Genomic DNA, 115,343 nt, shown 5'->3' with positions numbered 1-115,343 from the left:
CGGCGATCATGAGTCAGCGAGCATCCGGACCAGCCCGGGTTCCGGCCTGGGCGATCGTGGCGATGGCCGCCGGCACCGTGGCGACGCTGGTCACGGCGGGAGCCGCGTTCGCCACCGCCACGATGTCGCGGGCGATCGTGACGCCATCCGTCCCCGTCGACGACGTGCGCATCCTGGGCTACGACGCCGAGGCCGGTGTCGTGTCGCTCTCGGTGACGGCCGACTCCATCCTGCCGGGCGCCTACAGCCTCCGTTTCGCGGGCGACACCGGGCACGCGCGTCTCGGCGAGGTGCTGTCGGTGGCCGACGGCGTGGTGCGGCGCCCCGTGGTCTCGGTCGACTACGGCGATCTGGCGGCCGCTCGTGCCGGCCGCATCAGCGGGTGGTTCTACATCCACCCGCGCGAGCTCGGCGTGCCGGTGGAGGAGGTCGAGGTGAGCACCTCGGTCGGGCCGGCTCCGGCGTGGTTCGTGCCGGCTCCGGATGCGCGGTCCCGCAAGTGGGTCGTCCAGGTGCACGGTCGCGGCGTGCGGCGCGGCGAGACCATCCGCGGGGTGCCGGTGTTCCGCGAGCACGGGTACAACTCCCTGCTCATCTCCTACCGCAACGACGGTGAGGCACCCCGCTCGGCCGACGGCAAGTACGCGCTCGGCGACACCGAGTGGCAAGACCTCGACGCCGCCATCACCTACGCCGTCGATCACGGCGCCACCGACATCGTGCTGATGGGCTGGTCGATGGGCGGGGCCATCGCCCTGCAGGCCATGGGCCGGGCCGTGCACCGCGACCGCATCCGGGCCATCGCGCTGGAGTCTCCCGCCGTCGACTGGCGCGACGTGCTGCGCTACCACGGCCGTGCCCGGCACGCGCCCGAGCTGGTGGGCGACGCCGCCTTCGCCACCATCACGCATCCGTGGGGCACGGTCGTCACTGGGCAGGACCAGCCGCTGGACCTCGACCGCCTCGACTTCGTCAAGCGCTCCGACGAGGTCGACGTGCCCGTGCTGCTGATGCACAGCGACGACGACGGCTACGTGCCCTCCACGGGCTCCCGCAAGCTGGCCGAGGCGCGCCCCGACCTGGTCACCTTCGTTCCGTTCTGGGTCGCCCGCCACACCAAGCTGTGGAACTACGACCGCGCCAAGTGGAACGCCGCGATCTCCGACTGGCTCACCGCGAACTCCCTCTGAGCCGAGGGTGCCGAGCCGAGGGGCGCCGTGCCGTGCGGCGCTACGCGGCGGCGACGCGCTCGCGCACCTGGCGCTTCGTGCGGCCGAGGAGGGCCGTCATGCCGCGGATGCGCAGGGGGGAGACGGCGGCGGTGAGGCCGAGCGTGTTCGGGAAGTCGTCGGGGATGCCGAGCACCTGCTCGACCGTGAGTCCGTCGATGCCCTGCACCAGGATCGACGCGAAGCCGCGCGTGGTGGGAGCCTCCCGCGGAGCCGTGGCGAACAGCTGAACGATGCCGTCGTTCACCTCCACGAAGATGAACACGGGGGACTGGCACTCCTCGACGCGCTCGAAGAGATCCGGATGCTCCTGGTAGCGCGCGGGCAGTTCCGGCAGCTCGTTCGAGAACTCCAGCAGCATCTCGAGCCGCTCGCGCTGCTCGAGCGCGAGGAAGTCGTCGCGGATCTCGGCCAGGGATTCGGGGAGGGTCGTCTCAGTCATCCCGTCCAGTATCGCCCTCAGCGCGCGGGAACGGCACCGGGCTCGGAGCCCGTGACGATCGGAACCCGCACGGCGGAGCCCCACTCGGTCCACGAGCCGTCGTAGTTGCGCACGTTCTCGAAGCCCAGCAGGTGAGTGAGCACGAACCAGGTGTGGCTCGACCGCTCGCCGATCCGGCAGTAGGCGATCACGGGCTCGTCGCCGGAGAGGCCGAGGCCCGCTCCGTCGCGGTAGATCGCGTCGAGCTCGGCGGCCGGCTTGAAGGTGCCGTCCTCGGCGGCCGCCTTCGCCCACGGCACGTTCGCCGCGCTCGGGATGTGGCCGGCCCGCAGCGCGCCCTCCTCGGGGTAGGCGGGAGCGGTCGTGCGCTCTCCGCTGTACTCCTCGGGCGAGCGCACGTCGATCAGCGGGTGGCCGAGGTGGGCGAGCACGTCGTCCTTGAAGGCGCGGATCTCGTCGTCGCGGCGCTCCACCACGGGGTACTCGACCGCGGATGCAGCGGGCCGGTCGGTCGTGATGGCGCGGCCCTCGGCGATCCACTTGTCGCGTCCGCCGTCCAGGAGCCGCACGTCTTCGTGACCGAAGAGCGTGAACACCCAGAGCGCGTAGGCCGCCCACCAGTTGTTCTTGTCGCCGTAGATCACCACGGTCGCGTCGCGCGAGATGCCCTTGCCGCCGAGGAGTTCGGCGAATCCGGCGCCATCGATGTAGTCGCGCTGCACCGGGTCGTTGAGTTCGGTGTGCCAGTCGATCTTGACCGCCCCGGGGATGTGACCGGTCTCGTAGAGCAGCACGTCCTCGTCCGACTCCACGATCACCAGGTCGCGGCCCGGACCGGCCTCGGCGAGGTGCGCTTCGAGCCAGTCGGCCGACACCAGCCGTTCCGGATGCGCGTATCCCGCGAACTTCTCGGACGAATCGGCTGCGACGGCCATCTGTTACCTCCTGTGAGCACCGCCGGGCCGGGGTCGGCACCGTGGCGGTTTAGGGTAGATGCAACTCCCTGATGGTTTCCAGCATTCCGCATCGGCGGCCGGCGGGCCAGGTGAGTGTAAGACTTCGACACGAACGATCGGCTCGGAATCAGATGACCAGTGAGCGGCAGGCCGTCGCCCCGCGCTTGACGGAGCGCACCCCCTCGATGTCGGCGGCGGAGCTCGCCAAGACGCTCGTCCCGCCGCGTCAGTTCGACACGGCCTCGTTCGAGAGCTACCGGCCCGATCGCGACTACCCCTCGCAGGGGGAGGCCCTGGCCAAGCTCCGCGCCTTCGGCGAGGGCTTCAAGCCGGCGAAGGCAGGCGGTTTCTTCGGCCGCGGCAAGAAGACGCCCGCCGCCAAGCCCGGCATCTACCTCGACGGCGGCTTCGGCGTGGGCAAGACCCACCTGCTCGCCGCGCTCTGGCACGCCGCGCCCGGCCCCAAGTACTTCGGCACGTTCATCGAGTACACCGCGCTGGTGGGCGCCCTCGGCTACGCCAACGCCGTGCAGCTGTTCACGGGAGCGAAGTTCATCGCCATCGACGAGTTCGAGCTCGACGACCCGGGCGACACCATGCTGATGACCCGGTTCCTCGGCGAACTCGTGGCCACGGGCACCCGCCTGGCCGCCACCTCCAACACCCCGCCGAACGCGCTGGGCGAGGGGCGCTTCGCGGCGAGCGACTTCCTGCGCGAGATCCAGGCCATCGCCGACCGCTTCGACATCACGCGCATCGACGGGCTCGACTACCGGCGGCGCGACATCGAGGGCCACGCCGTCTCCTTCGCCTCGGATGCCGAGCTCACCGTCGCGGTCGAGGCCCGGCTCGCCGCGGGCGAGAGCATCACCTTCGACGACTTCGGCGCCCTCATCGCCCACCTCGGCAGCATCCACCCCTCCCGCTACGTGAAGATGATCGACGGCCTCACCGCCATCGCCATCCGCGACGTCACCCCTCTCACCGACCAGGCGGATGCTCTGCGCCTGGTGGCCTTCATCGACCGGGTCTACGACGCCCAGATCAGCATCCTGGCCTCGGGCATCCCGTTCGACGAGGTGTTCGCGGGCGACATGGTGAACGGCGGCTACCGCAAGAAGTATCTGCGCGCGGTGTCGCGGCTCATCGCCTCCGCGACGCTCTGAGTTCGCCGCAGACGCTCTGCGTTTCGCCTCCGACGCGGAGGGTCCGGCCGCAACGGGAACCCGGCATCCTCTCGCCGGATTCTCCGGGCCGCGAAACACAGTGTTTACAAAGGGGCCGTCCGTGTAACACGGCGTACACATAGTTCGTCGCCCGGCGAAACCTCTCTTCGACAGACTGCCCTTGCCTGCAATTGCGCCCTCGGGAAAGTGCCACCCGAACGGCGTCACAGCAATTCCGGTCGTACCCGCCGGCACGATATAGAGAGGTAACCATTTCCCAATGGAAGAAGTAACAACCAACCTGGACTCCCTGTGGCTCATGGTCGCAGCGGCCCTCGTCCTCTTGATGACGCCGGGCGTCGCATTCTTCTACGGCGGCATGGTCAAGGCGAAGTCGGTCATCAGCATGATGATGATGAGCTTCGGCGCCATGGGCCTCGTGGGCGTGCTGTGGGTCATCTACGGCTACGGCATGGTCTTCGGCACTCCGCTGATTCCCGGCATCGTCGGAAACCCGTTCGGCGACACCCTGGGCCTCGGCAGTCTGCTCGGCATCGGTGAGGGCGGCGTGATGGACCCCGACCTGAACGGTCTCGCGTTCGCCGGCTTCCAGGCCACCTTCGCGATCATCACGGTCGCCCTGATCTCGGGTGCGATCGCCGACCGGGCCAAGTTCGGCGCGTGGATGGTCTTCGCGGGCATCTGGGTCACCATCGTCTACTTCCCCGTCGCGTTCATGGTCTTCAACCTCGACGAGGGCTGGGCTCCGCTCTGGGGCGTCAACGACTTCGCCGGTGGAACCGCGGTGCACATCAACGCCGGTGCTGCCGCTCTCGCTCTCGCCTTGGTGCTGGGCAAGCGCGTCGGCTTCCAGAAGGGCATCCAGAAGCCGCACAACGTGCCGCTCACCCTGCTGGGCGCTGCGCTGCTGTGGTTCGGCTGGTTCGGCTTCAACGCCGGTTCCGAGGCCGCGGTCGACGGCGTCGCCGCGATCGCCTGGATCAACACCCTCGCGGCTCCCGCCGCCGGTATCCTCGGCTGGCTCATCATCGAGAAGATCAAGGACGGCAAGCCCACCTCGATCGGTGCCGCCTCGGGTGCCGTCGCCGGCCTGGTCGCGATCACCCCGGCCTGTAACATCCTGACCCCGGGCTGGGCCATCGTCCTCGGCATCCTCGCCGGTGCCGTCTGCGCCCTGGCCGTCGAGCTCAAGTTCAAGCTCGGCTTCGACGACTCGCTCGACGTGGTGGGCATCCACCTGGTCGGCGGTCTGATCGGAACGCTCTACATCGGCATCTTCGGCGCCGGCATCGGCCTGCTCGACACCGGCTCGCTCGAGCAGCTGTGGAAGCAGTTCGCCGCCGCCATGGTCGTGCTGATCTACTCCTTCGTGATGGCCTTCATCATCGGCTTCGTCATCCAGAAGACCATGGGCTTCCGGATCAAGAACGAAGACGAGGTGGCCGGCGTGGACACCACCGTGCACGGCGAAGAGGGCTACGTGCTCGAGACCGTCTAGGTCCCGGCACCCTCCGCGCACACGCGCACACCTTCACGAGCACAGCGGGGCGTCATCCTTCGGGATGGCGCCCCGCTTGCGTGTGCCCGCCGATCGCGTCGCGGGCGAGGAGCGTGGCGCCGACGACGGCGCTCGGCATCGCGAGCACGGCGCCGAGCGGGATCAGGAACGTCAGGTAGCAGAGGATGCCGAAGCCGAGCGTGCGGGCGCGACGCGCTCCCAGCATCCGTCGCCGGTCGCGCAGGCTCAGGCCGCGGGCGTCGAAGGCGAAGCCGGTGAGCTCGAGTGCCAGCACCCAGCCGCCGAAGACGGCGGCGAGCACGGGGGAGAGGATGGGGCCGGCGAGGGGGATGAGGCCCACGACGAACAGCAGAAGGGCGACTCCGAGCGTCAGCACCAGGATGCGCAGCCCGGTGCCGATCCCGCGCAGCAGCAGTCGCCAGAAGCCGCCGGCGGGCTCGCCGGGCGCCCGGCCGAGGGATTCCTCGGTGGCGCGCCAGATCCGCTCGTAGAAGGCGTCGCCGACCGCGAGGGTGATGGCGGTGAAGGTGAACACGACCAGGAGCACGCCGGCGGCGACGAGCGCGAGTGCCGCGGACACGCGAACGATGCTGCGCCACGGTTCGTCCCAGCCGTCGGCGAACGGTGTGGCCCAGTCGGCCAGCCCGGGCGAGTTCACGGCCAGAACGATCAGGCCGGCGGCGTACACCGCCGCCACGATCAGCGCGGGAAGGGCGCCGAGCAGCATCAGCCGCGGTCTCGTGCCCCACATCCGCACGCCACGCCAGAACAGCCCCGCCCCGCCCAGCAGCTCACGCACCATCCCCGAAGCGTAAACGACGAAAGGCCCCCTGGAGAGGGAGCCTTTCGAAAACGCGTGGGCGATACCGGACTCGAACCGATGACCTCTTCCGTGTGAAGGAAGCGCGCTACCAACTGCGCCAATCGCCCGCTGGGCTGTGAGCCCTGAACAGTTATCGATAGTACCGGATTCCGAGGGGTGCTTCGTACACAGAACCGTCGCGACACGCCATGCCCATGTCGATTTGGCTAACGCCGAATGAATCGGATAGAGTCTCTCCCGTTGCAGAAATGCAGCGTTGCGGATGTGGCGCAGTGGTAGCGCATAACCTTGCCAAGGTTAGGGTCGCGAGTTCGAATCTCGTCATCCGCTCGAGTGAAGTTACTCGTAGTGAGAATCGCCAGTTCTCACATGCACGAACTGGGTGGCGTGGCCGAGAGGCGAGGCAGCGGCCTGCAAAGCCGTCCACACGGGTTCAAATCCCGTCGCCACCTCCACTCTTGTCAAACAGCTTTGGCAGCACCACCATTGGGCGATTGGCGCAGCGGTAGCGCGCTTCCCTGACACGGAAGAGGTCACTGGTTCGATCCCAGTATCGCCCACACACGAGAAAGGCCCCCGAGAATTCTCGGGGGCCTTTTCCGATTCCGTCCCCGATGAGGAAGGTGTTCAGTGATGGTTGCTTCTGCCGAAGAGGGCGACGGCCCGGCCGTGGTGCTGGTCTCCGAGCAGGGCGAGGGCATCGCCTCGCTCGCCGGCCTGGCGCATTCGATCGCCCAGGAGGACTTCCGGGTGGTGCGGATCGCCGCGGAATCGGTCGACGAGGTCGTCGGCGTGCTCGACGGCCTCGGTGTGACGGATGCCTGGATCGGCGGACACGGCTACGGCGGCACGATCGCGCGCGGCGTGGCGATCGCTCAGCACGACCGCGTGAACGGTGTGATCCTGCTCGGTGTCGAGTCGGCCGAGACGATCCCGGCGCTGGCCGAGGGCATCCCGGTGCTCGTCATCCAGGGCGCCGACGACGACGTGACGCCGCCGGCGAATGGCGAGGCGCTCCAGGAGGCCGCCCCCGGCCTGGTGAGTGTCGTGACCATCGACGCCGCGGGCCACGGTTTCCCCTCCACCCACGCGGGGGAGACGGCCTGGGCGATCGAGGACTACCTCGACTGGGACTGATCGCATCCGCCGGTAGGCTTGGGGGGTTCTCTTTCACCTAGGCAGGAGCCCTCACCCGTGGCAACAGGATTCGATCTCTTCACCGACCGGGCCGTCGTGGCCCTGCGGGTCAACGGCGAGCTGAAAGATCTTGCGACCACGGTGACCGACGCGGACGCCGTCGAGCCCGTGACGATCGACAGCCCCGACGGGCTGGCCATCCTGCGCCACTCCGCCGCACACGTGGCCGCGCAGGCCGTGCAGGCGATCAACCCGGAGGCGAAGCTCGGCATCGGCCCGCCCGTCACCGACGGCTTCTACTACGACTTCGACGTGGCCGAGCCCTTCACTCCGGAGGACATGAAGGCGATCGAGAAGGGCATGGAGCGCATCGTGCGGGCCGGCCAGCGCTTCGTGCGCCGGGTCGTCACCGAAGACGAGGCGCGCGCCGAGCTCGCCGACGAGCCGTACAAGCTCGAGCTGATCGGACTCAAGGGCGGCGCGGCCGACGACGGTGGCGACAACGAGTCGGTGGAGGTCGGCGGCGCCGAGCTCACCATCTACGACAACGTCGACCCCAAGACCGGCGAGACGGTCTGGAAAGACCTCTGCCGCGGCCCGCACCTGCCGAGCACGCGGATGATCGGCAACGGTTTCGCGCTCACCCGCCTGGCCGCCGCCTACTGGCGCGGCTCGGAGAAGAACAAGCAGCTGCAGCGGGTCTATGGCACCGCCTGGCCCACGAAGGACGAGCTGCGCGCCTACCAGGCCCGCATCGAGGAGGCCGCCAAGCGCGACCACCGCAAGCTCGGCAACGAGCTCGACCTGTTCTCCTTCCCCGACGAGATCGGATCGGGCCTCGCGGTCTTCCACCCCAAGGGCGGCATCATCCGGGCCGAGATCGAGAACTACCTGCGCGAGCAGCTGATCGCGAACGACTACGAGCTGGTGAACACCCCGCACATCACCAAGGCGCACCTGTTCGAGACCAGCCAGCACCTCAACTGGTACAAAGACGGCATGTTCCCGGCGATGCACCTCGACGAGGAGCAGGATGCCGACGGCAACATCACCAAGCAGGGCCAGGACTACTACCTGAAGCCGATGAACTGCCCGATGCACAACTTGATCTTCCGGGCGCGCGGCCGCAGCTATCGCGAACTGCCACTGCGTCTGGCCGAGTTCGGCACCGTGTACCGCTACGAGAAGAGCGGAACCCTCTCGGGCCTCACCCGCGTGCGCGGCCTCACGCAGGATGACGCGCACATCTACGTGAGCCAGGCCGAGGTGCGCGACGAGCTCACCCGCCAGATCGACTTCATGCTCGACGTGCTGCGCGGCTACGGCCTCGACGACTTCTACCTCGAGCTGTCCACCCGCGACCCCGAGAAGTCGGTGGGCACCGACGAGATGTGGGAGACGGCCACCGAGACCCTGCGCGAGGTGGCGCTCGCCTCCGGCCTCGAGCTCGTGCCCGATCCCGGGGGAGCGGCCTTCTACGGGCCGAAGATCTCGGTGCAGGCGCGTGACGCGATCGGCCGCACCTGGCAGCTCTCCACCATCCAGCTCGACTTCAACCAGCCCGAGCTGTTCGAGCTCGAGTACACGGCGCCCGACGGCACCAAGCAGCAGCCGGTGATGATCCACCGTGCGCTGCTCGGCTCGATCGAGCGCTTCTTCGCCATCCTGCTCGAGCACTACGCGGGGGCCTTCCCGGTGTGGCTCGCTCCCGTGCAGGTGGTGGCGATCCCGATCTCCGACGACCACGCCGACTACCTGAAAGAGATCGTGTCGCGGCTGAAGAAGCGCGGCATCCGGGCCCAGCTCGACGACTCGTCCGACCGGATGCAGAAGAAGATCCGCACGCACACCAAGGACAAGGTGCCCGTGCTGCTGATCGCGGGTGCCGACGACACGGCGGCCGGCTCGGTGAGCTTCCGGTTCCGTGACGGCTCGCAGGAGAACGGCGTGGCGGTCGACGAGGCGATCGAGCGGATCGTGCGGAGCGTTCAGGAGCACCAGCAGGTGAGCACCGCGGGTCAGCTCTGATGGAGCGTCCGATCGAGGAGTCCGGCGACTTCGCCGGCATCCCGGATGCCTTCCAGCGGCTCTGGACGCCGCACCGGATGGTCTACATCCAGGGCGGGGAACAGCCGCACATCGACGAGTGCCCGTTCTGCCGGGCGCCGTCGCTGAGCGACGAGGAGGGTCTGATCGTGGCCCGGGGAACGCACGCCTACGTGCTGCTGAACCTGTTCCCGTACAACTCGGGCCACCTTCTGGTGTGCCCCTACCGCCACGTCGCCACCTACGACCTGGCGACGCCCGAGGAGACGCAGGAGATCGCCGAGCTGACGCAGGCCGCGATGCGCGTGCTGACCTCGGTGGCGCGCTGCGATGGCTTCAACATCGGTATGAACCAGGGCCGGGTGGCGGGGGCGGGCGTGGCCGGGCACCTGCACCAGCACATCGTGCCGCGCTGGATGTCGGACTCGAACTTCTTCCCGGTGATCGCCCGCACGAAAGCTCTTCCGCAGCTGCTGGGCGAGGTGCGGGCCGAAATCCAGGCGGCCTGGCCGGCTCCCGGATCGGCCTCGGCCGGCGGTGGCCCAGCTCGCTGAGGGCCGGTGTCGGTGGCACCGCGTAAGTTGAGGATATGACAGCATCACGAGCCGAGGCGGCGTACACCCGCGCGCTCACGGCGTTCAGCACCCCGACCCTCGATCTCCTGCACGGGCGGTACGCACCGTTCGTCGTGGCGTCGTTGTCGATGCTCTTCACGGCAGACCGGGCCTCCATCCCCATCGCCGACGCCCATGCCGAGCTGGCCGAGGTGCTCGACGAGTTGAAGGCCGCCGGGTACGACGGAGACGACGACGAGGGCCGAAAGATCCCGGTCGGCTCGGGGCGCGACGTCTGCCGCACCTGGGTGCGGCAGGGCTGGCTGGTGCAGCAGATCGCCGACGACGTGGAGGTCTACCGCCTGTCGGCGCACGCGGTCGAGGCGTTGGAGATCGCGGGCCGCACCGGGGGAGGCCGCACGCGCGTGTCGAACTCCCGGGTACGAACCCTGCTCGAGGCCGTGGAGCACCTCACCGACAGTGCCGAGGCCGATCCGGTTCGCCGACTCGTCCGTCTGGCCGCCGAGCGCGACGCGCTCGATGCCGAGATCGCCCGTATTCAGGAGAGCGGGTTCGCCGATCCGCTCGACGACGACGAGCTGCTCGAGGAGGCGGAGAACGTGCTGCATCTGGCACGGGAGCTCCCCGCCGACTTCACGCGGGTGGCGGAGTCGCTGCGGGCGATGCAGCGGGACGTCGTGGCGCACCTTCGCCGCGACGAACGGCCGACCGGCGACGTGCTGCGGGAGTACCTGCAGCGGGCGCAAGACGTCATGCAGTCCACGGCCGAGGGGCGGGCCTTCGCGGGCGCCCTGCGGCTGATCGGAGATCCGGATCGCATCGACGCGCTCACCGAGCAACTGCACGGGCTGCTCCGGCAGCCTTTCGCGCGAATGCTCGACGCCGGCCGGCGAGCCGAGTTCGACGCCATCGGCCGGAGGGTCGAGCTCGGCGTCGAAGAGGTGCTGGCGGCGCAGCGCCGGGCCTCGCATGTCATCACCGGCCAGGTGAAGACGCACGATCCGCTGCGGGATCGCCAGATCGACGACCTGCTGCGCGACGTCATCGCCGGTCTGCACGCCTGGAGCGGTACGGGCACGGCGGTGGAGCCCGTGCGCAGCATGCCGCTGCTGGATCTCGGGCACCTTCGGCAGGCCGTGAGTGACATCCGGCCGCCGGGCTCGCCGGCGCCGCTGACCGACGCCGTCGACGTCGAGTTCGCCGATGTCGACTCGCGGGCCTGGGGCGGCCCGAGGTACGCCGAACTGGAGGAGTACGTCGCCGGGCTCGGGGAGGAGTTCGATCTCGCCGCCGCATTCACGCACGCGGCGGATGACACGCGCCGCCCGGTCGACCTGCTCGGCCTGCTCGAGATCGCCCACCGCAACGGCATGACCGAGAGCGCCGAGGTGTCGACGGTCCAGGCCGTACGGCCCGACGGCACCACCCGGCGATTCGCCTTCGGCGCCGTGACGGCGCGCACCACGAAAGAGGACGACGACCATGACCGATGACGACTTCGGCTCCGAAGCCGCGACCGGCGATCCGGCGGGCATCGATCCGTTCATCACCCCGGTGGCGATGGAAGACGATCTCGAGGAGCATTTCGCCGGAGACCGGGGAACGCTCGACCCCGAGGTGCGGCGCGTACTCGTGCATCTGCTGCAACGGCGCTTCATCGCAGCCGATCGCAACCGGTCCGAATGGAAGCTGCTACTGGATCACCAGCAGGTGATCGAGTCGCGCCTGAACGACCTGTACCTGCGGCTCGTCGTCGATCACGCCCGCGGGTTCGCCTACAAGCAGCAGCTGCGCTCCGACGAGGTCGACATGCCCGTGCTGCTCAAGGATGCGCCGTACTCCCGGGCCGAGACGCTCGTGCTGGTGCATCTGCGCACCGTCTACCAGCGCGAATCGGCCGCCGGCGAGGCATCCGTGCGCGTCGACATCGAAGACGTCGAACAGACGGTGCTGAGCTACTTCACCGAGGTCGACGGCAGCACCGCCCGGCACCAGAAGGCGATCAGGAACGCCATGGAACGGCTCGACCGCGAGGGCATCGTCGGCGAGGAGACGAGCGGGCGGTACCGGATCAGTGCACTGGTCGAGGTGGTGCTGAGCGCAGAGACGCTCAAAGAGCTCCGCGATTGGCTGCGCACGCAGGAGGTGGTCGCGCGATGACCATGATCGACACGCTCTTCGGCCTCATCCCGGCCGGTTCGCGCGGGCAGCAGTGGATCGTCGAAGACCTGCAGCTGATCAACTGGGGCGGCTACGACGGCGGGCCGCACCGGGTGCGCTTCTCGCCCGACGCCACGCTGCTCTGCGGCGGATCGGGCTCCGGCAAGTCGACCATGATGGACGCCTACATCGCCCTGATGATGCCGCACACGACGCCCTTCAACGGGGCCTCCAACGGCGGCGTGACCGGCCGGCCCCGCGGAGACGAGCAGCGCAACATCCTGTCGTACGGCCGCGGCAAGATCGACGAGTCGCGCACCGAGGACGGGACGAAGCTGCGCGTGCTCCGGGGCGACGGCGAAGACACCTGGAGCGCGATCTCGGCGACCTGGCTCGATCACGACGGGTCGCGGTTCACGGCCGTGCGGGCCTGGTACATCCCGGCCGACGCCCGCACGCTCGACGACACGACCCGCGTGCGCGCCACCGTCACCGGCGCCTTCGACCTCGCCCGCCTCGAGCAGGCGGCGGCGCACCGGCTGTCCGACACCGCGGTGCGTGCGACAGGGCTCGAGACCCTGGCGACCGATCGCGAGTTCTCGGCGCGGCTGCACGCGGTTCTGGGCATCGGCGCGGCCGGCTCCGGCGCCAAGGCGATCAGCCTGCTGGCACGCATCCAGGCGGGCCAGCAGATCACCACGGTCGACGATCTGTACAAGCGTCTCGTGCTCGAGGAACCGGAGACGATGACCATCGCGGATGCGGTGGTCGCCCACTTCGACGAACTCGAGAGCACGCGCACGCGGATGCTCACGGCCAAGCAGCAGGTGAACGCGCTCGAGCCGATCCGGGGCATCAGGGCGAAGATCGCCGCGGCGCGGGAGCGCGTGCGCCTGATCGACGAGGTCGGGATCTTCTCCGACCCCGCCTCGCCGGCGTCGTTGTGGAGTGCCGGGCGCCGCCTCGACCTGCTCCGGGAGGTCGAGGTCGAGCTGCGCGATCGGAGCCGTTCGCTCGAGCTCGCCGTGCGCGAGAAGCGCGCGCTCATCGACGCCGCTGAGCTCGAGCGCGAAGGGCTGCTCGACGTGCTGCGCCGATCCGGTGGCGATCGACTCGAGACCGCGCAGCGAGAACTCCGGATCACGGAGCGCAAGCTCGACGACGTGAGGCGCGACCGCGCGAAGTTCGACGCCGTGGCGCAGGAGCTCGATGTCGTGGTGGAGTCCTCCGCACAGTTCGAGAGTCTGATCGCCGGCCAGCGTGCCGCGCTGCCGAACACCGGCGTGCGTCAGGCCCGTGCGGCCTTCGCCGAAGCGGAGACCGCGCGTCGTGCGGTGGAAGCAGAGACGCGGGCCACCGAGCACGAACGCGACAGGACGAGCCGGATGCGCGGCAGCATCCCGGCCGGACTCGACGAGTCCCGTGCGCTGCTCGCCCGGGCCGCCGGCCTCGACCCCGCCGACCTCCCCTTCGTCGGCGAGCTCGTCGAGGTGCGCACGGAGTTCGAGCCCTGGCGCGAGGCGTTCAACCTGGCGCTCGGCGGCTTCGCCCGCACCCTCCTCATCGACGTCTCGCAGCTCGCCGCGTTCCGCGCCGCGATCAACGCCGTCCGCACGCCGGAACGGCTGAACTACGAAGGCGTGCACACGGGGCTCGCCGAGATCACGACGATGGATTCGCGAACGCTCCCCGGGCGGCTCGACTACCGGTCGACGCCGTTCACCGGCTGGCTGCAGCAACGGCTGCACGAGCGTTTCGGCTTCGTCTGCGTCGACGCCTCGTCCGAGCTCGGCGAGCATCAGAAGGCGCTGACCATCACCGGTCAGGTGTCCAGAGGCAGTCGTGGGGCGCACGGCGGGCAGGGGCGCGCCAACGTGCTCGGCTTCTCCAACGCCCGACGGCTCCGCGAACTCGACGACCGCCTCCAGGAGCTCGCCGCGCGGTACGAGCACGCCGAAGCCGCCGCCCATGGGGCCGACACGGCGCTCGACCGCCTCGAGGCGCGCTCGAAGGCCTTCGCGAAGATCGAAGATCTCACCTGGGAGCAGATCGACGTCGCGTCGGTCACGGCAGAACGCGAGCGCTGGCTCGCCGTGGAGGCCGAGGTCACAGCAGCCAACCCGGAGATCGCGCACCTGAAGCAACAGGCCGACGAGCTGAGGTCCCGCGCCACGCGCTTGCGCACCGACGACGCCCTGCTGGGCACGGAGCTCGCCCTGACGCGGGAGCGCTGGGGTGCGGTGACCGACGAGGTCGACGCGTGCCAGGGCGTGATCGAGGCGGCTGACGACAGGGGTGTGGTGCTCGATCCCGGGCACGCGTCGTTCCTCGACGGCCGCTTCCTCGACTCGGGGGATGACTCCACCTCGACCGCGTCAGACCGTCTCCTGCACCTCGACACCGCGATGCGCTCGGCTGCGCAACGACTGGCCGAAGAGCGGCGAGCCGCCGACGAGGCCCATCACGAACAGCGTGAGGGCATGCGTCGCGTGATGAGCGGATTCCTGGAGCGCTGGGACACCCTGACGATCCTGCCCGACCCCGATGAGTCGGTCGACGAGTTCGAGGGCATCCTCGAGGCCCTGGAGACCAGCGGTCTCCACGAGCTCGAGACCGAATGGCGAGACAGCCTCCTCAAACTCTCCGGCAACGATCTCACCAGTCTGGATTCCACTCTCAGCCGGTCGCTGCGTGAGATCAAAGACCGCATCGACCCGATCAACCGCATCATGGAGGAGCTGCCCTTCTACGACGATCGTCACCGTCTGCAGATCGCGCCGCGGGAGAACCAGTCCGAGGCGCGCAAGCGGTTCCGGCGGGAGCTGCGCGAGGTGCGCGGGTTGATCGACGAGGCCGCGACCGACACCGAGCGCGAGAACGCCTACCGGCGGATGAGCCGCCTGATCGGCCGGATGCGGCGCTCGGCGCCCGACTTCGCCGAACTCATCGACGTGCGCAACCACGTGCGCGTGAGTGCGGAGCGTATCGACGCCCAGACGCGGGAGCACGTCGCGCTCTACGACCACATCGGCGAGAAGTCCGGCGGCGAGTCGCAGGAGCTGGTCGCGTTCATCGTCGGCGCCGCGCTGCGCTACCAGCTCGGCGACGCCGGCGCGCCCCGACCGAGGTATGCGCCGGTCTTCATGGACGAGGCGCTGATCAAGGCCGACGCGCATTTCACCAAGCGCGCGATCGGCGCCTGGCGCGGCCTCGGCTTCCAGCTGGTCATCGGTGCTCCGAACGACAAGTACAGCGCCATCGAGCCGCACGTCGACGTGGAGTACACCATCCTCAAAGACACCCGAGGCCGATCCTGGGCCAAAGCCAAGGTGGGGCTGCCGGAGGCGGTGCGGTGAATGCCCGGCTGATCGGCCCCGTCGAGGCCGTGGCGCGGATCGCCGAACGTTTCGGGCGTTCGTGGCCGCTCATGGTCTCCCGCGAGGTGGCGGGCGTCCCCGCCGTCCCGATGGAGGAGAATCTGCGCCCCGGTGCACCTTTCCGACGATGCTCCGTGTCACCGGCCTCCATCCCACGATCGAACTGCTCGCGCGTTTCGGGCACGACGCCTTGTCCGCGCGGGTCATCCGCTCTCACGACATCGGCCTCCGGATGTTCGAGGCCGGCGCCGAGACCGACCCGGCCGCCATCCGCGCGCTCGAGAAGCACTTGGATGAGGACGTCGTCGTGGCGCTCGACGCCGTCGTCTGGCTTCGTACGCACAGCGACCTCAGCGGCTGGACATCCCGTCAGCTCCCCATCCCCGGTGCAGATACCAAGTGGGCGGACTCGCATGACACGCTGATCCGGCGACTCACCCGTCGGCGGGTAGGGGAGGAGACCCGCGAACGCCCGGCCGTGGTCCACCTCAGCTATGCGGATCCCTACTACATCGCATCCGGCGGGCGTCGGCACGACGCATGGACCGCGGGGGACTCGCATCGTCTGGCTTATGAACCACGGATCGTTCTCGTCGTGGAGAACCGCGACTGCCGTCTCGGTTTCCCCGAATTCGCGGGCACCGTCGTCGTCGAAGGGGAAGGCAAGGCGGCCGCCAAGCTCGCCGAGATCGATTGGCTCGTCCGCGCGGAGCGCATCCGTCTACCGGCGCTGACCCCCGACGAAGAGTATTGCTATGCCCTGCTCGCCACATCGGGTGAGGTCGCCGTTCGCAGGATCGAACAGGAGCGGATCCCGCTCGCGGACGCGGCGGAGGCGCTCCGCGCCGCGCTGGGCGGATGACGATCGAGCACCGATATCGCCGAGCGACTCCGCGCGCTGAAGCGGGCGGGAGCACGCATCTCGCGTAGACTTGCCCGAGATTCCTGAAGGAGATTTTCGTGTCCGGACATTCCAAGTGGGCGACGACCAAGCACAAGAAGGCGATCATCGACTCGCGCCGTGCCAAGTCGTTCGCGAAGCTGATCAAGAACATCGAGGTCGCGGCCAAGATCGGCGGCGCCGACATGGCCGGCAACCCCACACTCGTCGATGCGGTGCAGAAGGCCAAGAAGACCTCTGTTCCGAACGACAACATCGATCGCGCCATCAAGCGCGGCGCCGGGCTCACCGGTGAGTCGATCGACTACCAGACGATCATGTACGAGGCCTACGGCCCGAACGGCATCGCCTTGCTGGTGGAGTGCCTCACCGACAACAAGAACCGCGCCGCGGCCGATGTGCGCACCGCGATGACCCGCAACGGCGGCACCATGGCCGACCCGGGCAGCGTGGCCTACAACTTCGCTCGCAAGGGCGTCATCACGGTCGCCCACGCCGACGGCATCTCCGAAGACGATGTGCTCGCCGCCGTGCTCGACGCCGGGGCCGAGGAGGTCACCGACCGCGGTGAGTCGTTCGAGGTGCTCACCGAGCCCTCCTCGATGGTGGCCGCCCGCGCCGCCCTTCAGGAGGCCGGGATCGACTACGACTCCGCCGACGTCGAGTTCGTGGCGAGCCTCCAGGTCGAGGCCGACGCCGAGACCGCGCGCAAGGTGTTCCGCCTGATCGACGCTCTCGAAGACTCCGACGACGTGCAGAACGTGTACACCAATATCGACATCACCCCCGAGGTGCAGGCCGAGCTCGAAGAGGACTGAGCTCCGCGCACCCGCACAGCACCACGGCAGTACAGCAGCACCTCACCACATCGATCAGACGCAGGCCGGCGCGAGAAAGAGGAGAGTGGATGCGAGTCCTCGGAATCGATCCCGGCCTGACCCGCTGCGGCGTGGGAATCGTCGACGTCTCGGCGACCCGCAAACCGGTGCTGGTGCACGTGTCGGTCATCACGACCGGCACGGAGCTCGCCCTCGAGGAGCGGCTGCTGATCGTCTCCCGCGGAATCGAGACGCTGCTTGACGAGCACCGGCCCGACACCGTCGCGGTGGAGCGCGTCTTCGCGCAGCACAACGTGCGCACCGTGATGGGCACCGCCCAGGTCAGCGGCATCGCGCTGCTCGCCGCCGCGCGCCGTTCGCTGCCCGTGGGGCTGCACACGCCGAGCGAGGTGAAGGCCGCCATCACCGGCTACGGCCAGGCCGACAAGAAGCAGGTCGGCGCCATGGTGGCCAAGGTGCTGCAGCTCGCGAGCGTGCCGAAGCCGGCGGATGCGGCCGACGCCCTGGCTCTGGCGATCTGCCACGCCTGGCGGGTTCCGCTCGGTGCGGCCGTCACGGGAGCGACCAGCGGATCGACGCTGCCGCGCGCCGCCGTCGACCGCTCGGCGCTCACTCCCGCCCAGCAGGCGTGGCGCGCCGCCGAGCAAGGCGCGGCCAGGCGCATCCCCGCCCATAAGCTGGTTCGATGATCTCTGCGTTGCGCGGCACCGTCCTCTCCATCGCGGGGGGCACTGCCGTGATCGACGTCGGGGGAGTCGGCTACGCGGTGGCCGTCACCGGGCGGCACGCTCTCACGCTCCGCACGGGAACGGAGACCGCACTCCTCACCTCGCTGATCGTGCGGGAGGACAGCCTCTCGCTGTTCGGTTTTCCCGACCAGGATTCTCTGGACATCTTCACCCTGCTGATCGGTGTCACCGGCGTCGGGCCCAAGTCGGCCCTCGGCGTTCTCGCCGAGCTCACGCCGGGCGAGATCGCGCTGGCGGTCGCCCGCGAAGACGACGCCGCGTTCCGCAAGGTCAGCGGCATCGGGCCGAAGACGGCGAAGCTGATCGTGCTGCAGCTCACCGGCAAGATCGCCGCCCGGCCCGTCGCGCCCGGCGCGTCCGTCACCGACGCCCCGGCGGCCGCTCCGCATGTGCGCGGCAACGTCGAACGGGCCCTCGTGGGCCTCGGCTGGCCCGAACGCAGCGCCGTCGCGGCGATCGACGAGGTTCTCGAGACCGCATCACCGGTCGAGGCCGGCGACGTGCAGGCGCTGCTCCGGCTCGCCCTGGCCGTGCTGGGCCCGGCCCAGAACGCCGGGAGCGCTCGATGAGTGAGCGCTACGACGGCGAGGCGCTGGTCAATCCGGAGGTCGAATCCGAGGCCGAGGTCGCGTTCGAGGGGGCACTGCGGCCGAAGTCGCTCGCCGAGTTCGTGGGTCAGCGGAAGGTGCGCGGCCAGCTGCAGCTGCTGCTCGACGCGGCCGCCATCCAGAGCCGCACGCCCGACCACATCCTGCTCGCCGGTCCGCCCGGCCTCGGCAAGACCACGCTCGCGATGATCGTGGCGCACGAGACCGACCGACCGCTGCGCCTCACCAGCGGCCCCGCCATCCAGCACGCCGGCGACCTCGCGGCGGTGCTCTCCTCCCTGGTGCCGGGCGAGGTGCTGTTCATCGACGAGATCCACCGGATGGCCCGCCCGGCCGAGGAGATGCTCTATCTCGCGATGGAGGACTTCCGCATCGACATCATGGTGGGCAAGGGCGCCGGCGCCACATCCATCCCCCTGGATCTCTCGCCGTTCACCCTGGTGGGGGCCACCACCCGGGCCGGGCTGCTGCCGAACCCGCTGCGCGACCGCTTCGGCTTCACCGCGCACCTCGAGTTCTACGAGACCGAGGAGTTGGTGCGGGTGCTGCACCGGGCCGCACAGCTGCTGGCGGTGGAGATCGACGAGGAGTCGTTGCGCGAGATCGCCTCCCGCAGCCGTGGCACGCCACGGATCGCCAACCGGCTGCTGCGCCGGGTGCGCGACTACGCGCTGGTGACCGGGGGAGGCGCGACGCTCAAGGCGGTACGCGCCGCTCTCGAGCTCTACGACGTCGACGCCCTCGGGCTCGACCGGCTCGACCGGGCCGTCATGCAGATCCTCCTCGAACGGTTCAACGGTGGACCGGTGGGGCTCAACACCCTCGCCGTCTCGGTGGGAGAGGAATCGGAGACCATCGAGGCCGTCGTGGAGCCCTTCCTGGTGCGCATCGGCCTGATCTCGCGCACACCGCGCGGCCGGATCGCCACGCGCGCGGGTTGGGAGCACTTCGGGATGCGACCCGAGAATCCCGCCGGTACCCCTGCGCTTTTCGGCGATGGCCTATAATTCAAGCTGGTCTACAGGAGACACCCCTAGGATGATCTCCGACCATCACCCCCACCCTTTTGGAAGGCGCCCTTTTTCATGGCTTTCGATCCGTTAACAATCATCATGCTGGTCGTTCTGGCCGTGCTGGTGATCTTCATGTTCCGCAACAGCCGCAAGCGCCAGGCGCAGGCACGCGAACTGCAGAGCAAGGTGGCGGTCGGCGCTGAGGTCATGACCAACTTCGGGCTCTACGGCACCATCCTCGAGATGGACGACGAAGAGAACCAGGTTCTGCTGGAGACCACCCCCGGCACCGTGCTCAAGGTGCACCGCCAGACCGTGACCCGCGTGGTCACCCCCTCGCCGCTGGAAGCGCTCGACGACGAGACCCCCGCCCTCGACGGTGAGCCCGCCTACGGCGAGCGGATCGACGAGCCCACCACCTCCCACGAAGACATCGCCCCTGCCGCTGTCGACTCCCCGGTCGAGAAGAAGACCGAGAAAAAGGGCGACGAGTAACTTCGTCCTCCTTTCCGACCCACGCTCGCCGCATCGGCGCCCGAGCGGCACAGAAAGCTGAGTAACTCAGGTGGCACAAACTACCGCGGTCAAAAAGGCGTGGAAGACGCTGATCTGGCTGGCCGTCATCTTCGCCGTCCTGGCGGGCACCATCGCCGGAGGCGTGATCTTCAGCACCGCCACCTGGACCCCGAAGCTCGCCCTCGACCTCGAGGGCGGAACGCAGATCATCCTGACCCCCAAGCTCGAGTCGGGCCAGCAGGTCTCCTCCGAGCAGCTCGACCAGGCGGTCTCGATCATCCGCCAGCGCGTCGATGCGAGCGGTGTGTCGGAGGCCGAGGTCACCACCCAGGGCGGCACCAACGTCGTGGTGTCGATCCCCGGTTCGCCGGACCAGGCCACGCTCGACCGGATCGAGTCCTCGGCCAAGCTCGACTTCCGCGCGGTGCTGCTGGCGGATGTCGCGACCCCGAGTGCCTCGACGTCGCCAGCTCCCACCGTCGACCCGAGCCTGTCGACCACGCCGACCGCGAGCCCCACCAACGGCAGCGACCTGGCCTATGTGACACCCGCTCTGCAGGCGCAGTTCGACACCTTCGACTGCAGTTCGACTGAAGCCGAGGACGCCGGCCAGGCTCCGGCCGATCAGCCGCTGGTCACCTGTGACGAGAACGGCGTGAAGTACTTGCTCGGCCCGGTCGAGATCGAGGGCGCCGATATCGCCGATGCGTCAAGCGGGGTCGCGACCACCCAGCAGGGCTCCTCCACCGGCCAGTGGGTCGTCGACATCTCGTTCAACGACGAGGGAACCGCCAAGTTCGCCGACGTGACCACCCGCCTCTACGGGCTGACCGGCGTGCAGAACCAGTTCGCCATCGTGCTCGACGGCAAGGTCATCACGGCGCCGACCACCGGCGGATCCTTCACCGACGGCCGCGCGCAGATCTCCGGATCGTTCACGCAGGACTCCGCGAAGACGCTGGCCGATCAGCTCAAGTTCGGTGCGCTGCCGATCGGCTTCACCACGCAGTCGTCCGAGGCGATCTCGGCCACGCTGGGCTCGACCCAGCTGCTGTCCGGCCTCATCGCCGGCGCCATCGGCCTGCTGCTGGTCATCATCTACTCGCTCATCCAGTACCGCCTGTTGGGTCTGGTCACCATCGCCTCGCTCGTCGTCGCGGCGGCTCTGACCTACCTGCTGGTCACCCTGATGTCGTGGCGCATCGACTTCCGCCTCTCGCTCGCCGGTGTCGCCGGTCTGATCGTGGCGATCGGTATCACCGCCGACTCGTTCATCGTCTACTTCGAGCGAATACGAGACGAGCTGCGCGACGGGAAGGCTCTGACCTCCTCGGTGCAGGCCGGCTGGAAGCGGGCCATCCGCACGATCACTGCGTCGGACGCCGTGAACTTCCTGGCCGCCGGTGTGCTCTACGTGCTCGCCATCGGCAACGTGCGCGGATTCGCGTTCACGCTGGGCCTCACCACCATCGTCGACATCATCGTCGTCATCCTCTTCACGCACCCGTTGATGACGCTGCTGGCCGAACTGCCGTTCTTCCGCGACGGCCACAAGCTGAGCGGGCTCGACCCGCGGGCCCTCGGCGCGGTCTACCGCGGCCGTGCCCAGTTTCGGGCGCCGGCGGCGAGCGTCAGCGCGGCCAAGAAGGGCTCCTCGAGCCGTGAGGTCGCCAAGCGGCAGACCATCGCGGAGCGCAAGGCCGCTGAGCTGGCGGGCACGCCGACCGATTCGAAACGCTCCAGCGACGAGGGGAAGAACTCCTGATGGCCAGCTTCTCCCAATTCGGAAACGACCTCTACTCCGGCAAGCGCTCGATCGACTTCGTCGGCCGCCGCAAGATCTGGTACGCCATCTCGGCCGTTCTGGTGCTGATCGCCCTCGTCGGCCCGTGGCTGCGCGGCGGTTACGAATTCGGCATCGAGTTCCGTGGCGGCTCCGAGTTCACCGTCTCGCAGGTCACCACGCTCGACCAGACGCTGGCGACGGATGCGGTGAACGAGACGGCACCCGGCTCCAACCCCCGCGTCAGCACCCTGGGTCAGGATGCGGTTCGCGTGCAGACCGACGAACTCGACAAGACCCAGAGCGCCTCGGTCGCCCAGTCCCTCGCCACCGCCTACGACGTGCCGGTGGCCGACGTGACCACGTCGTTCATCGGCGCCACCTGGGGCGCCGACATCACCACGCAGGCCATCCGGGGTCTGATCATCTTCCTCGTGCTGGTGGCGATCTTCATGGCCATCTATTTCCGCACCTGGAAGATGGCCGCCGCGGCACTGATCGCGCTGCTGCACGACCTCGTGATCACGGCGGGCGTCTACGGGCTCACGGGCCTGGAGATCACGCCGGCGGCCGTGATCGGGTTCCTCACCATCCTCGGCTACTCGCTGTACGACACCGTGGTGGTGTTCGACAAGATCCGCGAGAACACGGCGAGCATGGGGGAGCGCGGCACGCAGACCTTCCCCGAGATGGTGAACCTGGCGATCAACCAGACCCTGGTTCGATCGATCAACACCTCGATCGTGGCCGCCCTGCCGGTGGCCTCGATCCTCATCATCGGATCGTTCGTGCTCGGCGCCTCCACGCTCCGCGACATCTCGCTCGCGCTGCTGATCGGCATCATCGTGGGCACGTACTCGACCATCTTCGTGGCGGCCCCGCTGTACGTGCAGTTCCGCCAGAACGAAGCGAAGATGAAGAAGCACGACGCCCTGGTGATCTCGGATCGCGAGCGGGCGGCGAAGGCCTCGGTCCCGGCCTGATCGCGCCTAATCCCGATCCGATGCGGAGGGCCCTGCTCGCGTACAGCGCAACGCGTGCGTACGGCGGGGCCCGCCCGCTGGGGGATAATCGTGGTGGAGGCCTGACATGACCGAGACCAGCACCAACTCGACTGCGTCGCTGCGGCGCCTGGTGCCGCGTCTGTTCTCGCGGGCTCAGCCCGTGGGAGCGGTCGACACGCTCATCCGTACGGTGCGGGCCAACCACCCGAAGGCCGATCTGACGATCCTGGAACGCGCCTACAGCGCGGCCGAGAAGGCCCACGACGGCCAGAAGCGCCGCAGTGGCGAGCCCTACATCACGCACCCGGTCGCCGTGGCGCAGATCCTGGCCGAGCTCGGTCTCGGCTCGAAGGCCGTGGCCGCCGCGCTGCTGCACGACACGGTCGAAGACACCGAGTACTCGCTCGACATGCTGAGGCAGGACTTCGGCGACGAGGTGGCGATGCTGGTCGACGGCGTCACCAAGCTCGACAAGGTCAAGTACGGCGACAGCGCTCAGGCCGAGACCGTGCGCAAGATGATCGTGGCGATGTCGCGCGACATCCGGGTGCTGATCATCAAGCTCTGCGACCGCCTGCACAACGCGCGCACCTGGGGCTTCGTGCCGGCCGAGTCCGCGCAGCGCAAGGCCAAGGAGACCCTCGAGATCTACGCGCCGCTCGCGCACCGCCTGGGCATCCAGTCGATCAAGTGGGAGCTCGAAGACCTGTCGTTCGCGGTGCTCTACCCCAAGCTGTACGTCGAGATCGAGAACCTCGTGCGCCAGCGCACACCGCAGCGCGAAGAGTACGTGCAGCAGGTCATCGACGCGGTCGGCGACGACCTGAAGTCGGGCCGCATCCGCGGCAAGGTCGCCGGGCGCCCCAAGCAGTACTACTCGATCTACCAGAAGATGATCGTGCGCGGCCGCGAGTTCGACGAGATCTACGACCTCGTCGGCATCCGGGTGCTCGTGAACACCGTGCGCGACTGCTACGCGGTGCTCGGCTCGATCCACGCGCGCTGGAACCCGATCCCGGGCCGCTTCAAGGACTACATCGCCACCCCCAAGTTCAACCTGTACCAGTCGCTGCACACCACGGTGATCGGCCCCGGCGGGCGGCCCGTGGAGATCCAGATCCGCACGAACGAGATGCATCAGCGCGCCGAGTTCGGTGTGGCGGCGCACTGGAAGTACAAGGAGCGGATGAACGGCGGCAAGGCCTCCACCGCCGTCACCACCACCTCCTCCGACACCGACATGGCGTGGCTCGCCCGCATCTCCGACTGGCAGGCCGAGACGGTCGACCCGGGTGAGTTCCTCGATTCGCTGCGCTTCGAGATCGGTGCCAAAGAGGTCTACGTCTTCACGCCCAAGGGCAAGGTGGTGGGTCTGCCCGCCGGTGCGACGCCGGTCGACTTCGCCTACGCCGTGCACACCGAGGTCGGCCACCGCACCATGGGCGCCAAGGTCAACGGGCGGCTGGTGCCGCTGGACTCCACGCTCGGCTCCGGAGACGTGGTCGAGGTGTTCACCTCGAAGAACCCCGACTCCGGCCCCTCGCAGGACTGGCTGAGCTTCGTGCAGAGCCCTCGCGCGCGCAACAAGATCCGCCAGTGGTTCACCAAGGAGCGGCGCGACGAGGCCATCGAGCAGGGCCGGGACGCGATCGCCCGGGCGATGCGCAAGCAGAATCTGCCGCTGCAGAAGCTGATGAGCCAGGACTCCATCGCCGATGTGGCCTCGCAGTTGCACTACGACAACGTCTCGGGTCTGTATGCGGCCATCGGCGAGGGCCACATCTCCACCCAGTCGGTGATCGAGAAGGTGCTCGCCTCGCTGCAGACCGAGGTCGAGAGCGACGACTCCGACCTGGACGTGTTCGTGGGCAACCGGCCCCGCGTCACCCACAGCGACTCCGGCGTTCTCGTCCGCGGCGCTCCCGACATCCTGGTGAAGCTCGCCAAGTGCTGCACGCCGGTACCCGGTGACGACATCGTGGGCTTCGTGACCCGCGGATCCGGCGTCTCGGTGCACCAGTCGGACTGCCACAACGTGGCCTCGCTGATGAACGAGCCGGAGCGGATGATCGACGTCGAGTGGGCGCCCTCCTCCAAGAGCGTCTTCCTGGTGCAGATCCAGGTCGAAGCCCTCGACCGCTCCGGTCTGCTCTCCGACGTCACCCGGGTGCTCTCGGAGCATCACGTCAACATCCTTTCGGCTTCGGTGAACACCTCGAGCGACCGCCTCGCGCTCAGCCGCTTCGTGTTCGAGATGGGGGACACCACCCACCTCGACCGCGTGCTGAACGCGGTGCGCCGCATCGACGCCGTCTACGACGTCTACCGCGTCAGCGGCGGCTGAGCCGGCCGAACCCCACCAGGGCCGGCTGGGCGCCGAACCCGGGCAGCTCGCCGAGCCGCCGGAGCGCCCGCCCCTTGTGCGGGAGGTGGACGGCGGAACGCAGGTGCGAACGACACTCCGGCCCGTCGACGCCCGCGGCCAACAGCAGCGTGCGGATGCAGAGGGACAGCTGATCGTCGAACTCGGGCTCCCAGCGCAGCAGGTCGATCGCCGTACGCAGGTACGAGGTGACTGCGAGCGGGCCGGCCCGGGAGAGTTCGGAGTCGGCCAGGACGACCTGACGGACCGTGCGTTCGGCAGACTTCGGCGCGTGGACCCGGTTGGTGGACCGGATGCACAGCTGCAGCGGCCTCGGGAACCGGATGGACGCCCCGTGCACCCACGCCGCCGTCATCCGCTCGGCGATCAGGCCGCGGGGTACGGACGGCGCCAGCGCCTCGGCACGCAACTGCGCCGAGGGATGCACGTCGATCGAACAGTAGGCGGCCGCGAGCGGACGCACATCCCCGTCGAGCGCGGCGGCTCGCAGTTCGGCGTCGGGGAGCGAGCGGTCGTCGAGGATCAGCGGCAGCGAAGGAGTCATGCCTCGAGAATGTCGGTGGCACTGCACGCAGAACGGGCACGACCCGGATCTGTGGAGGGATCAGGTCGTGCCCGTCACTGTGGAGAAGAAGCGTGCGGTTCCGCGAGGCGCGGATCCGCGTCGGCGATCGGGGCCGGATCAGCCCAGAGCGTCCAGCCAGACCTTGCGGGCGTCGAGCGCTTCTTGCAGCTCGGCCGCCTTCTTGGTGTCGCCGGCGGTCTTCGCGTCGTCGATCTCGCGCTGCAGCTTGTCGATCGCCCCGGTGAGCTGCGACGCGAGACCCTCGGAGCGCGCCTTCTTCTCGGGGTTGTTGCGGCTCCAGTGGTCTTCGTCGAGCTTGCGCACGGCGGCCTCGACGCGGCGCAAGCGCTCTTCGACCGGCTTGACCTGCTCGCGCGGGACCTTGCCGATCGCATCCCAGCGCTGCTGGATCGAGATCAGGGCCTCACGGGCCTTCGTGCGGTCGGTCTCCTTGAGCAGCGGCTCGGCCTCGTCGAGCAGAGCGAGCTTCTGGGTGAGGTTGTCGCCGTACTCCTGCTCGTCGCGCGCCACGACCTCGCTGCGGGCGGAGTAGAGCACGTCGCCGGCGGCCTTGAACTTGTCCCAGAGCGCGTCGTCGTACTTCTTGCCGGCGCGGCCGGTGGCCTTCCACTGCGCGAGCAGATCGCGGTAGGCGCCGATGCCGTCGATCCCGCGGTCGGATAGGGCCTCGGCCTGGTCGACCAGCGCCTGCTTGCGGGTGCGCGCGTCGCGGTGCACCTGGTCGAGCTCGGAGAAGAATGCCTTGCGCTGCGTCTCGAGCGAGGTGCGGGCCTCGCGGAACCGCTTCCACAGCTCGGTGGCCTCGGTGCGCGGAAGCCGCGGACCGTCGTGCTGGTGCTTCTGCCAGCGCGCGAAGAGCGAGTCGATGGACGCCGTGACCGACTTCCACTGCGCCTTGGCCGGATCGTGCGCCGCGAGGGCTTCGATCTCGACCACGATCGCCTCGCGGTCGACGATCGCCTGCGCGACCTCGGCCTGCGCTTCGGCGGACTGCTTCTCGGTGATCTCCGAGACGGTGGAGGAGAGGGCGTCGAGCCGCTTCTGCAGCGAGGCGAGGTCGCCGACCGCGTTGGCCGTGAGCACCGACGAGCTCAGTGCCTTGACGGCCTTCGCGATGTCGCCGGCCGGAGCGCCGCGCTTGGCGCGCTGCTCGAGCAGGGTCACCTGACCGGCGAGATCGGTGTACTTGCGCTCGAAGTAGGCGATCGCCTCCTCTTTGCTGCCGTCAGGATACTGGCCGACCAGTCGCTCCCCGGACGCCTCGAGGACATAGACGGAGCCGTCGTCCTCGACTCGCCCCCACGGGTGTTGATCACTAGCGGTCACGGAACCATCCTGTCGACGATGTCTGGAGTACGGCGTCAAGCCTATTGCACGGCGCCGTCGGCGTTACGGAACTGTGATTCACCGCTCGGATGCTCACTGGATCGTCACGGCGGAGATCACGGCGGGCGCGACGGGCTTGCCGTCGGTGGCGCCCCCGGCAACGCCCTGGGCGATCACGCCGGACTGCAGGGCATCCAGCCCCGAGGTGACCTGGCCGATCACGGTGTAGCCGCCGGCGCTGTCGGTCGGCAGCGTGGTGTCGGCGTAGACGATGAAGAACTGGCTGCCGTTGCTGTACCCGTTGTCGCCCTGACGCGCCATCGCGATGGTGCCCGCCGGGTAGAGGTTGTCGGCCGGAGCGTTCTCGACCGGGCCGTAGCTGTAGCCGGGGCCGCCGGTACCCGTACCGGTGGGGTCGCCGCACTGCAGCACGAAGAGGCCGCTGGTGGTGAGGCGGTGGCAGGCCGTGCCGTCGAAGAAGCCGCTCTGCGCCTGCGAGATGAAGGCGGAGACGGCCTGCGGAGCGGCCGCGCCGTCGAGGCTGATGCCGAGCGGGGCGCCGTCGATGGTCATCGACCCCGTCCAGGTGCGGCCTTCTGCGATGGTGGAGGAGGGCACGTCGCCGGTGTTCTGGCCGGTCGGCGCATCGTCGCCCGTGTCGCCCGCCTCGTCGGTGGCGCCGGGCGTGGGGGTGGCCGACGGCGAAGCGACCGGCGCGCCGGGCCCGTCGCTGAAGTAGAACAGCTGGGCGGCGGTGACACCGCCGATCAGGACGACCACGACCACGGCCGCGATGACGTTGTCGCGCACGCGGCGTCGGCCGCGCTCCGAGTACGCCTTCTGCCGGGCCTGGTAGTCGCGCAAACGAGTGCGTGCCTCACGAGCGGCGCGCTCCTGATTGCTGGGTGCCACGGGTCCTCCTGCGGTTCTCTGTCGGCCGGGCGGTGTCGGCCCATCACAGTACCCTAGACGTATGGCCTTTCAGCAACCGGGACTCCACTCCGGGGCGGTTCCGCTCGCCGTGCGGATGCGCCCTCGCAGCCTCGACGAAGTGGCCGGTCAGAAGCATCTTCTGCGGCCCGGTTCGCCGCTCGTGAACCTCGCCAGCGACAAGGGCGGCACGAGCGGATCGGTGTCCGTCATCCTCTGGGGCCCGCCCGGCACCGGCAAGACCACGCTGGCCCAGGCAATCGCGCATTCCTCGGGGCGCAAGTTCGTCGAGCTGTCGGCCGTCACCGCGGGCGTCAAAGACGTGCGGCAGGTGATGGAGGAGGCCTTCCGCAACCGCGACCTCTACGGGTTGTCGACAGTGCTCTTCCTCGACGAGATCCACCGCTTCACCAAGGCCCAGCAGGATGCCCTGCTCCCGGGCGTCGAGAACGGCTGGGTCATCCTGGTGGCGGCCACCACCGAGAACCCCTCGTTCTCGGTCATCTCCCCCCTCCTCTCGCGGTCGCTGCTGCTGACGCTCGAGCAGCTCACCGACGACGACCTGGGCGTGCTGATCGACCGGGCGGTGACGGATCCGCGCGGGCTGGCCGGCAAGGTCGCGCTCGACGACGAGGCGCGCGCCGCGATCATCCGGATGTCGTCGGGCGATGCCCGCCGGGCCCTCACCGCACTCGAGGCCTCGGCGGGCACCGCGCTGACCGACGTCGATGAAGACGAGGTCCCGTTGATCACCGCCGAGGTGCTCGAGCAGTCGGTCGACCGGGCGCTGCTGCGGTACGACCGCAACGGCGACGAGCACTACGACGTGATCAGCGCCTTCATCAAGTCGGTGCGGGGCTCCGACGTCGACGCGTCCCTGCACTACCTGGCCCGCATGTTCGAGGCGGGGGAGGATCCGCGCTTCATCTGCCGCCGGGTCATCATCCTCGCCTCCGAAGACATCGGGATCGCGGATCCGCAGGCGCTGCCGATCGCGGTGGCGGCGGCGGAGGCCGTGCAGATGATCGGGATGCCCGAGGGGCGCATCCCGCTGGCCGAGGCCGTGGTCTACCTCGCCACCGCCCCCAAGTCGAACGCGGCCTACATGGGCATCAACGCCGCGATCGCCGACGTGAAGGCGGGCAACTTCGGGCGGGTGCCCAAGCACCTGCGCGACGCGCACTACGCCGGTGCCAAGCGGCTGGGCCACGGCAAGGGCTACAAGTACCCGCACGACAGCGACGTGGGCGTGGTGAAGCAGCAGTACCTGCCCGACGAGCTGACCGGAACCACCTATTACAACCCGACCGATCACGGGCACGAGCGCGAGGTGTCGGCACGATTGCAGAAGTTGCGCGACATCACGCGGGGAAAGCCGAATTAGCAGCCCGCGCTGTGCTAGTCTTGCAGACGCCTAATCAGCGTCATTTCGGAGCGGCTGCCGATCGACATTGATAACGGGATCGTGTTCTTTAGCCGAACCGCCCGGCGACACCCTCTTACTTGGACTCCTGTGTCCATCCGACAGCAGCGGAGTCATGCGCACTCCTGTGCGCAATCCCATCTTGTAAGAATCTCTACGAAAGGACGTAAGTGGCTACCAAGTCGCGTACGCGCAGCAAGACCCGCCTCTCCCGGGCACTCGGCATCCCGCTCACCCCGAAGGCGGCCAAGTACCTCGAGAAGCGCCCCTACGCTCCCGGTGAGCACGGCCGCACCAAGCGCAAGCAGGACAGCGACTACGCTGTGCGTCTGCGTGAGAAGCAGCGTCTGCGCGCCCAGTACGGCATCCGCGAGAAGCAGCTGAAGATCGCGTTCGAAGAGGCCCGCAAGGCCAAGGGCCTGACCGGTGAGAACCTGGTCGAGCTGCTCGAGATGCGTCTGGACGCCCTCGTGCTCCGTGCCGGCTTCGCCCGCACCACCGCCCAGGCCCGTCAGATGGTCGTGCACCGTCACATCCTGGTCGACGGCCAGCTGGTTGACCGCCCCTCCTTCCGCGTGAAGCCGGGTCAGCTCATCCACGTCAAGGCGCGCTCCGAGGGCACCGAGCCCTTCCAGGTCGCCGCGGCCGGCGGTCACATCGACCTGCTGCCGAAGACGCCGGGCTACCTCACCGTCGAGCTCGACAAGCTGCAGGCCCGTCTCGAGCGTCGCCCGAAGCGCGCCGAGGTCCCCGTGACCTGCGAAGTGCAGCTCGTGGTCGAGTACTACGCGGCCCGCTAGTTCAGCCGAACAGCGAGCGCGCAGTCACGACATACTAGGAAGCGGGTCACCCCACGGGTGGCCCGCTTTCGTCGTCCAGACCGTCATCGGATCCGCCTGGTGGATCCTCGAGGAAGAGGTACGTCATGACTGGTGGAGACATCGCCGGCCTGATCTGCGCAGGCGTGTTCGCCGTACTGGTGGGCTTGATCGCGATTCCGCTGGTGAAGCTCGGGGGAGTGTTCGACCAGACCCGCGACTCGATCAAAGACGTCAGCGACGGCATCACGCCGATCCTCGCCGAGTCGACGGTGACGGTGCAGGAGGCGAACAAGCAGCTCGCCCGGGTCGACGTCATCACCCGGAACGTCGAGGAGGTCACGGGCAACGTGTCGTCGCTGGTGGCGCTGTTCGCCGCATCCGTCGGCGGCCCCCTGATCCGCCTGGCCGGTTTCAGCGCGGCCGTGCGCGCCGGCATCCTGAGCTTCCGGGCGACGGGCGGAGACGACTCCGAATCCGGTGCGAAAAAGAAGCGCCGCCGCTCGTCGCACTAAACTGATCCAAAGCTTTCCGGCCCGACCGGGATCGGGCTCGGCCCGACTAGACGAACACGACAAGACGAACACGACTAAGGAGAACAGCATGAAGAAGGTCCTGTGGTTGATCGCCGGCATCGGCATCGGATTCGTGGTGGCGCACCAGTTCAACCAGACCAAGAGCGGCAAGCAGTTCTTCAGCGAGTTCGACAAGAAGACCAAGGAGTTCAGCGACTCGCTGATCGACGGGTACCGTGAGCGCGAGTCGGAGCTGCGCGCCGCGATCGCCGACGGTGCCGACAAGGTCTCCAAGCTCGCCAAGTAATCCCCTCGCACCGCCCGTCGCGCCCCTGGCCGGCGGGCGGTTCTGCGAATCCGCCCTCGCTCAGGAAAAACCCGACACGCATGCTTACCGCTGACATCCGCTCCCGCTGGCTCGACTTCTTCGGCGATCGGGGGCACACCGTGGTGCCCTCGGCGTCACTCGTGAGCGAAGACCCGTCGCTGCTGTTCACGGTGGCCGGCATGGTTCCGTTCATCCCGTACCTCTCGGGTCTGGTGCCCGCGCCGTACCCGCGTGCCACGAGCGTGCAGAAGTGCATCCGCACCCTCGACATCGAAGAGGTGGGCAAGACCACCCGGCACGGCACGTTCTTCCAGATGAACGGCAACTTCTCGTTCGGCGACTACTTCAAAGAGGGCGCCATCGGCTACGCCTGGGAGCTGCTGACCACGCCCGAGAGCGACGGCGGCCTCGGCATGGCCGAGCGCGACCTCTGGGTGACGGTCTACGAAGACGACGACGAGGCGATCGACATCTGGAAGCGCGTGGCCGGCGTGCCCGACTCGCGGATCCAGCGGTTCGGCAAGGAAGACAACTACTGGTCGACCGGGCAGCCCGGCCCCGCCGGCCCGTGCTCGGAGATCTACTTCGACCGCGGTCCCGCGTACGGCGCCGAGGGCGGCCCGGCCGCCGACGAGAACCGGTACATCGAGATCTGGAACCTCGTCTTCATGCAGTACCTGCGGGGCGAGGGCACCTCGAAGACCGAGTTCGAGATCCTGGGCGAGCTTCCCCGCAAGAACATCGACACCGGCATGGGCCTAGAGCGCGTCGCCTTCTTGAAGCAGGGCGTCGAGAACCTGTACGAGATCGACCAGGTGCGTCCCGTGCTCGACCGTGCCGCGGAGATCTCCGGCCGACGCTACGGCGCCGACCACGACGACGACGTGCGGATGCGCGTGGTCGCCGACCACGTGCGATCCGCCCTGATGCTGATGAGCGACGGTGTGACCCCGTCGAACGAGGGCCGCGGCTACATCCTGCGCCGCCTGCTGCGCCGCACGGTGCGCTCGATGCGTCTGCTCGGTGTGGACACCGCGACGATGCCCGAGCTGCTCAGCACCTCGCGCGACGCCATGAAGGCCGCCTACCCCGAGGTGGAGCGCGACTACGACCGCATCTCGCGCGGCGCTTACGCCGAAGAGGAGTCGTTCCTGCGCACCCTCACCGGCGGCACCACCATCCTCGACACCGCCGTGACCGCCACGAAGGCGGGCGGGGCCTCGGTTCTCGAGGGCGGCACCGCGTTCCTGCTGCACGACACCTACGGCTTCCCGATCGACCTCACGCTGGAGATCGCCGAGGAGTCGGGCATCACCGTCGACCGCGTGGCCTTCGAGTCGCTGATGGCCGAGCAGAAGCAGCGGGCCAAGGCCGACGCGAAGGCGAAGAAGCTCGGCATCACCGATCTGACGGTCTACAGCGCCTTCCGCGCGCTCGGCGAGACCGTGTTCCGCGGCTACGACGCGCTGGAAGCCGAGTCGAGCATCCTGGGCCTCATCGTCGACGGCGTCTCGGTGAACTCCGCGGTGGCGGGGGAGCAGCTCGAGGTCATCACGGCCGAGACCGCTCTCTGGGCCGAGTCGGGCGGTCAGGAAGCGGATGCCGGCACCATCGTGGGCGACGGCTTCGAGCTGACCGTGCTCGACGTGCAGAAGCCCGTGAAGGGGCTCATCTCGCACCGCGTGGAGGTGACCAGCGGTCAGGTGGCCGTGGGCGATCTCGCCCGCACCGTCGTCGACGCCGACTGGCGCCGCGGCGCCACCCAGGCGCACTCGGCCACGCACCTCATCCACGCCGCCCTGCGTGAGACCCTCGGCGAGCAGGCCCACCAGGCCGGCTCGTACAACAAGGCCGGCTACATGCGCCTGGACTTCACCTGGAACCAGCCGCTCTCGGGCGAGACGCGCAGCGAGATCGAGGAGATCGCGAACCTCGCCATCCGCTCGGATTACGAGGTCGTCACCCGCGAGCTTCCGATCGACGAGGCGCGCTCGATGGGCGCGATGGCGCTGTTCGGCGAGAAGTACGGCGACGTCGTGCGGATGGTCGACATCGGCGGGCCGTTCTCGCGCGAGCTGTGCGCCGGCACGCACGTGTCCTCCAGCTCGGAGATCGGGATGATCAACCTGCAGTCGGAGTCGTCGATCGGATCCACGAACCGGCGCGTCGAGGCCCTCGTGGGCATCGAGGCCTTCCGCGAGTTCGCCACGGAGCGGGCTCTCGTGGCGCAGCTCACCTCCTCGCTGAAGACCCCGCGCGACGAGCTCGCCACGCGAATCGCCGATCTGACCGCAAGCCTCAAGGCGGCGGAGAAGAAGATCGCGGCGTTCGAGTCGGGCGCCCTGGCGACCCGTATCCCGACGCTCGCGGCCACCGCGCGTCCGGCCGGTTCCACCACGCTCGTGGCCGAGGACCTCGGCGCGCTGAACTCGGCCGACGACGTGCGGCAGCTCGTCACGGGCGTGCGCGAGGCCCTCGTGGCCGGCGGCAGCGCTTCGGCGGTCGTCGCCCTCGCGGCGAACGTCAACGACAAGCCGGTCGTGATCGTGGCGACCACCGACGGCGCCCGGGCCGCGGGCCAGAAGGCCGGCGCGCTCGTGAAGCTCGCCGCCGGGGTGCTCGGCGGCGGCGGTGGCGGCAAAGACGACCTCGCCCAGGGCGGCGGCGCCGACGTGACCGCCATCCGGACCGCCCTCGACGCCATCTCGGCAGCGGTGGCCGGCTAGCGGATGCGCACCGGCGTGCGGATCGGCATCGATGTGGGCAAAGCCCGCATCGGGGTCGCGCGCACCGATCTGCACGGCATGCTGGCGACGCCCGTGGAGACCGTGCCGCGGGCCGCCGAGGGATCGGGCGACGCCGATCTGGCGCGCATCCGGGACATCGCCACCGAGCTCGACGCCTTCGAATACGTGGTGGGGCTGCCGCTGTCGATGAGCGGTGGCGAGACGCCGTCGACCCAGGATGCGCGCGACTTCGCCGAGCGGCTGGCCTCCACCGGCGGCCTGCCCGTGCGGATGATCGACGAACGCCTCAGCACCGTGTCCGCCCAGGCGGCCCTCCATCGTTCCGGACGGAACACTCGCAGCTCCCGCCCCGTGATAGATCAGGTGGCCGCGGTTATACTCGTGCAGCACGCTCTGGACAGTGAGCGTTCCTCGGGAAAGCCGCCCGGCATCCTCATCGACCCGAGCCAAGGAATCAGGTAGTGACTGACCGACAGGCACCAGACGACCACCCGTTCGCCGAGTTCTTCCGCCCGGAGGAGCCGGCACCCGCTGCCATGCAGCCGACCTCGCGCCGGGCGGCGCGGCAGGCCGCGGCCGACCCCGTCGCCCCCCACCGCACGCCCAGTGGCGGCGTGCGGGGCGGCGGCGCGAGCGGCGGAGGCATCGGCGGAGACGGTGGCGGCTCGCGCGGAGGCGGTTCGCGCGGAAGCGGCAGAGGCGGCTCGCGCGCTCCGCGTGAGCGGAAACCCCGCCGCTGGATCCCCGGGTTGATCGTCACGGTCGTCATCCTCGGCCTGCTGGTGGCCGGCGGCGCCTTCGTGTGGAACACCTTCGGGAGCCAGATCACCGCGCTGGCCGCCGGCAAGCCCGCGGCCGACGACTACGAGGGGGCGGGAACCGGCGAGGTCACCTTCGTGATCAACGACGGCGACGTGGGCGAGACCATCGGCGACAACCTGGCGGCCGCCGACATCGTGAAGAGCTCGCGCGCCTTCTACGAGCTGCTGCTGCAGTCCGACCCCGCGCCGGTCTTCCAGGCCGGCACGTTCAAGCTCGCGTCGCAGATGAGCGCGCAGGCCGCACTCGACGCGCTGCAGAACCCCGACAACAAGATCGACTACACCGTCGCCATCCCCGAGGGCTCGAGCGCCAAGGGCATCTACCAGGAGCTCGCCGACGTCACCGGCATGCCGCTCGCCGACTTCCAGGCCGTCGGGGCGAACTACACCGCTCTCGGTGTGCCCGCCGAGGCGCCGAGCATCGAGGGCTACCTCTTCCCGGCGACCTACGTCTTCCAGCCCGGACAGACGCCCACCGACATGATCACCACGATGGTGAACCGCACCTTCGAGTCGCTGGATGCCGCCGGTGTCGCCCCCGAGGATCGGTTCCGGGTGCTCACGCTCGCCGCGCTCATCCAGAAGGAGGCGGGCAGCGTCGAGGACATGTCCAAGGTCTCCCGGGTGTTCACGAACCGCCTGGCCGAGGGCATGAACATGGAGTCGGACGCGACCATCGCGTACGGCGCCGGTCACAGCCGCGTGGAGACCACGTCGGCCGAGCGAGAAGACCCCTCGAACATCTACAACACATACCTGTACCCGGGGCTGCCGGCCGGGCCCATCTCGAACCCGGGAGACGACGCCATCAACGCGGCGCTGCATCCGGCCGACGGATCGTGGCTGTTCTTCGTGACGGTCGACCTCGACACCGGCGAGACGGTGTTCTCCGACACGATCGAGGAGCACGACGCCGCGGTGCTGCGCCTGCAGGCGTGGTGGGACGCCCACCCCGAGGTGCAGTAGCGCGATGAGCGCTCCGTTCTCGGCGCAGAACGGTCAGCGGCTCGCCGTTCTGGGGTCGCCGATCGCCCATTCGAAGTCGCCGCTGCTTCATCAGACCGCGTACGCGCTGCTCGGCCTGCCCTGGGAGTACGAGCGGCACGAGATCGACGTCGAACGGCTGGGCGGATTCGTCGCCGGGCTCGGGTCGGAGTGGCGCGGGCTCTCGCTGACGATGCCGCTCAAAGAGGCGATCACCGCCGCCCTCGACTCGGTCGACGCAGTGGCGGCCACGAGCGGGGCGGTGAACACCGTGCTGATCGAGTACGCCCCGGATGCGGCGCGCCGGCTCTCGGGGTTCAACACCGACGTGCACGGCATCGTCACCGCCCTGCAGCGCGCGGGCGTCACGGCGGGGCTCAGCGCCCTGGTGGTCGGTGGGGGCGCCACGGCGCGCTCGGCCGTGGTCGCGGCGGCGCAGCTCGGCGTGGAGCACGTGGACATCGTGCTGCGCACCCCGTCGAAGGCCGCCTCGGTCGTCGAGGCCGCACGGGCCTCGGGCCTCACGACCTCGGTGCGGGCGCTGACGGACCCGGCGGTCGCCGAGCTCGAGCCGGGGGTGACGATCAGCACGCTGCCCGGCGGGGTCGAGGCATCCGCTCTGTTCATCGGGGCGCGTGCGCCGCACACGTCGACGCTGCTCGATGTGGCCTACCACCCGTGGCCGAGCGAGCTGGGCGCACTGTGGGACGACGCCGGGTCGACCACCGTGTCGGGCCTCGCGATGCTCGTGCACCAGGCGGTGGCGCAGATCCGCATCTTCCGGAACGGCGACCCGCTGCTGCCGTTGCCCGACGAAGAGGCCGTCACGCGAGCGATGCTCGACGCCGTCGGCCTGGCCTGACCCCCGAATGGCCGAATTCATGGGTGCACGCTAACGTTGCAGGATGTCTGAGCCGATTTATCCTACACCTGTGCACCTCGACGACAGCGTGGACGGGGGTGTTGCCGGCGGCGGACCTCTCTCGCGCCGCTCGGTTCTGACCGCTGCCGCGTGGAGCGCACCCGTCGTCGCGATCACGCTCGCCGCTCCTGCCGCCAGTGCCAGCGAGGCGGGCTTCGACCTGGCCGTGGACCCGCTCCAGCTGGGCGACTCGCTCCCGGTGTTCAGTGCCGACTTCAGCCGCCGGTGGGCCGCCGGCGCTCCGCTCGGGATCGTCGTGAGCAACCACGGAACCGTGGCGTCGCCGGCGGGAGCCACGCTGACCGTCAGTGTCGACTCCCGGGTGTTCCAGTTCACCGGGATGCGCGGGGCGTTCCCGGGCGACGACACCCCCGAAGCCCTGACCATCGTGTCGAACACGGTCGCGGGCAACCGCTCCACCATCACCGCCACGATCCCCTACGCCATCCCGGCGGGCACGGATTCCTACACGGGCTTCCGCGTGTCCATGGACTTCGACACCGTCGCCGTCTACCCGAACGACGGGGTTCAGCCGGTGCTCGACTCGACCTGGGTGGTCGGATCACCTGCGGGCGACATCGACGTGAGCAACAATTCCGTCAGTTACGCCGGCTACCGGGACGTCGGGCCCGCCACCGCATGGGGCGTCATCGCCGAGGCCGTCTGGGAGCGCGTCGACTTCGCGGGCGGCGCCGGCTACAGCCACCGCGCGACGAGCGTCACGCTGACCTCGACCGGGCCGACGCCGGCCGTGGCCGGTGGGCAGATCATGATCCTCACCGACCAGCGGGTCAGCACGGCCATCACGGTCGACGACATCCAGCTGAACGGGCAGCCGGCGGGTGGCGCCATCGTGTTCGATCGCGACGACTCGTACGTCGGCCAGGTGCTCTACAAGTACTACACGACCACGGTCGACCTCGTCGAAGGCGACGTCGTGACGTTCTCGCTGAGCTACACCGACGGCCTCCCGGACACCGTTCCGGAGAACCTGTCGGGCTCCCAGGTCAACTTCATCGGAGTCATCCCGAACGACGACGACCGCCGCGGCACGAACATCAGTGCAGCGACGAACACCGACCGGACGGGCTTCGAAGCGACCCCCTGAGCGGTGTCGTGTGCCGGGGGGTACCTCGGGTCTGTGGGAGGATCGTAATCATGCTTCGTTGGCTCACCGCCGGCGAGTCCCATGGTCAAGAACTCATCGCGATCCTCGAGGGCCTCCCGTCCGGCATCCCCGTCACTCTCGACCACCTCCGCACCGACCTCGCGCGGCGCAAGCTCGGCTACGGCCGCGGCGCCCGGATGAAGTTCGAGCAGGATGAACTCACCATGTCGGGCGGCGTCGTGCACGGGCGCACCCTCGGCAGCCCCGTCGCGGTGCGGATCGGGAACACCGAGTGGCCGAAATGGACCGAGGTCATGGGCGTCGAGCCGCTCGACGAGGCTCTGCCCGGTCGCGGCCGCAGCGCACCGCTGACCCGGCCCCGGCCCGGTCACGCCGACCTGGTGGGCATGCAGAAGTACGACTTCGACGAGGCGCGGCCCATCCTCGAGCGCGCGAGTGCCCGCGAGACCGCCGCCCGCGTCGCCCTGGGCGCGATCGCCCGGGCGTTCCTCGGCGAGCTCGGCATCACCCTCGTCAGCCACACCCTCGCGATCGGGCCCGTGCGCGTGCCCGAGGGATCCCCGCTGCCCGTGCCCTCCGACGTCGATGCGCTCGACGCGGATCCGGTGCGCTGCTGGGACAAGGCGACGAGCGACCTCATGGTCGCCGAGATCGACGACGCCCACAAGGAGGGCGACACCCTCGGCGGCGTCGTCGAGGTGCTCGCCTACGGCCTGCCCCCGGGACTCGGCTCGCACGTGCACTGGGACCGCCGGCTCGACTCGCAGCTCGCCGCCGCCCTGATGGGCATCCAGGCGATCAAGGGCGTCGAGGTCGGCGACGGCTTCGAGACCACCCGCCGCCGAGGATCCGCCGCCCACGATGAGCTGTACCGCGAGGCGGGATCCATCTCCCGCTCGAGCGATCGCGCCGGCGGCACCGAGGGAGGGATGTCCACCGGCACCGTGCTGCGGGTTCGCGCCGGCATGAAGCCGATCGCGACCGTTCCGCACGCGCTGCACACGATCGACGTCGCCACCGGCGAAGAGGCGGCCGCGCACCACCAGCGCTCCGACGTCTGCGCCGTTCCGGCCGCCGGCGTCGTCGCGGAGGCGATGACCGCCCTCGTGCTGGCGAACGCCGTGCTGGAGAAGTTCGGCGGCGACTCGGTGGGGGAGACCCGCCGCAACCTCGAGTCGTACCTCGCCGCCATCCCCGAGGCGCTGCGCACCGACATCGTGCGCGCCGACTAGGGCGAGCGCATGAGACTCGTGCTGATCGGCCCGCCCGCGGCCGGCAAATCGCGCATCGGCAAGCGGGTCGCCCGGCTGCTGGATGTGCCCTACGTCGACACCGACAAGCTGATCGTGGCGGCACACGGCCCGATCGTCGACATCTTCAGTGCGCACGGCGAACCGCACTTCCGCACGCTCGAGCGCGCCGAGGTCGTCAAGGCCCTGGCCACCGACGCCGTCGTCTCGTTCGGCGGCGGGGCCGTTCTCGACCCCGACACCCAGCGCGACCTCGCCGGGCTGCCGGTGCTGCTGCTCACCGTGCAGCCGCACGCCGTGGCCGGTCGGCTCGGCAGCGGCAAGCGGCCGCTCGTACGCGATGTCGACTCGTGGATCGCCCTGTACGAGCAGCGCCGCGATCTCTACCAGCGGCTCGCCGACCACGCCATCGACACGACCGACCGCGCCACCGACGACCTCGCCGAGGAGGTCGCCGAGTGGGCGCGAGCGCAGGCCGGTGCCCGCCGCTCCGCCTCCGACACGACGACCGACCGCACCCAGCCCGAGGAGAGCATCCGATGACCGACGCCCCCACCGTCATCCCGATCACCGGCGATGACGGCTACGACGTGCTGATCGGCCGCGGCATCCTCGACCGCGTGGCCGACGGCCTGCCCGCCGGCGTGAACAAGGTGCTGGTCGTGCATCCGCCCACCCTGGGCGCCCGCGCCGCCGAGCTGCGGGAGAGCCTGCTGGGCCTCGGCCGTTTCGACGTGCTGCTGGCCGAGGTCCCGGATGCCGAGGCCGGCAAACGGGTCGAGGTCGCCGCCTTCTGCTGGCAGGTGATGGGCCAGGCCGACTTCACCCGCACCGACGCTGTGATCGGCTTCGGTGGGGGAGCGGTCACCGACCTCGCGGGCTTCGTGGCCGCCACCTGGCTGCGCGGCGTGACGCTCGTGCAGGTGCCGTCGACGCTGCTCGGGATGGTCGACGCCTCGGTGGGCGGCAAGACCGGCATCAACACGAACGAGGGCAAGAACCTCGTGGGCGCCTTCTACGCCCCGTCGCTGGTGGTGGCCGATCTCGATCTGCTGACCAGCCTGGCGAAGAACGAGATCCTGGCGGGCTTCGGCGAGGTCGTGAAGTGCGGTTTCATCGCCGAGCCGGAGATCCTCGACATCATCGAGGCCGACGTGGAGCGGGCGACCGATCCGGCGTCGGAGGAGATGCAGCGGCTGATCGAGCTCTCCGTGGCCGTGAAGGCGCGGGTGGTGAGCGCCGACTTCAAGGAGGCCGGGCTCCGCGAGATCCTGAACTTCGGGCACACGCTCGGGCATGCGATCGAGCACGCCGAGCGCTACCAGTGGCGGCACGGCGCGGCGGTGGCCGTGGGCATGATGTTCGCCGCCGAGCTCAGCCGGCTCACCCGGGGACTCCCCGACGAGCAGGTCGACCGGATGCGCCGCATCCTGGACTCGCTCAGCCTGCCGCACAGCTACCCCGCCGGCCGCTGGCCGACACTGCTGGCCACCATGCAGCGCGACAAGAAGACCCGCGGCGCGATGCTGCGCTTCATCGTGCTCGACGGGCTCGCCCGGCCGAGCGTGCTGCAGGGGCCGGAAACGTCGCTGCTGTTCGCCGCCTACCAAGAGATCGCGTCCTAGGAGGTCCCGATGGCATCCGTGCTCGTTCTGAACGGCCCCAACCTGGGCCGGCTCGGCAGCCGTGAACCCGACGTGTACGGGTCGCAGGATCTGGAGGCGCTCGGCGAACTGCTGCGGGTCGACGCCGAGGCGATCCCCTCGCCCGAGCCGATCCGCATCGACCTGCGCCAGACCAACGACGAGGCCGAGCTGATCGCGTGGCTGTACGAGGCCGTCGACACCACGACCCCGGTCATCCTGAACCCGGCGGCGTTCACGCACTATTCGTACGCGCTGCGGGATGCGGCTGCCCTCGTGACCAAGGCGGGCCTGCCGCTGATCGAGGTGCACATCTCGAACCCGCACGCACGCGAGACCTTCCGGCACACGAGCGTGATCTCGGGGGTCGCCTCGGGCGTGATCGCCGGATTCGGCTTCACCTCGTACCGGCTCGCGCTGATCGGGCTGCTGCCGTTCCTGACGCCCGAAGCCTGACCCGGTACACTCTTTCAGGACCGAAACGCCGGTCTCACCTCATACTTCGAAACGGATCACTTCTTACATGGCTTCAACGAACGACATCAAGAACGGCACCGTGCTCGACATCGACGGTCAGCTCTGGAACGTCATCGAGTTCCAGCACGTCAAGCCGGGCAAGGGCGGGGCGTTCGTGCGCACCAAGATCAAGAACGTGCGCACGGGCAAGCTCGTCGACCGCACCTTCAACGCCGGTGCCAAGATCGAGACGGCCAACGTCGACCGTCGCGACTACCAGTACCTGTACAAGGACGGCGACGACTTCGTGTTCATGGACACGACCGACTACGACCAGATCACCATCCCCGGCACCATCGTCGGCGACGCCGCGAACTTCCTGCTCGAGCAGCAGAACGCCACGATCGCGCTGACCGATGGGGAGCCGCTCTACGTCGAGTTGCCGGCATCTGTCGTGCTCGAGATCACCTACACCGAGCCGGGCCTGCAGGGCGACCGCTCCACCGGCGGCACGAAGAACGCCACCGTCGAGACGGGTTACGAGATCCAGGTTCCGCTGTTCCTGGAGATCGGCACCAAGGTCAAGGTCGACACCCGCACGGGCGACTACCTCGGCCGCGTCTCCTAGGGCGCCGGTCTGTGAGCGCACGGACGAAGGCGCGTAAGCGCGCTCTCGACATCCTCTTCGCCGCCGATGTGCGGCAGATCCCGATCGCCGAGTCGCTGGCCGCCGAGGCCGCCCGCGCGGCCTCGGAGCCCGACCGCGAGGCCTCGTGGCTGTACGCCCGCGACATCGTGGACGGTGTCGTCGACCACTTCAGCGAGATCGACGAGACGATCGAGAGCTACGCGCAGGGCTGGACGATCGCCCGGATGCCGGCCGTCGACCGCGCGCTGCTGCGGATCGCGATCTGGGAGATCCTGTTCAACGACGAGGTGCCGGCGTCCGTCGCCATCGCCGAGGCGGTCGAGGCCGCGAAGACGCTCTCCACCGACGAGTCGGCCGGCTTCGTGAACGGCGTGCTCGGCAAGGTCGCCCAGTCGGCTTAGTCACTCGCTCGTCGAGAATTCGCAAAGGGTGCCAAGGCTTCGGCCTGGCACCCTTTCCGGCTTCTCGGCGGATCCCTTGCGACGTCCCGGCGGATGCTCCGGCACGAAGTGTCCCCGGATGGCTCCGGCCGGACATACCAAGATGTGAGCATGGATACAGGGGTGGAGTCCGACGAGGTGCTGTGGCGACGCAGCCTCGGGGGCGACGGGGGAGCCATCGCGCTGATCTTCGATCGGCACGAGAGGCGGTTGTTCCGCGCGGCGCTGCGGGACGCGCCCTCCGCGCACGATGCGGAGGACGTGGTGGCCACCGCCTTCCTGGAGCTGTGGCGACTGCGCGAACGGGTGCGGATCGTCGAGGGATCCCTGCTCCCGTGGCTGCTCGTCACGACGGCCAACGTGTCGCGGAACGCCGCGCGAAGCCGCCGTCGGCACCGGAACCTGCTGGCCAAGCTGCCACCGGATCCGCCCGCGCCCGATGTCGCCGAGGAGGCGCTCGACCGCATCGACGCCCTGCAGCAGGAGCGCCGATTCGCCGCGGCGCTGGGCCGCCTGCGCGCCGGTGACCGACAGATCCTGGTGTTGTCCGCGGTGGAGGGATTCTCCATCGAGGAGTGCGCGGCGGCACTGGACATCGGCCGCGATGCCGCGAAAGCCCGCCTGACGCGGGCGCGGCGCCGCGCCCGCGCCCTGCTGCACGCCGAACCGGCGGCCCCGGCGCACCGTGGTCTCGATCTGGAGGAGAACCCCGCATGAGTATTCCCGAGTTCGACCCGGAGCGGCGCCTGGCCTTCCGGCGGCTGCTCTCCGACTCCGTCGAGGACACTCCTCGGCCCCTGCCCCGGTCGCGGTCGCACCGGAGGCCGCGCTGGACGGGGATCGCCGCCTTCGTGCTCGCCGGCGTGCTCACGGGCGGTGCCGTCTCGGCGGCGGCCACGACCTTCCGGCCCGAGGACGTCGCATCCAGCTCTCCCGCCGCCCCGGACGACGCTTCCGCTACGGCGAGCGCTCGACTCGATGACGCGGTCATTGCCGTGGGCCTGCGCGGTGTGCCGGCACCGGACGGGGTCTCGCCGGGATCGCCGATCATCTCGATGCTCGGCAGCGCCGAGACCTTCCAGCTGGCCGCCGACGGCAGTTCGCCGTACGCGGCTCCGGCGGGCTCGGGCTGGACCGCGCTGTTCCCCTTCGATCCGCCGGAGGGCGCGACGCACGTGCGCGTGTCGTTCCTCTGCCTGAGCGCCGGGACGACCCGGTTCGGCCAGAACGCCGACCACAACAACGGCTCCTCCGGCTGCGACGGGCCGGGCGCCGGTTCCTTCAGCTCTTACGGGGACTACCCGCTCGATGCGGGTCTCACGCTCTACATCGACGCGGATCCGGGCGCCTCCTCGATCTTCACCATCCAGTACGTCAATCACGTCGAGACGGCTTGGGGCATCAACGCGGCGGGTGAGACCTACGGCATCATGAACAAGCCCGGCGCGGGCGAGCCCGACCTGATCGCGGCATCCGGATCGGCGTCGAACGGCGAGCGGGGGTACATCCGCCGGACCGAGCTGGAGGCGGCCGACGGCACCGCGGCGATGCAGGAGTTCAGTACAGCGGAGGACGTGAAGACATGGCAGGACGAGAACGCCGGGGTGGATCGCACCATCCCGCTCTACGAATCCGACGGGGTGACGCAGATCGGGAGGTTCCTGATCTCCGGATGACCCGGCGCCAGGCAGCGGCTGCGGCCGGCGCGGTGCTTGCGGTGGCCGGGCTGACGATGCTGAGCGGATGCACGGCCGGGGGCGCGGTCTCGACCGACCTGCCGCCCACCTCCGCCGCTCCGGCCGGGCCGGAGCTGTGGGGGAGCGCCGCGCTCTGGGTGTCACCCGAGGGCGAGGTCTCGATGTGCGGCGTACCGTTCGGCGACTCCGGGTGGGGCAAGCCCTCGGTGTGCGAGGACCCACTGGAGGTCTCCGGGGTGGATGCGGCGGCGCTGGCCACGAGCTCGCCCGCTCCGGTCGAGGGCGAGGACGACGGGTGGACGTGGTCCGCCCACGTGGTGACCGGGTACTTCGATGGCGATTCGAACCACTTCACGGTGACCGGCGTCGACACGGAGGAGGCGCTGGCCCTACAGGAGGCGGTCTGGGCGCCGCCGCAGAACCCCGAACCCCAGCCGACGTACGCCACCGACGAGGAGAAGAGCGCTGCGCTGTTCGCCGAGGCCGATCCCGCGAACTACGGATGCGCGGCGCCCGAAGGCGGCTGGCGCGATGCCGGCGACCTGGAGGGGCTGATCGGGCCGTACTCGGCGGCGTACCCCGAGCAGGTCGTGGGCTGGGCCTCGCTCTGGGTCGCCGACGGCGTCGGCGTCGCCCTGATCGGTGCCGCCGCGGATGCCGACCTCGAGGCCGTGCGCACGGGCATGCAGAAGCTCTTCCCCGACGCCGCCTGCATCGTGACCTCCCAGGTCTCGGCCTCGCAGCTGGCGAGCGCGCGGGCCGAGCCGCTCTTCGGTCCCGATCCCCACGTCGCCCGTTCGAGTTCCGACGCGGAGGGTCGCACCACACCGGATCCGTACCTCTGGGTCGGCCGCACGGCTCCGAGCGACGAACTCGACGCCGCCATCGCAGGATATCCGCAGGGCTTCGTGCAGCTGCACACGTGGTTCCAGCGCCTGCCCTGAGCCGGGCGCCGGCTGGTGGCTGCTAGGCTGGGGAGCGCACGAAGTAGACATCCTTTAAGTCCGTCCGAGAGGCGGGGAAGGGGGTCGGTTGCATGGCGCGCACAGTGCTGCAGCAGGCTGACATCACCCGGGCGTTGACTCGGATCTCGCACGAGATCCTGGAGTCCAACCGGGGGGCCGAGGATCTCGTGGTGCTGGGCATCCCGACGCGAGGGTCGCTCCTGGCCGAACGGATCGCGCGACTCATCGCGGGCATCGAGCCCGGGGCGGATCCGGCCGCCATCGTGGGGTCGCTCGACATCACCATGTACCGCGACGACCTGTCGAAGCATCCGGTGCGGACGCCGGCCCCCACCCAGGTTCCGCGCCAGGGCATCGACGGCAAGACCGTGGTGCTCGTGGACGACGTGCTCTACTCCGGCCGCACCATCCGGGCCGCCCTCGACGCGCTCAACGACCTCGGTCGGCCGCGCGCCGTGCGGCTCGCCGTGCTGATCGACCGGGGGCACCGCGAGCTGCCGATCCGGGCCGACTTCGTGGGCAAGAACCTGCCGAGCTCGCGCGAGGAGCGCATCAACGTGCGGCTCGCCGAGATCGACGGCACCGAGGGAGTGAGCATCGAAGAGGCGGGCGGGTCCGATGCGTCGAGCATCGGAGCAGGGGGAGACGAGGCATGAGACACCTCCTCTCGACCAAAGACCTGAGCCGCGACGAGGCCGTGCAGATCCTCGACATCGCCGAAGACATGGCGGCGGTGCAGACCCGCGAGGTCAAGAAGCTGCCGACACTGCGGGGCAAGACCGTGGTGAACCTGTTCTTCGAAGACTCCACCCGCACGCGCATCTCGTTCGAGGCGGCCGCCAAACGCCTCTCGGCCGACGTGATCACCTTCTCCGCCAAGGGCTCCAGCGTGTCGAAGGGCGAGAGCCTGAAGGACACCGCGCAGACCCTCGCCGCGATGGGCGCCGACGGCGTCGTCATCCGGCACCACGCCTCGGGCGCACCCCAGGTGCTCGCGCAGAGCGACTGGATCGACGCCGGCGTGGTGAACGCGGGCGACGGCACCCACGAGCATCCGACTCAGGCCCTGCTCGACGCCTTCACGATGCGCCGCCGACTCTTCCCGGGCGCGAGCCGCGGCAAGGGCCTCGACGGAGTGAGCGTGGTCATCGTCGGCGACATCCTGCACTCGCGGGTGGCCCGGTCGAACCTGTGGCTGCTGCGCACCCTCGGCGCCGAGGTGCACTTCGTGGCGCCGGCGACCCTGGTGCCGGTGGGTGCCGCCGGCTGGCCCGCGACCGTCGGATTCGACCTCGACGCGAGCCTCGCCGAGGTGAAGCCCGACGTGCTGATGATGCTGCGCATCCAGAGCGAGCGGATGAACGCGGCCTACTTCCCGAACGCGCGGGAGTACTCCCGGCAGTGGGGTCTGGACGACGAGCGGATGAAGGCCCTCCGCCCGGATAGCATTGTCATGCACCCCGGACCGATGAACCGCGGCCTCGAGATCTCGGCCGGTGCCGCCGACTCGGCGCAGTCGACGGTTCTCGAGCAGGTCGCGAACGGGGTGTCCATCCGGATGGCGGTGCTCTACCTGCTGCTCTCCGGCGAACGAGAGGCCCTGGCGTGAGCGAGACCACCAGCCACCTGCTGAAGGGTGCTGCCGTGCTGGGCGGTGCCCCCACCGATCTGCTGATCGAGCGCGGGCGCATCACGGCCATCGGCGCGGATGCCGCATCCGGAGCCTCGGCGTCCACCACCGTCGTCGACGCGGCGGGCCTCGTGGCCCTGCCCGGACTCGTCGACCTGCACACCCACCTGCGCGAGCCCGGTTTCGAGCAGAGCGAGACCGTGCTCACCGGCACGCGCGCCGCGGCGGCCGGCGGCTTCACCGCGGTGTTCGCCATGGCCAACACGATGCCCGTCTCCGACACCGCCGGCGTGGTGGAGCAGGTGCAGGCGCTCGGCAAGGCCGCCGGCTACGCCACGGTGCGGCCGATCGGCGCCGTCACCGTGGGGCTCGCCGGTGAGCGGCTCAGCGAGATCGGTGCGATGGCGCAGTCCCGCGCGGGCGTTCGGGTGTTCTCCGACGACGGCAAGTGCGTGCACGACTCGCTGCTCATGCGGCGGGCGCTGGAATACGTCAAGACCTTCGACGGGGTGATCGCCCAGCACGCCCAGGATCCGCGGCTCACCGAGAACGCGCAGATGAACGAGGGTGCGCTCTCGAGCGAGCTCGGCCTCAAGGGCTGGCCGGCCGTGGCCGAGGAGTCGATCATCGCGCGCGACGTGCTGCTGGCCGAGCACGTGGGCGCCCGGCTGCACGTGTGCCACCTGTCGACCGCCGGATCGGTCGAGGTGGTGCGCTGGGCGAAGGCTCGCGGCATCGCGGTGACCGCCGAGGCCACGCCGCACCACCTGCTGCTCACCGAAGACCTCGTGCGCAGCTACGACGCCAAGTACAAGGTGAACCCTCCGCTGCGCCGCGACGAAGACGTGCAGGCGCTGCGCGCCGGCGTGGCCGACGGCACCATCGACATCGTGGCCACCGACCACGCCCCGCACCCGCGCGAGAGCAAGGAGTGCGAGTGGGATGCCGCGTCGTTCGGCATGGTGGGCCTCGAGTCGGCCCTGCCCGTGGTGCAGACCGCACTCGTGGAGACGGGGCTGCTGGAGTGGGCGGATGTCGCCCGCATCCTCTCCGACGCCCCGGCCCGGATCGGCCGCCTGCACGACCACAGCCACTCCTTCGAGATCGGCAGCGCCGCGAACATCGTGCTCGTCGACCCCTCCTCGCGGAGCGAGTTCACGCTGGACCGGCTGCACGGCAAGTCGTCGAACACGCCCTACGAGGGCGTGAGCCTGGCCGGGAACGTGCGCTGGAGCTTCCACCACGGCTTCGCGTCGCTGCGTGACGGCGAGCTCGCACCGGTGAACGAGGCCGCCGCGTTCGGTGCCGCCCAGCTGGCCGCCGAAGCCGCGCAGGGGGTCTCCGCCTGATGGACAGCCACCTCGTTCCCGGACTCCTCGTCACGGTGCTGGCGATCCTGCTGCTGCTGGCCATGGTGCTGGCGTGGCGCGCCCGCAAGCGCCGCCAGGCGGCGTTCCGGCAGCCCTCCGTGGCCGCGCCCGACCAGGTCGCCGGCACCGAGATCGCGAGCGTCCCCGTGCTCTACGTCGCCACCACGACCGCCGGCGATCCGCTGGACCGACTCACCATCCCGGGCTTGGCGTTCCGCGGGCGCGGCGTGGTCAGTGTGTCCGACACCGGCGTCACCCTGACCATCCCGGGCGAGCCCGTCACCTTCGTCGCGCGCGCTGCGCTGCGTTCGGTGGGCCGCTCGACCTGGGCCATCGATCGCGTGGTCGAGACCGGGGGCCTCGTGCGCCTGGACTGGACCTACGACGCAGCGGACCGACCCGCCGACGTCGAAAGCTATCTCCGGGCGACGGGCCTCGGCGATGCGAACCGCATCATCGAGGCCGTGAACACGCTCATCCCCGAACAAAGCAGTCCGCAACAGGAAGGAACCTCGTCGTGATCTCAACCGAACCCGCCGTTCTCGTGCTGGAAGACGGGCGACGCTACGAGGGACGTGCTTACGGCGCCCGTGGCCGCACCCTCGGCGAGGCCGTCTTCGCCACCGGCATGACCGGCTACCAGGAGACGCTCACCGATCCGTCGTACGCCGGCCAGATCGTGATGCAGACCGCCCCGCACATCGGCAACACCGGCGTGAACGACACCGACAAGGAGTCGTCGAAGATCTGGGTGGCCGGCTACGTGGTGCGCGACCCTTCCCGGGTCGTATCGAACTTCCGCGCGCAGCGCTCGCTCGACGACGACCTGCAGACGGATGGCGTGGTGGGCATCTCGGGCATCGACACCCGCGCCGTCACCCGCCACCTGCGGAGCCTCGGCGCCATGCGCGCCGGCATCTTCTCCGGCGCCGACTACGAACTGAACCCCACCGAGCAGCTGAACGCCGTGCGCTCGGGCGCCGAGATGGCCGGCCAGAAGCTCTCGACCGTCGTCTCGACGCACGAGCACTACCAGGTGCCCGCCGTGGGCGAGCGGATCGGCTCGGTGGCGGTTCTCGACCTCGGCGTCAAGACCTCCACGCTGAACTACCTCGCGGAGCGCGGCTTCGACGTGGAGGTGCTGCCCGAGTCGATCACCGCCGCCGAGGTGCGCACCCTCGAGCCCGACGCCCTGTTCTACAGCAACGGCCCCGGCGACCCGGAGGCATCCGAGACCCACGTCGAGCTGCTGCAGGACCTGCTGCGCGGCGGCCTGCCCTACTTCGGCATCTGCTTCGGCAACCAGCTGCTCGGCCGCGCGCTCGGCTTCGGCACCTACAAGCTGCCCTTCGGCCACCGCGGCATCAACCAGCCGGTGCTCGACAAGACCACCGGACGGGTCGAGATCACGAGCCAGAACCACGGCTTCGCGGTCGACGCGCCGCGCGAGGGAGTGGTCGAGTCGCCCGCCGGCTTCGGCCGCGTCGAGGTGAGCCACCTGAGCCTCAACGACGACGTGGTGGAGGGCATCCGCTGCCTCGACCTGAACGCCTTCTCGGTGCAGTACCACCCCGAGGCGGCCGCCGGCCCGCACGACTCCATGTACCTGTTCGACCGCTTCCGCGACATGATCCTGGCGAAGAAGACCGCGGCCCTCGAGGCCGATGCGCACGTCGTCGAGGCCCCCTCCGAAGGAGACAACCAGTAATGCCCAAGAGAGACGACATCCAGAGCGTTCTCGTCATCGGGTCCGGCCCGATCGTGATCGGCCAGGCCTGCGAGTTCGACTACTCGGGCACCCAGGCCTGCCGGGTGCTCCGCGAAGAGGGCGTGCGCGTCATCCTGGTGAACTCCAACCCGGCCACCATCATGACCGACCCCGACTTCGCCGACGCCACCTACGTGGAGCCCATCACCTGGCAGGTCATCGAGGCCATCATCGCCAAGGAGAAGCCGGATGCGATCCTGCCGACCCTGGGCGGCCAGACCGCGCTGAACGCGGCCATCCAGCTGCACGAGCACGGCATCCTCGAGAAGTACGACGTGGAGCTGATCGGCGCGAACTTCGAGGCCATCAACAAGGGCGAAGACAGGCAGATCTTCAAGGAGCTGGTTCTGCAGTGCGGCGCCGACGTGGCCCGCTCGCACATCGCGCACACCGTCGAGGAGGCCGTCGGATTCGCCGAAGACCTCGGCTACCCGCTGGTCGTGCGCCCCTCGTTCACCATGGGCGGCCTCGGATCGGGTTTCGCCTACGACGAGACCGAGCTGCGCCGCATCGTCGGCGACGGCCTGCACCAGAGCCCCACCACCGAGGTGCTGCTCGAGGAGAGCATCCTCGGCTGGAAGGAGTACGAGCTCGAGCTCATGCGCGACACCGCCGACAACACGGTGGTCGTCTGCTCGATCGAGAACGTCGACCCGGTCGGCGTGCACACCGGCGACTCGATCACCGTGGCGCCCGCGCTCACCCTCACCGACCGCGAGTACCAGAAGCTGCGCGACATCGGCATCGACATCATCCGCGCCGTGGGCGTGGACACCGGCGGCTGCAACATCCAGTTCGCCGTTGACCCGGCCAACGGGCGCATCATCGTGATCGAGATGAACCCGCGCGTCTCGCGCTCGTCGGCTCTCGCCTCCAAGGCGACCGGCTTCCCGATCGCCAAGATCGCCGCGAAGCTGGCCATCGGCTACCGCCTCGACGAGATCCCGAACGACATCACCAAGGTGACCCCGGCCTCCTTCGAGCCCACGCTCGACTACGTCGTGGTGAAGGTGCCCCGCTTCGCGTTCGAGAAGTTCCCGGCCGCCGACCCGACGCTGACCACCACCATGAAGTCGGTGGGCGAGGCGATGGCCATCGGCCGCAACTACACCCAGGCGCTGCAGAAGGCGCTGCGCTCGCTCGAGAAGCGCGGATCGTCGTTCCACTGGGACGGCGAGCCCGGCGACAAGGATGCCCTGCTCGCGATCGCCGCGGTGCCCACCGACGGCCGCATCGTGACCGTGCAGCAGGCCCTCCGCGCCGGCGCCACGAACGAGGAGGTCTTCGCGGCCACCAAGATCGACCCCTGGTTCATCGACCAGATCGTGCTGATCAACGAGGTCGCCGACGCCATCGCCGCCTCGGAGAACGCCGACCACGCGATGTTCACGCTGGCCAAGGAGCACGGCTTCTCGGATGCCCAGATCGCGACCCTGCGCGGCTTCGGCGAGAAGGAGGTGCGCGAGGTGCGGCACATCCTCGGCATCCGCCCGGTCTACAAGACGGTGGACACCTGCGCGGGGGAGTTCCCCGCGCTCACGCCGTACCACTACTCCTCGTACGACCTGGAGACCGAGGTCGAGCCCTCGGACCGCCGCAAGGTGGTCATCCTCGGATCGGGCCCGAACCGCATCGGCCAGGGCGTGGAGTTCGACTACTCCTGCGTGCACGCCTCGTTCGCGCTGTCGGACGCCGGCTTCGAGACGATCATGATCAACTGCAACCCGGAGACGGTGTCGACCGACTACGACACCAGCGACCGCCTGTACTTCGAGCCGCTGACGCTCGAAGACGTGCTCGAGGTCATCCACGCCGAGCAGCAGTCGGGCGAGCTCGTGGGCGTCGTCGTTCAGCTCGGCGGCCAGACCGCTCTGGGCCTCGCGAAGGGCCTCGAGGAGGCCGGCGTGCCGATCCTCGGCACCACCCCCGCCGCGATCGACCTGGCGGAGGAGCGCGGACTGTTCTCGGGCATCCTCGACGCCGCCGGCATCCTGGCGCCGAAGAACGGCACGGCCACCGACTACGACTCGGCCGTGGCTGTGGCCGAGGAGATCGGCTTCCCGGTGCTGGTGCGCCCCTCGTACGTGCTCGGCGGCCGCGGCATGGAGATCGTCTACGACACCCCGTCACTGGCCGACTACTTCGAGCGGATCGCCGGCCAGGGCATGGTGGGCGCCGCCAACCCGCTGCTGGTGGACCGCTTCCTCGACGACGCGATCGAGATCGACGTCGACGCCCTCTACGACGGAGAGCGCCTGTACGTGGGCGGCATCATGGAGCACCTCGAGGAGGCCGGCGTGCACTCCGGCGACTCGAGCTGCTCGCTGCCCCCGGTGACGCTCGGCCGCTCCCAGATCGACGCGGTGCGTTCGGCCACGCAGAAGATCGCCGAGGGAATCGGCGTGCGCGGGCTGCTCAACGTGCAGTTCGCGATCGGCGCCGGCATCCTCTACGTGCTGGAAGCCAACCCGCGCGCGTCGCGCACCGTGCCCTTCGTGTCGAAGGCGCTCGGCATCCCGCTGGCCAAGGCCGCCTCGCGGATCATGGTGGGCGCCACCGTCGCCGACCTGGTCGCCGAGGGCATGCTGCCCTCGCAGGACGGCTCGATCGTGCCGCTGGACTCGCCGGTCGCCGTGAAGGAGGCCGTGCTGCCGTTCAAGCGCTTCCGCACCAAGGAGGGACTGATCGTCGACTCCGTGCTCGGCCCGGAGATGCGCTCCACCGGCGAGGTGATGGGCATCGATCGCGACTTCCCGCGCGCCTTCGCCAAGAGCCAGGAGGCCGCGTACGGCGGGATGCCCACCTCGGGCACCGTGTTCGTGTCGGTCTCGGATCGCGACAAGCGCGCGATCGTGCTTCCGGTGCTGCGTCTGCAGCAGCTGGGCTTCCACATCCTCGCCACCGAGGGCACGGCCGAGGTGCTGAACCGCAACGGCATCCACGCCGGCATCGTGGAGAAGTTCTCCGAGGGCAAGACCAGCGGCAACGAGTCGATCGTGGATCTGATCAACGCCGACAAGGTGGACATCGTGATCAACACGCCGTCGGGGCGCTCGGCGCGCGTGGACGGCTACGAGATCCGCGCCGCCGCCGTGGCCGCCGACAAGCCGCTGTTCACCACCATCGCGCAGCTCGGCGCCGCCGTGGCCTCGTTCGAGGCGCTCGACGGCGGCTTCGAGGTGACCTCGCTGCAGGAGTACGCGATCGCCCGGGACGCCCGCGGATGAGTCCGACTCCTGACGCCGACGGCTCCGGTACCGCCCGCCTGTCCGAACCCACGACGGTGCCGCCCTTCGGGGCGCGCCTGGACGCGGTGTTCGGCTCGCGCGGGCACCTGTGCGTGGGCATCGACCCGCACCCGTACCTGCTCGAGGCCTGGGGGCTGCCGGTCTCGGCGGCCGGCGCCCGGTCGTTCGGGCTGAGCGTGGTGGAGGCCGTGGCCGCATCCGGCCGCGTCGGCATCGTGAAGCCGCAGGTGGCGTTCTTCGAGGCCTACGGATCGGCCGGCTTCGCCGCGCTCGAAGACGTGCTGGCCGCCGGACGCGCCGCGGGGCTGCTGGTGATCGGCGACGCCAAGCGCGGCGACATCGGCTCCACGAACGACGGCTACGCCGCGGCCTGGCTCGAGCCGGGCTCGCCGCTCGAGGTGGACGCGCTCACCGTGACCGCCTTCACGGGGACCGGTGCGCTCGATCCGCTGTTCGCGCGCGCCTCCGCCGCGGGCAAGGGGCTGTTCGTGCTGAGTGCCACCTCCAACCCCGAGTCGCGGCTGCTGCAGACCGCACGCTCGGAGGCGGGGGAGAGCGTCTCGCGGATCGTCGCCGACGGCGTCGCCGCGCGCAACACCGATCGCACGCGGCTCGGCGACTTCGGCCTCGTGCTCGGCGCCACGAAGCGGCTCGACGAGTACGGGTTCACCGCGGAGGCGCTCCGCGGGCTGTCGACGACCCCGGTGCTCGCGCCGGGATTCGGCTTCCAGGGAGCGTCGTTCGCGTCGATCCCGGGCATCTTCGGGCCGCTGGCACCGGACGTGATCGTGAGCGTGTCGCGCTCGATCCTGCAGCACGGAGCGTCGGGTCTCGCCGGCGCGATCGAGGCCGACGCCTCCGCTCTCGCCGAGGTGATCTCGTGAACCCGCCCGAGGTCGACCGCGCCGCCGCTTCGCGCGCCGCCGTCGCCGCCCGCCGGGCCCGCGCCGCCGTGAAGCGCGCCGTGAACGAGCGCCGGCTGAGCGCCGTCTCGGTGCTCGAGACCGCGCTCTCCAGCACCGAGAGCATCGAGGCCACGATGCGCGTGCGCGACCTGCTGATGAGCATCCCGGGCCTCGGCCCCGTGCGGGTGGACCGCGTGATGGACAAGCTCGGGATCGCCGCCTCCAAGCGCCTCTCGGGCCTCGGCGTGCACCAGCAGGAGCGGATGCGGGAGTACCTCGCCAAGCGCGCGCCCCAGGTCGATGCGCCCGGCCTCAGCCGGCTGGTCGTGCTCGCCGGGCCGACCGCGGTCGGCAAGGGCACGGTCTCCACCTACATCCGCGAGAACTACCCCGAGGTGCACCTCTCGGTCTCGGCCACCACCCGGGCGCCGCGCCCGGGGGAGATCGACGGGGTCTCGTACTACTTCGTCGACGACGCCGAGTTCGACCGGATGATCGCCGACGGCGAGTTCCTGGAGTGGGCCGTGGTGCACAACAAGTCGCGCTACGGCACGCCGCGCCCGCCGATCGACGCCGCTCTGGCCGCGGGCGGGAGCGTGCTGCTGGAGATCGACATCCAGGGCGCGCGCCAGGTGAAGGCCGCGATGCCCGAGGCCCGGCTGGTGTTCCTGCTGCCCCCCACCTGGGAGGAACTGGTGCGCCGGCTGATCGGCCGCGGCACCGAGACGCTCGAGGAACAGGAGCGCCGGCTCACCACCGCGAAGGTCGAATTGGCGGCCCAGGACGAGTTCGATCACCGTGTCGTGAACCGCGATGTGCAGGCCGCGGCGGCGGAGGTCGTAGAATTGATGCAGATTCAGAAGGCGCCCGCTCAGGAGGCCGGCCTTCGCAGCAAGGAGTAAGCACACCATGCCCACCAACAAGCTCGGCATCATCGACCCCCCGATCGACGAACTTCTCTCGAAGGTCGACTCGAAGTACGCCCTGGTGATCTTCGCCTCCAAGCGTGCCCGCCAGATCAACGACTACTACGCCGACCTGCACGAAGGCAGCCTGTTCGACAACGTGGGGCCGCTGGTCGACTCCACCATCGACGACAAGCCGCTCTCGGTCGCCATGCACGAGATCAACGAGGACAAGCTCGAGATCAAGCCTGCGGCGCCGATCGTCGAGTAGTCACTCTTTCCACCCGTCCCACCCCGGTTCCCCGGCTGATCGCCGGTAATGCGTTCGGAGCATCCGTGTGAACATCGTCGTCGGGATCACGGGTGGGATCGCGGCCTACAAGGCCGTCAACGTCATCCGCGGCCTCGTGCTGGCCGGCCACGAAGTGCATGTGGTCGCCACCGAGGCCGCGCTGCGTTTCGTGGGGCGGCCCACGCTCGAGGCGCTCTCCCGCAACACGGTCGAGAGCGACCTGTACGAGGGGGTGGCCGAGGTACGGCACGTGGCCATCGGCCAGGCCGCCGACCTGATCGTGATCGCCCCGGCGACCGCGAACACCATCGCCAAGCTCGCCGCCGGCATCGCCGACGACCTGCTCGGCAACACCGTGCTGGCCAGCCGAGCCCCGCTCGTGCTCGCGCCGGCCATGCACACCGAGATGTGGCAGAACCCGGCCACCGTCGCGAACATCGCGACCCTCCGCTCACGCGGGGTGCACTTCGTGGGGCCGGTCAGCGGTCAGCTCACCGGCAAGGACTCCGGAGCCGGGCGGATGGCGGAGCCCGAGGACATCATCGCGGGCGCGCTGGCCGCGGTCTCGTCTGCTTCGTCCTCCGGGGAGTCGGATGCCGTCGCATCCGTTCCCGAGCAGGATCTCGCCGGCCGCACGGTGCTCGTCACCGCCGGCGGCACCCGCGAACCGCTCGACCCGGTGCGCTTCATCGGCAACCGCTCCAGCGGGCGGCAGGGGATCGCCATCGCCGAGGCTGCGCGCGACCGCGGCGCATCCGTCACCCTGATCGCCGCCCATGTGGAGGTCGACCTGCCCTCCGGCGTCGAGGTGGTGCGGGTCGAGACCGCACAGGAGCTGCTCGCCGCCACGGTGGCCGCGGCCCCGGCGCACGACCTCGTGGTGATGGCGGCGGCGGTCTCCGACTACCGGCCGGTCGCCGTCTCCGAGGCCAAGATCAAGAAGGCGAACACGGGGGAGCGGCTCACGCTCGAGCTCGTGCAGAACCCCGACATCCTCGCCACCATCTCCGCCACGCCACGGGACGGGCGGCTGATCGTGGGCTTCGCCGCCGAGACCGCCACCTCCGCCGAGGAGCTTCTCGCGCTCGGCCGGGCGAAGATCGCGCGCAAGGGCTGCGACTTCCTCGTGGTCAACGGCGTGGGGTGGACCACCGGCTTCGGAACAGAAGGCAATTCGGTGACGGTGCTGGGAGCATCCGGAGATATAGTTTTCGAGGCATCCGGCAGCAAGTCGTCGGTGGCCGATGACATCCTCCGGGTGTTCGCCGCCGCCCTATCAGGAGCAGAATGACCTCTCTTCGTCTCTTCACGTCCGAGTCCGTCACCGAGGGGCACCCCGACAAGATCTGCGACCAGATCTCGGATTCGATCCTCGACGCGCTGCTCGCGGTCGACCCGCACTCGCGGGTCGCGGTCGAGACCCTCGTCACCACCGGGCTGGTGCACGTCGCCGGCGAGGTGACCACCAAGGGGTACGTCGAGATCCCCGCCATCGTGCGCGAGAAGATCACGTCGATCGGCTACACCTCCTCCGACGTGTGGTTCGACGGCCGCTCGTGCGGGGTGTCGGTGTCGATCGGCGGGCAGTCGCCCGACATCGCGCAGGGCGTGGACAACGCCTTCGAGACCCGTGAGGGCTCCTCCACCGACGAGGTCGACCGCCAGGGCGCGGGCGACCAGGGCATCATGTTCGGCTACGCCACCACCGAGACGCCCCAGCTGATGCCGCTGCCGATCTGGCTCGCGCACCGGCTGTCGGAGCGCCTCGCCGCCGTGCGCAAGGAGGGCCTGCTCGACTACCTACGGCCCGACGGCAAGACGCAGGTCACGGTCGGCTACGACGGGGTCGTGCCGAAGTCGGTCGACACGGTCGTGCTCTCCACCCAGCACGCGCCCTCGGTGTCGCTGGACGACCTGCGGCACGAGGTCGAGGAACTCGTCATCCGCCCGGTGCTCGCCGGCGTCGAAGCCTCCGGACTCTCCCTCGACTCCTCGAACGTGCGCATTCTGATCAATCCCACCGGGCGGTTCGAGATCGGCGGCCCGCAGGGCGATGCCGGGCTCACCGGGCGCAAGATCATCGTCGACACCTACGGCGGCGCCTCGCGGCACGGCGGCGGCGCGTTCAGCGGCAAAGACCCGTCGAAGGTCGACCGCTCGGCGGCCTACGCGATGCGCTGGGTGGCCAAGAACGCGGTCGCGGCCGGGCTCGCCTCGCGGCTCGAGGTGCAGATCGCCTACGCCATCGGCAAGGCGGCCCCCGTGGGCTTCTACGTCGAGACGTTCGGCACGGGCGTGGTGTCCGACGAGGTCATCACCGAGGCGCTGCGCAGCGTGTTCGACCTGCGGCCCGCCGCCATCATCAACGACCTCGACCTGCTGCGGCCGATCTACGCGAAGACCGCCAGCTACGGCCACTTCGGCCGCGAGCTGCCGGAGTTCACCTGGGAGCGGCTCGACCGGGTCGACGAGATCCGGGCCGCCGCGGGCCTCTAGCCGTGGCCGGCGAGGTCGCCCTGAAGGGCGGCGGCGCCGATTCGGGGGGCGAGGCGTCGGGTGCGTCCGGCGCGGGTGCCTCCGGCGCGAGTGCTCTTGGCGCGGGTGCCTCCGGTGCGAGTGCCCCTGGTGCGGGGGCCTCCGGTGCGAGTGCCCCTGGTGCGGGCGCATCCGCGTCGGCGGGTTCTGGCGCGGGCACGCTCGTGGCCCGGGTGATGCTCGAGTCGCCGTTGCCCCAGCTGGACCGGCTGTTCGACTACCGGGTGCCGCCCGCTCTGGTTCCGGATGCCGCGGCCGGCGTACGGGTCAAGGTGCCGCTGCGCTCGGCCGGGCGCACGGCCCGGGGCTACATCATCGAGCTCGCGCACGAGGCGGAGCACAAGGGCACGCTGAGCGACCTCGACGAGATCGTGTCGCCCGTGCCGGTGCTGACCCCCGAGGTGTGGGCGCTCGCCCGCCGGCTCGCCGATCGGGCGGCCGGCAGCGCGTGCGACATCGTGCGCCTCGCGGTCCCGCCCCGTTTCGTGCGGGTGGAGAAGGCGTTCGTGGCCCGCACGGCCGCTGCGGCCGGTGCCCGCGGCGAGCATGCCGTGACGACGACGGAGATCGAGCACGCGAATCGCGAGGTGCAGCTGACCGGCTATTCCGACACGGATGCGGGCCACCTGGCCGAGCCCGGGGCGCGCAGCGCCATCGCGGCGATCGCGACCGTGACGCGGCTCGCGACGCCCTCGGCCGTCGGTGCTCCCGCGGCCGAGGCCCACGGTGCGGAGGGGGTGACGGTGGGGCACTGGGCGCTGACCGCCGCCGAGCTCGCCGCGGCGGCCTACCTGCGCGGCGAGTCCGCCATCGTGGCGGTGCCCGACTACCGCGACCAGATCTCCGTCGAGCAGGCCCTGGAATCCCTGGGCTTCGCGGATGCCGTCGTGCGCCTCGACGCGCGGCAGGCGCGACCTGACCGGTACGCGAACTTCCTCACGGCCCTCGACGGCGACCCGCACATCGTGGTGGGCAACCGGTCGAGCATCTACGCACCGGTCTCCTCGCTCGGCCAGATCGTGGTCTGGGACGACGGCGACCCGCTGCAGAGCGAACCCCTCGCGCCGTACGTGCACCTGCGCGATGCCGCCCTGGTGCGCCAGGAGCAGTCGGGGGCGCGGTTGGCGTTCCTTTCGCATGCGCGGAGCACCGAGGTCGAGCGGCTGGTCGAGCTCGGGTTCCTGCATCCGGTGTTCCCGACCCCTCGGTACCTGCCCCGGGTCGTGCCGACCGCCGAGCAGGACGACGCGGATTCGCCGCAGAACGCCGCCCGCATCCCGAGCTCGGCCTGGACCGCCGCCCGCAAGGCGCTCGAGAGCGGCCCCGTGCTGGTGCAGGTCGCCCGGCCGGGGTACGCTCCGGTGCTGGCCTGCAAGACCTGCTCGACGCCCGCATCCTGCACCGTCTGCGGCGGGCCGCTCAGGGTGGCCCGCGCCGGTGAGCGCCCCACCTGCTCGCTCTGCGGGGCGATCGCCGCGAACTGGCACTGCTCGCACTGCGCGGGCACCACGCTGCGCTTCGCGTCGATCGGCGCGGGGCGCACGGCCGACGAGCTGGGCCGGGCCTTTCCCGGTGTGCGCGTGATCGTCTCCGACGGCGAGCGCAACCTGCTCACGGTCGACGACCGCCCGGCCCTGGTGGTCGCCACCCGCGGCGCCGAACCGATCGCGACCGGGGGATACCGGGCCGTTCTGCTGCTGGACGGACCCCGGATGCTGGCCCGCGAGTCCATGCGCGTGGCCGAGGACTGTCTGCGCTGGTGGTCGAACGCCATCGCGCTCTCGGCGCCGCGCGCCACGACGATGCTGGTCGGCGTGGGAGGCGAGCTGGCGCGGAGCCTGGTCACCTGGCAGCCGGAGAGCGTGGCCTCGAGCGAACTCGTCGATCGCCGCACGCTTCGGTTTCCGCCCGCCGTCCGGCTCGCGACGCTGTCGGGCTCGCCGGACACGGTCGCCGCCGCCCTTACCGAGCTGCGCTCACTGCTCACCCAGGCCGAGTGGGAGAAGATGGATACCCTGGGACCGGTGCCCGCCGACGACGGCATGGTGCGCGCCATCGTGCGCTTCGACTACTCGATCGGCACCTCCCTCGCCCGCCACCTGCGTGCCCTGGTGGTGAAGAACGCCACCAGTCGCCGCCCGAAGACCGGGCGCGGCACGGCCTACCGCCCGCCGCCCACGTTGCGCGTGCGACTCGACGATTCGGAGATCATGGAATGAAGCTCGTCTTCGCCGGCACCCCCGCGGTGGCTGTGCCGAGCCTGCGGGCGCTCGCCCCGCACCACGAGATCGTCGCGGTGGTCACCCGCGAGGACGCCCCGCTCGGTCGCAAGCGCGTGCTCACGCCGTCCCCGGTTGCCGCGGCCGCGGAGGAGCTCGGTCTACCCGTGATCAAGGCCAATCGCCTCGACGACGCCGTAACCGCGCGGATCGCCGCGCTCGACGCCGATCTCGGCGTCATCGTGGCCTACGGCGGTCTCGTGCGCGAGCCCCTGCTCAGCACTCCGCGTGCGGGCTGGGTGAACCTCCATTTCTCGCTCCTTCCGCGCTGGCGGGGAGCGGCGCCCGTGCAGTGGTCGGTGATCGCCGGCGACACCGAGAGCGGCGCGACGATCTTCCAGCTCGTCCCGGGCCTGGACGCCGGACCGATCTGGTCGATGACGACCACGCCGATCGGCGCCAACGAGACCGCCGGGAACCTGCTGGGCCGGCTGGCCGATTCCGGTGCCGGTCAGCTGGTCGACACGGTCGAGCTGATCGCATCCGGCACACGATCCCCGGCTGAGCAGAGCGGCGAGGTCACCCTCGCCCCGAAGCTCGGCATCGACGACGCCCGCCTCGATTTCACGCTGCCGTTCGAGGTCGTCTACCGCCGTCTTCGCGGCGTGACCCCCGAGCCGGGAGCGTTCACCGAGATCGACGGTCAGCGCGTGAAGGTGCTCGACGCCGCGCCGGCGTGGGACCACCCGCTTCTGGACCCCGGAGTCGTCACCGCCGAGGGCGGGCACGTTTACGTGGGCACGGCCACCACCCCCCTGGAACTGCTCGAGGTGCATCCCGCCGGTAAGAAGGCCATGGCGGCCGCCGACTGGTGGCGAGGTACTGGAGCCGAGAGGATGACCGCCCGATGAGCGATTCGACGAACAGCCCCGGTTCCGGCGACGGATCCAGCCGATCCCGCCGTGGTTCGGGCTCGGGCTCCAGCTCGGGCTCCGGCGGCCACCGCGCGGCCTCCGGTGGCAACAGGGGCTCGGGCCCCCGCGGTCCCGAGCGCCGGAAGCCGGCCACCCCGTCGAACCGGCCGGCCGCGGTGCAGCCCGCCCGGCGCATCGCCCTCGAAGTGATCACCGCCGTTCGCGAAGACGACGCTTACGCGAACCTGCTGCTGCCGTCGAAGATCGCCGCGGCCCGGCTGGACACGGCCGACGCCGGTTTCGCCACCGAGCTCACCTACGGAACCCTCCGCCTGCGCGGCTACTACGACCGCGTGATCGAGCTGGCGTCGGGCCGCCCGATCGACGAGATCGACGGCGTGGTGCGTGACATCCTCGAGCTCGGCGCGCACCAGCTGATCTCGCTGCGCACGGCGACCCACGCGGCCGTGAACGAATCCGTCGAGCTCGCCCGGCAGCATGCTTCCCGCTCGGCCACCGGTTTCGTCAACGGCGTGCTGCGGGGGATCACCCGGACGCCGGCCTCGGAATGGCTCGACCGGGCGATGGAGTCGGCCACGGACGACGACGAGCGTCTGGCCGTCGCCTCCTCGCACCCCGCGTGGATCATCCGCGCCTTCCGCCGCGCTCTCACGGCCGACGGTGTCTCGGACACCGATCTCGCCTTCGAACTCGACGACCTGCTGGAGGCCGACAACATTCCGGCTCGTTTGAGCCTCGCAGCCCTGCCCGGCCTGATCGACCGCGAGGCGGTCGGCGAGGGTACCGAAGACGCGCCTCTCTCGCCGATCGGTCTGCGCGCCCCGACCGGGGATCCCGCCGGGATCGCGGCGGTGAAGGCCGGTACGGCCCGTGTTCAGGACGAGGGCTCGCAGCTCGCCGCCCTCGCACTGAGCCGGGCCCGGCCGGTGGAGGCGGGGGAGCGCTGGCTCGACCTCTGCGCGGGCCCGGGCGGCAAGACCGCCGTGCTGGCCGCGGAGGCGCGTCTGGGTGGCGCGGTCGTGATCGCGAACGAGCCCGTGCCCGCGCGCGCCGGCCTCGTGCGTCGTGCCGTGGAGGCCCTGCCCGAACCACCCGAGGTGTGGGAACGCGACGGCACCAGGATCGGCGCCGACGCCCCGGAGTCGTTCGACCGCATCCTGGTCGACGCGCCGTGCACGGGCCTCGGTGCGCTCCGCCGCCGCCCGGAGGCGCGCTGGCGCAAGACCCCCGGCGACGTGGCCGCACTGGTGTCGCTGCAACAGCAGCTGATCGACTCGGCCGTGCGGGCACTCAAGCCGGGAGGCCTGCTCGCCTACGTGACCTGCTCGCCGCACGTCGCCGAGACCCGGGGCCAGGTTCAGGGAGCCCTGCGCCGCTGGGACGGCGAACTCGAGCAGCTCGACGCCCAGGAGGTGCTGCGCGCGATCACCTCCGACGCCGTGGCGCTCGGCGGCCCCGACGCCGCTGTGCAGCTCTGGCCGCACCGCAACACGACCGACGCCATGTTCGTCGCCCTCTTCCGCAAGACCACCGCCTGACCCACTCGCGTTCGTCACAGCAGTGACACGCCGTCGTCATGACTCAGCACCTGTCGTCGGAGCCGGGTCGGTTTCGGCGGGAAGAGCCGGCTCAGGGCGTCGACGGTCGCGCGCTCGCCGATCGTGAGCCGGTTCGCCCCCGGGCGTTCCCAGACGACGACCACCTCCGTGGCGGCGGCCATCCGCGCCAGCTCACCGGCGAGCGTCGCCACGGACAGCAACCCCGACTCGTCGATCAGATCGAGTTCGATGTCGTCGACCGGGATGATCAGAGGCCGCGGCCGGTGCTGATCGTCGAAGAACAGCAGCCACACCCGGCTCAGCACCGCGGCCCCGATCAACTCGTCCACGAAATCGAGGAGCAGCTCGTCGGTCGCTACGGGCGAAGCGGAGTCCGCCCGGTTTCGAGTTTTTGTCATGCCCTGATCCTGGGCGAAGTCATGCTCGCTCGGTGCGGTTGACCCAGATCTGTGGATAACGTCCACCAGCCGAAGTGCTGTGCAGAGGTTTTAAGCCGCAGGGTGTGGTACCGTCCGATATCACAGACGAAAGGAATCCTCATGACCGATATCCTCATCCGCAACGTCCCCGATGACGTGGTCGCGGAAATCGACAGTCAAGCAGAGCGGATCGGGCTTTCGCGCGTCGAATACGTTCGGAGGCAGCTTCTGCGTGAATCGACCCGTACCAGGACCACCATCACTCCGGCCGACCTGACTCGTTCGGCCGCCAGGCTGCACGACCTGCTCGACGTCGAGCTCATGGACGCCGCGTGGCAGTGACCGAGTGGCTGATCGATAAATCCGCTCTCGTTCGTCTCCAGCACTGCGTCGATCCGGCGTTCTGGGCAGACCAGCTGGAACGCGGGCTCGTGCGGGTCTGCTCGGTCACGAGGCTCGAGATCGGATATTCGGCTCGATCAGGGGACGACCTGCAGACGATCCTGACCACTCTTCCGGTGTCGTCCTTGACGATCGAGCACTTCACTCCAGCAATCGAAGAACGGGCGATCGAGATCCAGCGTCTTCTCGCGGAGCGCGGACTGCACCGCGGTCCTTCTTCAGCCGACATCCTGATCGCGGCCACGGCTGAGCTCAACCGGCTGGTCGTGCTGCACGTCGATCGTGACTTCGAGACGATCAGCGAGCTGACCGGCGTGCGGGTGGAACGACTCCAGCTGGCCGCAGCCGGCGAGTAGCGGAGATCGGATGACGTGGCAGACCGGATAACGTGGAGGGGTGCCGATCCGCATCCATCCCAGCATCCTGTCCGCCGACTTCGCGAACCTCGAGACCGAGCTCGGGCGCATCGCCAACGCCGATCTGGCGCACATCGACGTGATGGACAACCACTTCGTGCCGAACCTCACGATCGGCCTCCCGGTCGTCGAGAGGCTGCAGCAGGTGTCGCCGGTTCCGCTGGATCTGCACCTGATGATCGAGGATCCCGACCGCTGGGCGCCGCAGTACGCCGAGACCGGCGCCTATTCGGTCACTTTCCATGCCGAAGCCGCGGCCGACCCGGTCAGGCTTGCGCGTGCCCTCCGTGAGCGGGGCGCCCGCGCCGGAATCGCCCTGAAGCCCGGCACCGCCGTCGAGCCCTACCTCGAGCTGCTGCCCGAGTTCGACCTGGTGCTGGTGATGACCGTCGAGCCCGGCTTCGGCGGCCAGTCGTTCATGGAGTCGACCATGCCGAAGCTCGAGCAGCTCTCGCACGCCGTGCGGGCATCCGGACTCGACGTCTGGATGCAGGTCGACGGCGGCATCAACGACCACACCATCGCCATCGCGGCCGAGGCCGGCGCGAACACCTTCGTGGCCGGATCGAGCGTGTTCGGCGCCGAGAGCGCATCGGCGCAGATCGACCACCTGCGCTCGTTGGCGACCGAGCACAGCCACGACTAGTAGCCTTGACACCGTGAAGACTTTCGACGAGCTGTTCCTCGAGCTCTCCGCCAAAGCGGTCGAGCGTCCCGACGGCTCCGGCACGGTGCGCGAGCTCGACGCCGGCGTGCACACCATCGGCAAGAAGATCGTCGAAGAGGCCGCCGAGGTCTGGATGGCCGCCGAATACGAGACCGACGAGAACACGGCGGAAGAGATCTCGCAGCTGCTCTACCACCTGCAGGTGCTGATGCTCGCCAAGGGGCTCACGCCCGCAGACGTCTACCGACATCTGTGACCGGCGACCCCCACCTCCTCGCGAGAACCGCGTCCTCCCCTCATCTCTGAAAGACCCCACAATGCTCAAGATCGCGGTGCCCAACAAGGGCTCCCTGTCCGAGACCGCCGCCCAGATGCTCGCCGAAGCGGGCTACCAGGGCCGTCGTGACCCGCGCGAACTGGTCGTGCTCGACCCGCGCAACGACGTCGAATTCTTCTACCTGCGCCCCCGCGACATCGCCACCTACGTCGGTTCCGGTGCCCTCGACGTGGGGATCACCGGCCGCGACCTGCTGCTGGATTCCGAGTCGACCGCCACCGAGACCGCCTCGCTCGACTTCGGCGGGTCCACCTTCCGGTTCGCCCGGCCCGAGGGCACCTCGATCGAGCTCGCCGACCTGCAGGGCGCCCGCGTGGCCACCAGCTACCCCGGCCTGGTCGGTACCTTCCTGGCCGGGCACGGCATCACCGCCACGCTCATCCGGCTGGACGGCGCCGTCGAATCCGCCGTGCGCCTCGGGGTCGCGGATGCCGTGGCCGACGTCGTCTCGACCGGTTCCACGCTGCGCAAGGCGGGCCTGGAGATCTTCGGCCCCGTCATCCTCGAATCGACCGCCGTGCTGATCAGCTCGGGGACCGGGAACCCGGGCGAGCAGACGCTGATGCGCCGCCTGCAGGGCGTGCTCGTGGCCCGGCAGTACGTGCTGATGGACTACGACGTGCCGATCGCCCAGCTCGACGACGCCTGCGCGCTGACCCCCGGCATCGAGTCGCCCACCATCTCGCCGCTGCACGACCCGGAATGGGTCGCCGTGCGCTCGATGGTGCCGCGCCGCGACACCAACCAGGTGATGGACGCCCTGTACGCCGTGGGCGCCCGCGCCATCCTGGTCAGCTCCATCCACGCCGCGAGAATCTGATGTCGCTCGCGGTACGCGTCATCCCGTGTCTGGACGTGGCGGCCGGCCGCGTGGTGAAGGGCGTCAACTTCGAGAACCTGCGCGACGCCGGCGACCCGGTCGAACTCGCGAGGCTCTACTCCGAGCAGGGCGCCGACGAGCTCACCTTCCTCGACGTGACGGCCACGGTGGATGCGCGTGACACGATGTACGACGTGGTGCGCCAGACCGCCGAGCAGGTCTTCATCCCGCTCACCGTCGGCGGGGGCGTGCGCTCGCCCGAAGACGTGGCCCGGCTGCTCGCCCACGGTGCCGACAAGGTCGGGGTGAACAGCGCCGCCATCGCCCGTCCGGGCCTGCTGAACGAGATCGCCGACCGCTTCGGTGCCCAGGTGCTCGTGCTCTCGCTCGACGTGAAGCGATCGCCGGCCACGGCATCCGGCTTCGTCGTCACCACCCACGGCGGCCGTCGCGAGACCGAGCTCGACGCCCTCGACTGGGCCCGGGAGGCGGTCGAGCGCGGCGCCGGTGAGCTGCTCGTCAACTCGATCGACGCCGACGGCACCAAAGACGGCTTCGACCTCGAACTCGTGGGGTTGATGCGCGAGCTCAGCACCGTACCGGTCATCGCCTCCGGCGGAGCGGGCCGCGTCGAGCACTTCGGGCAGGCCATCAAGGCCGGTGCGGATGCCGTGCTCGCGGCCTCGGTCTTCCACCTGCGGGAGATGACGGTCGGCGACGTGAAAGACGAACTGAAGAAGGAAGGTGTGCTCGTCCGATGAGCACCGCACCCGAGAACACCGCCGCCATCGGCGACACGGTCACCGAGGTGGCCGAGATCCTGGAGCGCGTGCGCTTCGACGACAAGGGGCTGCTGCCCGCGATCATCCAGCAATGGGACACCGCCGAGGTGCTCATGCTCGGCTACATGAACGACGAGGCGCTGCGCCGCACCCTCACCGAGGGCCGCGTCACCTTCTGGTCACGCTCCCGCCAGGAATACTGGCGCAAGGGCGACACCTCCGGCCACGCCCAGTACGTCAAGGGCGCGGCGCTGGACTGCGACGCCGACACGCTGCTGGTGCAGGTCGACCAGATCGGCGTGGCCTGCCACACCGGTGCCCGCCGCTGCTTCGACGTCGATCCGCTGGCGCCGGTCGTCGGCTCGCCGGCGACCTGAGACACACGACCCCCCTTTCCCCGACGGAACAGACGATGACATCCACTTCGACCGCCTCCACCACGCGTTCCGAGTTCGACGAGTTGCGCGACAGCCACCGCGTGATCCCCGTGATCCGCGAGCTGTTCGCCGACGGGGAGACCCCGGTCGGCATCTACCGCAAGCTCGCCGACGGCCGGCCCGGCACCTTCCTGCTCGAATCGGCGGAGCAGGGCGGGATCTGGTCGCGGTTCTCGTTCATCGGCGTCTCCAGCTTCGGCCTGCTGACCGAGGCGGAGGACCGTGCCGCCTGGATCGACCTCGGACTGCCCGTCGAGCGGGTGTTCCCGGGCGGCATCCCCGAGGGCCCGCTGGATGCGGTCAGCGTGCTGTACGACACCTGGAAGACGCCGGCGGTGGCCGACCACCCGCCGCTGACCGGTGGACTCGTCGGCTTCATCGGCTGGGAGTCGGTGCGCCAGATCGAGCACCTGCCGAACCGCCCGCCGGCCGACTACCCGCTGCCGAGCCAGGGGCTCTCCTTCGTCTCCGAACTCGTCGTCGTCGACCACGAGTTCGGCACGGTGCAACTCGTGGTCACCGTGCTCGCGGACGGCGATGACGACACCGATGCGCTCTGGCACACCGCGCAGTCGCAGCTCGACGCGATGCAGGCGGGGATCGGCCGTCCCGCCGAGGCCTGGCTCGCCACCGCCGACTTCGGCGTGGTCGGCACGCCCGAGCACCGCACCGAGCACGACGACTTCCTCGCCGCCATCGAGGTGGCCAAGGAGCACATCCGCGAGGGCGACATCTTCCAGGTGGTGATCGCGCAGCGGTTCGAACTCGAGTGCACGGCGCATCCGCTCGACGTCTACCGGGCGCTGCGCACCCTCAACCCGAGCCCGTACATGTACCTGCTCACCCTCGTCGACGCCGACGGATCGCCCTACCAGATCGTCGGATCGAGCCCCGAGGCGCTGGTCAAGGTGGTGCACGGGCACGCCCACACGCATCCGATCGCCGGATCGAAGCCGCGCGGCGCCACGCCGCAGGAGGACGTCGACCTCGAGCACGAACTGCTCGGCGACCAGAAGGAACGCGCCGAGCACCTGATGCTCGTCGACCTGGCCCGCAACGACCTGCTCAAGGTCTGCGAGGCGGACTCCGTGGAGGTCACCGAGTTCATGCGGGTGGAGCGGTTCAGCCACATCATGCACATCGTCTCCTCGGTCGAGGGGCGGATGCGCGAGGGCGTCGACGCGATCGACGTCTTCCGCGCCACCTTCCCGGCCGGCACCCTCTCGGGAGCTCCGAAGCCCAGGGCCCTGCAGATCATCGACGCGCTCGAGCCCTCGCAGCGCGGCGTGTACGGCGGCGTGGTGGGGTACTTCGGATTCGGCGGCGACGCCGACCTCGCGATCGCCATCCGCACCGCGATGATCCGCGACGGGGTCGCCCGCGTGCAGGCCGGCGGAGGCCTGGTGGCCGACTCCGATCCGGAGAGCGAGTTCCAGGAGTCGCAGAACAAGGCCGCGGCGCCGTTGCGCGCGGTGGCCGTGGCGAACGCCATGACGCGGGTGCGCTGATGACGGCCGCCGCCACGAACCCGGAACCGGCATCCGCCGAGGCCACCGCGTCGGGCCAGGCGGCGTCGGGCCGCCGGCTCAAGCTGATGACCATCCTGATCGTGCTGGTGGCGAGCGGGCTGACGTTCCTCGCCTGGTCGCAGTCCTGGGGCACGCTCGAGCTGCGGGCGGGCACGAACACCGAGACCACGCTCGACGTGCCGGGATCCGCTGCCGCACCGGCCCTGTCCGCCCTCTCGCTGGCCGGGCTCGCCCTGGCCGGAGCGCTGGCGATCGCCGGGCCGCTGATCCGGATCGTGCTCGGCGCCCTCGAGGTGCTGCTGGGGGCGAGTGTGCTCTGGTCGGCCATCGGGGCGATCGCCGATCCGGTGGGCGTCGGGGCCTCGGTCGTCACCTCGAGCACCGGGGTGGCGGGAACGGCCTCGATCCGCGAGCTGGTGAACCCCCTCTCCACGAGTGTGTGGCCCGCCCTGACGGTCGTCTTCGGCGCCGTGATGGTGCTGGCCGGTGTGCTCATCATCGCCACCGTGCGCCGCTGGCCCGTCGCCAGCCGGCGCTACCAGGCCGTGACGTTCGAGGGCGCCGACGGGCGGCGCAGCGGCGATCCCGGCGACTTCTTCGATCCGCAGGACGGCGACGAGCCGGCCGGCGATGCTCCGGATGCGGCAGCCGTCCCCGACGCGGCGGCCGATCCCGAGGGCGCCGCCACGCTCACCCGCGACACGGCGGTCGACAACTGGGACGACCTGACCCGCGGCACCGACCCGACCCGCTGACCCGACCCGCTGACCCGACCCGCTGACCGGATGCGCTCGCGCGCATCCGGAACCACCTCCCGGCACCGGTAGACTGGCTGGGTACCACCCGAAGAGACAGGAAGAGGACGATGAGCCACGAAGAGGATGACCTGGGCGAAGGCCACTCGCTCGCCGCTTGGACCGCCGTCGTGGTGTCGCTGGTCGGCATCGCCATCGGAACGGTCGCGTTCTTCTTCGACGTGCAGTGGCTGGTCTGGGCCGCGGCCGGCCTGACGCTGCTCGGTTTCATCCTGGGCTTCGCGCTGTCCAAGGCCGGGTACGGCGTGAACGGCTCGCGCACACTCGCCAAGGAGCACTGACCGACGTGCTCGCCGATCTCGTAGCCGGAGCGCTCGAGGACGCGGCGGAGCGGCAGACGGCCACCGGCCTCGCCGAGGTGGAGGCGGCAGCGCTCGCTGCGGCTCCGGCCCTCGACGCCCTGTCGTTCCTCGCACCCGCCGAGCAGATCAAGGTGATCGCCGAGGTGAAGCGTGCGAGCCCCTCGCGCGGTTCGCTCGCCGCGATCCACGATCCCGCCGAACTCGCCGCGCGCTACGCCGCGGGCGGGGCCAGCGCCATCAGCGTGCTCACCGAGCAGCGCAAGTTCCTCGGATCGCTCGCCGATCTCGAAGCCGTGCGCGCCGCCGTGCGCGTCCCCGTGCTGCGGAAGGACTTCATCGCCACCGAGTACCAGGTGCTCGAGGCCCGCGCCGCCGGCGCCGACCTGGTGCTGCTGATCGTGGCCGCGCTCGACCAGCCCACGCTGGTGCGCCTGCACGCGTTCATCCGCTCGCTCGGGATGACCCCGCTGGTGGAGACGCACGACGCCGTCGAGGTCTCGCGCGCCGTCGACCTCGGAGCCGAGCTGCTGGGCGTGAACGCCCGCAACCTCAGCACCTTCGAGCTCGACCCGCACCTGTTCGGGCGACTCGCCGACCGCATCCCGGCCGGCACCGTCAAGGTGGCCGAGTCGGCCGTCAAGACCGTCGACGACGTGGCCCACTACCGCGCTGCCGGAGCCGATGTCGTGCTCGTCGGCGAAGCCCTCGTGACCGGGGAGAACCCGGTCGCGACACTGAAGGAGTTCCTCTCCGTATGACCACCACGACCACCTCCCTCCGCGACGAAGCCGGTCCGTTCTTCGGCGACTTCGGCGGCCGATTCATGCCCGAGTCGCTGATCGCCGCTCTCGACGAGCTCGACGCCGCCTACCAGCTGGCCAAGGCCGACCCCGAGTTCCACCGCGAGCTGGCCGAGCTCGGCCGCACCTACACCGGCCGCCCCTCGATCATCACCGAGGTGCCGCGCTTCGCGAAGCACGCCGGGGGAGCGCGCATCCTGCTGAAGCGCGAAGACCTCAACCACACCGGCTCGCACAAGATCAACAACGTGCTCGGGCAGGCGCTGCTGGCCAAGCGGATCGGCAAGAGCCGCCTGATCGCCGAGACCGGCGCCGGCCAGCACGGCGTCGCCACGGCCACCGCCGCCGCGCTGTTCGGCATGGAGTGCGTCGTCTACATGGGCGAGGTCGACACCGAGCGCCAGGCCCTGAACGTGGCGCGGATGCGCCTGCTCGGCGCCGAGGTCATCCCGGTCACCAGCGGCACCCGCACCCTGAAGGACGCCCTGAACGAGGCCTTCCGCGACTGGGTGGCGAATGTCGAGAACACGCACTACCTGCTCGGCACGGTGGCGGGCCCGCATCCGTTCCCCGTCATGGTGCGCGACTTCGTCAAGGTCATCGGCGAGGAGGCGCGCCAGCAGGTCATCGACCTCACCGGAGCGCTTCCGGATGCCGTCACGGCCTGCGTGGGCGGCGGATCGAACGCGATCGGAATCTTCCATGCCTTCCTCGACGACGCCTCGGTGGGCCTCTACGGCTACGAGGCCGCCGGCGACGGCGTCGACACGCTGAAGCACGCGGCCACCATCACGATGGGCCGCCCCGGCGTGCTGCACGGCTCGCGCAGCATGATGCTGCAAGACGAAGACGGCCAGACCCTCGACTCCCACTCGATCTCGGCGGGCCTGGACTACCCGGGCGTCGGGCCCGAGCACGCCTGGCTCTCCTCGATCGGCCGCGCGAACTACCGCCCGATCACCGATGAGGCCGCGATGGCCGCGTTCCGCCTGCTCTGCACCACGGAGGGCATCATCCCGGCCATCGAGTCGGCGCACGCCCTCGCCGGCACTCTCGAGCTCGGCCGTGAGCTGGGCCCGGACGCCACCATCCTGGTGAATCTCTCCGGCCGCGGAGATAAAGATGTGGAGACCGCCGGACGCTACTTCGACGTGCTCGACGAGCAGGGGAACATCACCGCATGACCGACCTGCAGACCTCGAGCCGGCCCCTGGCCGCCTCGCCCGTGGCCTCCGCCATCGCCACCGCCAACTCTGTGCGCGCCGGAGCGCTCGTCGGGTACCTCCCCGTGGGGTTCCCCGATCTCGACACGAGCATCGACGCCGCCGTGGCCCTGGTCGAGAACGGGGTCGACGTGCTCGAGCTCGGCCTGCCGTACTCCGACCCCGTGATGGACGGCCCGGTCATCCAGGCCGCCACCGTCGCGGCGCTGGAGGGCGGCACCCGCCTGAAGGACGCCTTCACGGCCGTGGAGCGCATCCGGGCCCGGGTGGATGCTCCGGTGCTGCTCATGACGTACTGGAACCCGGTGCTGCAGTACGGTGTCGACCGCTTCGCCGACGACCTCGTCTCGGCCGGCGGTGCCGGACTGATCACGCCCGATCTGACGGTCGACTCCGGAGCCGACTGGCTCGCCGCGAGCGATCGCACGGGCCTGGACCGCGTGTTCCTGGCCGCGCCCACCTCGACCGACGAGCGACTGCGCCTGGCGATCGAGCACAGCCGCGGTTTCGTGTACACCGTCTCCACGATGGGCACCACGGGTGCGCGCACCGATCTCGACGCCGCGGCCCGGTCGCTCGTGACGCGACTGCGCGAGCAGGGCGGCGACAGCCTGTGCGTGGGCATCGGCATCTCGACGGCCGCTCAGATCAGCGAGATCCTGGGCTATGCCGACGGCGCCATCGTCGGCTCGGCCCTGGTGAAGGCCCTCTCCGACGGAGGTGTCCCGGCCGTCGGCCGGCTCGCCGCCGAACTCGCCGCCGGCACCCGCCGCTGACGGTCGCCTGCCGAGGCGGAACGGTCCGCCGTCACCGCGGACGCCGCCCGCTGAGGTAGAATCGACCGACCCGAGCGCCACAAGTGAAATCGGTGCGCATTCCCTCGTCCGCGTAAATCAGCAGCGGAATCCCTGAAACTCATGGGCCACCGACGTCCCAGTTCCCTTAGAAACACGCAGAGGACGGTTCTCCATGGCCGAATCGAGCCAGAAGTATCCCGGCAGCCCCTTCGCCTCCAGCGCACTCCCGGCCTTCGCTTTCAGCGCACTCCCGGCCGCCCAGGGTCTGTACGACCCGGCTGACGAGAAAGACGCCTGCGGTCTGGCGATGGTCGCCACGCTCCGCGGCACCGCAGGACACGACATCATCGACACCGCGCTCGGCGCGCTGCGCAACCTCGAGCACCGCGGGGCCATCGGCTCCGACGCGGGCACCGGAGACGGTGCCGGCATCCTGACCCAGATCCCGGACGCGTTCCTGCGCGCCGTCGCGCCCGCCGAGCTGCCGCCCGTCGGCCGGTACGCCGTGGGCAACGCCTTCCTGCCGCTGGACGAGTCCGAGCGCCGCGAGGTGATGGACAAGATCGCCGACCTGGCCGAGCAGGAAGACCTGCGCATCCTGGGCTGGCGCGAGGTGCCGGTACGCCCCGACGAGCTGGGCCGTCTCGCCCGCGACGCCATGCCCGCCATCTGGCAGCTCTTCGTGCAGTCGGTTCGCACCACCGAATCCGGCGCCACCCTCTCGGGCCTGCCGCTGGACCGTCAGGCGTTCCGCCTGCGGAAGCGGGCCGAGCTCGAGCACGAGGTGTACTTCATGTCGCTGTCGTGCCGCACCATCACCTACAAGGGGATGGTCACCACGCTGCAGCTCGAGCCGTTCTACCCCGACCTGTCCGACGAGCGCTTCGCCTCGAAGCTCGCTCTCGTGCACTCGCGTTATTCGACGAACACCTTCCCGTCCTGGCCGCTCGCGCAGCCGCTGCGGATGATGGCGCACAACGGCGAGATCAACACCGTGCAGGGCAACCGCAACTGGATGCGCGCCCGGCAGTCGCAGCTGGAGTCCGAGCTGCTCGGCGACCTCAGCCCGCTGTACCCGATCGTCACGCCCGGCCTGTCCGACTCCGGGTCGTTCGACGAGGTCGTGGAGCTGCTGACGCTGGCCGGCCGCTCGCTGCCGCACGCCATCATGATGATGGTGCCGGAGGCCTGGGAGAACCAGACCGACTTCGAAGACGCCCGCCGCGCCTTCTACGAGTACCACTCCATGCTGATGGAGCCGTGGGACGGCCCGGCCGCCCTCATCTTCACCGACGGCAACCTCGTCGGTGCGACGCTGGACCGCAACGGCCTGCGCCCCGGACGGTACCTGATCACAGACGACGGCCTGGTCATCCTGGCCAGCGAGATCGGAGTGAGCCCCGACATCGACCCCTCGAAGGTCGTGCGGAAGGGCCGTCTGCGCCCGGGCAAGATGTTCCTGGTCGACACGGCCGCGGGGCGCCTGATCGAGGACGACGAGATCAAGGCCGAGCTCGCCGCCGCCGAGCCCTACGGCTCCTGGCTCGACGAGGGCAGGATCAACCTGCGCGACCTGCCCGAGCGCGAGCACATCGTGCACACCCCGGCCTCGGTCACCCGGCGTCAGCGCACCTTCGGCTACACCGAGGAGGAGGTGCGCATCCTTCTCACGCCGATGGCGAAGAACGCTGCGGAGCCCCTCGGCGCGATGGGGTCCGACACCCCGATCGCCGTGCTCAGCCAGCGCCCGCGCCTGCTGTTCGACTACTTCACGCAGCAGTTCGCGCAGGTGACGAACCCGCCGCTGGACTCCATCCGCGAAGAGGTCGTCACGAGCCTGCGGCTGGGCCTCGGCCCCGAGCGCAACCTGCTCGCGGCCACGCCCGAGCACACCCGTCAGGTGATCCTCGACTTCCCGGTGATCGACAACGACGAGCTGGCGAAGATCCAGCACATCGACCCCACCTCCGGCAGCCGCCTCACCACCACGGTGAAGGGCCTGTACCGGGTCGACGAGGGTCCCAAGGCGATGCAGAACCGCATCGCGGCGATGTGCGCCGAGGTCGACGAGGCCATCGAGGCCGGTGCGCAGTTCATCGTGCTCTCCGACCGCGACTCCAACAAAGACCTGGCGCCTGTTCCTTCCCTGCTGATGCTCGGCGGTGTGCACCACCACCTCATCCGCAAGCAGACCCGGATGAAGGTGGGCATCATCGTCGAGGCCGGCGACGTGCGCGAGGTGCACCACGTCGCGCTGCTGATCGGTTACGGCGCAAGCGCGGTGAACCCGTACCTCGCGATGGAGACCTGCGAGAACCTCGTGCGCTCGGGCGTCATCACGGGCGTCACGCCCGAGAAGGCCGTCAAGAACCTGATCAAGGGGCTCGGCAAGGGCGTGCTCAAGATCATGTCGAAGATGGGCATCTCCACGGTGTCCTCCTACGCCGGCGCCCAGACCTTCGAGGCCGTCGGGCTCGCCCCCGACTTCGTGAGCGAGTACTTCACCGGCACCTCGTCGAAGCTCGGCGGCGTGGGCATCGACGTGATCGCGGCCGAGAGCGCCGCCCGTCACGCCGCGGCCTATCCCGAAGACGGCGCCATCACCGTGCACGAGCCTCTGGCCGTGGGCGGCGAGTACCAGTGGCGTCGCGAGGGCCCGCCGCACCTGTTCAACCCCGACACGGTGTTCCGCCTGCAGCACGCCACGCGCGCGCGCCGGTACGACATCTTCCGCGAGTACACCCAGCTGGTCGACGACCAGGCCGAGAACCTGATGACGATGCGTGGCCTGTTCAAGCTGCGCACCGGCGTGCGCCCGGCCGTGCCGATCGACGAGGTCGAGTCGGTCGAGTCGATCGTCAAGCGGTTCTCGACGGGCGCGATGAGCTACGGATCGATCTCGAAAGAGGCCCACGAGACCCTCGCCATCGCGATGAACCGCCTCGGCGGCAAGTCGAACACCGGTGAGGGCGGCGAAGACGTCGACCGCCTGCTCGACCCCGAACGGCGCAGCGCGATCAAGCAGGTCGCCTCCGGCCGGTTCGGCGTGACGAGCATGTACCTCACGCACGCCACCGACATCCAGATCAAGATGGCGCAGGGCGCCAAGCCCGGCGAGGGCGGTCAGCTGCCGCCCACGAAGGTGTATCCGTGGGTCGCCCGCACCCGGCACGCCACGGCCGGCGTCGGCCTCATCTCGCCGCCGCCGCACCACGACATCTACTCGATCGAAGACCTCAAGCAGCTCATCTTCGACGTCAAGCGCGCCAACCCCGAGGCCCGCGTGCACGTGAAGCTGGTGAGCCAGAACGGCATCGGCGCGGTCGCGGCCGGCGTCACCAAGGCCCTGGCCGACGTGGTGCTCGTCTCCGGCCACGACGGCGGTACCGGCGCCAGCCCGCTCAACTCGCTCAAGCACGCCGGGACGCCCTGGGAGATCGGCCTCGCCGAGACCCAGCAGACCCTGATGCTGAACGGGATGCGCGACCGCGTGGTCGTGCAGGTCGACGGTCAGATGAAGACCGGCCGCGACGTGATCGTCGGCGCCCTTCTCGGAGCCGAGGAGTTCGGCTTCGCCACCGCTCCGCTCGTGGTGGAGGGCTGCATCCTGATGCGCGTCTGCCACCTCGACACCTGCCCGGTGGGCGTGGCCACGCAGAACCCCGAGCTGCGCGCCCGGTTCTCGGGCAAGCCGGAGTTCGTGGTGAACTTCTTCGAGTTCCTGGCTCAGGAGGTGCGCGAATACCTCGCCGAGCTCGGCTTCCGTTCGATCGAGGAGATCGTCGGCCGCAACGAGCTGCTCGACGTCAACGCGGCGATCGAGCACTTCAAGACGGACGGTCTCGACCTCGCGCCGATCCTGGTCGGCCCCGACTTCGCCGACGACGAGCCGCGCTCGAACGCCCGCGGCCAGGAGCACGAGCTCGAGAAGCACTTCGACGTGCGCCTCATCCACGAGGCCGTCTCGGCGCTGGACCACGGCGAGCCGGTGGCCATCACGCTGCCGATCCGCAACACCGAGCGTGCGGTCGGAACGATGCTCGGCCACGAGGTCACCAAGCGCCACGGCGAACAGGGCCTGCCCGACGGCACGATCCAGATCACGCTGCTCGGCTCGGCCGGCCAGTCGCTCGGCGCATTCCTGCCCGGTGGCATCACGCTGCGCCTGGAGGGTGACTCGAACGACTACGTGGGCAAGGGCCTGTCGGGCGGGCAGATCATCCTGCGCCCCTCGCGCGAGTCGGTGTTCCCGGCCGAGCGCAACGTGATCGCCGGCAACGTGATCGGCTACGGGGCGACCCGCGGCAGCATGTTCCTGCGCGGCATCGTGGGGGAGCGGTTCCTGGTGCGCAACTCCGGGGCCACGGCGGTCGTGGAGGGCGTGGGCGACCACGCGCTCGAGTACATGACCGGCGGCCTCGCGCTGATCCTCGGATCGACCGGGCGCAACCTCGGCGCCGGCATGTCCGGTGGCACGGCCTACATCCACGACCTGCACCCCGAGCGGGTGAACGCCGACTCGCTCAGCTCCGGTGAGCTGCAGCTGCTGCCGCTCGGTGGCGCCGACATCGAGATCGTGCGCGATCTGCTGCAGCGTCACGAGGCCGAGACCGGATCGCCGCTGGCGGCCCGGATGCTCGCCGATTTCGACACGACCATCGCCGCCTTCACCAAGGTGCTGCCGCGTGACTACGCGGCGGTGCTCGCCACCCGGCAGACGGCGGTCGAAGAAGGACTCGATCCCGACGGCGACGTCGTCTGGGGACGTATTTTGGAGGTGACAGGTGGCTGATCCCAAGGGCTTCCTGAAGACGCAGGAGCGCGAGCTCCCGGCCCGCCGGCCGGTTTCCGTGCGGCTGATGGACTGGAAAGAGGTCTACGAGCAGGGCGACGCCGCGACGATCCGTCGTCAGGCCGGGCGCTGCATGGACTGCGGCATCCCGTTCTGCCACCACGGCTGCCCGCTCGGCAACCTGATCCCGGAGTGGAACGACCTCACCTGGCGCGACGAGGGCCGCCAGGCCATCGAGCGACTGCACGCCACGAACAACTTCCCGGAGTTCACCGGGCGGCTGTGCCCGGCGCCCTGCGAGTCGTCGTGCGTGCTGGGCATCAACCAGCCCGCCGTGACGATCAAGCAGGTCGAGGTCTCGATCATCGACCAGGCGTTCGCCAACGGATGGGTCACGCCGCACCCGCCGGAGCGTCTCACCGGCAAGACCATCGCCGTCGTCGGATCGGGGCCCGCGGGCCTCGCCGCCGCCCAGCAGCTCACCCGGGCCGGCCACACGGTGGCGGTCTACGAGCGCGACGACCGCATCGGCGGCCTGCTGCGCTACGGCATCCCCGACTTCAAGATGGAGAAGAAGCACCTCGAGGGCCGTCTCACCCAGATGATGGCCGAGGGCACCCGCTTCCGCGCCGGCATCGAGATCGGCGTCGACATCACCTGGGACGACCTGCGCGCGCGCTACGACGCCGTGATCGTCTGCACCGGGGCCACGGTTCCGCGTGACCTGCCCATCCCGGGCCGTGACCTCGACGGCGTGCACTACGCCATGGAGTACCTCGTGCAGCAGAACAAGGTCGGCGCGGGCGACGACATCCTCGGCCAGATCGACGCCGAGGGCAAGCACGTGGTCGTGCTCGGCGGTGGCGACACCGGAGCCGACTGCATCGGTACCGCGCACCGCCAGGGCGCGCTCTCGGTCACCAACCTCGCCATCGGCAAGCAGCCGCCGGCCGAGCGTCCCGAGGACCAGCCGTGGCCGATGTTCCCGAACCTGTTCGAGGTCGCCAGCGCGCACGAGGAGGGCGGCGAGCGCAAGTTCCTGGCCTCCACCGTCGAGTTCCTCTCCAACGACCAGGGCGAGGTGCGCGCCATCCGCGTTGCCGAGACCGAGTACCTCGACGGCCGCCGGGTTCCGAAGGCCGGCACCGAGCACGAGATCCCCGCCGACCTGGTGCTGCTGGCGCTCGGCTTCACGGGCGCGGAGTCGGACGAGATCGCCGATCAGCTCGGCCCGCAGTTCGACGCCCGCGGCAACGTGGAGCGCGACGGCGACTACCAGAGCACCGTCCCCGGCGTGTTCGTCGCCGGCGACTCGGGCCGCGGCCAGTCGCTGATCGTCTGGGCGATCGCGGAGGGCCGCGCGGCCGCCTCGGCCGTCGACCGCTACCTGGAAGGAAAGACGGAGCTGCCGTTCCCGGTCAAGCCGACCGACCGCGCCATCTCGGTCTGATAGCCTCCCAACCGGATTCAGAACCCTCCTCCACCCACCACCACACCATGCGCCCCGGCGCAGATTTCGGAGCAGTACACACTGATGAGACGCGCGAAGATCGTCGCAACACTCGGGCCGGCGACGTCGACCTATGAAACCATCCGGGCCATCATCGACGCGGGCGTCGACGTCGCGCGGATGAACCTGAGCCACGGCAGCTACGACGTGCACGAGGCCGTCTACCGCAACGTCCGCCAGGCGGCCGACGACTCCGGCCGCGCCGTGGCCGTGCTGGTCGACCTGCAGGGCCCGAAGATCCGCCTCGGCAAGTTCGAGAACGGCCCCTACGACCTCGCCGAGGGGGACATCTTCAAGATCACCATCGACGACATCATCGGCAACAAGGAGATCTCCTCCACCACCTACAAGGGCCTGCCCGACGACGTCGCTCCCGGCGACCCGCTGCTGATCGACGACGGCAAGGTCGGGCTCCGCGTGCTGGAGACCGACGGCACCGTCGTTACGACGCGCGTCGAGGTCCCCGGTGCGGTGTCGAACAACAAGGGCATCAACCTGCCCGGTGTGGCCGTGAACGTGCCCGCCATGAGCGAGAAGGACATCGCCGACCTGCGCTGGGGCCTCAAGCTCGGCGCCGACTACATCGCGCTCTCCTTCGTGCGCAACGCGGCCGACGTCGACGACGTGCACCGCATCATGGACGAAGAGGGCCGCCGCGTTCCCGTCGTCGCCAAGATCGAGAAGCCGCAGGCGGTCGACAACCTCGAGGAGATCATCGACGCCTTCGACGGCATCATGGTCGCTCGCGGCGACCTCGGCGTCGAGCTGCCCCTCGAGGCGGTGCCGATCGTGCAGAAGCGCGCCGTCGAGCTCTCGCGCCGCATGGCGAAGCCGGTCATCGTGGCCACCCAGGTGCTCGAGTCGATGATCTCCTCGCCGCGCCCGACGCGCGCCGAGGCATCCGACTGCGCCAACGCGGTGCTCGACGGGGCCGACGCGGTCATGCTCTCCGGCGAGACCAGCGTGGGCGAGTTCCCGGTGATCACCGTGCAGACCATGGCGCGCATCATCGAGTCGACCGAGGAGCACGGCCTCGAGCGCATCCCCGCGCTCGGCACCAAGCCCCGCACCCAGGGCGGCGCGGTCACCCTCGCCGCCGCCGAGGTGGGCGAGTTCGTCGGAGCCAAGTTCCTCTGCGTGTTCACCGAGTCGGGCGACTCCGTGCGCCGGATGACCCGTCTGCGCAACATCATCCCGATCCTCGGCTTCACGCCCGAGCCCGGCATCCGCAACCGGATGGCGTTGAGCTGGGGCGTGCAGTCCTACCTGGTCGACCGGGTCACCCACACCGACGAGCTGATGGTGCAGGTCGACGACGTGCTGCTCGGCCTCGGCCGCGCACAGATCGGCGACAAGGTCATCGTCATCTCCGGTTCCCCTCCCGGGGTGTCCGGCTCCACCAACGACATGCGCGTGCACGTCATCGGCTCGGCTCACAAGCCCGAGAAGCCGGAGACCTTCGACAACTAGGGCGCGTGTCACCCTCCCGGGGGCCCTCAAGAAGGGCCGCCGGGTGCAACCTCAGGTTTCGGCCAGGATTCGATCAGTGTTCGATCGGTTCCTGGCCGTTCCCGTTCCGGGGCGAAGATCGGCTGTTAGATTTCGGATGCTCCACAGCCTTTGACGACTCGACCGAAAGACTCCGATCATGCCCAGCAAGCGCCTCGTTCTGCGCACCCTCAGCGTGGGGGCAGCCCTCGCGACCGTCGTGGCCCTGTCCGGCTGCTCCACGATCATGCCGTTGTTCGGCATCCAGCCCACGCCCGGCGTGTACAACGGCGCCTCGGCCGGCACGAGTGCCGACACGGAGGCCGCGTCCGCCTCCGACGGCACGCTGCAGTTCGCCTCGGTCTTCACCGACATGGGCTCGGTGCACCCCACTGTCGACATCGCCGACCAGCTGCAGCTGAAGCTCGACGTCTGGACCGAGCAGAAGACGCACGACTGGACGCCGCTGGCCGACAAGCGCTTCTCGTTCGTGATCGGCGTCATCGACAACCGTGTGCCGGCCGCGGCGCCGTTCGACCAGAAGCGTCGTGTGTACATGTCGAACCTGACCGTGACGGCCAAGACGAGCACGGCATCCGGAGTCGTCGAGACGCCTTACAACCTCAACACCGACCCGCTGAAGGTGACGCTCGACCCGGAGGCGCTACGGTCGGAGCAGGGCCTCGGGCTGCTGATCACGTCGCCCAAGGGCGGCCTGCAGTTGGAGTCGCAGCAGATCGGGGTCGTCGCCGACGACACCCAGGGCGTGATGCTCGACTTCGCCATGCAGCTCTCGTACGAGACCGCGCCGCTGTCGAACACCTACACGACGCAGATCGTGCACCAGTACGTGCCGATCGCCATCTTCTCCGAAGCGGTCGCGGCGGCCTCGACGCCGACCCCGACGCCCACCGTGACGCCGACGCCCATCCCGGCCGGCTAGTCACCGCTCCGCTGTCCCGCAACGACAAGACCCCCTCGGCGCCAGGCCGAGGGGGTCTTGTCGTTGCGTATCCCGGAGGATCAGTTCAGGTTGAGCCCCAGGCCCGACACGTCGTCGGCGTCGGAGGAGACCGTGATGCCGAGGACCGGCTTGGTGGAGCCCGTGGGCGCGTTCCAGGTGACGGCGGGCATCGAGATGCTCTGGCCGTTGCTGATCGCGGTGTGGATGAACACGGTGCTGGCGGGGGTGGACTGCACGAGGGTCCAGCCGGCGTTCTGGTAGGCGGTGACGATGTCTCCGGCCAAGGTCCAGCTGGAGGTCTTCGTGTTGTAGAAGGTGATGGTGATGCCACCGGAGTTGAGGGCCGGCACGCCGGCGCTGTTGTACGTGAGGGCGCCACCGGAGTACACGGCGGAGCGCGGGCCGGCGCTGGTGCCGGTCGCGGTCAGCGTGCCGGTGACGTACGCGGTCGGGCTGTCGAAGACGACGCTCGCGGCGGCGAGCGGGGTGGCGACGGCCATGGCGACCACGGGCACGCTCCAGGCGGCGGCCAGGGTCACCTGGCGGCGGGACAGTCCGCGAGCGCTCTCGGCATCGTTGATGTTGGCGATTTCAGACATGGGTATGCCCTTTCGATAGGACGGCATTCGAAACGGCCGGGGGTCAGGTGGCCGCGAAACGGGTAGGGATCGAATCCGAACATACTGAGCACCACGAGCGCCCCCGGTCGACGGATGTCTTTTAACCCCGGCTTTCACCCTCAAGGGAGGACGCCTTCCCCCGATGCGCCTCGCGGCGTCACTCGCTCGGGAACGAGTCCAGGAATTCGCGCAGCTCGGCGATGACCACCTCGGGATCGACGTCGTTGCCGTCCGCCGCCCGGGCGGCCAGCCACGCGATGCACACCACCGCCGCGCCGTGCACGTCGGCGGGTTCCAGGTCGGGCCGGTTCTCGAACAGCGGGGCCAGCGCGAGATCCATCGCCGCCAGGTTCCGCGGCAGGGTGCTGTCCCGGCTCTGCGAGATCACCGCATCCAGCAGGCTGTTCGCCGCGATCACCGCGTCGCGGGGCATCCGAGGCCCGTCGGGGCGATCTGAGTCGGCCATGCAGAGATGCTAGCGGCCTATCCCCGCGCGGGACAGGCAGGGAGCGGGAAGCTCGAGAACGCGATCGTGTCGGGTCCGCCGAGGATCACGATGCGCTTCGCCTTGAGCGCCACGATGTAATCGATCATCCCTTGATCCAGGCAGCCTTTCTGGGCCAGGAAGATCGGAGTCGGCTGGGCGTAGGCCGCGAGCACGCCGCCGGAGAGGGCGTCCGGGAAGTTCTCGCCGGTGGCGATGTACACCACGTCGCGCGAGTTCTGGGCCCGGAAGAACTGGGCCGCCGTCTTCTGCGACACCACGTACCGGTCGGCGCCGGAGACCCGGCCGTTCGTGATGCCGAGGCTGTCCAGCTGGCTCTGCAGCCCACCGCTCACGCTTGCCGTGCCTCCCATGAGCGTGACGAAGCTGATGCCGCGGTCGCGGAGTAGCTTCCGTTCGGCGCTTGTGAAGGAGGTGCGCTGGCCGTCCACGAGAAGCACCGGGGCGCCCACGGAGGCGGCCGCCGGCGTCGCGCTCAGCGCGTCCGGGAACCCCCGGCCGGTCGCGATCAGGAGTCGCGATGAGGGTGCGGCCCCGAATTTGGGATCCTGGATGAGGTTGCGGGACATCTCGAAGCGGTCGGCCCCGCCGATCCGCGTCACGGTCGCACCGGGTACGATCGCGTGCAGTTGTGAGATCACGGTGGGGCCCAGCGTGTTCTCGCCGCCCAGCACCACGATGTCCGCCGGTGCCAGCCGGGCGATCTCGGTGGCGATGGATGCCGGCACCGAGGTGCGCGTCGACAGCAGCAGCGGGGCATCCCGCTGTGCCGCGATCGCCGACCCGCTGAGCGAGTCGGAGAAGTTCTCGCCGCTGGCCAGATAGACCAAGGGTGAGCCATCCGGAGCCACCTGTTGCGAGACGAGGGCGGACACGTCGTACCGGTCCTGGCCGGCGACGCGCTCGACCACGGGTGGCGGCAGCGGCACGGACACCGAGACCGAAGTCTTGGAGACGGTCGGGTACCCGGACTTGCTCCCGGTCACCGTGACGGCGAGCTTCTTCCCGGCGTCGCCGGACTGCACCTGATACGTGACGGCGGTCGCACCGGCGATGGCGGTCCCGTTCCGTGTCCACTGGTAGGCGAGCGCAACGGGCGCGGGGCCCCAGGTACCCGGCTCTGCCGTCAGCGTCGAGCCCACGGCGGGTGAGCCGTCGATCGTCGGCGTCGGGGTGGGCTCGAGCACGCGCACAGGTGTCACCGGAGCGGAGACCGAGGTCGCGATACCGCTGGCGGCCGAGGAACCGGTCAGGGCGAAGGTGAGCTTCGTGCCGATGTCGGCGTCGGTCACCACGTACTGCGCTGTGGTGGCGCCGGGGATCGGGATGCTGTCCCGCCGCCACTCGAAGCGCACGGTCGAGGCGGCCGGTTTCCAGCTCCCGTAGGTGGCCGTCAGCGTCTGCCCGACGCGGAGTGTTCCCGTGATGGTGGGATGAGGGACCGTGGTGAACGAATTGCCGCGGTTGATCGCGAGGTCGAGGCTGGCCGGCGTCGTTCGCTCCACGACGAAGATCTTCGTGCCGCTGCTGAGCGAGCCGTCCGCGTACTCGTAGTCGAAATCGCCGCGGATGTTCTCCCACCAGCTGATCTCGTAGCTGGTGTCGTACTCGCCCGTCGCCCCGTCCCAGGGCGGCGAGATCCGGATGAGGTATCGGCCGGGAGGCAGCCCGATCTCGTAGCGGCCGTCGGCATCCGGTTGTGCCGTGCGGCGGTAGTTGGTGCCGTCTTCGGGGAAGGACTCGTCCAGCGAGATGTACGTGATCCCGAACTTCGTGATGTCGCCCTCGAGTGGCGCGGAGCGGGTGAGGACGCCGGAGACCACGCTGAACGGATCCAGGGCGAAGTCCACGCCGTCCAGTTGCTGTCCGACGCCGACGGTGACCGTCGGCCCGGCCGTCTCGAGGTGCCCGCTTCTCGCGGGGGCCTCTTCGGGGAGGCCGACCAGGGGATAGGTGCCCGCGGGCAGGCCCGCGATGCGGTAGTGGCCCTGGAAGTCGCTGATCGCCCAGATCTCGGGGCCGAAGAGGTCGCTGGTGACCCGGACGCCACCGAGCGCGCCGCCGTCGGAGCCGTACACGGTCCCGGTGATGACGGCCGCGGGAACGAGTGCGGCGTCGACGGCGTCGATCGACTGCGCGGTCGCGACCACGACGGGCGCGGTCGTCTGCAAGACGTACGCGCCGAGAGGGTCGGAGAAGGTGACCGGGTACGAGCCGATGCTCGCGGCGGTGAGGGCATAGCTGCCGTCGGCATCCGTCCGGGCGCTCTGGCCGTTGCGGGTGACATCGATCCCCTCGAGCGGAAGTCCCGTGGTGGACGAGGTCACAGTGCCGGAGACGACACCGGGGGAGAGCAGGTCCAGCGCGATCGGGTAGGTCTGACCGAGGACGGTGTTCTTCAGCTCGACCTCGACGGGACCGTTTCCCGCCAGCTCGCCGCGCACCCGGTAGGTGCCGGAATACAGCCCCGGGATGTCGAACGCGCCGTCGCCTCCGACCGTGCGGGTCGTCACCGGGTACCCACTGCTCAGAACGGTGACCTTGGCACCGGCCGGGCTCTGGCCGCTGGTCAGCGCGACGGTGCCCGAGATGCGCACACCGAGAACGAGCGCGACGTCGACCGTGTTGGGACCGGACGGATTCGGCACGATCGGTGTGATGTCACTGCGCAGGTACTCGCTCCCCGAGGCGGGGATGATCGTGAGGATGAAGGTGCGCCCGTCGGCCGGAACTCCGGTGAGCTCGTACGTGCCGTCGGACGACGTGGTCCCTGTGGCGACCGGCGTCCCGTCGTCGCGGAGGGTGACTGCGGCCGCGGCGATCGACGGGCCCGATGCATCTCCACCGGTCACCGTGCCCGAGATGGTCACCGTGGGCGGCACGGCCGCGAAGGCTGCCGGCGTGGCCGGGACGCTCAGCGACGCCACCAGCACCGTCACGACGGCGGCCGTCATCCCGTGCAGAACCTTGAAGAAGGACTTGCGAGCCACCCGATCCCCCGATCGACATGTGTCAGTGGGGGAATCCTAGCGTCAGGATGCGTACCGGTGGTGGGACTCGAACCCACATGCCCTCACGGACAACGCATTTTGAGTGCGTCGCGTCTGCCATTCCGCCACACCGGCCTGCTACGAGCGAGGTCAAGAATACCGTAGGGTTGAAGGGTGACTGACCAAGAACCAGCGACCATCGTGCCCCGTCGGGTAGTGGTGGCCGAAGACGAATCCCTGATCCGCCTCGACATCGTCGAGATCCTCCGGGACAACGGCTTCGAGGTCGTCGGCGAGGCCGGCGACGGCGAGACGGCTGTGGCCCTCGCCACCGAGCTGCGCCCCGATCTGGTCATCATGGACGTGAAGATGCCCCAGCTGGACGGCATCTCCGCCGCCGAGCGCCTGTCGAAAGACCACATCGCCCCGGTCGTGCTGCTCACCGCCTTCAGCCAGAAGGAGCTCGTCGAGCGGGCCACCGAGGCCGGCGCGCTCGCCTACGTGGTGAAGCCCTTCACCCCCAACGATCTGCTGCCCGCGATCGAGATCGCCCTCTCGCGCTACGCGCAGATCATCACCCTCGAGGCCGAGGTCGCCGACCTGGTCGAGCGCTTCGAGACCCGCAAGCTCGTCGACCGGGCCAAGGGCCTGCTGAACGAGAAGATGGGGCTCACCGAGCCCGAGGCGTTCCGCTGGATCCAGAAGGCCTCGATGGATCGCCGCCTCACCATGCACGACGTCGCCCAGGCGATCATCGAGCAGCTCTCGCCGAAGAAGTCCTAGCGGCGATCGGTCAGGATGTTCGTCATCCTGACCGTGCAGACCCGGCGGCCCTCATCGTCGTCGATCGCGATCTCGTGCGTCGCCAGCGTGCGACCGAGGTGCACCGGGGTGCAGACGCCCGTGACCCAGCCCGACGTCGCGGCGCGGGAGTGCGTGGCGTTGATCTCGATGCCCATCGCGAGCCGGCCCTTCCCGGCGTGCAGTGCGGCGGCGGTCGACCCCAGGCTCTCGGCCAGCACCACGGATGCCCCGCCGTGCAGAAGCCCCACCGGCTGGGTGTTGCCCTCCACGGGCATCCGGGCCACGCAGCGCTCGGGTGAGAGCTCGAGGAACTCGATGCCCATCCGCTCGGCGAGCACCCCGATGCCCTGGTATCCGAAGTCCTTCATGGCGTCCAGAGGGAGGGATTCGGGCTGCGTCATCGGGGCGTGATCCTGTCTCTGGGAACTGACCAGGGGGCTGTCCGCGGGGCTGTCGGAGGCCGTGTGTAGGCTTGCCGTGTGCCGGACAACGAACAGCCTACTCTTCTCATCATCGACGGACATTCGCTCGCGTTCCGGGCGTTCTACGCCCTCCCGGTCGACAGTTTCCAGACCCGCGACGGGCAGCACACGAACGCCATCCACGGCTTCATCGCGATGCTGCTGAACCTGCTCAAGGCCGAGAAGCCCACGCACCTCGCCGTGGCGTTCGACATCTCGCGATACTCCTTCCGCACCCGCGAGTACCCCGAGTACAAGGGCACCCGCGGCGAGACGCCGCCGGAGTTCATCGGCCAGATCCCGCTGCTGCAGGAGGCGCTGCACGCGCTCGGCATCGTCACGATCGAGAAAGAAGACTTCGAGGCCGACGACATCCTCGCCACCCTCGCCCGGCAGGGCACCGAGCAGGGCTACAAGGTCTACGTCGTCTCGGGCGACCGGGATGCCATCCAGCTCGTCAACGACACGGTGACGCTGCTCTACCCCTCGCGCCAGGGCGTCTCCGACCTCACCCGGTACGACATCGAGAAGGTGTTCGACCGCTACGGCATCCGCCCCGAGCAGTACCCCGAGATCGCCGCGCTCGTGGGCGAGACCAGCGACAACCTGCCGGGCGTTCCCAAGGTGGGCGAGAAGACCGCGGTGAAGTGGCTGAACCAGTTCGGCTCGCTCGACGAGATCCTGGCGCACCGCGACGAGATCCCGGGCGTGGTGGGCAACAACCTGCGCGAGCACGTCGACAGCGTGGTGCGCAATCGCAAGCTGAACCGGCTGCTGACCGATGTCGAGCTGCCCGTCGGCCCCGACGACCTGGCCCGCCAGCCGGTCGACGAACAGCAGATGCGCGATGTGTTCGCGCGGCTGGAATTCCGCACGCTGCTCGACCGGGTGCTGAAGCTCGAGGGCATCGACGGCGAGTCCGAGGTCGGCAAGGCCGCCGCCGCACAGGCTGCGGCGAAGGCCGAGAACGCCCCCGCACCGGTCACGCTGCTCGACGAAGAGCTCTCCGCGTGGCTGGCGCGCCGGCCGGCTGCCCCCGCCGAGGGCGAGGTGCCGTCGGTGGCGGATGCGGTGGCCGTGCACATCGAGACGGTCGACGGCTTCCCGATCGCCATCGGCCTGGCCACGGCGCACGAGACCGTCTTCCTGCCCTGGATCCCGAACAGCCGCGACTACGCGCCGCTGGAGGCGTGGCTGGCCGGTCCCTCACCCAAGATCCTGTTCGACGCCAAGCGCCAGATCAAGACACTCACCTCCGCCGGGCTGCCCGTCGGCGGCCTGATGTTCGACCCGGTGATCGCGGCCTGGCTGCTGAAGCCCGATGCGAGCGCCGACCGCTCGCTCGCCCAGCTCGTCGACCGGCACCTGCTCGAGGTGCTTCCCACCTCCGATCCCAACCAACTGGTTCCGGATGACGACACGGTCGTGGGCCCCGCGGGCGAGGCCTGGTACGTCTGGCGCGTCGCCCAGTCGCTGTCCGGTCTGCTCGACGAGCGCACCCGCCGCGTGCTCACCGAGATCGAGATGCCCACGCTGCTCGTGCTCGCGCAGATGGAGCTGACCGGTGTCACCGTCAGCCACGACGAGCTGTCGGCGCTGTCGACCGAGCTCGGCGACTCGGCCACCCAGATCGCCACGGAGGCCTTCGGCATCATCGGTCGGGAGGTCAACCTCGGGTCGCCCAAGCAGATCCAGGAGGTGCTGTTCGACCAGCTCGACATGCCGAAGACCCGTGCCACCAAGACGGGCTACTCCACGGATGCGGGCGCTCTGGCCGACCTGCAGGCCTCGAACCCGCACCCCTTCCTGGGCCTCCTGCTGGCGCACCGCGACGCCACCAAGCTGCGGCAGATCATCGAGAGCGTCGACAAGGCGATCGCGCCCGACAAGCGCGTGCACACCACCTACGTGCAGACCGGGTCGAGCACCGGCCGCATCTCCTCCACCGACCCGAACCTGCAGAACATCCCCGTGCGCACCGAGGAGGGCCGCCGCATCCGCGCCGCCTTCCAGGTGGGCGAGGGCTTCGACACACTGCTCACGGCCGACTACTCGCAGATCGAGATGCGCATCATGGCGCACCTCTCCGGCGACGCCGGGCTGATCGAGGCGTTCCACTCCGGGGAAGACCTGCACCGTTTCGTGGGTGCCCGCATCTTCTCGGTGGAGCCCGAAGACGTCAGCCCCAACATGCGCACAAAGGTGAAGGCGATGTCGTACGGCCTGGCCTACGGCCTGAGCGCGTTCGGCCTGTCGAAGCAGCTGCGCATCGAGACGGCCGAGGCCAAGCAGCTGATGACCGACTACTTCGAGCGCTTCGGCGCGGTGCGCGACTACCTGCGGAACGTCGTGGTGCAGGCCAAGGTCGACGGCTACACCGAGACCATCTTCGGCCGGCGCCGCCCCTTCGCCAACCTCAACAGCAGCAACCGCGTGTTGCGCGACAACGACGAGCGCGCGGCGCTGAACGCGCCCATCCAGGGCACGGCGGCCGACATCATCAAGATCGCGATGATCAACGTCGCCGCCGATCTCGAGTCGCAGGGTCTGCGCTCCAAGATGCTGCTCCAGGTGCACGACGAGCTCGTCTTCGACGTGGCGCCGGGGGAGTGGGATGCCCTGGCGGCGATCGTGCAGGGCCGCATGTCGTCGGCGGTCTCGCTGACGGTGCCGCTCGAGGTGCAGCTGGGCCGCGGTCAGAACTGGAACGAGGCGGCGCACTAGCCCGCGGCCGCTCCCGCTTCTCGCTCCGCTCAGCGGAAGTCGCGGGAGGCGGTCTTGGCACTGAGCTGGAGCGGCTCGAAGCGGTCGGCCACGATGTTCGTGACCCCCTCCTTCGAGCGCTCCAGGATGCCCCGCACGATCAGCGCGGGTGAATCGCGCGCCACCCGGCGGTACCTGGTCCACACCCCGACGCTGCAGATCACGTTGAGGATCCCGGTCTCGTCCTCGAGGTTCATGAAGGTGATGCCGCTGGCCGTCGCCGGCCGCTGCCGGTGGGTGACCACTCCGGCCACCTCGACGCGACGGCCGTTCTCGGTGCCCGCCAGCTCGGCCACCGAGAGTGCGCCGCGCATCCGCAGCTCGCCGCGCGCGTGGGCGAGCGGATGGTCGTCGGGGGAGATGCCCGTGGCCCACAGGTCGTAGACCACCTGTTCTTCGGCCGAGAGCATCGGCAGCAGGGGCGGCTGCACCGAGACGAAGGTGCCCGGCAGGTATTCGGCCCGCTCCTGCGAGGCGTTGCCCGACTCCCAGAGCGCCTCGCGCTTGGTGAGGCCGAGCGATTCGAAGGCGCCGGCGGTGGCGAGGGCTTCCAGCTGCGAGGTGGTGAGGCCCACCCGGCGGGCGAGGTCGCCCATGCTGAGGTAGGGGCCGTGCTGGTCGCGCTCGGTGACGATCCGCTGGGCGAGCTTCTCGCCGATCGAGGTGACCTCGGCCAGGCCCAGGCGCACCGCCAGGTCGCCGTCGCGCCGGTGTTCGGCCGTGCGGTCGGGGGCGTCGCGGTCGAACGTCTCCGGCACCGGGGCGGGGGTGTGCACGCACTCGTCGAGCCCGGTCTCGGCCACCGTCCCCGAGTCGGCGAGCAGCGAGGGCTCGAGTCCGGCCTGCACCCCCGAGCGCTGGATGTCGGGGCGGCGCACCTCCACGCCGTGCCGCCGGGCGTCCGCCGTCAGCGTCTGCGGCGAGTAGAAGCCCATCGGCTGCGCCCGCAGCAGCGCCGCCAGGAACGCGGCGGGGTAGTGCAGCTTGAACCACGAGCTGGCGTACACCAGCAGGGCGAAGCTCGTGGAATGGCTCTCGGCGAAGCCGAAGTTCGCGAAGGCCTCGATGCGCTGGTAGATGTCGTCGGCCAGCTCGCCGGTGATGCCGTTGCCGGCCATCCCCTCGTAGAGCTTCGTCTTCAGCCGCGAGATCTTCTCGAGCCCGCGCTTGGAGCCCATTGCCCGCCGCAGCAGGTCGGCGTCGTCGCCGTCGCATCCGCCGACCGCCATCGCCATCTGCATCAGCTGCTCCTGGAACAGCGGCACCCCGAGGGTGCGCTCGAGCACCGGCACGAGCTTCGGATGCTGGTAGGTCACCTCCTCGAAGCCGAGCTTGCGCCGGATGAACGGATGCACCGCCCCGCCCTGGATGGGCCCCGGCCGGATCAGCGCGATCTCCACCACCAGGTCGTAGAACCGCCGCGGCTGCAACCGGGGGAGCGTGCCCATCTGCGCCCGGCTCTCCACCTGGAAGACGCCGATCGAGTCGGCCCGGCACAGCATGTCGTAGACGCCCTGCTCCTCTTTGGGGATGCTGTGCAGATCCCACTGCCGGCCGGTCGACTCCTTCACGAGATCGAAGGTGTACTGCAGCGCCGAGAGCATCCCGAGCCCCAGCAGGTCGAACTTCACCAGGCCCATCCAGGCGCAGTCGTCTTTGTCCCACTGCAGCACGGTGCGCTTGTCCATCCGCGCGTTCTCGATCGGGCAGACCTCGCCCACGGGCTGGTCGGTGAGCACCATGCCGCCGGAGTGGATGCCCAGGTGCCGGGGAAAGCCGAGCAGCCCGGTGGCGAGCTCGATCACCTCGGGCGGGATGTCGTGGTCGCCGCTCTCGACCATCGGCCCCCACCGCTCGATCTGCTTCGACCAGGCATCCTGCTGGCCGGGGCTGTGCCCGAGCGCCTTCGCCATGTCACGCACCGCGAACTTCGGCCGGTACTGGATGACGTTGGCCACCTGGGCGGCATTGCGGCGCCCGTACTTGTCGTAGACGTACTGGATGACCTCCTCACGGCGATCGGAGTCGAAGTCGACGTCGATGTCGGGCTCCTCCTCGCGGAGCGCGGAGAGGAAGCGCTCGAACGGCAGCAGGCAGGCGATCGGATCGACGGCGGTGATCCTCAGCACGTAGCAGACGGCCGAGTTGGCGGCCGAGCCCCGCCCCTGGCAGAGGATGCCGCGGGCGCGGGCCTCGCGCACGATGTCCCAGACGATCAGGAAGTAGCCGGCGAAGTCCTTCATCTCGATCACGCGGAGCTCCTTCTCGATCCGCTCGCAGACCTCCGGCCCGGCCCCCGGGTAGCACTCGGCCGCGCCGGCCAGTACGAGCTCCCGCAGGTACGACATGGGGGTGTGGCCTTCCGGCACGTTCTGCCGCGGCAGGCGCGGCTTCGCCCGGCGCAGCTCGAAGGCGAGTTGCTCGGCCACCTCGACGGTGTTCTGCACCACGCCGGGGTAGCGGCCGAATCGCTGCGCCATCTCGGCGCCCGATCGCAAGTGGGCCATCGGCGCGGCGGGCAGCCAACCGTCGAGCTCGTCGAGGCTGCGGCGGGCACGGACGGCGGCCACGGCCTCCGCCAGGCGGTGCCGATCGGGGGTGGCGTAGTGCACGTTGCCCGTGGCGACGGCCATCAGTCCCCGGGCCTCGGCCAGGCCGAACAGGGCGTCGTTGATGCTGCTGTCCAGCGGATGCCCGCGATCGCTGAGTTCGACGAGCACGTTCTCGGGGCCGAACAGGTCCACCAGCCGGTCGAGCTCCCGGCCTGCGCCGACGGGGCCTTCGAGGGCGAGGGCCTGGCGCACCTGTCCCTTGCGGCAGCCGGTGAGCACCATCCAGTGGCCGTCCGCGTCGGCGGCCAGTTGCTCGAGGGAGTAGAGCGGCCTGCCCTTCTCGGCGCCGGGGGCGAGCTGCGCCGTGGTGATGGCGCCGGCCAGCCGGTGGTAGCCCGCCTGCTGCCGGGCGAGCACCAGCAGGTGGGAGCCTTCGGGGTCGGCCGATCCGTTCTGCGGCTTGCTCAGATCGAGGGAGAGCTCGGTGCCGAACACGGTGCGGACGTGGTGCATCTCGGCCGCTTCGGCGAAGCGGGCCAGGCCGTAGAAGCCGTCGTGATCGGTGAGGGCGAGCGCGCTCAGCTGCAGGTGCGCCGCCTCCTGCACGAGCTCTTCGGGCGAGGACGCCCCGTCGAGAAAACTGAACGTGGAGTGCGCGTGCAGTTCGGCGTAGGGCACCACGGCGGTCGCGTCGCCCGAGGCCTCGACCGGCGGCGGCACATACGCGGGCCGCTTGCGCGAGTGCGTCTCCTCGCTCGCCATCGGCCCCGTAGGCCGAGTGCGCCCCGACATCTGCCGCTCCAACTCCGACCAAGGAATCGGCGGATTCTGCCACCCCATCAGCCACCCCACTTTGGAAGCGTCCGCGCGTGAGTAGTGGCCCCGGCAGCGGGAAAGCGGCGGCGTGTACGTCGCTTTCCCGCCAGGAGGGCGGCCACAGCGTGAGCGAGCGCAACGCACCGCATGGTTCGCCGCAGGGGCGGCGGCGAACAAATCAACTCAGTCATATCTGGCCTCCGCCCACCAGCGGCCGTTCTCCAGGGCGAGGAGCCAGGCGGTGCCGTCGGCATCCACCACCTGGAAGCGGGTGAAGCGGCGGCGGGCGGCGGAGTCCCACCAGCGCTCGTAGACCGGCCAGGGGCCCGCCCAGGCCTCGAGCGGCCGCAGGCGCCGGCCGCCGGGATCGGGGGAGAAGACGACCGGCGGAGCCGAGAGGAGCCCGCGCTCGGTGATCACGACGTCTTTCTCTCCGGCGGCGAGCACCACGACCGCGCGCGGCCGGTCGAACACGGTGGTGGGCAGGGGCGGCGGGATGCTCCCCGGCCAGGGCGCGATCTCGGGGGCCGTCGCGGCCCGGCGTCTCGACGGGCGGGAGGCCACCACCTGCCGGTCGTCGACCCGATCGCCCCACGGCACGAGCAACTGGCGCTCGCGCGGTGACCTGCCGCCGCCGATCGTGGCCGTGAGCACGCCCTCGTGCCCCACGATGCTCTGCACCCGGGACAGCCCGTGGTGGATCCGCTCGTCGGAGCCGCTGCCCCAGAGGCCGGTCTCGTGGTGGAAGCTGTGGTCGATGGTCTCGGCCGTGATGCGCACCCGCACGATCGGCGAGGTGAGGGCGCTCTCGATCATGCTGCCGCCCTGCAGCTGCCAGCGCACCCGGTCGACCACGTCGGTGGAGCCGAACCAGCGCGGATGCAGCCAGCTGCGCTCCCTGGCCGGCCCGCGCTCGGGCGTGAGCTCCACCCGCAGGGCCGTGCAGACGAAGCGGGCCGCGGCCAGCTCGTCGACGAAGCGGTCGGCGGCGGCCCGGATGCCGAAGGCGATCTGGTCGATGCGGTCCAGCCCCGGCTCGAAGTCGGTGACGCTCTCCCGCACCTCGGGCGGGATGCGCGGAGTGACCGGGGTGCCGTCGAGCCCGCTCGCCCGGGAGTGCGCCCACGCGCCCGGCTCGCCGAAGCGGGAGCGCACGTCTTCCGCCGGCAGTACCGCGAATTCGCCCAGGGTGCGGATGCCCAGCCGCCAGAGCAGTGCCGTGAGCTCCTCCTCGGCCAGCAGCTGCACCGGCAGCCCCGAGAGGAAGTGCGGCGACTGCCCCACCGGCACGATCCGGATGAGGTCGACCCCGGGGAGCCTGGCCGCCTGATCGGCCGCGAACAGCCCGTCGGCGATGCCGACGCGCGCATCCGTCACCCCCAGCGCGGCGAAGCGCTCGAGGAAGGCCAGGGCCGCCGCATGCTCGCCGCCGTAATACCGGGAAGGACCTCTGGCCCGCAGGGCGCAGCTGCCGGCCCGCACGATCTGCACCTGCGGGCTCATCTCCTCCAGCGCCGCGATGAAGGGCTCGAAGGCGCGGTTGATGCGCACCGGATCGTGCTCGAAGTCGCGCAGCTGCGGACTGCGCGCCTGCGCCTCCCGCAACCGGAGCCCGCGGCGCACCCCGTCGGCCCGGGCGGCCGCCGAGCAGGCGTAGACCACACCCTTCTCGACCACGGCGATCGGCTCCTCGGCCGACACCCCCTCGAACCCCGCGGTGGCCGTGACCGGCCAGTCGGGGCACCAGAGCACGACCGAACGCACCGGAGCCGGCGCCGCGCTCATCCCGCCACCTCGCGCAATCGCCAGACAGGAGCGGCGGAGCCCGGAGCATCCGAGCCGTGAGCCCCCGACGTGCCGACGTCATGCGCCAGACCGCGGGAGGTGCCCGCCTGCTCGAGTACCGGCCGGAACGATTCGTCTCGATCGGGCAGCCACAACCGTGCCCGGCGGGGCCGCCCGGAGCCCGTCCGCGCCGTGGCCGACACCATCGCCTGGCGTGCGGCCAGGTGCCCGTGCCCCAGACCGATGCCCGACCAGGTGCTCTCGGTGATGCGCAGCGTCGCCTCGCTCTGCGGCCAGTCGCCGAGCACGATCAGTGTGGCCGCCCGCTGCCGGATGCGCGACTGCAGCCGGGCCACCACCGAATCGGGCACCCGGGCCGGCATCCGCGTCACCACCACCCCCACCACGTCGGCCATCGCCGCGGTGACCGTGAGCCACTCCTCGCCGGGGTGCGGCACGAGGGCGAGCCGCTCGAGATCGATGCCGAACCGCGAGGCCGCCTCCACCCCGAAGTCGGGCATGCCCACCACGCCGCACCACACCCCGTCGGCCGAAGGGCCGGCCATCAGCGCCATGACCAGCGCGGTCGAGTGCTCGACCGAGTAGGCGGCGCCGGAGCGCAGCGCTCCTCCCGGCAGCAGCGATTCGAGCGCCGGATGCGTGCGCACCGCCCGCGTGTCGAGCTTGGTGGCCTGCATCTGCTGGATGCGCGACTGCAGCAGACGGATCTCCTCGCCCGCCGGAGCGGGGGAGGAGAGCGTGAGCGCGGCATCCGTCATGCCCTCATGTTCGAATATATGTTCGAATAAGTCAATTGCGGGAACGGAGCGGGGGAAAGTCCACGAATCCACCTGTGGAATCCACAGCGATGCTGTCATGAAAGCCTTACCACCCCCGGTGTCGGCCGGGTGTCATAGGGTCGAGGAATGAGCAGTTCCACCGCTTCCCCCGAAGGCCTGCGGGCACCCACCGCCATCGACCGGATCGCCGAGACCTGGGTCGACACCCTCGTCGAGCTCGAGCCGGTGCTCGGCACCTACATCGGCCGCACCGAGGTGAACGACCGTTTCGGCGACCTGTCGCCCGAGGGTCACGAACGGCACCTGGCGGCGGTGAAGGGGGTGCTCGCCGAACTGGCGGCCACCGAGACCGCCGACGCCGTCGACGAGGTCACCAAGGCCGATCTCACGGGCGAGCTCGAGCTCGCCGTCGAGAGCGCCGAGGCCCGCCTGGCCCTGCGCGACCTCAACGTCATCGACTCGCCGTCCCAGCACATCCGCGAGGTCTTCGACCTGATGCCCACGGAGTCGCCCGACGACTGGTCCACCATCGCCAAGCGCCTCTCGGCCGTCGAGGAGGCCGTCGACGGCTACATCGTCACCCTGCGCGACGGCATGCGCCACGACATCACGCCCGCCGTGCGCCAGGTCGTGGAGGTGCTGGCCCAGGCCCGCAAGAACTCCGGGCCGGAGAGCTTCTTCACCGGTTTCGTCGCCTCGCCCGCCACCGAGGGGCTGCCCGCCACGCTGCGCGCCGACCTCGACCGTGGGGCCGCCACCGCCTCCGAGGCCTACTCGAAGCTGGCGCAGTTCCTCGAGAACGAGCTCGCGCCGGTCGCCACCGAGCAAGACGCCGTGGGCCGCGACATCTACGCCCTGCAGTCGCGCCGCTTCCTCGGGGCCACGATCGACCTCGACGAGAGCTACGAGTGGGGCATCGAAGAGCTCGGCCGCATGGCGCGCGAGCAGGAGGCGATCGCCGAGGAGATCCTGCCCGGGGCATCCGTGCAGGAAGCCATCGCCTTCCTCGACCGCGACGAGAGCCGCAAACTGCACGGCACCGAGGCGCTGCAGGAGTGGATGCAGGCCACCAGCGACCGCGCGGTCGCCGAGCTCGGCGCCACGCACTTCGACATCCCGGAGGAGATCCGGGCGCTGGAGTGCATGATCGCGCCCACCCACGAGGGCGGCATCTACTACACCGGCCCCACCGACGACTTCTCCCGCCCCGGCCGGATGTGGTGGTCGGTGCCCGAGGGCGTCACCGAGTTCGACACCTGGCGCGAGCTCACCACCGTCTACCACGAGGGTGTTCCCGGCCATCACCTGCAGATCGGGCAGGCCGTCTACAACCGGGCCAAGCTCAACACCTGGCGCCGCCAGCTGGCCGGCACCAGCGGTCACGCCGAGGGCTGGGCGCTCTACGCCGAGCGCCTGATGGAGGAGCTCGGCTACCTCGACGACCCGGCAGACCGCCTCGGCATGCTCGACGGCCAGCGGATGCGCGCCGCTCGCGTGGTGCTCGACATCGGAGTGCACCTGCAGAAGCCCCGCCTCGACGGGCAGGGCACCTGGGATGCCGGCTACGCCCTCGACTTCATGCGCCAGAACGTGAACATGGACGACGCCTTCATCCGCTTCGAGGTCAACCGCTACCTGGGCTGGCCCGGTCAGGCGCCCTCGTACAAGATCGGCCAGCGCATCTGGGAGGAGATCCGCGACGTCTATCGCGCCCGCGAGAAGGAGGCCTTCTCCTCGAAGGAGTTCCATCGCACCGCGCTCGACCTCGGCGGTGTGCGGCTCGACACCCTGCGTTCCGCTCTGCTCGGCGAGTCGTCCGCGCCGAGCGGCGAGAAGTAGGAGGCGGCCATGGTCGGCCCGCGCCCCACCACGCGCACTCGCCGCTCGCCGTACGAGCTCACGTCCGCATCCTCGCTCGACGACCTGCATCCCGCTCTCCGTGCCTACTTCGGCGGTCTGCCCGCCGGCCACCGTGGCTACGGCAGTGGGGTCTTCGAGGTGGTCGGCACGCCCCGACGCTGGCTCTGGCCTGCGCTGCACCTGCTCTCCCGGCAGGGGATGCTCTTCCCGGTCTGGGAGAAGAACGTGCCGTTCACCGTGGTCAACGCCCCGCTCACCGACCGCGACGGCAACACGGCGGTCGTCGCCGTGCGCCGCTTCCACTTCCTCGGCGGCGCCCGCACGATGGTCGACGCGATCACGGCCGAGCGGGCCGGTCACGACGGGCTCGTCGACCATCTCGGCTTCACGCGCCGGTTCCGGGTGCGGTTGGCGAGCCGGGTGCTGCGGGGGGAGTTCCACCTGCGGTCGACGGCGTTCGAGATCCGGATCGGGCGGAGCCATCTTCGGGTGCCCGGCATCCTGGCCCCTCGGGTGTCGCTGGTGGAACGCTTCGACGATCACGCGCGCCTGCCGGGCGCCGCTGAGGGAGCATCCGGGGCCCAGCGGGTCTCGGTGGTCGTGGAGGCGCCGCTGCTCGGCCGGCTCTACGAGTACACGGGCGCTTTCCGCTATGAGGTGCGCACGAAGCCCTCGTCCTCGGAGGGATCGGCAGCCGTTCCCGCCGGATCGTCGTCGACGGCGGCCCGCAAGGCGCGCGGATGACGGGCGCCCGGCGGGTCGTGATCGCGGGTGCCTCCGGTTTCATCGGCGAGTACCTGGTGCGGGCGTTCCGGGAGGAAGGCGCGCAGGTGGCACGGATCGGGCGCCGGAGCGGCGGAGACGGCGGCCCTGGTGTGCGTGGCCCGGAAGGAAAGAGCCCCGATGCGCGTGGCCCTGAAGGAAAGGGCCCCGATGCGCAGGGCTCTGATGCCCACTGGGGCGACCTGGCCGCCATCACGGAACTGATCGACGGCGCCGACCTCGTGATCAATCTCGCCGGCAAGAGCGTCGACTGCCGGTACACGCCCACGAACCGGGCCGAGATCTTCCGTTCGCGCCTGGCGACCACCCGCGAACTGCAGACGGCCGTCGCGGCCGCCTCCCACCCGCCCCGGCTCTGGATCAACGCCTCCACCGCCACCATCTACCGGCACGCCGACGACCGCCCGATGACGGAGTCGACCGGCGAGATCGGCGAGGGCTTCTCGGTGAACGTGGCCACCAGCTGGGAGGAGGAGTTCTTCCGCGGCGAGCTGCCCGCCACCCGCCGTGTGGCGCTGCGGATGGCGATCGTGCTCGGCGACGGCAGTGCCCTGGCGCCGATCCGGATGCTCGCCAAGGTGGGCCTCGGCGGCCCTCAGCTCGACGGTCGCTGGCCGTCCACCCCAGCCCGCCGCGCCGCCGGTACCTTCCACGTCTATCGTCCGCGCTCCCGCGGCGGGCGCCAGAAGTTCAGCTGGATCCATCTGCGCGACGTGCTGGGCATCATCCGCTTCCTCGAAGGGCACCCCGAGATCGAGGGGCCCGTGAACGCGGCCGCCCCGCACCCCACCGACAACCGCACCTTCATGGCCTCGGTGCGCCGTGCCGCCGGCATCCCCATCGGCCTGCCCGCCTGGCGCTGGATGCTCGAACTCGGCTCGGCCGTCATCCACACCGAGACCGAGCTGGTGCTGAAGAGCCGCTGGGTCGTGCCCGAGCGCCTCGAGGCCGCGGGCTACGACTTCGCGTTCCGCGACCACGAGGCCGCCCTGGCCGACATCCTCGGGCCGGATCGCGGCCGCGACGAGGCGTCGACACCCGTCTGAGTGCGGCTTGCCGCGGGCCGCAAACGACAGCTAGACTAGAGTGTCACATTTGTGACTACCATCCGCACGCCTGTCGCGGAACCGACCCGGTCGGTACACCATATGCATCACTCGCGGCAGGCCCGAGCTATGTCCATAACGGAGCAACCACTACATGACAATCGCAACGACCGAAAAGGCAACCAAGCAGGTCGCCATAAACGACATCGGATCTGCTGAAGACTTCCTCGCCGCGGTCGAAAAGACTCTGAAATTCTTCAACGACGGAGACCTCATCGAAGGCACCGTCGTGAAGATCGACCGCGACGAGGTCCTCCTCGACGTCGGTTACAAGACGGAGGGTGTCATCCCTTCGCGTGAACTCTCCATCAAGCACGACGTCGACCCCACCGAGGTCGTCCAGGTCGGCGACTTGGTCGAGGCCCTGGTCCTCCAGAAGGAAGACAAAGAAGGCCGCCTCATCCTCTCCAAGAAGCGTGCTCAGTACGAGCGTGCGTGGGGCGACGTCGAGAAGATCAAGGACGCCGACGGCGTGGTGACCGGTTCGGTCATCGAGGTCGTCAAGGGTGGCCTCATCGTCGACATCGGACTCCGCGGCTTCCTCCCGGCTTCGCTGATCGAGCTGCGCCGCGTGCGCGACCTGACCCCGTACCTGGGCCAGGAGATCGAGGCGAAGATCCTCGAGCTCGACAAGAACCGCAACAACGTCGTGCTGTCGCGCCGTGCCCTGCTCGAGCAGACGCAGTCCGAGAGCCGCACCACCTTCCTCAACAACCTCCAGAAGGGGCAGGTCCGCAAGGGCGTCGTCTCGTCGATCGTCAACTTCGGTGCGTTCGTGGATCTGGGCGGCGTCGACGGCCTCGTGCACGTCTCCGAGCTGTCCTGGAAGCACATCGAGCACGCCTCCGAGGTCGTCGAGGTGGGCCAGGAGGTCACCGTCGAGATCCTCGAGGTCGACCTCGACCGCGAGCGCGTCTCGCTGTCGCTCAAGGCGACGCAGGAAGACCCGTGGCAGGTGTTCGCCCGTACCCACGCCATCGGCCAGGTCGCGCCCGGAAAGGTCACCAAGCTGGTGCCGTTCGGTGCGTTCGTCCGCGTCGCCGAGGGCATCGAGGGTCTGGTGCACATCTCCGAGCTCTCCGGCAAGCACGTCGAGCTCGCCGAGCAGGTCGTGTCGGTCGGCGACGAGGTCTTCGTCAAGGTCATCGACATCGACCTCGAGCGTCGTCGCATCAGCCTCTCGCTGAAGCAGGCGAACGACGGCGTCGACCCCGAGGGCACCGAGTTCGACCCGGCGCTCTACGGCATGCTCACCGAGTACGACGACCAGGGGAACTACAAGTACCCCGAGGGCTTCGACCCGGAGACCAACGAGTGGAAAGAGGGCTTCGACACCCAGCGCGAGGCATGGGAGCAGCAGTACGCTGAGGCCCAGGCTCGCTGGGAGGCCCACAAGAAGCAGGTCGCGACCTCGGCCGAGGTGGCCGCTGCCAGCGACATCCCTTCGGGTTCCTCCTCGTTCTCGAGCGAGTCGACCGGCGCCGGCACCCTCGCCGACGACGAGACCCTCGCTGCGCTGCGCGAGAAGCTCAGCTCGAACAACTAGTTCCACATCGCTGTTCTGCAGCACACCGGAAGGCCGTTCCCTCGGGGGCGGCCTTCCGGCCGTTAAAGGGCGGCACCTTGTCCAGTGGCAGGTTCGGCGATCGGGGCGCCCGGTAGCATGAAACCGTGTATCTGATCGCACTCACCGGCGGTATCGCCGCGGGCAAATCGACCGTGACCCGGCGCCTCGCCGAGCTCGGCGCCGTCACCATCGACGCCGACCAGCTGGCCCGGGAGGCCGTGGCCCCCGGATCCGCGGGTCTCGACGCCATCCGTCACCGCTTCGGCGACCGGGTCATCGCCGCCGACGGAAGCCTCGACCGTCCGGCCCTCGGCGCGATCGTGTTCGCCGACGAGCAGGCCAGGCTCGACCTCAACGGCATCACGCACCCGGCGGTGAAAGACCTCCTCGCGGCGAAGCTGGCAGCCATCAGCGCCGAGGACGCGGATGCCGTGGTCGTCTACGACATCCCGCTGCTGGCCGAGACCGGCGGTCGCCGGGGCGGCCAGTTCGAGTACGTGATCGTGGTCGAGGCACCGGCCGAGCAGCGGATCGAGCGGCTGATCACCCTTCGCGGCATGTCGCGCGAGGAGGCGGAACGCCGGATCGGCAGCCAGGCCGGCGACGAGGAGCGCCGCACCCTCGCCGACGTCGTGATCGACTCCGGAGGAACCCTGGACGAGACGCTCGCCCAGGTCGACGCGGTCTGGCAGACCATCCTCATCCGCGACCCGCAGAACAGCTGAGGACGGGCATCCGATGAGCCGCATCGATCTGAACGCCGACCTCGGGGAGTCGTACGGAGCCTGGACGATGGGCGACGACCGAAGCATGCTCGACGTCGTCACCAGCGCGAACGTCGCCTGCGGTTTCCACGGAGGCGACCCGGCCGGTCTGCTCGGCACGCTCCGGCAGGCGGTCGCCCGCCGGGTGGATGTGGGCGCGCACGTCTCCTACCCCGATCTGCGCGGCTTCGGGCGGCGCGACGCCGATCCGCCGAGCGCCGAGCTGACGGCCGACGTCGTCTACCAGATCGGGGCGCTCCAGGGACTCGCCGCGGCGGCCGGAACCCGCGTGCACTACGTCAAGCCGCACGGCGCCCTCTACAACCGCATCGTGCACGACGAGCGCCAGGCGGCCGCCGTGGTGGACGCGGTGCTGGCGGTCGACCCCGAGCTCGCGCTGGTCGGTCTGCCCGAGTCGGAGATCGCCCGCGTCGCCGAATCCGAAGGCCTGCGCTTCGTGCCCGAGGCCTTCGCCGACCGTGCGTACCGCGCCGACGGCAGCCTGGTCTCCCGCACCGAGCCGGGTGCGGTGCTGCACGATCCCGGCGAGATCGCCGAGCGGATGCTGCGCCTGGCCACCGAGGGCGTCATCACCTCGATCGAGGGTCATGACATAGCCCTGTCGGCCGAGACCGTGTGCGTGCACGGCGACACCTCCGGCGCGGTCGGCATCGCCCGGGCGGTTCGGGAGACGTTCGAGGCGGCGGGCCTGGACGTGCGGGCTTTCTCGGCCCGATGACCGCGACCGATCCGCGATGACCGACGGCACGATGCGCATCCGGCCGATGGGGGAGTCGGCGCTGCTGGTGGAGGTTCCGGATGCGCGGGTCGCCGTCGACCTCTACGGCCGCCTGCGGGCGGACACGCCGGGGTGGGTGGTGGAGCTGGTTCCCGCCGCGCGCACGGTGTTGCTGGTCTTCGACCGCGAACGGATCGGTGCTTCCCGGGCCGAAGCATGGCTCACGGCGGCCGCCTCGAGTACGCGGGGGGAGAGGAGCGCCCTGCGGCAAGAACCCGAGCCGCCGGCAGCTGCATCGGGTGCCACCGACCTTCGTGCCCGTTCCGACGCGGCCTCTTCCTCCGAGCCCGTGGAGATCCTCGCCCGCTACGACGGGCCGGATCTCGGCGAGGTCGCCGCGCTGCTCGGCATCGGTGTCGACGAGGTCATCCACCGGCACACCGGTCAGCTCTGGACCTCGGCCTTCATCGGATTCGCACCGGGGTTCGCCTACCTGGTGGGGGAGGACGAGCCGCTCACGGTGCCCCGTCGCGAAACGCCGCGCACCGCCGTGCCCGCCGGATCCATCGCCCTCGCCGCGGGCTTCTGCGGCATCTACCCCCGTGCCTCGCCGGGCGGGTGGCACCTCATCGGGACGACGGAGGTGCGGCTCTGGGATGCGAGCCGTGCGCAGCCGGCGCTTCTGGCACCGGGGACGCGGGTGAGGTTCATCCATGAGCGATGAGGCCGGGACGGGGTCGAGGGTGGACCCGACGCGCCCCGCGATGTTCGAGGTACAGGCATCCGGGTTCCTTACCCTGCTGCAGGACGAGGGCAGGCCGGGATTCGCGCACCTCGGCGTGACCGCGTCGGGCGCGGCCGACCGCGGCGCGTACGCGGCGGCGAACCGGCTCGTCGGCAACCGACCGGGTGCGGCCTGCCTCGAGGTGACCTTCGGCGGGCTGCGGATGCGGGCGCTCCGCACGGCGTTCGTGGCGGTCACCGGTGCTCCGGCCACCGTGCTCGTGCAGCGGGCCGGAGCGTCCACGGCCGGGTTCGAGTCTCCGACCGGCTACGCCTTCACCGTGTTCGCGGGGGAGGTGGTGGAGGTCGCGGCGCCCACCGAGGGGCTCCGGAACTACCTCGCCCTGCGCGGCGGATTCGCCGCCGAACCCGTTCTGGGCAGCCGGTCCACGGATGTGCTGAGCGGGCTCGGGCCGGCCCCGCTGAAGGCCGGCGACATCCTGTCGGCGTCCGTGGAGGCGGGCGACTGGCCGCCGGATTCGTTCATCCCTCCGCCCCTGCCGAGCGCCGGGCCGGTGCGGCTGACGCTGACGCGCGGCCCGCGCGACGACTGGTTCGGCGACCGTGGCTGGCGCGCACTGCTCGACCAGCTCTGGACCGTCAGCCCCGAGTCGAATCGGGTGGGCGTGCGGATGGCGCTGGCCGCAGGCGGGGCGGCCCTGCTCCGTGCCCCTGGCTACGACGGCGAGCTGCCGAGCGAGGGGATGGTGGCCGGCGCCGTGCAGGTGCCGCCGAGCGGGCATCCGGTGCTCTTCCTGCGCGATCACCCCGTGACGGGCGGGTACCCCGTGATCGGCGTGCTCACGGAGGCGGCCGTGGATCTGGCCGCCCAGCTCCGGCCGGGCGTCGGGGTGCGGTTCGCGAGCGCATTCGGTTCAGAGTTGCAGAAATAACGAGGACCGGCGCCCTATACGGCCCCGGTCCTCGTTATTTCTGCAACTCTGAACAGGAGGGCATCAGCCGAAGAGCATCGCGGCTTCCTCGTAGCGGTGCTGCGGAACGGTCTTGAGCTTGCCCAGCGCGTCTTCGAAGGCGACCGTGGTGATCTCGGTGCCGGCCAGCGCCACCATCCGGCCCCAGGCCTCCTCCTGCACGATGTCGGAGGCGGCCATGCCGAGGCGGGTGGCGAGCACCCGGTCGAACGCGGTGGGCACGCCGCCGCGCTGGATGTGGCCGAGCGTGGTGGCCCGGGTCTCGATGCCCGTGAGCTCCTCGATCATCGGGGCGAGCCGCTCGCCGATACCGCCCAGGCGCGGACGGCCGAAGGCGTCGAGCCCGCGCTCGGAGTGCGCGTCGTCGGTCTGGTCGGGCTTGAAGCCCTCGGCCACGACCACCAGCGGTGCCCGTCCGCGGTCGGCGGCGCTGCGCACCCATTCGGCGACCTGCTCCAGGCTCGTCTCCTGCTCCGGGATCAGGATGGCGTGCGCTCCCGCCGCCATGCCCGAGTGCAGGGCGATCCAGCCGACGTGCCGGCCCATCACCTCGGCCACCATGCAGCGGCTGTGCGAGTCGCCCGTGGTGCGCAGACGGTCCATGGCCTCGGTGGCGATCTGCACGGCGGTGTCGAAACCGAAGGTGTAGTCGGTGGCGTCGAGGTCGTTGTCGACCGTCTTGGGCACACCCACGATCTTGAGCCCGGCATCCGTCAGCCGCTTGGCCGCCGCGAGGGTGCCCTCGCCGCCGATGGCCATGATGGCGTCGATGCCGAGGCGGTCGAGGTTCTCCTGGATGCGCTCGGGGCCGCCGTTGCCCTCGAAGGGGTTGGTGCGGGAGGTGCCGAGGATGGTGCCGCCCTGCTTGCCGATGCCGCGCACGTCGCTGCGCTCGAGGCCCATGATGTCGCCGTTGACGACACCGCGCCAGCCGTCTTTGAAGCCGACGAACTCCTGCCCGTTGATCTCGGTGCCTTTCAGCACGGCGCCGCGGATGACCGCGTTCAGACCGGGGCAGTCTCCGCCGCTGGTCAGGATTCCAATTCTCATCTGAAGTTCCGCCTCGGTGTGGTGGTGGGAGAGGGGGACGCCCGGCGTATCGCGTCGTCCTGCGTATCGCTCTCAGCGAGCACCGACGCTGGTGTCGGTGGCCCAACCTAAACTTATTGCATGGAACCCACTCGCTCTGTACACCCCTTCGAGGTCATCAGTGAATACACGCCGAGTGGAGACCAGCCGGCGGCCATCGCCGAGCTCGCGGGCCGCATCAACGCCGGCGAGACGGATGTCGTGCTGCTGGGCGCCACCGGTACCGGAAAGTCGGCCACCACGGCCTGGCTGATCGAGCAGGTGCAGCGGCCCACGCTGGTGCTCGCGCACAACAAGACGCTCGCGGCGCAGCTGGCGAACGAGTTCCGCGAGCTGATGCCGAACAACGCGGTGGAGTACTTCGTCTCGTACTACGACTACTACCAGCCCGAGGCCTATGTGCCGCAGACCGACACCTTCATCGAGAAGGACTCGTCGGTCAACGCCGAGGTCGAGCGGCTGCGGCACTCCACCACCAACTCGCTGCTCTCGCGCCGCGATGTGGTCGTCGTCTCGACCGTGTCCTGCATCTACGGCCTCGGGGCTCCCGAGCAGTACCTCAAGGCGATGATCGCGCTGCAGGTGGGCGACCGCATCAACCGCGACAAGCTCATCCGGCGCTTCGTGTCGATGCAGTACCAGCGCAACGACGTCGACTTCTCGCGCGGCAACTTCCGGGTGCGTGGCGACACCATCGAGATCATCCCGATGTACGAGGAGCTGGCCATCCGCATCGAGATGTTCGGCGACGAGATCGAGGGGCTCTACGCCCTGCATCCGCTCACCGGCGACATCGTGAAGAAGCTGGAGTCGGTCTCGGTGTTCCCGGGCTCGCACTACGTGGCCGACACGGATGTGATGCACCGCGCCATCGAGACCATCCAGACCGAGCTGCACGACCGGCTGGCTGTGCTCGAGCGCGAGGGCAAGCTGCTCGAAGCCCAGCGGCTGCGGATGCGCACCACCTTCGACCTGGAGATGATGCAGCAGATCGGCTTCTGCTCGGGCATCGAGAACTACTCCCGCCACATCGACGCCCGCGCGCCGGGCGAGGCACCGCACTGCCTGCTCGACTTCTTCCCCGACGACTTCCTCGTGGTGATCGACGAGTCGCACGTCACCGTGCCGCAGATCGGCGCCATGTACGAGGGCGACTCCTCGCGCAAGCGCACGCTGGTCGATCACGGCTTCCGGCTGCCGAGCGCGCTCGACAACCGGCCGCTGAAGTGGAACGAGTTCAAGAACCGGGTGGGGCAGACGGTCTACCTCTCGGCCACGCCCGGCAAGTACGAGATGGGCATCGCGGATGGCGTGGTGGAGCAGATCATCCGCCCCACCGGCCTGATCGACCCGACGCTGGTGATCAAGCCCTCGAAGGGGCAGATCGACGACCTGCTCGAGGAGATCCGCATCCGGGCCGCGAAAGACGAGCGGGTGCTGGTGACCACGCTCACCAAGAAGATGGCCGAAGAGCTCACCGACTACCTCACCGAGGCCGGGGTGCGGGTGCGCTACCTGCACTCGGATGTCGACACGCTCCGCCGCGTCGAGCTGCTCACCGAACTGCGGATGGGCGTGTACGACGTGCTCGTGGGCATCAACCTGCTCCGGGAGGGTCTCGACCTGCCCGAGGTGTCGCTGGTGGCGATCCTGGATGCCGACAAGGAGGGCTTCCTGCGCTCGTCGACCTCGCTCATCCAGACCATCGGCCGTGCCGCTCGAAACGTCTCCGGTGAGGTGCACCTCTACGCCGACAAGATGACGGATTCGATGCGCCTCGCGATCGACGAGACCGACCGCCGGCGCGAGAAGCAGGTGGCGTACAACACGCTGCACGGCATCGATCCCCAGCCCCTGCGCAAGAAGATCGCCGACATCACTGAGGCGCTGGCCCGCGAGGGCGCCGACACCGCCGACCTGCTGCGCGAGCGTTCGGGCCGAGGCAAGAAGAGCCCCACCCCGAACCTGCGCCGCGAGGGCATCGCCGCGGCCGGCGCGAACGACCTCGAAGGCATCATCGCTGACCTCAACTCGCAGATGCTCGAGGCCGCCGCCGAGCTCAAGTTCGAGTTGGCCGGCCGCCTGCGCGACGAGGTCTCCGAACTCAAGCGTGAACTCCGCCAGATGGAGAAGGCCGGCCACATCAGCTGACCGCAACGACGGAGCCTCGGGCTCGATTCGGGACGAGGCTCCGTCGTTGCCCACGAAACGCGCGAAACTCCTTCGTTGCGGCAGTGGGAGCGGCAAGCGTACCGCCGAGAGCGCGGTGGTTGTATCGCCCTCGGCGTACCGCCGAGAGCGTAATCGCGGGCCGGTGTCGGTGGGTCGACATAGACTTTCGGGGTGTCGATTTCGAGCCTAGATTCCGCAGATTCCCTTGCCCTCAGCCCCTCCGAAGAACTCGCCCGTGAACGGGCTGCAGAGCTCTCCGGGCCGGCTGCTGCGCTGCGCCACGGGGCGAGCGGAAAGCTGAGCGTGCACGGTGCGCGGGTGCACAATCTGCGGGATGTCGACATCGAGATCCCGCGCGATTCGCTCGTCGTGTTCACCGGTCTCTCGGGGTCGGGCAAGTCGAGCCTCGCGTTCGACACGATCTTCGCCGAGGGCCAGCGCCGGTACGTCGAGAGCCTCAGCGCCTACGCCCGCCAGTTCCTGGGTCAGGTCGACCGCCCCGACGTCGACTTCATCGAGGGCCTGAGCCCGGCGGTCTCGATCGACCAGAAGTCGACCAACCGCAACCCGCGCTCGACGGTCGGCACCATCACCGAGATCTACGACTACATGCGTCTGCTCTGGGCGCGCATCGGCATCGCGCACTGTCCCGTCTGCGGCGAGGTCATCTCGGCCCAGACCGTGCAGCAGATCGCCGACCAGCTGATGGAGCTCGAAGACGGCGTCCGCTACCAGATCCTCAGCCCTGTCGTCTCGCAGAAGAAGGGCGAGTTCGTCGACCTCTTCAAAGAGCTCAGCGCGGGCGGCTACTCGCGCGCGGTCGTCGACGGCGACGTGGTGCAGCTGAGCGATCCGCCCAAGCTCAAGAAGCAGTTCAAGCACGACATCTCGGTGGTGGTCGACCGCCTGGTCGCCGGGCCCGAGATCCTCGGCCGGCTCACCGACTCGCTCGAGACGGCCCTGCGCCTCACCGACGGCCTGGTGCAGATCAACTACGTCGACGAGAACGGCCCCGAGGCCTGGTCGACCTTCTCCGAGAAGCTCTCCTGCCCGAACCAGCACCCCATCCAGCTCACCGAGATCGAGCCGCGCACCTTCTCGTTCAACGCCCCGTTCGGCGCCTGCCCCGAGTGCTCCGGCCTCGGCACGCGGATGTCGGTCGACCAAGACCTGCTGCTCGGCGACGAAGACCTCAGCATCAACGACGGCGTCATCATCCCCTGGACCACGCAGGGCAAGGGCCTGTTCCAGTACTACGAGAAGCTGCTCGACGGCCTCGCCCGCGACCTCAAGTTCTCGCTCAACACCCCGTGGAAGAAGCTCAGCCCCGAGGTGCGCGAGGCGATCCTGCGCGGCAACAACTTCGAGGTCAAGGTCAAGTGGAAGAACCGCTACGGCCGGGAGATGAGCTACACCTCCGGCTTCGAGGGCGTGATGCCCTACATCGAGCGGCAGTTCCTGCAGGCCGAGTCCGACTCGCAGCGCGTGCGCTGGAGCGAATACCTGCGCGAGATCCCGTGCCCGGTCTGCGAGGGCAAACGTCTGAAGCCCGAGGTGCTGGCCGTCACCGTCAACGAGCACAGCATCGCGGATGTCTCCGAGCTCAGCCTCGCCGACGCCCAGCGCTTCATGGGCACCCTGACCCTCACCGACCGCGAGGCCATGATCGGTGCGCAGGTGCTGCGTGAGATCAAGGCCCGCCTCGACTTCCTGATCGAGGTCGGCCTGAGCTACCTCGACCTGGCGCGCGCCGCCGGGTCGCTCTCCGGCGGCGAGGCCCAGCGCATCCGTCTCGCCACCCAGATCGGCTCCGGCCTCACCGGCGTGCTCTACGTGCTCGACGAGCCGAGCATCGGTCTGCACCAGCGCGACAACCGGCGCCTGATCGAGACCCTCGTGAAGCTCAAGAGCCTCGGCAACACCCTGATCGTGGTGGAGCACGACGAAGACACCATCCGCACCGCCGACTGGATCGTCGACATCGGGCCGGGTGCGGGCGTGAACGGGGGCACCGTGGTGCACTCCGGGCACTACGACGAGCTGCTGGCGAACACGGACTCGCTCACCGGCGACTACCTCTCGGGCCGCAAGTCGATCGAGGTGCCCAAGAAGCGCCGGCCGATCGACCGCAAGCGCCTGGTCACCGTGCAGGGCGCCGAGGCGAACAACCTCAAGAACGTCACGGCCGACTTCCCTCTCGGCGTGCTCACCGCGGTCACCGGGGTGAGCGGATCGGGCAAGTCGAGCCTCGTGAACGACATCCTGTACCGGGTACTCGCCAACAAGCTCAACGGCGCCCGCAAGCTGCCCGCCAAGCACAAGCGCGTCACGGGGCTGGAGAACCTCGACAAGGTCGTGCACGTCGACCAGAACCCGATCGGCCGCACCCCGCGCTCGAATCCGGCGACCTACACGGGTGTGTTCGACCGCATCCGCAACCTGTTCGCCGAGACCGCGGAAGCCAAGGCCCGTGGGTACCTTGCGGGCCGGTTCTCGTTCAACGTCAAGGGCGGCCGCTGCGAGGCCTGCTCGGGTGACGGCACCATCAAGATCGAGATGAACTTCCTGCCCGACGTGTACGTCGCCTGCGAGGTGTGCGGGGGAGCGCGCTACAACCGCGACACCCTGAGCATCCACTACAAGGGCAAGAACATCGCCGAGGTGCTCGACATGCCGATCAGTGAGGCGGCCGACTTCTTCGAGCCGATCTCGGCCATCCACCGCTTCTTGAAGACGCTGGTGGAGGTGGGGCTCGGCTACGTGCGGCTCGGCCAGAGCGCCACGACGCTCTCCGGCGGCGAGGCGCAGCGCGTCAAGCTTGCCACCGAGCTGCAGCGCCGCTCGAACGGCCGCAGCGTCTACGTGCTCGACGAGCCGACCACCGGTCTGCACTTCGAAGACGTGCGCAAGCTGCTGCTGGTTTTGAACGGCCTGGTCGACAAGGGCAACACGGTGATCGTGATCGAGCACAACCTCGACGTGATCAAGTCGGCGGACTGGCTGATCGACCTCGGTCCGGAGGGCGGATCGGGCGGCGGAACGATCATCGGCACGGGAACACCCGAGAAGCTCGCCACGATCGAGGCGAGCCACACGGGTACGTTCCTGCGCGAGATCCTGCCGGCGCCGAAGAAGCGCTGACGCTCCCGGAGCGCGACCTCAGCGCAGCCGGAGCGGCGCGAGCAGTGCGTCGGCGGCGGTGACGTCCACCTCGGGGGACGAGCCGTCGCAGCGGGGAAGCGTGCGGTCGGCTCCGCCGCCGGCCGCGGCGCCCGGTTCGGCGCGCTCGAGACGGATGACGACGTGGCGCAGCTCCTCGTCGCCGTACTCGTAGCGCACCTCGTCACCCACCTCGGCGAGCAGCTCGCCGATCTCGACCTCGTTCTCGTCGACCAGCCGCTCGTCGTCGGGCTCGTCGTCGAATCTGTCGGCGGAGGTGTAGACCTCATCCGGTTCGCCGGCCGCCGTGAAGCCGTGCGACTCGGTGTTCGGCCAGTCCAGGCTCAACTGAACGGCCAGGTGCAGTTCGCCCAGGTCGGCGTCGGCTTCCAGGAGCAGGCTCCGCCACACCGCCGGCTCCGATCCCGGCACCTCGACGCGCAGGCCCAGCACCGTGCCCGGCTGATGCGGATTGCGCCCGTCGTCGAACAGTCCAAGCTCGTCGGCGACGTCGTCGATCGCATCGGCCAGGGCCGCGCGCAGGCCCGCGGGGGCTTCGTACCGCGAATCGCCGGCCGGGCCGATGAGGGTCAGGATGCCGTCGCCGGTCAGGTCGCCCAGCATCCGCTCGGTCTCGCCGTCGGCCTCTCCCGACAGCGTGCCCGCGGCGCCGGCCGCGATGTCGAGCAGTTCGACGATCTGCTCCACCGGGGTCGAGGGGAGCAGGAGCGGGTTGGCGGCGACGCAGAGCAGGCCGAGCACGCGCTCCTGCGCCAGCGCCCGTGGCTCGGAGGTGGCCTCGCCCTCGGCGGTGCGCAGCACCTCGTGCAGCCGCTCGGTCAACTGCTCGGGCGTGGAGACGGCGGATGGCAGGCTCTCGAACGCGGCCCGTTCCTCGGCGCGCGGCACGTCGTCGACGTCTTCCAGGGCGTCCACCAGGTGCAGGAGGAGTCGGGTGCTGATGTCGTAGGCGTCCTCGAGCAGATCCGAACTCGCATCGATCTGCGCGTCGGTGCCCTCCCAGGCGCCGGTCTCGACCGCGAAGTCGAGGTAGTGCTCGAGGGTCTCGATGACCTCGGGAAGGCGCGGTGCCAGCTCGGGGTCGGCCTCGACCGCCGCGAGGAGGGGATCGAGCACGTCGGCCACCGGCTCGTGCAGGCGCCGCGACGAGAGCTCGAACAGCTTTCCCAGCAGCGCCGCGGTCTCCGGCGCCGAGGCGTGATCGTGCCCGTCGACCGAGGCCGCGTGCTGGGCGTACCAGCGCTCGAACCGCACCAGCAGCGCCGTCGTGCCGGTCTCCGACCGCCCTGTCGTCGGGCGCCGTCCGCCCGGCCTCCGTTTGGTGCTCATGATCCGACCTCTCCGCTTTCTGCCTGTCCGCTCAGCGCGCACCGCACACACGATCGTAAGGGCACCCGGTGTCGGTGCCGGGTGCGAGAATTGAGGCAACCATGGCAGACACAGTTTCCTACCGGCCCAAAGCCGGCGAGATCCCGACCCAGCCCGGCGTCTATCGCTTCAAAGACGCGAAGGGCCGCGTGCTGTACGTGGGCAAGGCGAAGAACTTGCGCGCCCGCCTCAGCAACTACTTCGCGCCGCTGCGGAGCCTGCACGAGCGCACCCGCCGGATGGTCACCACAGCCTCCGGCGTGGAGTGGACGGTCGTCAAGACCGACATCGAGTCGCTCCAGCTCGAATACACCTGGATCAAGGAGTTCGACCCGCCGTTCAACGTCAAGTTCCGCGACGACAAGACCTACCCGTTCCTCGCGGTGACGCTCGGAGACGAGGCGCCGCGCGTGCTCGTGACCCGCAACCACCGCATCCGAGGGGCCCGGTACTTCGGGCCGTTCCCCAAGATCTGGGCGGTGAAAGACACCATCGACCTGATGATCAAGGCGTTCCCCATCCGCACCTGCTCCGACTCGAGCTACAAGCACGCCATGCAGACCGGGCGGCCGTGCTTCCCGGGCCAGATCGGGCGTTGCGGCGGCCCCTGCTCGGGCAAGGTCACGATCGCCGAGCACCGCGCGATCGTCGACGACTTCGTGGCCTTCATGGCCGGCGGAGACAAGCGCTTCGTCACGGCGGCCACCAAGAACATGAAGGAGGCGGCCGAGCGGCAAGACTACGAGTCGGCCGCGAAGTACCGCGACCAGCTGCAGGCCCTCGAGGCCGTGCTCGCCAAGAGCGCCGTGGTGCTGCGCGACGGCGTGGACGCCGACCTGTTCGCCATCGAGCACGACGAGCTGGCCGCATCCGTTCAGCAGTTCATCGTGCGCGCCGGGCGCATCCGGGGCGAGCGCTCGTGGACGGTCGACAAGGAGATCGACGTCGACACCGCCGAGCTGGTCGACTCGATCCTGCAGCAGGCGTACGACGGCGAGGTGCCGCCGAAGGAGATCATCGTGCCGGCCCTGCCCGACGACACCGAGGAGCTCGAGGCGTGGCTGGGGGAGCGGCGTGCCAAGGGGCAGGTGCACCTGCGCACCGCCCAGCGTGGCGAGAAGGCGGCGCTGATGGCCACCGCCACCATGAACGCCAAGAACAACCTCATGCTCTACAAGACCCGGCGCTCCTCCGACTTCGTGGCCCGCTCGCAGGCGCTCACCGACATCCAAGAGGCCCTCGGCATGACGGATGCCCCGCTGCGCATGGAGTGCTACGACGTCTCGCACCTGCAGGGCACCAACATCGTCGCCTCGATGGTGGTGTTCGAAGACGGACTGGCCCGCAAAGACCAGTACCGCCGCTTCTCGATCGCCGACTCGACCGATGACACCGAGTCGATCTACCAGGTGATCACCCGGCGCCTCGCGTACCTCAAGACCGATGAGGCCAAGGATGCCGCGGGCGAGGCCGCCGACGCCGCCGAGGCATCGGCTGCCGAGGCCGGAACCGAGCCGCGCGACGAGGTCGTCGTGCCCGAGAAGCGCAAGAAGTTCGCCTACCCGCCGAACCTGCTGATCGTCGACGGCGGTCAGCCGCAGGTGAACGCGGCCGCGCGTGCGCTCGAGGAGTCGGGCGTGCAGGGGATCTTCCTGGCCGGCATCGCCAAGCGACTCGAAGAGGTCTGGCTTCCCGACACCGACTACCCGGTCATCCTGCCCCGGGGCAGCGAAGCGCTGTTCATGATCCAGCGTATCCGCGACGAGGCCCACCGTTTCGCCATCACGCACCAGCGGGCCCGGCGCAAGCGCGACATCACGTCCGTGCTCACCGAGGTGCCGGGGCTCGGCCCGGCCCGCGTGCGCGAACTGCTGCGCCATTTCGGGTCGGTCGCCGAACTGAAGAAGGCGGACGTGACGGCGATCGCCGAGGTCAAGGGCATCGGCTCCGTGCTGGCCGAGCAGATCCGCGTAACTCTCGCCGGGTAGGCTAGGCAGACGGTCCCGATTACGAAGCGAAAGCGAACGATGGCTCCCGATTCCCCTCAGCAGCAAGAAGTGCTGATCGTCACGGGCATGTCCGGTGCGGGGCGGTCCACCGTCGCGAACGCGCTCGAAGACCTCGGCTGGTACGTGGTCGACAACCTGCCGCCGCAGATGCTGCGTCCGCTCGTCGACCTCGCCGAGCACGCCGGCTCGACCCTGCCGCGGATCGCCGCGGTGGTGGATGTGCGCGGGCGCGACTTCTTCTCCGACCTGCAAGACATCATCCAGGCCCTGCGCGGCGGCATCCAGCTTCGCGTCGTGTTCCTGGAGGCGACGGATCAGGCGCTCGTGCGCCGTTTCGAGCAGGTGCGGCGACCGCATCCGCTGCAGGGCAACGGCACGCTGCTCGACGGGATCGGCGCCGAGCGCGCCCGTCTCAGCCCCATCCGCGAGTCCAGCGACATCCTGATCGACACCTCCGATCTCAACATCCACCAGCTCGCCACGGCCGTGCAGGAGCGCTTCTCGTCGGCCGACACCGCCGGCGTGCAGCTGACCGTGATGAGCTTCGGCTTCAAGTACGGGGCGCCGACGGATGCCGACGGCATCGCCGACGCCCGCTTCCTGCCGAACCCGTTCTGGGTTCCCGAACTGCGCGCCCACACCGGTCTCGACACCGAGGTGAGCGAGTACGTGCTCGGGCAGACCGGAGCCCGAGACTTCGTCGACGCCTACGCGAAGGCGCTCGAACCCGTTCTCGCCGGGTATCAGCGGGAAAACAAGAGGCACGCCACGATCGCGATCGGCTGCACGGGCGGCAAGCACCGCTCGGTGGCCATCGCCCGTGAGCTGGCCGAGAAGCTGGCGACCTTCCCCGGGGTCGTCGTCAGCGTCAAGCACCGCGACCTCGGCCGGGAGTGACCGGGACTGCGGCCCGGCGATCCTGAGCACCGGCCGCAGCAGATCCACGCGCACCATCGTTGATACGTCTTCGGACGCACAGAAGTAGAAGAAGGTTTCCATAGTGGCTCTCACCGCCGACGTCAAAGACGAACTGACCCGCGTCGTGGTCAGCAAGACGACCGTCCGGGCCGCCGAACTCGCCACCATCCTGCGGTTCGCCGGCGGCCTGCACCTCATCTCCTCGCGCATCGCGATCGAGGCCGAGCTCGACACCCCCGACATCGTCAAGCGCGTGCTGCGCGACCTCGCCGAGCTCTACGGCGTGAAGGGCGACGTGTCGATGATCGCTCCCTCCGGCGGTCGCCGCGAGGGCGCGTACCTCGTGCGGGTGATCGACGGCGGCGAGACGCTGGCCCGCCAGACCGGGCTGCTGGATGCTCGGCGGCGGCCGATCCGCGGCCTCCCGAACCGTCTCACCACGGGTGGGCGCGACGACCTGGCCGCGGTCTGGCGGGGCGCGTTCCTGGCCAGCGGATCGCTGACCGACCCCGGCCGGTCGGCCGCCCTGGAGGTCACCTGCCCGGGAAACGAGGCCGCGATGGCGCTCGTGGGCGCCGCCTCCCGGCTCGGCATCTCCACCAAGGCCCGCGAGGTACGGGGGGTTCACCGGGTCGTCATCCGCGACGGCGAGGTGATCGCGGCGATGCTCTCGGTGATGGGGGCCACGGCCACGGTCACCAAATGGGAGGAGATGCGCCAGCGCCGCGAGGTGCGGGCCACGGCCAACCGTCTGGTGAACTTCGACGACGCGAACCTGCGGCGCTCGGCGCAGGCCGCCGTCGCCGCCTGCGCACGCGTCGAGCGGGCGATGGAGATCCTCGGCGACGACATCCCCGACCACCTCAAGTACGCCGGCGAGCTGCGGCTGGCCCACCGCGACTCGAGCCTGGACGAGCTCGGCCACCACGCCGACCCGCCGATGACGAAAGACGCGATCGCCGGCCGCATCCGGCGTCTGCTGGCCATGGCCGACAAGCAGGCCACCGATCAGGGCATCCCCGGCACCGAGGCGAACCTGCCGCCCGACCTGGACGACTGACGAACGGATGCTGAACGCCGAGTCCGCGCGAACCCGGCACGAGCCCGGTGCCGGCCGAACCGCAATAGACTGAAAACGACACTCACAGCCGCCGCATCACTGGCCGGCGGCCAGACGAACGAGGAGATCATCAATGGCTGAGTACACGCTGCCGGACCTGCCGTACGACTACGCC

Annotated in this window: 98 protein-coding genes and 5 tRNA genes; 85 read left to right on the top strand and 18 right to left on the bottom strand. The window is 69.7% G+C overall.

The annotated features are described in order from the left end of the window. Nucleotides 1-8 precede the first annotated feature (8 nt). Complete coding sequence (locus ACN4JJ_RS13430; protein ID WP_440710397.1) at nt 9-1,190, top strand: alpha/beta hydrolase family protein; 1,182 nt, start codon at nt 9-11, stop codon at nt 1,188-1,190. 40 nt (nt 1,191-1,230) lie between these two features. Here the strand turns inward: ACN4JJ_RS13430 and ACN4JJ_RS13425 are convergent, their stop codons facing one another. Both ACN4JJ_RS13425 and ACN4JJ_RS13420 read right to left on the bottom strand, forming a co-directional pair. After that, nucleotides 1,231-1,671, bottom strand: a complete 441-nt coding sequence (locus ACN4JJ_RS13425) for a SufE family protein (protein WP_291055480.1) — start codon at nt 1,669-1,671, stop codon at nt 1,231-1,233. 17 nt (nt 1,672-1,688) lie between these two features. Next, nucleotides 1,689-2,606 (bottom strand): sulfurtransferase, encoded by a 918-nt coding sequence (locus ACN4JJ_RS13420; RefSeq protein WP_440710396.1) that lies wholly within the window; start codon nt 2,604-2,606, stop codon nt 1,689-1,691. 152 nt (nt 2,607-2,758) lie between these two features. Between ACN4JJ_RS13420 and zapE the strand changes: the two genes are divergently transcribed. Both zapE and ACN4JJ_RS13410 read left to right on the top strand, forming a co-directional pair. Then, complete coding sequence (gene zapE / locus ACN4JJ_RS13415) at nt 2,759-3,793, top strand: cell division protein ZapE (RefSeq protein ID WP_440710395.1); 1,035 nt, start codon at nt 2,759-2,761, stop codon at nt 3,791-3,793. A gap of 280 nt (nt 3,794-4,073) precedes the next feature. Beyond that, on the top strand, nt 4,074-5,312 hold the full coding sequence (locus tag ACN4JJ_RS13410; RefSeq protein ID WP_440710394.1) for an ammonium transporter: 1,239 nt from the start codon (nt 4,074-4,076) through the stop codon (nt 5,310-5,312). A 52-nt stretch (nt 5,313-5,364) separates the two neighbouring features. On the opposite strand, the gene ACN4JJ_RS13405 is transcribed toward ACN4JJ_RS13410, so the two are convergent. Both ACN4JJ_RS13405 and ACN4JJ_RS13400 read right to left on the bottom strand, forming a co-directional pair. After that, entirely contained in the window at nt 5,365-6,135 is a 771-nt protein-coding gene (locus tag ACN4JJ_RS13405; RefSeq protein WP_440710393.1) for an EI24 domain-containing protein, read from the bottom strand. 55 nt (nt 6,136-6,190) lie between these two features. After that, nucleotides 6,191-6,263 (bottom strand) — tRNA-Val (locus tag ACN4JJ_RS13400). A 151-nt stretch (nt 6,264-6,414) separates the two neighbouring features. On the opposite strand from ACN4JJ_RS13400, the gene ACN4JJ_RS13395 reads away from it, so the two are divergent. From ACN4JJ_RS13395 to ACN4JJ_RS13310, 18 genes are all read left to right on the top strand, one after another. Continuing rightward, nucleotides 6,415-6,486, top strand: a tRNA-Gly gene (locus ACN4JJ_RS13395). A 51-nt stretch (nt 6,487-6,537) separates the two neighbouring features. Next, nucleotides 6,538-6,611, top strand: a tRNA-Cys gene (locus ACN4JJ_RS13390). A gap of 33 nt (nt 6,612-6,644) precedes the next feature. Beyond that, a tRNA-Val gene (locus ACN4JJ_RS13385) sits at nt 6,645-6,716 on the top strand. A 73-nt stretch (nt 6,717-6,789) separates the two neighbouring features. Beyond that, complete coding sequence (locus tag ACN4JJ_RS13380; RefSeq protein ID WP_440710392.1) at nt 6,790-7,293, top strand: alpha/beta fold hydrolase; 504 nt, start codon at nt 6,790-6,792, stop codon at nt 7,291-7,293. A gap of 57 nt (nt 7,294-7,350) precedes the next feature. Continuing rightward, nucleotides 7,351-9,321: a threonine--tRNA ligase gene (gene thrS, locus ACN4JJ_RS13375; protein WP_440710391.1), complete on the top strand. Its 1,971-nt coding sequence runs from the start codon at nt 7,351-7,353 to the stop codon at nt 9,319-9,321. Further along, nucleotides 9,321-9,893: an HIT family protein gene (locus ACN4JJ_RS13370; RefSeq protein WP_440710390.1), complete on the top strand. Its 573-nt coding sequence runs from the start codon at nt 9,321-9,323 to the stop codon at nt 9,891-9,893. Before thrS ends, ACN4JJ_RS13370 begins: the two co-directional genes overlap by 1 nt. A gap of 35 nt (nt 9,894-9,928) precedes the next feature. After that, entirely contained in the window at nt 9,929-11,407 is a 1,479-nt protein-coding gene (locus ACN4JJ_RS13365) for a DUF3375 domain-containing protein (protein ID WP_440710389.1), read from the top strand. Then, on the top strand, nt 11,397-12,074 hold the full coding sequence (locus ACN4JJ_RS13360) for a DUF4194 domain-containing protein (protein WP_440710388.1): 678 nt from the start codon (nt 11,397-11,399) through the stop codon (nt 12,072-12,074). Before ACN4JJ_RS13365 ends, ACN4JJ_RS13360 begins: the two co-directional genes overlap by 11 nt. Beyond that, nucleotides 12,071-15,430 carry an ATP-binding protein gene (locus ACN4JJ_RS13355; protein ID WP_440710387.1) on the top strand — a complete coding sequence of 1,120 codons (3,360 nt, stop codon included), beginning with the start codon at nt 12,071-12,073 and terminating at the stop codon, nt 15,428-15,430. Before ACN4JJ_RS13360 ends, ACN4JJ_RS13355 begins: the two co-directional genes overlap by 4 nt. 148 nt (nt 15,431-15,578) lie before the next feature. Continuing rightward, nucleotides 15,579-16,313, top strand: coding sequence for a Wadjet anti-phage system protein JetD domain-containing protein (locus tag ACN4JJ_RS13350; RefSeq protein WP_440710386.1), 735 nt, complete (start codon nt 15,579-15,581; stop codon nt 16,311-16,313). 98 nt (nt 16,314-16,411) lie between these two features. Beyond that, entirely contained in the window at nt 16,412-17,170 is a 759-nt protein-coding gene (locus tag ACN4JJ_RS13345) for a YebC/PmpR family DNA-binding transcriptional regulator (protein WP_440710385.1), read from the top strand. 89 nt (nt 17,171-17,259) lie between these two features. Beyond that, on the top strand, nt 17,260-17,880 hold the full coding sequence (ruvC, locus tag ACN4JJ_RS13340) for a crossover junction endodeoxyribonuclease RuvC (RefSeq protein ID WP_440710384.1): 621 nt from the start codon (nt 17,260-17,262) through the stop codon (nt 17,878-17,880). Further along, a complete protein-coding gene (gene ruvA, locus ACN4JJ_RS13335) occupies nt 17,877-18,509 on the top strand; it encodes a Holliday junction branch migration protein RuvA (RefSeq protein WP_440710383.1) in 633 nt (210 codons plus the stop codon). The genes ruvC and ruvA overlap by 4 nt, the downstream gene beginning before the upstream one ends. After that, nucleotides 18,506-19,555, top strand: a complete 1,050-nt coding sequence (gene ruvB / locus ACN4JJ_RS13330; protein WP_440710382.1) for a Holliday junction branch migration DNA helicase RuvB — start codon at nt 18,506-18,508, stop codon at nt 19,553-19,555. The genes ruvA and ruvB overlap by 4 nt, the downstream gene beginning before the upstream one ends. A gap of 78 nt (nt 19,556-19,633) precedes the next feature. Next, nucleotides 19,634-20,056 carry a preprotein translocase subunit YajC gene (gene yajC / locus ACN4JJ_RS13325; RefSeq protein ID WP_440710381.1) on the top strand — a complete coding sequence of 141 codons (423 nt, stop codon included), beginning with the start codon at nt 19,634-19,636 and terminating at the stop codon, nt 20,054-20,056. A gap of 70 nt (nt 20,057-20,126) precedes the next feature. Further along, nucleotides 20,127-21,842, top strand: coding sequence for a protein translocase subunit SecD (secD, locus tag ACN4JJ_RS13320; protein WP_440710380.1), 1,716 nt, complete (start codon nt 20,127-20,129; stop codon nt 21,840-21,842). After that, nucleotides 21,842-22,843, top strand: a complete 1,002-nt coding sequence (gene secF / locus ACN4JJ_RS13315; protein WP_440710379.1) for a protein translocase subunit SecF — start codon at nt 21,842-21,844, stop codon at nt 22,841-22,843. The genes secD and secF overlap by 1 nt, the downstream gene beginning before the upstream one ends. Before the next feature lie 106 nt (nt 22,844-22,949). After that, the gene (locus tag ACN4JJ_RS13310) at nt 22,950-25,208 is read left to right on the top strand and encodes a RelA/SpoT family protein (protein WP_440710378.1); all 2,259 of its coding nucleotides are present in this window, start codon (nt 22,950-22,952) and stop codon (nt 25,206-25,208) included. Here the strand turns inward: ACN4JJ_RS13310 and ACN4JJ_RS13305 are convergent. The 3 genes from ACN4JJ_RS13305 to ACN4JJ_RS13295 form a co-directional block, all read right to left on the bottom strand. Beyond that, nucleotides 25,195-25,791 carry a hypothetical protein gene (locus ACN4JJ_RS13305; protein WP_440710377.1) on the bottom strand — a complete coding sequence of 199 codons (597 nt, stop codon included), beginning with the start codon at nt 25,789-25,791 and terminating at the stop codon, nt 25,195-25,197. The two genes, ACN4JJ_RS13310 and ACN4JJ_RS13305, sit on opposite strands and share 14 nt — an antisense overlap. A 138-nt stretch (nt 25,792-25,929) precedes the next feature. Next, nucleotides 25,930-27,159 carry a DUF349 domain-containing protein gene (locus ACN4JJ_RS13300; RefSeq protein WP_440710376.1) on the bottom strand — a complete coding sequence of 410 codons (1,230 nt, stop codon included), beginning with the start codon at nt 27,157-27,159 and terminating at the stop codon, nt 25,930-25,932. A 93-nt stretch (nt 27,160-27,252) separates the two neighbouring features. Next, nucleotides 27,253-28,071, bottom strand: a complete 819-nt coding sequence (locus tag ACN4JJ_RS13295; protein WP_440710375.1) for a peptidylprolyl isomerase — start codon at nt 28,069-28,071, stop codon at nt 27,253-27,255. Between the two features lie 61 nt (nt 28,072-28,132). Here ACN4JJ_RS13295 and ACN4JJ_RS13290 point away from each other — a divergent pair, with 61 nt between their 5' ends. The 32 genes from ACN4JJ_RS13290 (at nt 28,133) to ACN4JJ_RS13135 (ending at nt 62,221) form a co-directional block, all read left to right on the top strand. After that, complete coding sequence (locus ACN4JJ_RS13290) at nt 28,133-29,473, top strand: replication-associated recombination protein A (protein ID WP_440710374.1); 1,341 nt, start codon at nt 28,133-28,135, stop codon at nt 29,471-29,473. 209 nt (nt 29,474-29,682) lie between these two features. After that, nucleotides 29,683-30,312, top strand: a complete 630-nt coding sequence (rpsD, locus tag ACN4JJ_RS13285) for a 30S ribosomal protein S4 (protein ID WP_291054947.1) — start codon at nt 29,683-29,685, stop codon at nt 30,310-30,312. Nucleotides 30,313-30,437: 125 nt separating this feature from the next. Next, nucleotides 30,438-30,845, top strand: coding sequence for a DUF948 domain-containing protein (locus ACN4JJ_RS13280; protein WP_291054950.1), 408 nt, complete (start codon nt 30,438-30,440; stop codon nt 30,843-30,845). Between the two features lie 88 nt (nt 30,846-30,933). Beyond that, nucleotides 30,934-31,152 (top strand): hypothetical protein, encoded by a 219-nt coding sequence (locus tag ACN4JJ_RS13275; protein WP_291054953.1) that lies wholly within the window; start codon nt 30,934-30,936, stop codon nt 31,150-31,152. Between the two features lie 80 nt (nt 31,153-31,232). Then, nucleotides 31,233-33,899, top strand: coding sequence for an alanine--tRNA ligase (gene alaS, locus ACN4JJ_RS13270; RefSeq protein ID WP_440710373.1), 2,667 nt, complete (start codon nt 31,233-31,235; stop codon nt 33,897-33,899). Between the two features lie 3 nt (nt 33,900-33,902). After that, on the top strand, nt 33,903-34,382 hold the full coding sequence (ruvX, locus tag ACN4JJ_RS13265) for a Holliday junction resolvase RuvX (RefSeq protein WP_291054958.1): 480 nt from the start codon (nt 33,903-33,905) through the stop codon (nt 34,380-34,382). Continuing rightward, the gene (mltG, locus tag ACN4JJ_RS13260; protein ID WP_440710372.1) at nt 34,382-35,707 is read left to right on the top strand and encodes an endolytic transglycosylase MltG; all 1,326 of its coding nucleotides are present in this window, start codon (nt 34,382-34,384) and stop codon (nt 35,705-35,707) included. The genes ruvX and mltG overlap by 1 nt, the downstream gene beginning before the upstream one ends. A gap of 4 nt (nt 35,708-35,711) precedes the next feature. Next, nucleotides 35,712-36,587 carry a shikimate dehydrogenase gene (locus ACN4JJ_RS13255; protein WP_440710371.1) on the top strand — a complete coding sequence of 292 codons (876 nt, stop codon included), beginning with the start codon at nt 35,712-35,714 and terminating at the stop codon, nt 36,585-36,587. Between the two features lie 70 nt (nt 36,588-36,657). Beyond that, nucleotides 36,658-37,755, top strand: coding sequence for a hypothetical protein (locus tag ACN4JJ_RS13250; RefSeq protein ID WP_440710370.1), 1,098 nt, complete (start codon nt 36,658-36,660; stop codon nt 37,753-37,755). A 50-nt stretch (nt 37,756-37,805) separates the two neighbouring features. Further along, complete coding sequence (gene aroC / locus ACN4JJ_RS13245) at nt 37,806-39,008, top strand: chorismate synthase (protein ID WP_440710369.1); 1,203 nt, start codon at nt 37,806-37,808, stop codon at nt 39,006-39,008. 9 nt (nt 39,009-39,017) lie between these two features. Then, complete coding sequence (locus ACN4JJ_RS13240; protein WP_440710368.1) at nt 39,018-39,569, top strand: shikimate kinase; 552 nt, start codon at nt 39,018-39,020, stop codon at nt 39,567-39,569. Then, nucleotides 39,566-40,651 (top strand): 3-dehydroquinate synthase, encoded by a 1,086-nt coding sequence (gene aroB / locus ACN4JJ_RS13235; RefSeq protein ID WP_291054998.1) that lies wholly within the window; start codon nt 39,566-39,568, stop codon nt 40,649-40,651. The genes ACN4JJ_RS13240 and aroB overlap by 4 nt, the downstream gene beginning before the upstream one ends. Before the next feature lie 9 nt (nt 40,652-40,660). Further along, nucleotides 40,661-41,125, top strand: coding sequence for a type II 3-dehydroquinate dehydratase (locus ACN4JJ_RS13230; protein WP_440710367.1), 465 nt, complete (start codon nt 40,661-40,663; stop codon nt 41,123-41,125). A gap of 67 nt (nt 41,126-41,192) precedes the next feature. Then, nucleotides 41,193-41,753 (top strand): elongation factor P, encoded by a 561-nt coding sequence (gene efp, locus ACN4JJ_RS13225; RefSeq protein WP_440710366.1) that lies wholly within the window; start codon nt 41,193-41,195, stop codon nt 41,751-41,753. 11 nt (nt 41,754-41,764) lie between these two features. Next, a complete protein-coding gene (gene nusB / locus ACN4JJ_RS13220) occupies nt 41,765-42,175 on the top strand; it encodes a transcription antitermination factor NusB (protein WP_440710365.1) in 411 nt (136 codons plus the stop codon). Between the two features lie 150 nt (nt 42,176-42,325). Beyond that, the gene (locus ACN4JJ_RS13215; protein ID WP_440710364.1) at nt 42,326-42,931 is read left to right on the top strand and encodes an RNA polymerase sigma factor; all 606 of its coding nucleotides are present in this window, start codon (nt 42,326-42,328) and stop codon (nt 42,929-42,931) included. Next, nucleotides 42,928-43,890: a hypothetical protein gene (locus tag ACN4JJ_RS13210; RefSeq protein ID WP_440710363.1), complete on the top strand. Its 963-nt coding sequence runs from the start codon at nt 42,928-42,930 to the stop codon at nt 43,888-43,890. The genes ACN4JJ_RS13215 and ACN4JJ_RS13210 overlap by 4 nt, the downstream gene beginning before the upstream one ends. Next, entirely contained in the window at nt 43,887-44,855 is a 969-nt protein-coding gene (locus ACN4JJ_RS13205; RefSeq protein WP_440710362.1) for a hypothetical protein, read from the top strand. The genes ACN4JJ_RS13210 and ACN4JJ_RS13205 overlap by 4 nt, the downstream gene beginning before the upstream one ends. Nucleotides 44,856-44,947: 92 nt before the next feature. Then, nucleotides 44,948-45,532 (top strand): bifunctional pyr operon transcriptional regulator/uracil phosphoribosyltransferase PyrR, encoded by a 585-nt coding sequence (gene pyrR, locus ACN4JJ_RS13200; protein WP_440710361.1) that lies wholly within the window; start codon nt 44,948-44,950, stop codon nt 45,530-45,532. Further along, entirely contained in the window at nt 45,529-46,485 is a 957-nt protein-coding gene (locus tag ACN4JJ_RS13195) for an aspartate carbamoyltransferase catalytic subunit (protein WP_440710360.1), read from the top strand. Before pyrR ends, ACN4JJ_RS13195 begins: the two co-directional genes overlap by 4 nt. Further along, a complete protein-coding gene (locus ACN4JJ_RS13190; RefSeq protein WP_440710359.1) occupies nt 46,482-47,855 on the top strand; it encodes a dihydroorotase in 1,374 nt (457 codons plus the stop codon). Before ACN4JJ_RS13195 ends, ACN4JJ_RS13190 begins: the two co-directional genes overlap by 4 nt. Then, the gene (locus ACN4JJ_RS13185) at nt 47,855-48,397 is read left to right on the top strand and encodes a PH-like domain-containing protein (protein WP_440710358.1); all 543 of its coding nucleotides are present in this window, start codon (nt 47,855-47,857) and stop codon (nt 48,395-48,397) included. The genes ACN4JJ_RS13190 and ACN4JJ_RS13185 overlap by 1 nt, the downstream gene beginning before the upstream one ends. Then, complete coding sequence (gene carA, locus ACN4JJ_RS13180; RefSeq protein ID WP_440710357.1) at nt 48,394-49,584, top strand: glutamine-hydrolyzing carbamoyl-phosphate synthase small subunit; 1,191 nt, start codon at nt 48,394-48,396, stop codon at nt 49,582-49,584. The genes ACN4JJ_RS13185 and carA overlap by 4 nt, the downstream gene beginning before the upstream one ends. Beyond that, entirely contained in the window at nt 49,584-52,871 is a 3,288-nt protein-coding gene (carB, locus tag ACN4JJ_RS13175) for a carbamoyl-phosphate synthase large subunit (RefSeq protein WP_440710356.1), read from the top strand. Before carA ends, carB begins: the two co-directional genes overlap by 1 nt. Continuing rightward, the gene (pyrF, locus tag ACN4JJ_RS13170) at nt 52,868-53,776 is read left to right on the top strand and encodes an orotidine-5'-phosphate decarboxylase (RefSeq protein ID WP_440710355.1); all 909 of its coding nucleotides are present in this window, start codon (nt 52,868-52,870) and stop codon (nt 53,774-53,776) included. Before carB ends, pyrF begins: the two co-directional genes overlap by 4 nt. Then, a complete protein-coding gene (gene gmk, locus ACN4JJ_RS13165; RefSeq protein WP_440710354.1) occupies nt 53,773-54,699 on the top strand; it encodes a guanylate kinase in 927 nt (308 codons plus the stop codon). The genes pyrF and gmk overlap by 4 nt, the downstream gene beginning before the upstream one ends. Before the next feature lie 7 nt (nt 54,700-54,706). Next, nucleotides 54,707-54,973, top strand: a complete 267-nt coding sequence (gene rpoZ, locus ACN4JJ_RS13160; protein WP_291056148.1) for a DNA-directed RNA polymerase subunit omega — start codon at nt 54,707-54,709, stop codon at nt 54,971-54,973. A 67-nt stretch (nt 54,974-55,040) separates the two neighbouring features. Next, nucleotides 55,041-56,285 carry a bifunctional phosphopantothenoylcysteine decarboxylase/phosphopantothenate--cysteine ligase CoaBC gene (gene coaBC / locus ACN4JJ_RS13155; RefSeq protein WP_440710353.1) on the top strand — a complete coding sequence of 415 codons (1,245 nt, stop codon included), beginning with the start codon at nt 55,041-55,043 and terminating at the stop codon, nt 56,283-56,285. Further along, nucleotides 56,282-57,490, top strand: coding sequence for a methionine adenosyltransferase (gene metK, locus ACN4JJ_RS13150; RefSeq protein ID WP_440710352.1), 1,209 nt, complete (start codon nt 56,282-56,284; stop codon nt 57,488-57,490). The genes coaBC and metK overlap by 4 nt, the downstream gene beginning before the upstream one ends. Before the next feature lie 215 nt (nt 57,491-57,705). After that, a complete protein-coding gene (locus ACN4JJ_RS13145; protein WP_440710827.1) occupies nt 57,706-59,748 on the top strand; it encodes a primosomal protein N' family DNA-binding protein in 2,043 nt (680 codons plus the stop codon). Beyond that, complete coding sequence (fmt, locus tag ACN4JJ_RS13140) at nt 59,745-60,659, top strand: methionyl-tRNA formyltransferase (RefSeq protein ID WP_440710351.1); 915 nt, start codon at nt 59,745-59,747, stop codon at nt 60,657-60,659. The genes ACN4JJ_RS13145 and fmt overlap by 4 nt, the downstream gene beginning before the upstream one ends. Continuing rightward, nucleotides 60,656-62,221 (top strand): RsmB/NOP family class I SAM-dependent RNA methyltransferase, encoded by a 1,566-nt coding sequence (locus tag ACN4JJ_RS13135; protein WP_440710350.1) that lies wholly within the window; start codon nt 60,656-60,658, stop codon nt 62,219-62,221. The genes fmt and ACN4JJ_RS13135 overlap by 4 nt, the downstream gene beginning before the upstream one ends. A gap of 14 nt (nt 62,222-62,235) precedes the next feature. Here the strand turns inward: ACN4JJ_RS13135 and ACN4JJ_RS13130 are convergent, their stop codons facing one another. Next, nucleotides 62,236-62,640, bottom strand: a complete 405-nt coding sequence (locus ACN4JJ_RS13130) for a hypothetical protein (protein ID WP_440710349.1) — start codon at nt 62,638-62,640, stop codon at nt 62,236-62,238. A gap of 141 nt (nt 62,641-62,781) precedes the next feature. Between ACN4JJ_RS13130 and vapB the strand changes: the two genes are divergently transcribed. The 17 genes from vapB (at nt 62,782) to ACN4JJ_RS13045 (ending at nt 80,721) form a co-directional block, all read left to right on the top strand. Beyond that, entirely contained in the window at nt 62,782-63,003 is a 222-nt protein-coding gene (gene vapB / locus ACN4JJ_RS13125; RefSeq protein WP_440710348.1) for a type II toxin-antitoxin system VapB family antitoxin, read from the top strand. After that, on the top strand, nt 63,000-63,419 hold the full coding sequence (locus ACN4JJ_RS13120) for a PIN domain nuclease (RefSeq protein ID WP_440710347.1): 420 nt from the start codon (nt 63,000-63,002) through the stop codon (nt 63,417-63,419). The genes vapB and ACN4JJ_RS13120 overlap by 4 nt, the downstream gene beginning before the upstream one ends. Nucleotides 63,420-63,459: 40 nt before the next feature. Beyond that, nucleotides 63,460-64,125 carry a ribulose-phosphate 3-epimerase gene (gene rpe, locus ACN4JJ_RS13115; protein ID WP_440710346.1) on the top strand — a complete coding sequence of 222 codons (666 nt, stop codon included), beginning with the start codon at nt 63,460-63,462 and terminating at the stop codon, nt 64,123-64,125. A 13-nt stretch (nt 64,126-64,138) separates the two neighbouring features. Then, nucleotides 64,139-64,402 (top strand): phosphoribosyl-ATP diphosphatase, encoded by a 264-nt coding sequence (locus ACN4JJ_RS13110; protein ID WP_440710345.1) that lies wholly within the window; start codon nt 64,139-64,141, stop codon nt 64,400-64,402. A gap of 61 nt (nt 64,403-64,463) precedes the next feature. After that, nucleotides 64,464-65,303: an ATP phosphoribosyltransferase gene (gene hisG / locus ACN4JJ_RS13105; RefSeq protein ID WP_440710344.1), complete on the top strand. Its 840-nt coding sequence runs from the start codon at nt 64,464-64,466 to the stop codon at nt 65,301-65,303. Then, complete coding sequence (hisF, locus tag ACN4JJ_RS13100) at nt 65,303-66,064, top strand: imidazole glycerol phosphate synthase subunit HisF (RefSeq protein WP_440710343.1); 762 nt, start codon at nt 65,303-65,305, stop codon at nt 66,062-66,064. Before hisG ends, hisF begins: the two co-directional genes overlap by 1 nt. Then, a complete protein-coding gene (gene hisI / locus ACN4JJ_RS13095) occupies nt 66,061-66,462 on the top strand; it encodes a phosphoribosyl-AMP cyclohydrolase (RefSeq protein WP_440710342.1) in 402 nt (133 codons plus the stop codon). Before hisF ends, hisI begins: the two co-directional genes overlap by 4 nt. A 35-nt stretch (nt 66,463-66,497) precedes the next feature. Next, a complete protein-coding gene (locus tag ACN4JJ_RS13090) occupies nt 66,498-68,030 on the top strand; it encodes an anthranilate synthase component I (protein WP_440710341.1) in 1,533 nt (510 codons plus the stop codon). Continuing rightward, nucleotides 68,030-68,806, top strand: a complete 777-nt coding sequence (locus tag ACN4JJ_RS13085; RefSeq protein WP_440710340.1) for a Trp biosynthesis-associated membrane protein — start codon at nt 68,030-68,032, stop codon at nt 68,804-68,806. Before ACN4JJ_RS13090 ends, ACN4JJ_RS13085 begins: the two co-directional genes overlap by 1 nt. Nucleotides 68,807-68,916: 110 nt before the next feature. Next, nucleotides 68,917-69,147 carry a DUF6704 family protein gene (locus tag ACN4JJ_RS13080; protein ID WP_440710339.1) on the top strand — a complete coding sequence of 77 codons (231 nt, stop codon included), beginning with the start codon at nt 68,917-68,919 and terminating at the stop codon, nt 69,145-69,147. A 5-nt stretch (nt 69,148-69,152) separates the two neighbouring features. After that, nucleotides 69,153-69,926: an indole-3-glycerol phosphate synthase TrpC gene (gene trpC, locus ACN4JJ_RS13075; RefSeq protein WP_440710338.1), complete on the top strand. Its 774-nt coding sequence runs from the start codon at nt 69,153-69,155 to the stop codon at nt 69,924-69,926. Continuing rightward, nucleotides 69,923-71,152: a tryptophan synthase subunit beta gene (gene trpB, locus ACN4JJ_RS13070; protein WP_440710337.1), complete on the top strand. Its 1,230-nt coding sequence runs from the start codon at nt 69,923-69,925 to the stop codon at nt 71,150-71,152. Before trpC ends, trpB begins: the two co-directional genes overlap by 4 nt. Further along, the gene (trpA, locus tag ACN4JJ_RS13065; protein WP_440710336.1) at nt 71,149-71,967 is read left to right on the top strand and encodes a tryptophan synthase subunit alpha; all 819 of its coding nucleotides are present in this window, start codon (nt 71,149-71,151) and stop codon (nt 71,965-71,967) included. The genes trpB and trpA overlap by 4 nt, the downstream gene beginning before the upstream one ends. A gap of 193 nt (nt 71,968-72,160) precedes the next feature. Further along, nucleotides 72,161-76,780, top strand: a complete 4,620-nt coding sequence (gltB, locus tag ACN4JJ_RS13060; RefSeq protein ID WP_440710335.1) for a glutamate synthase large subunit — start codon at nt 72,161-72,163, stop codon at nt 76,778-76,780. Further along, on the top strand, nt 76,773-78,230 hold the full coding sequence (locus tag ACN4JJ_RS13055) for a glutamate synthase subunit beta (protein WP_440710334.1): 1,458 nt from the start codon (nt 76,773-76,775) through the stop codon (nt 78,228-78,230). The genes gltB and ACN4JJ_RS13055 overlap by 8 nt, the downstream gene beginning before the upstream one ends. A gap of 84 nt (nt 78,231-78,314) precedes the next feature. Continuing rightward, a complete protein-coding gene (gene pyk / locus ACN4JJ_RS13050) occupies nt 78,315-79,760 on the top strand; it encodes a pyruvate kinase (RefSeq protein WP_440710333.1) in 1,446 nt (481 codons plus the stop codon). Nucleotides 79,761-79,938: 178 nt separating this feature from the next. Next, nucleotides 79,939-80,721, top strand: coding sequence for a YceK/YidQ family lipoprotein (locus ACN4JJ_RS13045; RefSeq protein ID WP_440710332.1), 783 nt, complete (start codon nt 79,939-79,941; stop codon nt 80,719-80,721). An 80-nt stretch (nt 80,722-80,801) separates the two neighbouring features. Here the strand turns inward: ACN4JJ_RS13045 and ACN4JJ_RS13040 are convergent, their stop codons facing one another. The 4 genes from ACN4JJ_RS13040 to ACN4JJ_RS13025 all read right to left on the bottom strand — a co-directional run bounded on the left by ACN4JJ_RS13040 (nt 80,802) and on the right by ACN4JJ_RS13025 (nt 84,992). Further along, nucleotides 80,802-81,341 carry a hypothetical protein gene (locus tag ACN4JJ_RS13040; RefSeq protein ID WP_440710331.1) on the bottom strand — a complete coding sequence of 180 codons (540 nt, stop codon included), beginning with the start codon at nt 81,339-81,341 and terminating at the stop codon, nt 80,802-80,804. Between the two features lie 178 nt (nt 81,342-81,519). Further along, nucleotides 81,520-81,828 (bottom strand): hypothetical protein, encoded by a 309-nt coding sequence (locus ACN4JJ_RS13035; protein WP_440710330.1) that lies wholly within the window; start codon nt 81,826-81,828, stop codon nt 81,520-81,522. A gap of 17 nt (nt 81,829-81,845) precedes the next feature. Then, entirely contained in the window at nt 81,846-84,857 is a 3,012-nt protein-coding gene (locus ACN4JJ_RS13030) for a cell wall-binding repeat-containing protein (protein WP_440710329.1), read from the bottom strand. A gap of 52 nt (nt 84,858-84,909) precedes the next feature. Further along, a tRNA-Leu gene (locus ACN4JJ_RS13025) sits at nt 84,910-84,992 on the bottom strand. Nucleotides 84,993-85,031: 39 nt separating this feature from the next. On the opposite strand from ACN4JJ_RS13025, the gene ACN4JJ_RS13020 reads away from it, so the two are divergent. Continuing rightward, nucleotides 85,032-85,640, top strand: a complete 609-nt coding sequence (locus ACN4JJ_RS13020; protein ID WP_440710328.1) for an ANTAR domain-containing response regulator — start codon at nt 85,032-85,034, stop codon at nt 85,638-85,640. On the opposite strand, the gene ACN4JJ_RS13015 is transcribed toward ACN4JJ_RS13020, so the two are convergent. After that, nucleotides 85,637-86,062: a PaaI family thioesterase gene (locus ACN4JJ_RS13015; RefSeq protein ID WP_440710327.1), complete on the bottom strand. Its 426-nt coding sequence runs from the start codon at nt 86,060-86,062 to the stop codon at nt 85,637-85,639. The two genes, ACN4JJ_RS13020 and ACN4JJ_RS13015, sit on opposite strands and share 4 nt — an antisense overlap. A 78-nt stretch (nt 86,063-86,140) precedes the next feature. Here ACN4JJ_RS13015 and polA point away from each other — a divergent pair, with 78 nt between their 5' ends. Next, nucleotides 86,141-88,846 carry a DNA polymerase I gene (gene polA / locus ACN4JJ_RS13010; RefSeq protein WP_440710326.1) on the top strand — a complete coding sequence of 902 codons (2,706 nt, stop codon included), beginning with the start codon at nt 86,141-86,143 and terminating at the stop codon, nt 88,844-88,846. Between the two features lie 29 nt (nt 88,847-88,875). Here polA and ACN4JJ_RS13005 read toward each other — a convergent pair whose 3' ends face one another. The 3 genes from ACN4JJ_RS13005 to imuA' form a co-directional block, all read right to left on the bottom strand. Further along, nucleotides 88,876-92,277 carry an error-prone DNA polymerase gene (locus tag ACN4JJ_RS13005; protein WP_440710325.1) on the bottom strand — a complete coding sequence of 1,134 codons (3,402 nt, stop codon included), beginning with the start codon at nt 92,275-92,277 and terminating at the stop codon, nt 88,876-88,878. Nucleotides 92,278-92,436: 159 nt separating this feature from the next. Beyond that, the gene (locus ACN4JJ_RS13000) at nt 92,437-94,038 is read right to left on the bottom strand and encodes a DNA polymerase Y family protein (RefSeq protein WP_440710324.1); all 1,602 of its coding nucleotides are present in this window, start codon (nt 94,036-94,038) and stop codon (nt 92,437-92,439) included. Next, on the bottom strand, nt 94,035-94,817 hold the full coding sequence (gene imuA' / locus ACN4JJ_RS12995) for a DnaE2-dependent mutagenesis accessory factor ImuA' (protein WP_440710323.1): 783 nt from the start codon (nt 94,815-94,817) through the stop codon (nt 94,035-94,037). Before imuA' ends, ACN4JJ_RS13000 begins: the two co-directional genes overlap by 4 nt. Nucleotides 94,818-94,964: 147 nt before the next feature. On the opposite strand from imuA', the gene ACN4JJ_RS12990 reads away from it, so the two are divergent. The 8 genes from ACN4JJ_RS12990 to ACN4JJ_RS12955 all read left to right on the top strand — a co-directional run bounded on the left by ACN4JJ_RS12990 (nt 94,965) and on the right by ACN4JJ_RS12955 (nt 103,333). Beyond that, nucleotides 94,965-96,677, top strand: coding sequence for a DUF885 domain-containing protein (locus ACN4JJ_RS12990; RefSeq protein ID WP_440710322.1), 1,713 nt, complete (start codon nt 94,965-94,967; stop codon nt 96,675-96,677). 9 nt (nt 96,678-96,686) lie between these two features. Beyond that, nucleotides 96,687-97,442 carry a DUF4166 domain-containing protein gene (locus ACN4JJ_RS12985; RefSeq protein WP_440710321.1) on the top strand — a complete coding sequence of 252 codons (756 nt, stop codon included), beginning with the start codon at nt 96,687-96,689 and terminating at the stop codon, nt 97,440-97,442. Beyond that, on the top strand, nt 97,439-98,527 hold the full coding sequence (locus ACN4JJ_RS12980) for an epimerase (protein WP_440710320.1): 1,089 nt from the start codon (nt 97,439-97,441) through the stop codon (nt 98,525-98,527). Before ACN4JJ_RS12985 ends, ACN4JJ_RS12980 begins: the two co-directional genes overlap by 4 nt. 154 nt (nt 98,528-98,681) lie before the next feature. Then, on the top strand, nt 98,682-100,133 hold the full coding sequence (rpsA, locus tag ACN4JJ_RS12975) for a 30S ribosomal protein S1 (RefSeq protein ID WP_440710319.1): 1,452 nt from the start codon (nt 98,682-98,684) through the stop codon (nt 100,131-100,133). Nucleotides 100,134-100,258: 125 nt separating this feature from the next. Continuing rightward, entirely contained in the window at nt 100,259-100,879 is a 621-nt protein-coding gene (coaE, locus tag ACN4JJ_RS12970) for a dephospho-CoA kinase (RefSeq protein ID WP_440710318.1), read from the top strand. Nucleotides 100,880-100,892: 13 nt separating this feature from the next. Next, nucleotides 100,893-101,657: a LamB/YcsF family protein gene (locus ACN4JJ_RS12965; protein ID WP_440710317.1), complete on the top strand. Its 765-nt coding sequence runs from the start codon at nt 100,893-100,895 to the stop codon at nt 101,655-101,657. Nucleotides 101,658-101,673: 16 nt separating this feature from the next. After that, on the top strand, nt 101,674-102,381 hold the full coding sequence (locus ACN4JJ_RS12960; protein WP_440710316.1) for a 5-oxoprolinase subunit B family protein: 708 nt from the start codon (nt 101,674-101,676) through the stop codon (nt 102,379-102,381). Further along, entirely contained in the window at nt 102,371-103,333 is a 963-nt protein-coding gene (locus ACN4JJ_RS12955; RefSeq protein WP_440710315.1) for a 5-oxoprolinase subunit C family protein, read from the top strand. Before ACN4JJ_RS12960 ends, ACN4JJ_RS12955 begins: the two co-directional genes overlap by 11 nt. A gap of 63 nt (nt 103,334-103,396) precedes the next feature. Here the strand turns inward: ACN4JJ_RS12955 and ACN4JJ_RS12950 are convergent, their stop codons facing one another. Further along, nucleotides 103,397-104,422, bottom strand: coding sequence for a 6-phosphofructokinase (locus tag ACN4JJ_RS12950; protein ID WP_440710314.1), 1,026 nt, complete (start codon nt 104,420-104,422; stop codon nt 103,397-103,399). Nucleotides 104,423-104,542: 120 nt separating this feature from the next. Here ACN4JJ_RS12950 and uvrB point away from each other — a divergent pair, with 120 nt between their 5' ends. Then, nucleotides 104,543-106,612: an excinuclease ABC subunit UvrB gene (gene uvrB, locus ACN4JJ_RS12945; protein ID WP_440710313.1), complete on the top strand. Its 2,070-nt coding sequence runs from the start codon at nt 104,543-104,545 to the stop codon at nt 106,610-106,612. 294 nt (nt 106,613-106,906) lie between these two features. After that, nucleotides 106,907-109,774, top strand: coding sequence for an excinuclease ABC subunit UvrA (gene uvrA / locus ACN4JJ_RS12940; protein WP_440710826.1), 2,868 nt, complete (start codon nt 106,907-106,909; stop codon nt 109,772-109,774). An 18-nt stretch (nt 109,775-109,792) separates the two neighbouring features. On the opposite strand, the gene ACN4JJ_RS12935 is transcribed toward uvrA, so the two are convergent. Next, a complete protein-coding gene (locus ACN4JJ_RS12935; RefSeq protein ID WP_440710312.1) occupies nt 109,793-111,142 on the bottom strand; it encodes an IS1096 element passenger TnpR family protein in 1,350 nt (449 codons plus the stop codon). Nucleotides 111,143-111,243: 101 nt separating this feature from the next. Between ACN4JJ_RS12935 and uvrC the strand changes: the two genes are divergently transcribed. The 3 genes from uvrC to whiA all read left to right on the top strand — a co-directional run bounded on the left by uvrC (nt 111,244) and on the right by whiA (nt 115,168). Continuing rightward, complete coding sequence (gene uvrC / locus ACN4JJ_RS12930; RefSeq protein ID WP_440710311.1) at nt 111,244-113,169, top strand: excinuclease ABC subunit UvrC; 1,926 nt, start codon at nt 111,244-111,246, stop codon at nt 113,167-113,169. Nucleotides 113,170-113,208: 39 nt separating this feature from the next. Then, nucleotides 113,209-114,087, top strand: coding sequence for an RNase adapter RapZ (rapZ, locus tag ACN4JJ_RS12925; protein ID WP_440710310.1), 879 nt, complete (start codon nt 113,209-113,211; stop codon nt 114,085-114,087). 103 nt (nt 114,088-114,190) lie between these two features. Continuing rightward, nucleotides 114,191-115,168, top strand: coding sequence for a DNA-binding protein WhiA (gene whiA / locus ACN4JJ_RS12920; protein WP_440710309.1), 978 nt, complete (start codon nt 114,191-114,193; stop codon nt 115,166-115,168). Nucleotides 115,169-115,343: the final 175 nt, after the last annotated feature.

This window comes from Herbiconiux dendrobii (assembly GCF_052048175.1).
Classification (GTDB): domain Bacteria; phylum Actinomycetota; class Actinomycetes; order Actinomycetales; family Microbacteriaceae; genus Herbiconiux.
Note: the sequence above shows the minus strand (reverse complement) of the source record. Positions and strands in the feature narration are given on the sequence as shown.

Excerpts from the sequence above, each read along its gene's own strand:
- ACN4JJ_RS13310 (WP_440710378.1), top strand. The coding sequence starts at position 22,950 with ATGACCGAGACCAGCACCAACTCGACTGCGTCGCTGCGGCGCCTGGTG.
- trpA (WP_440710336.1), top strand. The coding sequence starts at position 71,149 with ATGACCGACCTGCAGACCTCGAGCCGGCCCCTGGCCGCCTCGCCCGTG.
- ACN4JJ_RS13210 (WP_440710363.1), top strand. The coding sequence starts at position 42,928 with ATGAGTATTCCCGAGTTCGACCCGGAGCGGCGCCTGGCCTTCCGGCGG.
- ACN4JJ_RS13405 (WP_440710393.1), bottom strand. The coding sequence starts at position 6,135 with ATGGTGCGTGAGCTGCTGGGCGGGGCGGGGCTGTTCTGGCGTGGCGTG.
- vapB (WP_440710348.1), top strand. The coding sequence starts at position 62,782 with ATGACCGATATCCTCATCCGCAACGTCCCCGATGACGTGGTCGCGGAA.
- ACN4JJ_RS12935 (WP_440710312.1), bottom strand. The coding sequence starts at position 111,142 with ATGAGCACCAAACGGAGGCCGGGCGGACGGCGCCCGACGACAGGGCGG.
- ACN4JJ_RS13290 (WP_440710374.1), top strand. The coding sequence starts at position 28,133 with ATGGCCTTTCAGCAACCGGGACTCCACTCCGGGGCGGTTCCGCTCGCC.
- ACN4JJ_RS13275 (WP_291054953.1), top strand. The coding sequence starts at position 30,934 with ATGAAGAAGGTCCTGTGGTTGATCGCCGGCATCGGCATCGGATTCGTG.
- ACN4JJ_RS13035 (WP_440710330.1), bottom strand. The coding sequence starts at position 81,828 with ATGGCCGACTCAGATCGCCCCGACGGGCCTCGGATGCCCCGCGACGCG.
- ACN4JJ_RS13135 (WP_440710350.1), top strand. The coding sequence starts at position 60,656 with ATGAGCGATTCGACGAACAGCCCCGGTTCCGGCGACGGATCCAGCCGA.
- fmt (WP_440710351.1), top strand. The coding sequence starts at position 59,745 with ATGAAGCTCGTCTTCGCCGGCACCCCCGCGGTGGCTGTGCCGAGCCTG.
- ACN4JJ_RS13045 (WP_440710332.1), top strand. The coding sequence starts at position 79,939 with ATGCCCAGCAAGCGCCTCGTTCTGCGCACCCTCAGCGTGGGGGCAGCC.
- ACN4JJ_RS13000 (WP_440710324.1), bottom strand. The coding sequence starts at position 94,038 with ATGAGCGCGGCGCCGGCTCCGGTGCGTTCGGTCGTGCTCTGGTGCCCC.
- ruvB (WP_440710382.1), top strand. The coding sequence starts at position 18,506 with ATGAGTGAGCGCTACGACGGCGAGGCGCTGGTCAATCCGGAGGTCGAA.
- ACN4JJ_RS13350 (WP_440710386.1), top strand. The coding sequence starts at position 15,579 with ATGCTCCGTGTCACCGGCCTCCATCCCACGATCGAACTGCTCGCGCGT.
- efp (WP_440710366.1), top strand. The coding sequence starts at position 41,193 with ATGGCTTCAACGAACGACATCAAGAACGGCACCGTGCTCGACATCGAC.
- ACN4JJ_RS13205 (WP_440710362.1), top strand. The coding sequence starts at position 43,887 with ATGACCCGGCGCCAGGCAGCGGCTGCGGCCGGCGCGGTGCTTGCGGTG.
- ACN4JJ_RS13425 (WP_291055480.1), bottom strand. The coding sequence starts at position 1,671 with ATGACTGAGACGACCCTCCCCGAATCCCTGGCCGAGATCCGCGACGAC.
- ACN4JJ_RS13240 (WP_440710368.1), top strand. The coding sequence starts at position 39,018 with ATGAGACTCGTGCTGATCGGCCCGCCCGCGGCCGGCAAATCGCGCATC.
- ACN4JJ_RS13370 (WP_440710390.1), top strand. The coding sequence starts at position 9,321 with ATGGAGCGTCCGATCGAGGAGTCCGGCGACTTCGCCGGCATCCCGGAT.
- pyk (WP_440710333.1), top strand. The coding sequence starts at position 78,315 with ATGAGACGCGCGAAGATCGTCGCAACACTCGGGCCGGCGACGTCGACC.
- trpB (WP_440710337.1), top strand. The coding sequence starts at position 69,923 with ATGACCACCACGACCACCTCCCTCCGCGACGAAGCCGGTCCGTTCTTC.
- zapE (WP_440710395.1), top strand. The coding sequence starts at position 2,759 with ATGACCAGTGAGCGGCAGGCCGTCGCCCCGCGCTTGACGGAGCGCACC.
- rapZ (WP_440710310.1), top strand. The coding sequence starts at position 113,209 with ATGGCTCCCGATTCCCCTCAGCAGCAAGAAGTGCTGATCGTCACGGGC.
- ACN4JJ_RS12965 (WP_440710317.1), top strand. The coding sequence starts at position 100,893 with ATGAGCCGCATCGATCTGAACGCCGACCTCGGGGAGTCGTACGGAGCC.
- ACN4JJ_RS12980 (WP_440710320.1), top strand. The coding sequence starts at position 97,439 with ATGACGGGCGCCCGGCGGGTCGTGATCGCGGGTGCCTCCGGTTTCATC.
- ACN4JJ_RS13145 (WP_440710827.1), top strand. The coding sequence starts at position 57,706 with ATGCTCGAGTCGCCGTTGCCCCAGCTGGACCGGCTGTTCGACTACCGG.
- gltB (WP_440710335.1), top strand. The coding sequence starts at position 72,161 with ATGGCCGAATCGAGCCAGAAGTATCCCGGCAGCCCCTTCGCCTCCAGC.
- rpsA (WP_440710319.1), top strand. The coding sequence starts at position 98,682 with ATGACAATCGCAACGACCGAAAAGGCAACCAAGCAGGTCGCCATAAAC.
- ACN4JJ_RS13365 (WP_440710389.1), top strand. The coding sequence starts at position 9,929 with ATGACAGCATCACGAGCCGAGGCGGCGTACACCCGCGCGCTCACGGCG.
- ACN4JJ_RS13040 (WP_440710331.1), bottom strand. The coding sequence starts at position 81,341 with ATGTCTGAAATCGCCAACATCAACGATGCCGAGAGCGCTCGCGGACTG.
- rpoZ (WP_291056148.1), top strand. The coding sequence starts at position 54,707 with ATGCCCACCAACAAGCTCGGCATCATCGACCCCCCGATCGACGAACTT.
- ACN4JJ_RS13430 (WP_440710397.1), top strand. The coding sequence starts at position 9 with ATGAGTCAGCGAGCATCCGGACCAGCCCGGGTTCCGGCCTGGGCGATC.
- ACN4JJ_RS13080 (WP_440710339.1), top strand. The coding sequence starts at position 68,917 with ATGAGCCACGAAGAGGATGACCTGGGCGAAGGCCACTCGCTCGCCGCT.
- alaS (WP_440710373.1), top strand. The coding sequence starts at position 31,233 with ATGCTTACCGCTGACATCCGCTCCCGCTGGCTCGACTTCTTCGGCGAT.
- ACN4JJ_RS13255 (WP_440710371.1), top strand. The coding sequence starts at position 35,712 with ATGAGCGCTCCGTTCTCGGCGCAGAACGGTCAGCGGCTCGCCGTTCTG.
- uvrC (WP_440710311.1), top strand. The coding sequence starts at position 111,244 with ATGGCAGACACAGTTTCCTACCGGCCCAAAGCCGGCGAGATCCCGACC.
- ACN4JJ_RS12990 (WP_440710322.1), top strand. The coding sequence starts at position 94,965 with ATGAGCAGTTCCACCGCTTCCCCCGAAGGCCTGCGGGCACCCACCGCC.
- metK (WP_440710352.1), top strand. The coding sequence starts at position 56,282 with ATGACCTCTCTTCGTCTCTTCACGTCCGAGTCCGTCACCGAGGGGCAC.
- ruvX (WP_291054958.1), top strand. The coding sequence starts at position 33,903 with ATGCGCACCGGCGTGCGGATCGGCATCGATGTGGGCAAAGCCCGCATC.
- ACN4JJ_RS13090 (WP_440710341.1), top strand. The coding sequence starts at position 66,498 with ATGACATCCACTTCGACCGCCTCCACCACGCGTTCCGAGTTCGACGAG.
- pyrF (WP_440710355.1), top strand. The coding sequence starts at position 52,868 with ATGAGTCCGACTCCTGACGCCGACGGCTCCGGTACCGCCCGCCTGTCC.
- ACN4JJ_RS13195 (WP_440710360.1), top strand. The coding sequence starts at position 45,529 with ATGAGACACCTCCTCTCGACCAAAGACCTGAGCCGCGACGAGGCCGTG.
- ACN4JJ_RS13355 (WP_440710387.1), top strand. The coding sequence starts at position 12,071 with ATGACCATGATCGACACGCTCTTCGGCCTCATCCCGGCCGGTTCGCGC.
- ruvA (WP_440710383.1), top strand. The coding sequence starts at position 17,877 with ATGATCTCTGCGTTGCGCGGCACCGTCCTCTCCATCGCGGGGGGCACT.
- ACN4JJ_RS13215 (WP_440710364.1), top strand. The coding sequence starts at position 42,326 with ATGGATACAGGGGTGGAGTCCGACGAGGTGCTGTGGCGACGCAGCCTC.
- pyrR (WP_440710361.1), top strand. The coding sequence starts at position 44,948 with ATGGCGCGCACAGTGCTGCAGCAGGCTGACATCACCCGGGCGTTGACT.
- ACN4JJ_RS13085 (WP_440710340.1), top strand. The coding sequence starts at position 68,030 with ATGACGGCCGCCGCCACGAACCCGGAACCGGCATCCGCCGAGGCCACC.
- aroB (WP_291054998.1), top strand. The coding sequence starts at position 39,566 with ATGACCGACGCCCCCACCGTCATCCCGATCACCGGCGATGACGGCTAC.
- ACN4JJ_RS13015 (WP_440710327.1), bottom strand. The coding sequence starts at position 86,062 with ATGACGCAGCCCGAATCCCTCCCTCTGGACGCCATGAAGGACTTCGGA.
- ACN4JJ_RS12960 (WP_440710316.1), top strand. The coding sequence starts at position 101,674 with ATGACCGACGGCACGATGCGCATCCGGCCGATGGGGGAGTCGGCGCTG.
- ACN4JJ_RS13280 (WP_291054950.1), top strand. The coding sequence starts at position 30,438 with ATGACTGGTGGAGACATCGCCGGCCTGATCTGCGCAGGCGTGTTCGCC.
- ACN4JJ_RS13130 (WP_440710349.1), bottom strand. The coding sequence starts at position 62,640 with ATGACAAAAACTCGAAACCGGGCGGACTCCGCTTCGCCCGTAGCGACC.
- ACN4JJ_RS13410 (WP_440710394.1), top strand. The coding sequence starts at position 4,074 with ATGGAAGAAGTAACAACCAACCTGGACTCCCTGTGGCTCATGGTCGCA.
- ACN4JJ_RS13305 (WP_440710377.1), bottom strand. The coding sequence starts at position 25,791 with ATGACTCCTTCGCTGCCGCTGATCCTCGACGACCGCTCGCTCCCCGAC.
- ACN4JJ_RS12985 (WP_440710321.1), top strand. The coding sequence starts at position 96,687 with ATGGTCGGCCCGCGCCCCACCACGCGCACTCGCCGCTCGCCGTACGAG.
- hisF (WP_440710343.1), top strand. The coding sequence starts at position 65,303 with ATGTCGCTCGCGGTACGCGTCATCCCGTGTCTGGACGTGGCGGCCGGC.
- imuA' (WP_440710323.1), bottom strand. The coding sequence starts at position 94,817 with ATGACGGATGCCGCGCTCACGCTCTCCTCCCCCGCTCCGGCGGGCGAG.
- secF (WP_440710379.1), top strand. The coding sequence starts at position 21,842 with ATGGCCAGCTTCTCCCAATTCGGAAACGACCTCTACTCCGGCAAGCGC.
- ruvC (WP_440710384.1), top strand. The coding sequence starts at position 17,260 with ATGCGAGTCCTCGGAATCGATCCCGGCCTGACCCGCTGCGGCGTGGGA.
- ACN4JJ_RS12955 (WP_440710315.1), top strand. The coding sequence starts at position 102,371 with ATGAGCGATGAGGCCGGGACGGGGTCGAGGGTGGACCCGACGCGCCCC.
- yajC (WP_440710381.1), top strand. The coding sequence starts at position 19,634 with ATGGCTTTCGATCCGTTAACAATCATCATGCTGGTCGTTCTGGCCGTG.
- ACN4JJ_RS13230 (WP_440710367.1), top strand. The coding sequence starts at position 40,661 with ATGGCATCCGTGCTCGTTCTGAACGGCCCCAACCTGGGCCGGCTCGGC.
- ACN4JJ_RS13360 (WP_440710388.1), top strand. The coding sequence starts at position 11,397 with ATGACCGATGACGACTTCGGCTCCGAAGCCGCGACCGGCGATCCGGCG.
- aroC (WP_440710369.1), top strand. The coding sequence starts at position 37,806 with ATGCTTCGTTGGCTCACCGCCGGCGAGTCCCATGGTCAAGAACTCATC.
- ACN4JJ_RS13380 (WP_440710392.1), top strand. The coding sequence starts at position 6,790 with ATGGTTGCTTCTGCCGAAGAGGGCGACGGCCCGGCCGTGGTGCTGGTC.
- hisI (WP_440710342.1), top strand. The coding sequence starts at position 66,061 with ATGAGCACCGCACCCGAGAACACCGCCGCCATCGGCGACACGGTCACC.
- carB (WP_440710356.1), top strand. The coding sequence starts at position 49,584 with ATGCCCAAGAGAGACGACATCCAGAGCGTTCTCGTCATCGGGTCCGGC.
- ACN4JJ_RS13005 (WP_440710325.1), bottom strand. The coding sequence starts at position 92,277 with ATGGGGTGGCAGAATCCGCCGATTCCTTGGTCGGAGTTGGAGCGGCAG.
- hisG (WP_440710344.1), top strand. The coding sequence starts at position 64,464 with ATGCTCAAGATCGCGGTGCCCAACAAGGGCTCCCTGTCCGAGACCGCC.
- uvrB (WP_440710313.1), top strand. The coding sequence starts at position 104,543 with ATGGAACCCACTCGCTCTGTACACCCCTTCGAGGTCATCAGTGAATAC.
- ACN4JJ_RS13420 (WP_440710396.1), bottom strand. The coding sequence starts at position 2,606 with ATGGCCGTCGCAGCCGATTCGTCCGAGAAGTTCGCGGGATACGCGCAT.
- ACN4JJ_RS13185 (WP_440710358.1), top strand. The coding sequence starts at position 47,855 with ATGGACAGCCACCTCGTTCCCGGACTCCTCGTCACGGTGCTGGCGATC.
- ACN4JJ_RS12950 (WP_440710314.1), bottom strand. The coding sequence starts at position 104,422 with ATGAGAATTGGAATCCTGACCAGCGGCGGAGACTGCCCCGGTCTGAAC.